The following is a 110,625-nucleotide window of genomic DNA, read 5'->3' on the forward strand; positions in this document are numbered from 1 at the left end:
CGCCGTCACGCTGAGGAGCTCGACGGGTGCGGATCTGAGCGTCACCGGCAAGGCCGACCTGCTCAAGGCCCTCGCCCTGACAACGGCTGTCGGCGGCGGCAACGCTACCGTGAACGTCAACCGGACCACGAGCTCGGCCTCGCTGGGTGCGGAGATCTCGGACGGTTCGACGCTGAACGTCGACGGTCACGTCATCACCTTCAAGAACGCGCCGATCCCGGGTTCGACCGGTGCTCCGAGCGTTCCGACCGGGTTTGGTGCGAGCGGCAACGTTCTCACCGACGGCGCCGGCAACTCGACGGTCTATCTGCAGGGCGGCACGGTCAACGACGTCTTGAAGGCGATCGACCTTGCCACCGGCGTGCAGACCGCGACGGTCAATGCCAACGGCACCGCGACGGTCGCGACCGCCACCGGCCAGACCAACTCGTCGATCAACGCCTCCGGCCAGCTCAAGCTCTCCACCGGCGTCAACGCCGATCTGTCCGTCACCGGCACCGGCAACGCGCTGAACGTGCTCGGCCTCGCCGGCAATACCGGGACCTCGACGGCCTTCACCGCGGCGCGTACCTCCGGCGTCGGCGGCCTCACCGGCAAGACCTTGACCTTCTCCTCCTTCAACGGCGGCACGGCGGTCAACGTCACCTTCGGCGACGGCACCAACGGCACGGTCAAGACGCTCGATCAGCTCAACAGCAAGCTGCAGGCCAACAACCTGACGGCGACGATCGACGCCAACGGCCTGCTGACGGTCTCCACCACCAACGACTACGCGTCCTCGACCATCGGTTCGAACGCTGCAGGTGGTGCGATCGGCGGCACGCTGACCACGGCTCTGACGTTCTCGACGGCTTCCACTCCCGTCGCGGACACGGTTGCCCAGACCTCGCGTGCGAACCTGGTCAACCAGTACAACAACATCCTGAACCAGATCGACTCGACCGCCCAGGACTCCTCGTTCAACGGCGTCAACCTCTTGAACGGCGATCAGCTCAAGCTGGTGTTCGACGAGACTGCGAAGTCGAGCCTCAGCATCACCGGCGTGACCTACAACTCCAAGGGTCTGGGCCTCGCTGCGCTGACCAGCGGTGTCGACTTCATCGACAACGCTGCCACCAACAAGGTGCTGACCAACCTGAACGCGGCGTCGAGCACGCTGCGCTCGGAAGCTTCGGCTCTGGGCTCGAACCTGACGATCGTGCAGGTTCGTCAGGACTTCAACAAGAACCTGATCAACGTGCTGCAGACCGGCTCGTCCAACCTGACGCTAGCCGACACCAACGTCGAAGCGGCCAACAGCCAGGCGCTGTCGACCCGCCAGTCCATCGCGGTCTCCGCGCTGTCGCTGGCCAACCAGTCGCAGCAGAGCGTGCTGCAGCTGCTCCGCTAAGTCGCGGACGACATCGCAGGCAAGATCCGGCGGCGGGGCTTCGGCCCCGCCGCTTTCTTTTTGTTTAACGCTCGCAGACCTCGAGAGGGCAGGCGCCGCTCGAAAAAGTAACCAGCGGTTATGGTTAATGGAGCGTAAGCGCCAGGAATCACCAATGATTTCAGATGGATTGTCGATCGTCTCGGCGCCTTCGACCCGCTTATGGTGAACCGGCGCCTAACGCAGGCGACGTTCGTTTCACCCTTTGTTAGCCATGTCGCGGCACGCTGGCCCCGTCACTCGATCCAGAAGCGATCGAACGAAGACGCGTAAGCCAGAAGGGTAAGAGTCATGTCCGTTGTTCTCTCTGCGTCGGTTCGTCAGAACCTGCTTTCTCTCCAGTCCACCGCTGATCTTCTCGCCACCACACAGAACCGTCTGTCGACCGGCAAGAGCGTCAACTCGGCCCTGGACAATCCCACCAACTTCTTCACCGCACAGTCGCTCGACAACCGCGCCAGCGACATCAACAATCTGCTCGACAGCATCGCCAACGGCGTGCAGGTGCTGCAGGCTGCCAACACCGGCCTGACCTCCCTGCAGAAGCTGATCGACAGCGCCAAGTCGATCGCCAACCAGGCGCTGCAGACCACGGTCGGCTACTCCACCAAGTCGAACGTCTCCACCACCATCTCGGGTGCGACCGCGGCCGACCTGCGCGGCACGACGTCGTTCGCCAGCGCCACCGCGAGCAGCAACGTGCTGTATAGCGGCGCGGCCGGCGGCACCACGGCGGCGACCGGCACCAGCACGCTCGGCGCCAGCATCGGCGTCTTCGCAAGCACTGGCGCAACCACCGGCGCCGGCGGTACCACGACCCTCGAAGGCACCATCACGCTGATCGCCACCAACGGCACGAGCGCCAGCGGCCTGGCCGGCAACGCCCAGCCCGCCGACGGCGACACCCTGACCGTGAACGGCAAGACCATCACCTTCCGTGCCGGCACCGCGCCGGCGGCGACCGGTGTTCCCGCCGGTTCGGGCGTCAGCGGCCACCTCGTCACCGACGGCAACGGCAACACCACCGTCTATCTCGGCAGCACCGGTACGCCTTCAACGCTTGCGACCGTCGACGATCTGCTGAGCGCGATCGATCTGGCCAGCGGCGTGAAGACGGTCTCCATCACCTCGGGTGCTGCGACGATCGCCGTGAGCGCCAGCCAGCCAGGTGCTGCGGTTTCGACCGTTGCCGGCGGCGCCGTCACGCTGAGGAGCTCGACGGGCGCGGATCTGAGCGTCACCGGCAAGGCCGACCTGCTCAAGGCGCTTGCCCTGACAACGTCGACGGGTGCGGGTAATGCCACCGTGAACGTCAACCGCACCACGAGCGCGGCTTCGCTGGGTGCAACCATCACGGACGGCTCGACGCTGAACGTCGACGGTCACGTCATCACCTTCAAGAACGCGCCGGTTCCGGGCTCGACCGGTGCTCCGAGCGTTCCGACCGGTTATGGTGCGAGCGGCAACGTCGTCACCGACGGCAACGGCAACTCGACGGTCTATCTGCAGGCCGGCACGGTCAACGACGTGCTGAAGGCGATCGACCTTGCCACCGGCGTGCAGACCGCGACGATCAGCGCCAACGGCACCGCGACGCTTGCGACCGCCACCGGCCAGTCGAACTCGACGATCAATACGTCCGGTCAGCTCAAGATCTCGACCGGCGTCAACGCCGACCTGTCGATCACCGGCACCGGCAATGCGCTGAACGTGTTCGGCCTTGCCGGCAACACCGGTAACGCGACCGCCTTCACCGCGGCGCGCACCTCCGGTATCGGCGGCATCGCCGGCAAGACCTTGACCTTCACCTCCTTCAACGGCGGCACGGCGGTCAACGTCACCTTCGGCGACGGCACCAACGGCACGGTCAAGACGCTCGACCAGCTCAACAACAAGCTGCAGGCCAACAACCTGTCGGCGACGATCGACGCCAACGGCCTGCTGACCATCACCGCATCCAACGACTATGCGTCCTCGACCCTCGGCTCGACGGCTGCCGGCGGTGCGATCGGCGGCACACTCACCTCGGCGCTGACCTTCTCGACCGCTTCCAACCCGGTTCAGGACGGCGTCGCCCAGACGGCGCGTGCCAATCTGGTGTCTCAGTACAACAACATTCTGAACCAGATCGACACCACCTCGCAGGACTCCTCGTTCAACGGCGTCAACCTGCTCAACGGCGACCAGCTCAAGCTGGTGTTCGACGAGACCGGCAAGTCGAGCCTGAACATCACCGGCGTGACCTACAACTCCAAGGGTCTGGGTCTTGCCTCGTTGACCGTCGGCGTCGATTTCATCGACAACGCCGCCGCCAACCGGGTGCTGACCAACCTGAACGCCGCGTCGAGCACGCTGCGCTCGGAAGCTTCGAGCCTTGGCTCGAACCTCTCGGTCGTGCAGATCCGTCAGGACTTCAACAAGAACCTGATCAACGTGCTGCAGACCGGCTCGTCCAACCTGACCCTGGCCGACACCAACGTCGAAGCGGCCAACAGCCAGGCGCTGTCGACCCGCCAGTCCATCGCGGTCTCCGCGCTGTCGCTGGCCAACACCTCGCAGCAGAGCGTGCTGCAGCTGCTTCGCTAACAAGTATCTGAAATACTTAAGTAAAATGGAGCGGCGGGGCCATTTGCCCCGCCGCTCTTTTTTGCATCCGGAGGCGGGCAGGGGCGTTCATCGGCCATTAACCCTATCCCTTAAACCGGCGTTAACCATACTTTAAAGGAGACCCCCTAAGACTGGACAAAAGCCCGCTTTGCAGACCGCGCGGCCGATTCGTATCCGGTTCAAGAGGAAGACTCGCCAATGTCCAACATCGTTCTCTCGGCGTCCGTTCGCCAGAACCTGTTGTCGCTGCAGTCGACGGCCGACTTGCTGGCCACGACGCAGGAGCGGCTGTCGACCGGCAAGAAGGTCAACACGGCGCTCGACAATCCCACCAACTTCTTCACGGCGCAGGGGCTGGACAACCGAGCGAGCGACATCAGCAACCTGCTCGACGGCATCAACAACGGCGTGCAGGTGCTGCAGGCCGCCAACACCGGCATCACCTCGCTGCAGAAGCTGATCGACAGCGCGAAATCGATCGCCAACCAGGCGCTTCAGACCACGGTCGGCTATTCCACCAAGTCGAACGTCTCGACCACGATTCCGGGGGCGACGCCGGCCGATTTGCGCGGCACGACCTCCTATGCCAGCGCGACCGCGAAGAGCAACGTGCTCTACACCGGTGCCGCCGGTGGCGTGACCCCGGTGACGGGAACCGCCGCACTCGGCGCCTCTCTGGGCTCGAGCGCCGGCACATTGGTCGGATTTGCCGCGACCGCGGCCGACGGCACCACCGTGCTCAGCGGCACCGCCACGCTGGTCGGCACCACCGCGTCGACTACTTTCGGCGCTGCGCCCGCGGACGGCGACACCATCACGGTAAACGGCAAGACCATCACCTTCCGCACCGGCATCGCTCCGAGCACGCAGCCGACCGGCTGGGGCCTCGACGCCAGCGGCCACATCGCCACCGACGGCAACGGCAATTCGATCGTCTACGAGGGAACGCCGACTGCGCCGGGCGCGACCATCAACGACGTCCTCAGCGCAATCGACCTCGCCAGCGGCGTCAAGAGTGCAACGATCAGCGCCGGCGCGGCGACCATCGCGGTCAGCGGTTCGGCCGGTCCCGTCGGCACGCTTCAGACGGCATCGTCCATCTCGGGCGGCGGCCAGGTGACGCTGAAGAGCTCGACCGGCGCCGATCTGAGCGTGACGGGCAAGGCTGACTTCCTCAACAAGCTTGGCCTGACATCCGCCACCGGTGCGGGCAACGCGAGCGTGACTGCGAACCGCTCGACCACCGCGGGCTCGCTCGGCACTCTCGTTCAAGACGGCTCGACCCTGAACATCGACGGTCACACCATCACCTTCAAAAACGCACAGACGCCGCAATCGGCGACGAGCGTGGCCACTGGCTACGGCGTCAGCGGCAACGTCGTCACCGACGGCAACGGCAACTCGACCGTCTATCTCCAGAGCGCGACGCTGACCGACCTTCTCAATGCGGTCGACCTCGCCACCGGCGTCAAGACGGCGAATATCTTCAACGGCGCGGCGGCACTGTCGACCACCGCGGGCCAGATCCCGTCCTCGGTCAACAGCAGCGGTCAGCTGGCGCTCTCCACTGGCATCAACGCCGATCTCTCGATCACCGGCACCGGCAATGCCCTCAGCGCGTTCGGACTCAGCGGCAACACGGGAACGGCGACCGCCTTCACCGCGGCGCGGACCTCCGGCGTCGGCGGCGTCAGCGGCAAGACCCTGACCTTCTCCTCCTTCAACGGCGGCACGCCGGTGAACGTCACCTTCGGCGACGGCACCAACGGCACCGTCAAGACGCTCGACCAGCTCAATGTGCAGCTGCAGGCCAACCATTTGACGGCGACGATCGATGCCAACGGCGTGCTGACGGTCACCACCGTCAACGAATACGCGTCCTCGACCCTCGGTTCGACGGCCGCGGGCGGCGCGGTCGGCGGTACGCTCACCGGCGTGCTCGCCTTCACCACCGCGCAGCCGCCGGTTCAGGATCCCGTCGCGCAGACCGCGCGTTCGAGCCTGGTCAGCCAGTTCAACAACATCCTGGCCCAGATCGACACGACCTCGCAGGACTCGTCCTTCAACGGCATCAACCTGCTCAACGGCGATACGCTGAAGCTGGTCTTCAACGAGACCGGCAGCTCCACGCTCGGCATCAACGGTGTCGTGTTCAACGCGGCCGGCCTCGGCCTCAGCAATCTCGTCCCCGGCACGGACTTCATCGACAACGGCGCCACCAACAAGGTGCTGGCCAGCCTGAATGCCGCCTCGAGCAGGCTGCGCTCGGAAGGATCATCGCTCGGTTCGAACCTCTCGATCGTGCAGGTGCGTCAGGACTTCTCCAAGAACCTGATCAACGTGCTGCAGACCGGCTCGTCCAACCTGACGCTCGCCGACACCAACGAGGAAGCGGCGAACAGCCAGGCGCTGTCGACCCGACAGTCGATCGCGGTCTCCGCGTTGTCGCTGGCGAACCAGTCGCAGCAGAGCGTGCTGCAGCTGCTCCGCTAATTCAGAGAGCCAGGATCGCAATTCGAGATTTCGCGGCGGGGCTAACGCCCCGCCGTTCTTTTGAGGGAGATCGCTAAGACAAGATTAGCTGAGATCGGCGCGCATCACGCGAAGCAAGTTTACTTCGTGCATGCGTGGATCTAGCGTTGCGCTGACGAAGAGCTCCGCGACCCGTAATTATCCGGAGTGCTTCCAAGCACAACACGTAAGCAAATCTTAAGCGGTGCTGCCTAGGGTTGGGAAAGAAATCCTTAAGCGCGTACAACGCGCTAGGTAACCTCCAGGGTGTGATTGATGTCGAATTCCGCTGCCTCGGCTTATGCGCGTGTTGCAACGACCACCGCATCTCCTCGCGACATCGAGGCGCAGACCCTGCTGAAGGCCGCGAACAAGCTCCAGGATGCGGTGAACAACGCCGATCCGCTCAGCGAGCAGACCATGCAGGCCCTGATGTTCAACCGCAAGCTCTGGACCATTTTCCTGAGCGAAGCGATGCGCGACAACAACCCGCAGCCGATCGACGTCCGGCAGAAGATCGCCAACATCAGCGTGTTCGTGCTGAGCCAGACCGCCGCGCTGCAGATGAGCCCGCAGTTCGATCACTTCCGTCCGCTGATCGAGATCAACCGCAACATCGCTGCCGGTTTGTCCGGGCGGCCGTGACGGCTCCTCGTGATCGTCGGCATCACGAGGGTTCTGGACTGCCATCCTGCAGAAATGCGAATTTCGCGTTGACCGGTGTCGGTCAGACGCAGAGCGTCGCCATCGATCGCGTAATCGTCAGGCGCTGACGTCCGTGCTGAGCGGGCGCGAAGGTTCGGACTTCATGTCCAGGGCATGGAAATAGGCCCGCCGGCGCAGCATCGCTTCGTCCGGGAACTGGTTGACCACCGCTTCGGTCTTGTCGTTGACCACCTGGAAGACCATGGATGCCGACGCCTGGTCGAAAACGACCTGACGCGAGATGTTCTCGTGGCTCGGCAGATCGTTGCGCACAGGCGCGCTCGTATCCGCTGCGGCGACCGTCTGGCTCACCGGAAGATCAGTTTGCACAGCCTCGTTCGCCGCCGCGTTGGACGTCGCTACGATCTGCACGGGGGCCGGGATCCCCACCGGCCTGATGCTGAAATCTGTACTCATGGCAGCCTCCTGGTTGCCTTGATTGAGTCAAATCCCAACCCCTCTCAATACGCAACCATGGAACGCCAAGACTGAAGACCCGGTAACGAAACGTACCTAACCGCGCGACGATTTCGCCGCGCGGTTTTTCGTAAAATTGTCGCTTGTTCTTGCGTGCGCTCAGAGCGAGCGGCTGACCGCGAGCGGCGTGATGTGGCGCGGTCCTGGCGCCGCGCGGCGCCCCGCGGCCGTATAGGTGTTCGGCACGTTGCGCTTCTGGATCTCGGCATTGACGCCGCGCACGACGCTTTCGGAGACCGCGTGTGCGGTCGCGAGCACTGTGAGATTGACCTGGAGCATCGCGCGGAACGCATCGTGGTGGCGATGCAGCGTCGAGAGCAGCTCTGGCGCGGACTTCGCGAGCTGAGGTTGATTGGCCTTCAACTGGCTGACGGCAGCGACGTAGTTGCGCGACAGCTCCTGCTTCTTGCTCTCGAACGTCATCGCCTCGCGGACCTTGCCGGCGCGAACGAGCTCGGTCTCGCGCTCGATCAGTCCCAGCAGCGCGTTCATCGCATCCATCAGGTCTTCGGCGAGCTTGCGCGCCTCGGCGCTGCCGGGCGCTGTGGCCGGGCGCTGGGCCTGCATCGGCTGACGTGAGGCGCTGAACTGGTTCATCTCGTTGGACCTTATGCCGTACGAAGAGTGGTTTTTGCCTGCTGGATGATCAGGGTACGATAGACGTCCCGGGCCACGCCGACGCCGCCGGCATTGGCGAAGTTCTTGGAATATTGCTCGGTCAGCATCGAACGCCACACCCCGGTGCCCGGCGTGTCGCCGAACGGGCCTTCGCCTTTCAGGCCCGAGGTCATCTGCGAGAACATGCTGTTGAGGAACATCGCCTCGAAATCGGTGGCGGTCTTCTGCGCCTTGGCCTGCTGTTGCGGCGAGACCTTTTGCAGCGCGGCGGCGAGATCGAAATCAGGCCGGCCGTTGCGGCTCTCGACCGAGAAGGCCGAGGAGTTGTTGATGCGCGGGGTGTTGATCGCGTTGGTCTGCATCACATCACCTCGATGTCGGCTTCGATCGCGCCGGCGGCCTTGATCGCCTGGAGGATGCTGATCATGTCGCGCGGGCCGATGCCGAGGCCGTTGAGGCCGTCGACGAGCTGCTGGAGCGAGACGCCGTCCTTGACGACGGCCAGCTTCTTGCCGTCCTCGGTGACGGTGACGCTGCTGCGCGGCGCGACCACGGTGCGGCCACGCGACAGCGGATTGGGCTGGCTCACCTGCGGGCTCTCGGAGATCGTCACCGTGAGGTTGCCCTGCGCCACCGCGACGGTGGCGACGCGAACGTCGCGGCCCATCACGATGATGCCGCTGCGTTCGTCGATGATGATCTTGGCGGCGAGATCGGGATCGACCTGCAGCTGCTCGATCTCGGTGAGGAACGCGACGACGTTGCCCTTGAACTCCGGAGGGACCGACAGCTGCACCGTGGAGGGATCGATCGGCTCGGCGGTCTTGACGCCGAGATAGTCGTTGACGGCGGCAGCGATCCGCTTCGCCGTGGTGAAGTCCGCGTTGCGCAGCGCCAGGCGGACGTTCGGCAGGCGGTTGAGCGCGAACTCGATCTCGCGCTCGATGATGGCGCCGTTGGCGATGCGTCCGACGGTCGGAACGCCGCGCACGATCTTCGCCGCTTCGCCCTCGGCCTGGAAGCCGGAGATCGCGAGCGATCCCTGCGCCACGGCGTAGACATTGCCGTCTGCACCCAGCAGGGGGGTGACGAGCAGGGTGCCGCCCTGGAGGTTCTTGGCATCGCCGAGCGCGGACACCGTGACGTCCATGCGTGTGCCCTGGGTGGCGAAGGCCGGCAGATTGCCCGTTACCATCACGGCGGCGACGTTGCCGGTGCGGATGGTGGCGCCGCGGATGTTGACGCCCATGCGCTCGAGCATCGCCTGCAGCGACTGCTTGGTGAAAGGGATGTTGTTGAGCGTGTCGCCGGTGCCGTTGAGGCCGACGACGAGGCCGTAGCCGATGAGCTGGTTCTGCCGCACGCCTTCGATGTTGGCGAGATCCTTGATGCGCGAGGTCGCGCTTGCGGACGCGACCTGTAGCACCAGCGCTGACAGCGCTGCGCAGGCCACTCCGACAATCCTCACCCAACGAACGCTTGGCATCCTTTGCTCCCCAAGGATCCTCAAAAGGCTCCTCAAATCTCGGACCCATCTCAACACTCCCATGTCGAGCTGGTCTGGCGCTGTCCTTGCGAGGGCTGTGCCAACCCGGAGGGACAGGGGTAGGCCGCTGAATAGGTTGAATAAATCTGTTTCGACCGGCGTCAGCCGGCGTTCGCCCTGAGGAGCGAAACTGCCGCCTGTCGGCAGTTTTTGCCGGGCTGTTTACGCGCCGTTAACCATAAGACAGCGAAGGTGACGGCATCGATCACCCGGATTCCTTCCGATGCGCATCTACGGACCGAACGGCACCACGCTTGGAACGCCGGCCAGCCAGGCCAGGCGGACCGGCTCCGGCACCTTCGTGCTGCCCGACACCTCGTCGGCGCAGGAGACGCGGAGCGCCGCCGCACCGAAGGCCGCCACCAACATCGACGGGCTGCTTGCCCTGCAAGGCGTCGAAGAGGATCCGATCGAGCGACGCAAGCGCTCGGTCGCGCGCGGCCGGACCGCGCTCGACGTGCTCGACGATCTCAAGATGGGGCTGTTGTCCGGCAATCTCGACAAGTCGACCGTGTTGCGGCTGCGCGATGCTGCGGCGAACCTGAAATCGTCCTCGGGCGATCCGGGTCTCGATGCGGTGCTCTCCGAGATCGAGCTGCGCGTCGAGGTCGAGCTGGCCAAGGCCGGGCAGGCTTAGTCTGTCGTATCAAGCTGTCATCGCCCGCCTGGTGCGCAATTGCGCACGGGGGCGGGGCGATCCAGTATTCCAGAGACAGTTGTAATTGAGCCGAGAGTTCTCGGCGTACTGGATGCCCCGGTCAAGCCGGGGCATGACAGCGGAGTCTGGGGCGATGCGCGAACTCCAGACGTTACATTTCACGAGACGTTACATTTCACGCCGCTTCCTCCTTCTGCTGCGCGTCGTAACGGCGCTGGGCGGCGAGAACGTCCTTCAGATTCTGCTCGGCCCAATCGCGCAAGGGATCGACCGCGCCGGCGAGCGTCAGCCCGAGCTGCGTGATCGAATACTCCACCGTGACCGGCACGGTCGCGATGGCGTGGCGCCTGATCAGGCCGTCGCGTTCGAGCGATTTGAGAACCTGGCTCAGCATCTTCTGCGAAATGCCTTCGATCGTGCGGCGCAACTGATTGAAGCGCATCGGCTCCACGCGCAGCAGCAACAGGATCAGCACCGCCCATTTGTCGCCGACGCGGTCGAGGATCTGGCGGGTGGGGCAGTTCGCTGCATAAACGTCGGGTTTCATGGTCGAGCCTCGGACTCCAATTTCGTCGCTTGCGACACGCATGGGGTTACCCCTGTGTAATCAGGTAAGCACAAAGTGCTCTCTTAACACCAGCATTCTTTGCGATATCTAGTTTCTATTAGTTACCACAGAAGCAAAGGAAGCCTTCCATGAAAATCGCAGTTGCCGGCGCCTCGGGCCGGGCCGGGTCGGAGATCACCAAGGAACTGTCCCGCCGCGGCCACGCGGTCACCGCCATCGCCCGGAACCCCGAGAAGATTGCCGCCCTGCCGAACGTCACGCCGACCAGGGGGGACGTGCTCGACCAAGCCGGTCTTGCCAAGCTGTGGGCCGGCCACGACGTCGCCGTGAGTTCCGTGCACTTCCTGGCCAGTGACGCGCGCAAGCTGATCGGGGCGGCCAGGGACGCCAAGGTTGGCCGTTACCTCGTCGTCGGCGGCGCCGGCAGCCTCGAGGTCGCGCCGGGCGTGAAGCTGGTCACGACTTCCAACTTTCCGGCCCAGTACAAGGCGGAAGCCGAGGCGGGTTCGGCCTTCCTCGACCTGTTGCGGCAGGAGACGGAGCTGAACTGGAGCTTCATTTCGCCGTCGGCGCTGTTCGTCGAGGGCGAACGGACGGGCAAGTTCCGGCTCGGGACCGACCAGCTTCTCGCAGATGCGAACGGCAAGAGCTGGATCACCTTCGCCGACTACGCCATTGCGCTCGCCGACGAGATCGAGCGGCCGGCCCATCCGAGGGAGCGTTTCACGGTCGGCTACTAGGCTTTCGGCCGCCCCCGATCCCTTCAGGATAAACCTTCCTGTGCAAGGGCTTGGGGGCGCCAGCCGGACGGTGAGGGAAATATTGTCTGTCACAGGAGGCCACTATATAAGGCGCGGTTCAACGGACCCTGTTTCCGTTGCGAGTCGTTGCTTAGACAGATAGGCCTCCCTTGGAAAAGTTGAAAAACTACCGACCGACCGAAAAAGAGCCTTTCATGAACGACCGGCAGAAGGAGTACTTCCGTTTGAAGCTCCTCGCCTGGAAGGATGAGATCCTCAAAGAGTCCAAGCTCACCCTGCAGGCCCTGCAGGAGGAGAACGTGAACCACCCCGATCTCGCCGATCGGGCATCGTCCGAAACCGACCGTGCCATCGAGCTCCGTGCCCGCGACCGCCAGCGCAAGCTGATCGCCAAGATCGACGCTGCGCTCCAGCGGATCGAGGACAACACCTACGGCTATTGCGAGGACACCGGCGAGCCGATCTCTCTGAAGCGGCTCGAAGCCCGGCCCATCGCCACGCTCTCGGTGGAAGCGCAGGAGCGCCACGAGAAACGCGAGAAGGTCTATCGCGACGAATAGAGACGGAGCCGCAGAGATGCGGCTCTTTTGTTTTGTGGCGTAGGGTGCCCCGTTTCGCACCGCGCTCCGCATTTTGCCTGCGGCTTGAATGTCGCTTGTCCGGCGCGTAGATTCGCGCCGCCATGATGATTTGCACCCTCAACATCGCATCGGTCTTCTTCCTGGGCTGAGCGCAGGCGCCTCCGCGGCGGAGGCATTGCGTCCCGCAAGCTGAATTTGCGGATTCCCGACCGATAGCCAGCCGGTCCGCAGCGAGCGGACGATGAGGGCTGGCGAGCAATTGAGAGATCATCATGACTGTCAGCCCGCGCGCGCTCGACGACGCGCAAATCACCCAATTCATTCGCGACGGCTTCGTCCGGATCGACCATGCCTTCCCTCGTGAGCTCGCCGAGGCGGCGCGTGCCATCATGTGGCGCGACCTGCCGTGCAGCGAGCACGACCCTGCGACCTGGACCCGGCCCGTGGTGCGGTTGCCCTATTATGGCGACCCGCCGTTCCGCGATGCCTTCAACACGGCAAGACTCCATGCCGCGTTCGACCAGATCGTCGGGCAGGGCCGATGGCGGCCGCGACGCGACGTCGGTACCTTTCCGGTGCGATTTCCCCATCCGGACGACCCTGGCGATGCCGGCTGGCATGTCGATCTCAGCTTTCCCGGCGAGGATTGGAACGCGGACGAAGCGCAGGATTACTCGGCCTGGCGCGTCAACATCACCTCGCGGGGGCGGGCGCTGCTGCTGCTGTTCCTGTTCTCCGATGTCGGCGCCGACGATGCGCCGACGCGGATCCGGGTCGGCTCGCACCTGCCGATGGCGCGCTACCTGGCGCCGGCCGGCGATGCGGGGCGGGCGCATATGAGGCTCGAGCAGATGGGGGCCGACTGTCCGGTCGTGTTCGCGACCGGTGCGGCCGGCACCGTCTATCTCTGCCATCCCTTCCTGGTCCATGCCGCGCAGAAGCATCGGGGAACGCGACCGCGCTTCCTGGCGCAGCCGCCGCTGCATCTGGCCGAGCCGTACCGGCTGCAGCGGAGCGAGGGGGATTACTCGCCGGTCGAGCTCGCCATTCGCAGTGCGCTTGGACGCAATTGACGGACGCGATGGCTTTGCACTCGGCGTTGCGGCGGGTTCCTCTGCCGCAACGCCGCCGTCGCGCGATGCCGATTGCAGGGATTGCGAAAAATGAATCGGGATCAATGGGCTAGAGTCAGATCCTGCGTGCTCACGTGAGTTCACATGAGAAAAAGCCTTCACTTCAAGTGCGGAGAGTTTTGCGAGTCGCATCAACGAGATCGACTGGCATCTTGAGACGGCGGCGCAGCCGCTTCGCGCATCGCTGCAATCAGGGGTCTCGTGCCGCGCAGGCGCGTGGGCCCTGGCGCGTGGCTCCATAAAGACCGGGCCAGCTCAATTTTTCCTTAAGCGGCGGCAGCACCCCGTATTCGGCCCGGCATCGCGCCGTCCAGCGCTTGTCAGGCGCGGACGGGAATGCTGAACTGAGGCGCAATGTTGCGTAAGCGTGGGAGCGGCGCCGATGGACAGGATTCTCGAAGCTGCCAAGGCGATCGCGCTGGCGCGCCGCAATCATGCGCCGCTTGCGGCGCTGGAGCGCCCGCCGGCCGATGAAGCCGAGGGCTATCAGGTCCAGCGCGCGCTGCACGATCTGCTGCTGGCGCATGCCGGGCCGCTGGTTGGCTACAAGATCGGCTGCACCAGCCAGGTGATGCAGGACTATATCGGCATCCCCCACCCCTGCGGCGGCGGCGTGTTCCAGAAGGGTGTGCACGACAGCGGCGCCAAGCTTGCCGCCTCCAACTATGTCCGGGTCGGCGTCGAATGCGAGATCGCGGTCCGGCTGAAGCGCGACCTGGCTGCCGGCGAGGCGCCGTTCACGGCCGAATGGGTCGGGGAGGCGGTCGAGTCCTATCACCCCGCGATCGAGATCGTCGACGACCGCTATGTGAAGTGGGAGACGATGGGCGCCCCGACGCTGATCGCCGACGATTTCTTCGCGGCGGGCTGCGTGCTGGGGCCCCAGGTTCCGCGCTCCTCGGTGCCGGACCTGCGGGCGGTCAAGGGCCGCGCAATTCTCAACGGCGAGGAGGCCAGCCACGGCACCGGCGCCGACGTGCTCGGTCATCCCCACAACGCGCTCGCCTGGCTCGCCAACCACCTCGCCGCCGAGGGCAAGGGCCTGCATGCGGGACAGCTCGTGCTCACCGGCAGCCTGGTCAAGACGCTGTGGCTGAAGGCCGGCGACAAGGTGCGGATGGAGCTGGACGGGCTGGGCGTGGTCGAGGCGGAGTTTACGTGAGGGGGCAGGTTCCGCCGCCGTCTTTGCGAGGAGCGAAGCGACGAAGCAATCCAGGATCGTTCCGCGGAGACAGCCTGGATTGCTTCGCTGCGCTCGCAATGACGCGGATGGGGCGTCGCTCTCGTGGACCATCCGACGCGTGGCCGCCATATCACCACGCCAAAATACATGCGGCCCTTGCCAGGGGAGCTAGCAAGGGCCGCGTCGTACATCGTCGTTCGCGCCTAGGTTCGCGAACACGATGTGGGAGCTCGGGAGAAGCTTAGAAGGGCAGCAGCACGTCCATCACTTGCTGGCCGTAGCGCGGCTGCTGCACGTCCATGATCTGGCCGCGGCCGCCATAGGCGATGCGGGCCTGTGCGATCTTGGTGGAATCGATGGTGTTGTCGCTCTGGATGTCTTCGGGGCGGACGATGCCGGCGACCACGAGCTCGCGGATCTCGTAATTGACGCGGATCTCCTGCTTGCCCTCGACCACGAGGTTGCCGTTCGGCAGCACCTGGGTGACCACGGCGGCGACGTTGGTCTGCAGGGCTTCGGTGCGGTTGACCGAGCCCTTGCCGTCGCTGGAGGCGGAGGAGTCGGCCGTGAGGATGCGGCCGGGCAGCACCTTCTGCGCCTGCGCGCCGAGGGTCTTGGCGCCGATGAAGTCGGTGATCCCCGAATCTTCCGAATTGGTGCGGCTGCGCTGGGTCTCGTTGGCGATGTTGGCCTTGTCCGTGATGTTCACGGTCACGGTCAGGAGGTCGCCGACCTGGCGGGCGCGCTGGTCCTTGAAGAAGGCGCGGCTGCCGTTGCGCCACAGCGAGTTCGGATTGTAGGAGGCGACTTCCGGCTTCGGCATCGGCATCTGCACCGGCTTATAGCCCGGCTGCGTGGTCGGATTGTCGATCGCCGAGAGCTTCGGCTGCTCGCCGATCTGCGACAGGCGGTCGATCGAGGAGCAGCCGCCCAGCGCGCTAGCTGCCAGCAGCAGTGCGGAGATCGCGATGCGACGAAGACGGTAAGCCGAACTGAAAGCGGACATGACGAACTCTTACTTGGCTTGAGCTTGCGAGACGCGAGCTTGCGGGATCTGGGCTTCTGCGATCTGGGCCGGCGAGGCCGGGGCCTGCACCAGGTTGCGGAGGAGAGCTGCGGTGTCGACCGGGGCGGGCGCCTCGTCGCGCTTGAGCGAGGAGGTCTGCTCGACCGCCGGCGCCATCGGTGCGGACTGGCTCGCGCCCTGGATTGTCACCTGGCCGCGGCCGGTGACGACGCCGGTCAGCGTGCGCTTGGATTGCAGATTGAGCACGCTGACGGTGTCGCCCTCGGCGCCGCTCTCGATCGCCTTGCCGCGCGTGGTGAGGTAGAGGCCGGGCGCCTGGAAGATCACGGTCACGGCCTGGTCGCGCACCACGAAGTCGGGCTTGACGATGTCGGCGGCACGAAGCGGCGTGCCCGCGCGCATCGGCCGGCGCAGCTGCATGCCGACGCTGCGGTCGCGCGAGGCGGGCTCGCCGGTGACCTCGGCCTTCGGCCGGCGCTCCAGCGCGACGTCGGAAGCCTTCAGCGTATCGGTGCGGTCGATGTCGCGCGTCAGCACGGCCACTTCCACCGTCTCGATCGCGGTGCCGGAGAAGCGCAGCTTGGTCGGGGTCGGATTGTTGTCGTTGGCGATCTCGAAGGCGATGTCGAAACGGCCGCTGCGGGCGTCGTAGCGGGTTCCGACCGGCTGCAGCGCGCCGGTGTTGGAGGCGTCCAGCCGCATCTCGGCGACGCCGCGGTCGAAGGTGACGGTGATGTTGGCGGCATCTCCGAGGCCGAAGCGGCGCTCGAGCGCGGCGGCAACGGCATTTTCCAGATCCTTGTTCGCCAGCGTGCGGGCGAGGCGGGTGACCTGGACCTCCTTGATCTCGCCGGTCATCACCCCGATCACCTGCTTGGCGCGGAGCACCGACAGCACCTGTCCGACCGTCAGCGTGCCGGTCGTGCCGAGATCGGGCGAGCGGTAGACCGGGATCAGCGCGGCCGATCCGGCATTGTCGATGAGATCGCCGACCCGCACCACGTCCGAGGTCACGGTGACGCTCGCGCGCAGCGTCGGCGAGGCGATGAAGTCGTCCGCGGCCGCCGCCGGCAGGGCCAGCGCGACAAGGGCGGAGATCGTGGCGAGGGTGGTGCGGATCATCGTCATCACCTCAGCGGAACAGCGCCGTGGTCGATTGCATCATCTGGTCGGCGGCGCTGATCACTTTGGCGTTCATCTCGTAGGCGCGCTGGGCGGCGATCAGGTCGCTCATCTCCGAGACGACGTCGACATTGGCCTGCTCGAGGCTGCCTTGCGTGATCTTGCCGTAGCCCTCGGAGTTCGCGGTGCCGTCCTGCGGCGGGCCGGACGAGGGGGTCTCGGTGAACTGGTTGCTGCCGACCGGCTGCAGGCCCGCCTTGTTGATGAAGCGGGTCACGCCGATCTGGCCGACGATCGAGGAGGTCGACGAGCCCGGCAGCGTCACCGAGACCTGGCCCTGCTCGCTCACCGAGATGCCGGAGGCGTTGTTCGGGATCGTGATCGTCGGCTGCACCGGGTTGCCCTGGGCGGTGACGACGCGGCCCTGATTGTCCATCTGGAAGGTGCCGTCGCGGGTGTACTGGTAGGTGCCGTCGGGCATCAGGATCTTGAAGAAGCCTTCGCCGGACATCGCGAGGTCGAGATCGTTGCCGGTCTGCGACAGCGTGCCCTGGGTCATGCTGCGCGGCGTGCCGACGGTCTTGACGCCGCCGCCGATGTCGACGCCGACGGGCAGGATGGTGCCCTGGTCCGAGGCCTGCGCGCCGACGCGGCGCACGTGCTCGTAGATCAGGTCCTGGAACGCCGCGGTCTGCTTCTTGAAGCCGGTGGTGCGGAGGTTGGCGATGTTGTTGGAGATCACCTGAACGTTGAGTTCCTGTGCCGCCATTCCGGTCGCTGCGGTGTGAAGCGCCTGCATGTCAGTTCTCTCCTAATCAGGCCGGAACGTCGGCGAGCTTTTCGATCGCCGATTTGTGGAGGTCGCTCTGCTGCTGCAGCAGGTTGGCGATGGCGGTGTAGCTGCGCATGACCTCGACCATGCGGGTCATCTCGCCGACCGAATTCACGTTCGACTTCTCGATGTAGCCCTGCTGCACGGTGGACTTGGTGTCGGCCTGCTGGGTCGCGGAGCCGGCGCTGTAGAGGTTGGCGCCGAGCTTGGTCAGCTTGGTCGGATCGTCGAACGAGGTCATGCGGATCTTGCCGCGGATCGAGTCGGTCTTGGCGGTGCCTTCGAGCACCGTGATGGTGCCGTCGGGCGCGACGTTGATGTCGTGATCGGTCGGCTGGAAGGTGATCGGGCCGCCGGTGCCGAGCACCAGATTGCCGTCCGAGGTGACGAGCTGGCCGGTGCTGTTGAGCGAGAATTTGCCGTCGCGGGTGAACATTTCGCCGCCATTGGCCTGCACCGCGAAATAGGCGTTGCCGCTGATCGCCATGTCGAGCGGGTTCTTGGTCGGCTCCATCGGCCCCTGGCCGATGTCGCGGTAGGTGCCGCGGTCCTGCACATAGGAGACCCGGCGGTCCGCGCCGATGAAATTGTCCTCACGCGCGTTCGAGTTGAGGTACTCCTCGAACAGCGAATGATCGGCCTTGAAGCCGTTGGTGTTGGCATTGGCGACGTTGTTGGCGACGACATCCATCTGCCGTTCCAACGTCATCTGCCGTGACAAGCCGATCAGAAGCGCGTTCTGCATCGGATGATCTCCCCTGAGTGGGACCTGCCATTTCGCTCTCCCAAGCGCCTTGGCGGACCCCGTGAACGAGACCGCCTGGTTCTCCCAAACCGTCCGGTCTCGGGCCTCTCTCAGCGAAAGCCGTGCCAACTCTGAAAAATGAGATATTTCAACTGGTTGCCGATTTTTGGGAGGCGCGAGAGGGCGGCAGAAAGGGTCTGTTAGCCATGTTTGCCCGGCAGATTTTTCCTAGCTGAGGCCCAATCGAAAGATTCCGTTAACCATTATTACCGTAGCGTTTGCCATGAAGAGGAGCGCATTGCGCCGGGGCATTTGTATCGCGTCACTGTCTTGAGGCTTCGCTCTTTCGACCCCTTTGAGAGATCCGGGCGCGGCGACCATGGCAGAGAATGAAGCAGAAGGCGGCGCAGCCGCCGAGGGCGCGGAAGCCGCTCCGCCGAAGAACAAGCTGAAGCTCATCATCATGGCCGTCGGCCTGCTTGCCATCCTCGGCGGCGGTGCTGCGACCTGGTTCTTCTTCTTCCGTCACGGCGACGACGAGCACCATGCCGAGGCCGCCCCTCCGCCGAAGCCGCCGGCCTTCGTTGACGTCCCCGACATGATGGTCAACCTCGCCGGCGCGCCGGGCGAGCGCGTGCAATATCTGCGTCTGAAGATCGTGCTGGAGCTGAAGGAAGAGAAGCAGATCGAGGCGATCAAGCCGACGATGCCGCGCGTCACCGACATCTTCCAGACCTATGTGCGCGAGCTGCGCCCCTCCGACCTCAACGGTTCCGCCGGCATCTTCCGCCTCAAGGAGGAGCTGACCAAGCGCGTCAACGCGGCGGTCGCCCCGATCCAGGTCAGCGCGGTGCTGTTCAAGGAAGTCGTGATCCAGTGAAGACGCTGCGGAAGGGGACGGGCTAGCGTCATGGCCGGCAACGAGCAAATGGACCAGGATGCGATTGCCGCCCAATGGGAGGCGTCGCTCGATTCCGAGGATCCCGCGGAGGCCGCAAAGGCCGCTGCCGAAAACGAACTATCCGAAACCATGGCCCTGCAATGGGCGGCGATGGTCGAGGACGGCAGCCGCGACCTCGGCAGCGGCAAGAACTCAGGCGAGCGGGTGCTGTCGCAGGAGGAGATCGACAATCTCCTCGGCTTCACCGTCGGCGACGTCACGCTGGACGACCATTCCGGCATCCGCGCGATCATCGATTCGGCGATGGTCTCCTACGAGCGTCTGCCGATGCTCGAAATCGTCTTCGACCGCCTGGTGCGGTTGATGACGACGAGCTTGCGCAATTTCACCTCCGACAACGTCGAAGTCTCGCTCGACCGCATCACCTCGGTGCGTTTCGGCGACTACATGAACTCGATCCCGCTGCCCGCCGTCCTCACCGTCTTCAAGGCCGAGGAGTGGGAAAATTTCGGCATGGCGACGGTCGATTCCAACCTGATCTATTCGATGATCGACGTGCTGCTCGGCGGCCGCCGCGGCACCAGCCAGCTCCGCATCGAGGGCCGGCCCTACACCACGATCGAGACCGAGCTGGTCAAGCGGCTGGTCGAGGTGGTGCTGGCCGATGCCGAGCAGGCGTTCCGGCCGCTCTCGCCGGTGACCTTCACGATCGACCGGCTCGAGACCAATCCGCGTTTCGCCGCGATCAGCCGTCCCGCCAATGCCGCGATCCTGGTGCGCCTGCGCATCGACATGGAAGACCGCGGCGGCAACGTCGAGCTGCTGCTGCCTTATGCGACCATCGAGCCGATCCGGGGCGTCCTGCTCCAGATGTTCATGGGCGAAAAGTTCGGCCGCGATCCGGTCTGGGAAGGCCATTTCGCCACCGAGATCGTGCAGGCCGAGATCGCCGTCGATGCCGTGCTCTACGAGGCCGACATCCCGCTCAAGCAGCTGATGCGGCTCAAGGTCGGCGACACGCTGCCGCTGGACATGCGCGCGGACGCCAACGTCACCGTGCGCTGCGGCGACGTCACGCTGACCGAGGGGCGGATGGGCCGGGTCGGCGACCGCGTCGCGATCCGCGTGACGAAACCCTTGCGCAAGCCAAGTACGACACTTGCGATGTTCGAGAGGGTGGACGAGCAGAACAAGATGATGGAGGCCCCATGAACCACTCCCTGGGAATGGCGATCGAGACGCTGGTGGCTATCCTGTTGATGCTGACGATCGTCTATTGCGTCATGCTCAACAAGCGCCTGACGCGGCTGAAGGCGGACGAGCATTCGCTGAAGGCGGTGATCGGCGAGCTGATCACCGCAACCGAGATAGCCGAGCGCGCGATCGGCGGCCTGAAGCTGGCCGTGCGCGACGTCAACGAGAATCTCGGCAGCCAGCTCGCCGCGGCGACGCAGATGTCGGACCAGCTCTACAAGCAGCTCGGCGAAGCCGACAACGTGGTGCGGCGCCTGTCCAAGATCGCGATCGCCGCGCGCCCCGTCACCAATCCGGAGATGGCTGCCGCGCCCGCACCGAAGCCGTCGACCGCGAAGGCGGTGGCGGCTGCGGCCGAAGCCTTCTCCGAGCGCCGACGATCCAACGGCCTTGCCGCGTGAAGTGAGGATATGAAATCCTTCCGTAACATCCGCGTCATTCCGGTCGTCCTGGTTGCCGTCGCCGGCCTCGCCACGCTGAAGGTGGCGGGCCTCGTGATCAATGGCGGCTATGTCTTCGACTACAAGCCGAACCAGACCAAGAAATCCTGGGCGCAGGAAAATCTGAACTTCCCGACCGGCCGCGAGGAGCCGGAGATCATCACCGGCTCGACCCATGGCGCGCCGAAGGAGGCGCCCAAGCCCGCCGCGCCCGAGACCAAGCCCGAGGGCGGCACCCCCGTCAAAATCGAGGAAGGCCAGCCGCAGGTCTCGGCCTCCGAGCGCGCGATCCTCGAGCGGTTGCAGGCGCGCCGCCAGGAGATCGAGGCCCGCCAGCGCGAGATCGACATCCGCGAGAGCCTGCTCAAATCGGCCGAGAAGCGCATCGAAGGCAAGGTCGAGGAGATGAAGGCGGTGGAAACCCGCATCACCGCGACGCAGGCCGAGCAGAAGGCCGCCGAAGCCCAGCGCATGAAGGGCCTCGTGACCATGTACGAGGGCATGAAGCCGAAGGACGCCGCACGGGTGTTCGACCGGCTGGAGATGGGCGTGCTGATCGAGATCGCCTCGGCGATCGCGCCGCGAAAGATGTCGGACATCATGGGCCTGATGTCGCCGGAAGCGGCCGAGAAGCTGACCGTCGAGATGGCCCGCCGTGCCAATGGCGGCGGCGAACAGTCGGCCTCGGCCGGCGATCTGCCCAAGATCGACGGCAAGCCGACGCAAAAGCCGAATTGAGGGCTCATACTTAAGAAGTCCTTAATTGGCAAAACCTTACAGTCGAGGGCAGGGGCCGGCATCAGTGCCGCCGTGCACCGTCGAAACGGAAGACATGCTGCCAATGGCGCAGAAGGCTGCCGATGGATTGTGGTCGCGAGCCCGCGCTTTGGCGCCGGGGCTGTCGCGTCATGTCCGCGCGGCGAGCGTGCTGGCGGTCTGCGTGCTGATCGGCCTCGGCGCACCCAGCCGCGCGGCTGATCCCGTCAGGGGCGAGGCGACCTTTTCGGCCGGCGGCGGCTTTGCCCGTCTCGTCATCAAGCTCGGCGAGGACGTGCCTTCCGAGGTGACGACCGCGGGCTCCATCCTCATCATCCGCTTCGACCGGCCCGTCGACGTTCCCGTCGACCGCGTGCCGGAAGGCGCGCCCGATTACGTCAATTCAGCGCGCCGCGATCCCGATGGTGGCGCCATCCGCCTGTCGCTGGCGCGGCGCGTCACCGTCAACACCATGAACGCCGGCGAGCGCACCTTCGTCGACCTCCTGCCCGAGGGCTGGAAGGGGGCGCCGCCGAGCCTGCCCATGGACGTGGTCAAGGAGCTCGCCGAGCGCGCCCGCGTGGCCGAGCGCGCGCTGCGCGCCCAGCGCGCCGCGGCGGAGAGCAAGAAGCGTCCGCAGATCCGCGTGCGTGCCTCGGTGCAGCCGACCTTCGTGCGCTTCGTGTTCGAGATGCCCGACGGCGTCGGTGTGTCCTCCGTGCTGAACGAGCAGAAGCTCACGCTCGCCTTCAACGCCAACCTCAATTTCGATCTCGCCGACGCGGTCGTCGCCGCGCCGCCCAACGTCGCCTCGATCAAGCAGAAGGCCGACATCGACCAGACCAACGTCGAGATCGCGCTGATCGGCGATTCCGACGTGCATTCGTTCCGCGACGAGAAGAACTACGTCGTCGACGTCTCCTTCCAGCCCGACCGGGGCAAGGCCGCCGCGACGCCCGAGGCGGCGATCGCGCAGATGAAGCCCGCAGGTCACGGACCGGCGCCGGCTCCCGAGAAGCCCGCGGCCGAGAAGCCGAAGGACGCCCATCGCGACATCACGCCGCCGACATCCGAGACGATCGCGCGCGAAGCCAAGATCGAGGTGAAGCCCGACGCCAAGCCCGAGGTGAAGCCCGAGGTGAAGCCGGAAGCACCCGCCGCGATGCCGTCCGCGGAAGCGCCGAAGCCGGCGCCGGCGCCCGCGACTGAGGCTGCGCACGGTGCGGAAGCGCCCAAAGAAGCTCCCAAGGACGTTGCCAAGGACGTTGCCAAGGACGTTCCGAAGGAAGCTGCGAAACCGGCGCCTGCCGAGGCTTCGGCCGCACCGGCCAAGCCCGCGCCTGCCGACGAGGCCGCGAAGGAGCCGGTCAAGGAAGCTCCCAAAGAAGCCCCCAAGCCTGCGCCGCAGCCGACCATCGCCAGCGTCGATGCGCGCCGTGACAGCGATGGCTTGCGCGTGACGTTCCCGATCCAGGTCACGACGCCTGCGGCGTCGTTCCGCCGCGGCGATACGGTGTGGCTGGTGTTCGATACGCCGAAGCCGATTGACGTCGAGGCGATCCGCACCAGGGGCGGCGCGATGATCGGCGAGGTCGGCCGCATCCCGCTCGACAAGGGGCAGGCGGTGCGCATCCGTCTCACCCGCCCGCTGGTTTACTCGCTGGCGAGCGAGGAGGTCGGCAAGGAAACCAACTGGCTCCTCACGCTGGCGGACAAGATCCAGACGACGCCGCTGCCGTTGATGATGTCGCGCAACATCACCGACCCCGCGCTCGCCAACATCGCGATCCCCTTCGCCAATCCGGGCCAGCTGCACAAGCTCACCGATCCTGATGCCGGCGACACGCTCTATGTCGTCACCGCGCAGCGGCCGGTGCGCGGCTTCATCAAGCGGCAGGACCTCGTCGATCTCTCGCTGCTGGAATCCGCGCACGGCATCGCGATCCGGCCGAACTCGGACGAGATCGGCGTCGAGGTCGGCCTCGACAAGGTGATCCTCGGCAAGAAGGGCGGACTGACGCTGTCGCCGGTCGACATCTCGGCCGAGCGGGCGCCGACCGCGGTACGGCCGGTCTTCAGCCCGGAAGGCTGGCGCAAGGGCCAGTCGGAAAACTTCATGGCGCGTCAGAGTGATCTGATCACGGCCATCTCCAACGTCGAGCCGGCGCTGCGCTCGCTGCCGCGGCTCGATCTCGCGCAGTTCTACATGTCGCGCGCGATGTATCACGAGGCCAAGGCCGTCACCGAGCTGATGTTGAGCGATCCGCTCAACAAGGAGGAGAGCGGCGCGCTGATCATGCATGCGATCGCCAGCATCCTGATCGGCCGGCCGTCGCAGGGCCTGAAGGACCTCGCCAATCCCGTGATCGGCAACAGCCACGATTCCCAGCTCTGGAAGGCGCTCGCCTATGCGCGCCAGGGCAAATGGGCGGACGCGCGCGAGAAGTTCAAGAACGTCGAATTCGCCATCGCCTCGCTGCCGCTCGACATCCAGCGCATCGTGACGATGGACGCGATGCGCGCCTCGCTCGAGGTCAAGGACTATGCCGGCGCCTCCAAGCGCCGCAGCGAGCTCGAAGTGGTCGGCGTCTCGCCCGAGGCTGCGCCCGGCTTCGCCGTGCTGCGCGGCCGGCTCGCCGAGGCGCTCGGCCACGACAAGGACGCGCTCGACGACTACAAGTTCGCAGCCGCTTCGGCCGATCGGCCGGCCGCGGCCGAGGCCAAGCAGCTCGAGGTCGCGCTGCGGCAGAAGCGCGACGAGATCGGCAAGGAAGACGCGCTGCGCGAGCTCGAGACCCTGTCCATGACCTGGCGCGGCGACTCGATCGAGGTCAAGACGCTCCAGATGCTGTCGCGGATGTATGCCGACAGCGGGCGCTACCGCGACGCGCTCACCGCGGCGCGCACCGCGACGAGGCTTCAGCCCAACGCGGAAGCCTCGCGTCAGGCGCAGGATCTCGCCTCCGAGCTGTTCACGCAGATTTTCCTGGGACCGAAGGGCGACGAGCTGCCGCCGGTCGAGGCGCTCGGGATGTTCTACGAATTCCGCGAGCTGACGCCGATCGGCCGCCGCGGCGACGAGCTGATCCGCCGTCTCGCCGACCGTCTCGCCTCGATCGACCTGCTCGACCAGGCCGCCGAGCTCCTGCAATACCAGGTCGATCACCGCCTCGAAGGCGCCGCGCGTGCCCAGGTCGCCGCGCGCCTCGCCATGATCTATCTCGCCAACCGCAAGCCGGACATGGCGATCTCGGCGCTGCGGGCGAGCCGCATCAGCGATCTCTCCGGCGAGCTCAGGCAGCAGCGCCTGCTGCTGGAAGCGCGCGCGCAGAGCGACGTCGGCCGTCACGACCTCGCGCTCGACATCGTCTCCAACGTCTCCGGCCGCGAAGTGCTTCGCCTGCGCTCCGACATCTTCTGGGCGGCGCGGCGCTGGCGCGAGTCCGCCGAGCAGATCGAGCTCTATTACGGCGAGCGCTTCCGCGACTTCAAGCCGCTCAACACGGTGGAGAAGAGCGACATCATCCGCGCCGCCGTCGGCTATGCGCTGGCCGACGACTCGATCGGCCTGTCGCGCTTCCGCGAGAAATACGCGCCGCTGATGAGCGAGAGCGCCGACCGTCTCGCCTTCGACATCGCCAGCAAGCCGGCCGCGGCCTCCAGCGCTGAATTCGCCGAGATCGCCAAGCTGGCCGCCAGCGTCGACACCCTCGACGGCTTCCTGCGCGAGATGAAGCAGCGCTTCCCCGACGCCACCGCCCGCGCGCCCGGCTCGCCGCAGGCCAAGGACGAAGCCGAGCACACCGGCTCGCTGCCGACGATCCCGGTGGTGCGGCAGATCAAGATGACGCGGTAGGGCCGACCGCCCCGCGGGGCGGCCCGTGATGCCGCCGCATTCTCCGTCATTGCGAGCACAGCGAAGCAATCCAAAATCTTTGCGCGGAGGGAGTCTGGATTGCTTCGTCGCAAGAGCTCCTCGCAATGACGGGGAGGGAGCGGAGACGATCGTGGAGGGCGGTGGGGATGCGGGCGGGCTCGAAGCCCGCTAACCCCCGTAACTCTGCACCAGGCTTCCCGCCACCAGCGACCAGCCGTCGACCAGCACGAAGAAGATCAGCTTGAACGGCAGCGAGATCGTCGCTGGCGGCAGCATCATCATGCCCATCGACATCAAGACCGAGGCGACGACGAGGTCGATGATCAGGAAGGGCAGGAACAACAGGAAGCCGATCTCGAAGGCGCGCTTCAGCTCCGAGATCATGAAGGAGGGAACGAGGATGCGAAGCGCGAGGTCGTCGGGGGTGGCCGGCGGCGGTTCGCGCGAGAGATCCAGGAACAGCTTGAGATCCTTCTCGCGCACGTTCTTCTGCATGAAGCCGCGCAGAGGGACCGAGGCGCGCTGCAGCGCGTCCTCGACGCCGATCTGGTTGGCGACGAGCGGGCGGATGCCGTCGTCGTAGGATTTCTGCAGGACCGGTCCCATCACGAAGAAGGTGAGGAACATGGCGAGCGCGATGATCACCGAGTTCGGCGGCGCGGTCGCCGTGCCCATCGCGGTGCGCAGCAGCGACAGCACGACGACGATGCGCGTGAACGACGTCATCATGATCAGGATCGACGGCGCGATCGACAGCACGGTGAGCAGCGCGATGAGCTGGATCGCGCGCTCGGTGACGCCGCCGCCGCCGGCACCGCCGCCGCCGAGATTGATGCTGATGTCCTGGGCATGCGCCGGCATCGCGAGCGAGGCCGCGGCGATCAGGACAGAAAGGAAAACAACTCTACGCGGGAGGGACGGCAGCCTCACGAAGACGGCTTCGGACGGCCGAGCAGCGAGGCCATCTCGTCTTCGAGATTTTCAAAGCTGGTCTTTTCCGCGGCCGGCTTCGCCGGCGGGGCCGGCGGTGCTGCCGGCTCGCTGCGTGCCGCCCGCGGCGGCGGCGCGGCAGGCGGCTCCGGCGCGACGGGAGGCGCGACCGTTTCGCCGGCGGGGCGACGCAGCGCGGCCTCTAACCGCTGTGCCATTTCGGCAAGGTTCTGCTCGGCGCTCGAGGGCGCCGCGGCAGGCGCCGTCGGCGGCACGGGCGGAGCCTGCGGCACCGGGGGAGGCGGCGGCGCGGCGGGACGCTCGGCGCGCATCGGCGGCATCTTCGGCGGCTCGCTCTGGCGGGGCGGGCGCGGCATCAGCGGCGGCTCGCTGCGCGGGGCGCGCGGCGGCAGCGGCTCGGGCCGCGGTTCGCGCTCCGGACGGGGCGCGATCGGCTCGGGCGGAAAGCCACCCATCGGCGGTTCGCTGCGGCGTTCGGCCAGCACGGGCGCGGGCCGGCGCATTTCGTCGGCGAAGGACGGGCGCGCGGGCCGCGGCGGCGGCTCGGGCATCTGCGGCTCGGGATGATCGAGCAGCTCGGGCCGCGGCGCTTCGTCGGCCCAGCCGCCGGCATCGGGCATCGGGGCAAGGCGCGGCGGCTCGGCGGCGTTCGGACGCTGCGGCAGCTGATCGCGGCCATGCGCGGCGCGAACGATGTTGGGCTCGACGACGATATCGGTGGGGCCGCCGATCATCAGGAGATGCTCGACATTGTCGCGCCGGACCAGCACGAGGCGGCGGCGGCCGTCGACCGCGGCGGCGTCGATCACGGCCAGGCGCGGCATCCGGCCGCGCTGGGTGTTGGCGCCGAGCCGGTTGCCGGCGAATCGGCGAACCAGCCATGCAGCGACGCCGATCAACGCCAGGACGACGATGAACGCGACGATGAAGGTGATAGGGCTGCCTTGCATACTTGTCCCCGACAAATGGCGCTTTACTCGTGCCCATGGTCGGATGCGCCGACCACCGGCTTACGATGCCCCAAACTGCGATTTCTTAACGTCCCACGGCAAGTTTTGCCGTCCCCAACTCTTAATAACCCATGAATCGCCCGATCCAAAACGACTTCTTGGCCCCTGCATGCGCCGCCAAACGGTTGGGTTAATGTCACTTTTGGAGGCGTAGAATCACGGGGGTGCAAACTTATGTCCCACGCGGGGACATCGGTCTCGAGCGTCCTTAACCAGCTGTTAACCATACAGGCGGCAAATTCTGCCTAGCTTCGGACCTCGAGGTCCGCAAGAGGCGGAAGGAGCCGCGACGATGTCCATCAACGACCTCCCGGTATTGTCGGCGCTTCGCACCAAGATGCAATGGCACCAGGAACGCCAGCGCGTCCTGTCCGAGAACGTCTCCAATTCCGACACGCCCAAATTCCGGCCGCGCGACCTGGTCGAGCCCAAGCTCGACAAGGCCGGCGCCGTCACGGGCTCGATGGGCCCCCTGGCGCTGACCCGCACCAGCGGCTCGCACATGACCCCGTCGGGCGCGGCCTCCGGGTTCGACCAGAACAAGAATGCGGGCTTCGAAACCCGTCCCGCGGGCAACGCCGTCAATCTCGAAGAAGAGATGATGAAGGCCGCCAGCAACCAGATGGATTACGCCGCGGCGACCTCGCTCTATTCGAAGAGCCTGCATCTGCTCAAGACCGCGATCGGCAAGGGCTAGAGCATGATCCCGGCAAAGACACGCTAGAGGAGGCGCATCATGGCCAATGACAGCAGCGACTTCGCCCGCTCGATGGCGATCGCGACTTCCGGTCTGCGGGCGCAGGCCGGCCGCATGCGGGTGATCTCGGAAAACATCGCGAACGCGGATTCGACCGCGCAGACCGCCGGCGGAGATCCCTACCGGCGCAAGGTTCCGACCTTCTCCTCCGCGCTCGACCGCACGCTCGACGCGCAGGTCGTCACCCTCGGCAGGATCAAGCCCGACCAGTCGAATTTCCGCGTCAAATACGAGCCGAACAATCCGATCGCGGACGCCAGCGGCAACGTCAAATACCCCAACGTGAACTCGGTGGTCGAGATGACCGACATGCGCGATGCGCAGCGGTCCTACGAGGCCAATCTCAACATCATCAGTGCGACGCGCCGGATGATCCAGCGCACGCTCGACATTCTCAAGAGCTGAACAGGACAATTGAGCCATGGCATCACCGACAATTGCCGCCAACGCCTATGCCAACCTCGCCCGCGTGCTCGAAAACAGCGGCGCCGGCGCCGGCAAGGGCAGCGAAGCGAGCGGACAGTCCTTCGCCTCGCTGCTTAAGGACGCCGTCGGCAGCGTCATGGAATCCGGCCGCAAATCGGATGCGCAGACGGTGGCGATGGCCTCCGGCAAGGCCAACGTGATGGACGTGGTGACGGCGGTCGCCGACACCGACGTCGCGGTGTCCACCCTGGTCTCGGTCCGCGACCGCGTGATCGCGGCCTATGAAGACATCATGAAGATGCCGATCTGATTTTTTTGGCGCTGGCGCTCGCTCCGATCGTCATTGCGAGCGCAGCAAAGCAATCCAGAATCTTTCCGATACGGCAGTCTGGATTGCTTCGTCGCAAGGGCTCCTCGCAATGACGGGGAGAGGGCGGTTGTTCCTCGCCGCGGTGGCGGGGATGAAAGTTGAACAAGGAATTCCGCAAATGACCGGCCCCGAGACCCTCGACGTTGCGCGCGATGCGATCTGGACGATCGTGATCGTGTCCTCCCCGCTGATGGTGGTGGGGCTGGTGGTCGGCGTCATCGTGTCGCTGTTCCAGGCGCTGACGCAGATCCAGGAACAGACGCTGATCTACGTGCCGAAGATCCTCGCCATCTTTGCCACGATGCTGCTGGCGCTGCCGTTCATGGCGGACGCGCTGCATTCGCACATGCTGCGGATCTCGTCGCGAATCATCGGCGGCTGAGGCAAGATGCGTCAATTATGCGCATCGACGTCTCGCTTTTGCCGGCGCTCGCCGCTTCCTTCATGCTCGCCTTCGCCCGGGTCGGTGCGATGGTGATGCTGTTGCCTGGCCTCGGCGAGACCAATATCCCGACCCGGATCAAGCTGTCGATCGCGCTGCTGCTGACGCTGATCATCCTGCCGCTGCATCGCAACGCCTACCAGGTCGATATGGGCTCGCTGGCGCCGCTGCTGGTCTTGATGTTGCATGAAATCGCGATCGGCATCGTGCTGGGCGCGACCGCGCGCGTGACGCTGTCGGCGCTCCAGGTCGCGGGATCCGTGATCGCGCAGCAGATGGGGCTCGGCTTCGTCACCTCGGTCGACCCGACGCAGGGGCAGCAGGGCGTCCTGGTCGGCAACTTCCTGACCATGCTGGGGGTGACGCTGCTGTTCGCCACCGACAGCCATCATCTGGTGATCGCGGCGCTGAACGACAGCTACACGATCTTCGCGCCGGGCGAGACCGTGTCGAGCGGCGATGTCGCCGCGCTGGCAACGCGGGCCTTCTCCGCCGCGTTTCGCCTCGGCCTGCAGCTCTCGGGGCCGTTCCTGGTGTTCGGCCTCGTCTTCAACATCGGCCTTGGGGTGCTGGCGCGGCTGATGCCGCAGATGCAGGTCTATTTCGTCGGCGTGCCGCTCTCGATCTTCGCGGGCTTCCTGGTGCTCGCCGTGGTGCTCACCGCGATGATGGGCACGTATCTGGATTACTTCATCGGTGTCATGCACCAGTTGATGCCGCTGAGGTAACGGTAGGCCAATGGCAGAAGACAAGGACCCAGAGAGTCAAACAGAAGACCCGACGCAAAAGCGCCTGGACGACGCGCTCGAACGCGGCGACGTCGCCAAGAGCCAGGAGATCAACACCTGGTTCATGATGGCGGGCGGCACCCTCGTGGTCTCGACCTTCTCGGGCTCGGTCGGCGGCGGCCTGCTGACGCCGATGCGCAATCTGCTCGCCAATTCCTGGATGATCAAGACCGACGGCAAGGCTCTGCTGGCGCTGATGCAGCACATCGAACTCGCCATTCTCGCGGCGATCGGCGTGCCGCTGTTGATGCTGATGCTGGCGGCGATCGCCGGAAACATGCTCCAGCACCGCCTGGTCTGGTCGACCGAATCCCTGACGCCGAAGTTCAGCAAGATCTCGCCCGGCGCCGGCTTCAAGCGCATCTTCGGCAAGCAGGCGGCGGCGAATTTTCTCAAAGGCATCGGCAAGCTGGTGCTGCTCGGCGTGGTCATGACCATGATCCTGTGGCCGGAGCGGCATCGCATGGAGGCGATGGTCCGGCTCGATCCGGCCGCCATGCTCGGCGCCAGCACCAGCATGACCATTCACCTGCTCGGCGCGGTGGTCGCGGCGCTGGCGATCGTCGCCATCGCCGATTATTTCTTCCAGTATCGCAGCTGGTTCCAGCGGCAGAAGATGTCGCTCCAGGAGATCAAGGAAGAGTTCAAGCAGTCCGAAGGCGATCCGCACATCAAGGGCAAGATCCGGCAGTTGCGGCAGCAGCGCGCCAAGAAGCGCATGATGGCTGCGGTTCCCAAGGCCTCGGTGATCATCACCAACCCGACCCACTATTCGGTGGCGCTGTCCTACGAGCGCGGCATGACGGCTCCGATCTGCGTCGCCAAGGGCGTCGACAACCTCGCCTTCAAGATCCGGGAGATCGCGCGCGCGCACGACATCCCGATCGTGGAGAACGTGCCGCTCGCCCGCGCGCTCTACGCCACCGTCGAGATCGACCAGGAAATCCCGACCGAGCACTACCATGCGGTCGCCGAGGTGATCGGCTACGTCATGCGGCTGAAACAGGGATTCCGCGCCGGGCGCGGCTAAAACCCCCGAAAGTACCGGAAATGGCCGTAATCTGGGAATCAGCGTACCTTTCGCCCCCGCTGCCCTTGCACCTCAGGGTCCGATTCAGGCAGGGAGGACCCCACGCGCTTCGAAGCGCGTTGATTCTCTGCCCACAGGCTGCGCCAGCTCGAGAATGACCGCCGAGACCGACCACGACCTCACACGCGAGCCCGTTGCGGCGCACGAGCCGTCGCCGCGCTCGGGTAGCATTGCGCTGGTGCTGCTGGTGGCCGCCGGCCTCGTCGCCGTCGCCGTCGGGCTGATGACGCTCGGGCGCGCGCAGGCCCAGCCCTATATCCTCGGCATCCTCGCCGTGCTGGCGATGGTCGGTCTGTTCAACCTGTTCGCCTTCGCGGCCGGCATCATCCGCTTTGCCGACCGCAACCTCGACGATCCCATCATCGGCCGCATTGCCGATCACGCCTTCGACGGGCTCGCGGTCACCGATAGCCGCGGCCACGTGGTCTATTCCAACGCGGCCTATCTGACGCTGACCGGCGCCAGCGGCCCGCAGGACGTGCGCCCGGTGGAACGCGTCTTCATCGGCAATCCAGACGTCTCCGAAGCCGTGTTCCGGCTCCTGAAGGCCGCGCGCGAGGGCAAGCGGCAGCAGGAGGAGGTGCGCATCTCCGGCCAGGACGGCAGCCAGGGCCGCTGGCTGCGGATGCGCGTCCGCCCGCTCGGCACCGGCAAGCGCGAGGGCAAATACGCGGTGTGGTCGATCGCCGACATTACCCGCGACCGCGAGCGCCAGGAGGACGTGTTCCAGGAGCTCCAGCACGCCATCGAATATCTCGATCACGCGCCTTGCGGCTTCTTCTCGGTCAATCCGGCCGGCGAGCTTGCCTATGTCAACGCGACGCTGGCGAACTGGCTCGACTACGACCTCGCCGAGATCGGCTCGGGCGGGTTGAAGCTGACCGACATCGTCTCCGGGGACGGCGCCTCGCTGCTCACCGCGATCGTGGCGGTGCCGGGCGAGGTCAAGACGGAAGTCTTCGACATCGACCTGCGCATGCGCACCGGCAAGACCATGCCGGTACGGCTCTATCACAAGCTCGCCTTCGGCGCCGACGGTGCGCCGGGGCCGTCGCGCACCCTCGTCATCAGCCGCGCCCGGGACGAGCGCAGCGATCCGGATCGCGCCGCCGAAGTGCGCTTCATGCGCTTCTTCGACCACACGCCGATGGCGATCGCGACCGTCGACCGCGGCGGCAACGTGGTGCGCGCCAATGCGCGCTATGCCAAGCTCGGCCAGGCGCTGGGGCTCGACAGCGCCTCCAAGTCGATCTTCCGCGCGGTCAATTCGCGCGACCGGCACCTTCTGATCGCGGCCATCAACCAGGCCGCCGAGGGCCAGGCCGACATCGCGCCGGTCGAGGTGGCGCTGGAAGGCACCAAGGAGCGCTGGGGCCAGTTCTTCGTCACGCCGGTCGACGGAGGCGAGAACGATGCGGAAGCCGCCATCGTGCACATGCTCGAGACCACCGAGCGGCGCGCGCTGGAGAACCAGATCAACCAGTCTCAGAAGATGGAGACGGTCGGCCAGCTCGCCGGCGGCATCGCCCACGACTTCAACAACGTGCTCTCCGCCATCATGATGGCGAACGACTTCCTGCTGAACGCGCACAAGCCGACCGACCCGTCGTTCCAGGACATCATGCAGATCAAGCAGAACGCGACGCGCGCTGCGACCCTGGTGCGGCAGCTGCTCGCGTTCTCGCGGCGGCAGACGCTGCGGCCGCAGGTGCTCGATCTCGGCGATGCGCTGTCGGATCTCACCATGCTGCTGCGCCGTCTGATCGGCGAGAAGGTCAAGCTCGACCTCGTCCATGGCCGCGACCTGTGGCCGGTGAAGGTCGACGTCTCCCAGTTCGAGCAGGTGATCGTCAATCTCGCGGTCAACGCGCGCGACGCCATGCCGGACGGCGGCAAGTTGATCATCCGCACCGCCAACGTCAGCACCGAGGACGCGGGCAAGCTCGCCTACAAGGGCATGCCGGCCGCGGATTACGTGCGGATCGAGGTCGCCGACACCGGCACCGGCATTCCCGCCGACATCCGCGACAAGATCTTCGAGCCGTTCTTCTCGACCAAGGAAGTGGGCAAAGGCACCGGCCTCGGTCTTTCGACGGTCTACGGCATCGTCAAGCAGACCGGCGGCTTCATCTACGTCGATTCCGAGCCGGGGCAGGGGACCTCGTTCCACATCTTCCTGCCGCGTCACCACGCCGAGCCCGAAGCGCAGGTCGAGCAGCCTGCGGCTGCGGTCAGCGCGACCAACGGCGCCGCGAAGGAAGCCGCGGCCGTCGAGACCAAGCCGCGCACCGATCTCACCGGGCAGGGCACGATCCTTCTGGTCGAGGACGAAGAAGGCCTGCGCGCGCTGAACGCGCGTGGCCTGCGCTCGCGCGGCTACACCGTGGTCGAGGCCGAGAACGGCGTCGAGGCCATGGAGGTGCTGGAGGAGCAGAGCGGGGCGATCGATCTCGTCGTCTCCGACGTCGTGATGCCCGAGATGGACGGCCCGACGCTGCTCAAGGCGATGCGGGAGAAGAACCCCGACATCAAGTTCATCTTCGTCTCCGGCTATGCCGAGGACGCCTTCGAGAAGAGCCTGCCCGAGGGGCAGCAATTCGACTTCCTGCCAAAGCCGTTTACGCTCAGCCAGCTGGTGGCGGCAGTGAAGGAGACGATGGCCAAGCAGGGGTGAGGGACGTTCTCGCCTTTCCCGCGCCTTCCGTCATTGCACCCGACTCTCTCACCCCGTCATTGCGAGCGCAGCGAAGCAATCCAGGCTGCCTCCGCGGAGGGATTCTGGATTGCTTCGTCGCAAGGGCTCCTCGCAATGACGTGGTGAGAGCTGAATCTTCGACGACAAGGAAAAAGCTGAAATCGTGTCTAAACCCCACCGGTAACGGGCGACCACAGTTCCCGCTTGGATCCGGCCAAACCCCCGCCAAACATGGGCTTTTGCCACATCCCCGCGACTGAGGGCCGCAGTCACAAGTTCCGAAAGCGGCTTCACTTTTCGGGAAGTCTGCCCATCTTAGGGGCACGTCCCCATGCCGGGGATATGGGAAACGCACATGACTTTCTCGCAACGCTCCCGCAGTCTCTTCAAGACGATCGCCGTGGTGCTGGCGCTTGCGCTGCCGACTGCGCTCGCCATCTCGTCCGCCGACGCCCGTGTCGGTGGCGGCATGTCGTCGGGCTCGCGCGGCTCGCGCACCTATTCGGCCCCGCCGTCGACCACGACCGCGCCGGGCTCGGCCTCGCAATTCAACCGCACCTACACCCAGCCGGGCGCAGGGATGAACTCGGCTGCTTCCGCGCCCGCGCGCGGCGGCCTGTTCGGCCGTGCCGGCGGTTTCATGGGCGGCCTTGCGGCCGGCTTCCTCGGCGCCGGCCTCCTCGGCATGCTGTTCGGTGGCGGCCTGTTCGGCGGCCTCGGCGGCCTGTCCTCGATCCTGGGCCTGATCATCCAGATCGTGCTCGTGGTGTTCGTGGTGCGGCTGGCGATGTCCTGGTGGCAGCGCCGCCACGCGCCGCAGGCGGCCTATGCCAATGCTGACGCAGGCAGCGCCCAGGCGCCGCAGACCAACTATCGCAGCGGTGGCGGACTTGGCGGTGGCCTCGGCGGCTTCGGCTTCGGTGGCGCCAACAACGCGCCGCTCGAGATCAAGCCGGATGACTATGAAGCGTTCGAGCGCCTGCTCGGCGAGATCCAGGCCGCCTGGTCGAACGAGGACGTGGCCAAGCTGCACACGCTCGCGACGCCGGAGATGGTCTCCTATTTCGAGCAGGACCTTGCCCAGAACCGCGCGCGCAACGTCGTCAACAAGGTGACCAACGTCAAGCTGCTGCAGGGCGACCTCGCGGAAGCCTGGCGCGAAGGCGAGACCGACTACGCCACGGTGGCGCTGCGCTTTTCGCTCACCGACAAGACGCTGGACCGCAACAGCGGCACGCTCGTCGCCGGCAGCGAGCAGCCCGGCGAGGCCACCGAAGTCTGGACCTTCGCCCGCCGCCCCGGCAACGGTTGGGAATTGTCGGCGATCCAGCAGACCAACTGATCGCCAAGCGATTGAAGACGAGGGCGTCGTGCTTCCGGCACGGCGCCTTTTCTTTTGCCCCCTGCCATCGCGGCGTCGGAATAAGTGGGGGCACGTCGGGTTGAAAATCAGGCGGCCAACGACAAACACAACGGGAGGACAAGATGATCCGTATCAAGAGATCCACGACGATTTCAGCGCTCGCCGCGGCGGCGCTTGGCTTGCTTGCGGCGCCATCGGCGCAGGCGCAATCCGCCGACATGACGTTCTTCGTGACCTCCAATGGCCCGGGCAAAGGCGCCGATCTCGGCGGCCTCGAAGGCGCCGACGCGCAGTGCGCCAAGCTCGCGCAGGCCGGCGGCGCCAGCGCCAAGAGCTGGCGCGCCTATCTCTCGACGCAGGCCGCTGACGGCAAGCCGGCCGTCAACGCCAAGGACCGCATCGGCAAGGGACCGTGGCAGAACGCCAAGGGTACGGTGATCGCCAAGGACGTCGCCGACCTGCATGGCGCTTCCAACAATCTCACCAAGCAGACGGCACTCAGCGAGAAGGGCGAGGTCATCAACGGTCGCGGCGACACGCCGAACCGGCACGACATCCTGACCGGAACGCAGCCCGACGGCACCGCGTTCGCGGCCGGCGACGACAAGACCTGCAAGAACTGGACGTCGAGCACGCAAGGTACAGCGGTCGTTGGCCATGCCGATCGTCAGGGCCTGCGCGACGACGAGCCGTCAAAGTCCTGGAACAGCTCGCACCCCTCGCGCGGTCCCGACGGCGGCTGCTCGCAGGCCGATCTCAAGAGCACGGGCGGCGACGGGCTGCTGTACTGCTTCGCTGCGAATTGAGGCGCTGAGCCCTCTATCGTCGCGGAGCTCTGTCCGCCCGTCATTGCGAGCGAAGCGAAGCAATCCAGAATCTTTCGCAGAGGCAGTCTGGATTGCTTCATCGCATCAGCGCAAAATTGCTACGCAATCTTGTCGCGAGCTCCTCGCAATGACGGAGTATGTTGTCAGGGCGTCCGCTCTCGCCCTGACGAAACCTTCCGCCCCATGCTACATTGGTCCGACCGCTTCCACGCTCACGGACCTCTCCCATGAAATACGAGCTCTATTACTGGCCCGAGATCCAGGGCCGCGGCGAATATGTGCGGCTGGCGCTGGAGGAGGCGGGGGCGGCTTACGTCGACGTCGCGCGCGGCCCGCGCGGCACGGCTGCGATGATGAAGATGATGGAGGCGCAGAAGGGCACGCCGCCGTTTGCGCCACCGTTCCTGAAAGCGGGCAAGCTCGTCATCGGCCAGACCGCCAACATCCTGCTCTATCTCGGCAGCCGGCACGCCCTCGCACCGAAGACGGAGGCCGGAAAGCTCTGGGTGCACCAGCTTCAGCTCACCATCACCGACCTCGTGGTCGAGATCCACGACACCCATCATCCGCTCGGACCCTCGCTCTATTACGAGGACCAGAAGCCGCCGGCGAAGAAGCGCACGGCCGAGTTCTGGAGCGAGCGCGTGCCGAAATATCTCGGCTATTTCGAGCAGCTTCTCGGCGAGAACGGCGGCGCGTACGTCACCGGCCGGAAGCTGACCTATGTCGACCTCTCGCTGTTCCAGATCGTCGCCGGGCTGCGCTATGCCTTTCCCAAGCGCATGACGGCGTTCGAGGCGGATATTCCAGGCCTCGTTGCGCTGCACGACCGGGTCGCGGCGCGGCCGAACGTCAAGGCCTATCTCGCAAGCCCGCGCCGCATCCCCTTCAACGAGCAGGGCATCTTCCGCCGCTACAAGGAGCTGGACACTTAGCCGGTCCGGACGGCGGCTGGCGGCAGCCCCCGTTCCGGACCGGCCGCTTCGGGCGCGATCAGTCGCCCGAACACGTCATGGCCGCCGCACGCCTGCGCATGCTGCGCGCCGGATCGATCGTCTGAAGCACCGGGGTCGGGAGCGAGATCATGCTCGTCGGGACAGGGGGGCTTGCAGAACATCGTCGCGTCTCCCGTTGCGTGGTGCGGGTTCCCTCTAGCGAGGTTCGGTCGCGGCGACGTCAGTCGATCGGAGGAGGGAAGCGATTTTGTGATGCGGGATCACCAGACGCCGGGCACCAGGCGATAGCGCACCCGTGCCGCATAGTCGGCGTAGCCGGGCAGGCCCTCGCGCAAGGTGCGTTCCTCGATGCCGATGCGGATCGCGAACAGGAGGACCAGGACCGGGACCGTCACAAGGCCCCACCACGAGCCCAGCAGCAGCGGCACGCCGGTGAAGAACAGGACCATGCCGCTATACATGGGATGACGCACGTGAGCATAGGGGCCGGTCGAGATCACCCGCTGCGCGCGCTCGGCCTGCAGCTTCACCACGGGGGCCGCGAACGAGTTCTCGCGGAAGACCCAGAGTGTGAACAGCGTCGAGAGCAGGAACAGCGCGAAGCCGACCACTTGCAACGCGATCGGCATGTCGGACGATTGCATGCGCCGGTCGACGCCGATCAGCACAAGCCAGGCCAGCATCGCAACGACGAAGACGCTCATGAATACCTTGTCGGCGGCAGGCTGCTCCTTCTGCAGGAGCGGTCGCAGGCGCTCGGCGAGCAGCGCCGGATCGATCCGGTAGAGCCACCAGCCGCAGAGCGGGCCGAGCAGGATGCATGTGGCGAGAAACACCCAGGCCGAGGGCCAGCGTAACGTCCCTGCGGACGCGAACAGCAGCGCGCCCATCGCCGCGATGGTGATTGTGTTCTGCAGCAACAGTCTGGCGATCATTGCCGATCTTGTCCCATCAGGCGCCAGCGCATCGACAGCATGTCTTTCCGGCAAACATGCGGCCGGGAAGGCGGTCGCGACCGCCTTCAGACCTTGATCGGCGATGTAAAGGCCGCCACCAGCCGAACCAGATCGGCCTGTCGTTTGGTGCCAGTCTTGATGAAGATCCGGGCGAGATGGGTCTTGATCGTCGTTTCGGCGATACCCATGCTTCTTGCCACGTCAGGAACTCCGCCGATCTCGACAATGGACAGGAAGACGCGCAGCTCGGTCGGGGTCAGCTTGAACAGCTTGCGGATGAGGTCGGGCGCGACGCTGGTATCGAGCGCCGCCTTGCTGACAAAGAGCACGGCGCAGGCGTCGTAGCTGGCCCCGAATCTCTGCCGGCGCCCGGCGGTCAGCGGCAGGAGGTGCCCGACATAATGCGAGCCGTCGCGGGCCGTCAGATGCAGCGAGATGCTCGCGCTGGTCATCGCCCGGTCGCCGAGAACCGTGGCCGCCAGTGCCTGCCGCAGCACACGATCGGCATTCAGGTCTGAGGTCACGAGCCGGCCGTGGACCGAACGAAGGATCTCGGCCGCGTCCAGCATGTCGCGCGCGCTCGCATTGAAGTGCGTGATGCGACCCTCGGCATCGAGCAGCAGCACGGCGGTTCGCAAGGCGTCGAGCGTACGCACCGACGTCGTCTCGAACGCGTCCTGCTGCTGCAGCTTCTGTCTGACCAGCATGGCCCGCTGCACATGCGGTGTGAGATGGGAGATCACCTGGTACATCCTGCGGTCGACGGGGCCGCCGGCCTTCATGATCGAGAGGCGGGATATTCCATCGGTGGATTTGTCGAGCAGGATATTGGCGGCATCTTCGAGACCCTGCGGACGCGTCCACTCGTTGTAGAACAGGGTGGACCGGAATTCGTCGACGTCGATCCAGTCCCTGATCGTCTGGATCTGGCCGACCGGCGCGTGGAGCACGGCGCGCGACGGATCGAATGGCTCGTAGGTTTCGATGTAAGACTGGATGTAGGCCGGGTCGACGCCAACGGCATGCGAGATCACGGGCTCGCCGGCTGGCCCGATCCGCACCAGGCCGCCGCTCTGGCCGCCCGCGAGGTTGACGATGCTGCCAAGCGTCGCCGACCACCTGGAATCGTCGAGCGCGGCGTCGTAGATGTCGGCGACCAGCGACAGCAGCTTTTCATTCATTTCCATCGGCTTGTCCCACAGTCGCTTGCCCACCGGACGCTTGGATGGGTTCGTTCGGCCTCGCAGATGAGCACGCCGGATGCGGAAGTTTGATGAGCCGGATCACACTTGAGGGCGTGCGCCGATCCGGGGGCGGGCGACATCCGCGCCAATGATGCGCGAAGGGCCGTGCGAAGGGCAAGGAATGGGGAGAGCCGATGCGACATATGCGCGAACGGAACCCGCGCGCCTCTGACGGCGAGCAGGATCGGGTTCGGCAACTGCAATCTTGCGATCATGCGCAGGTCCCGGGGGGCCGCGCACGGGTTTGATCCAGCTATCCGGCAAAGATGCGGCCGGATGCGAAGCAGGCCCGATCGACCGGATCGGGCGATCCGTTCGCGCGGGATCGATCAGGCGAGCTGATCGATCCGCGTGCCCTGACCCGGCGGCAGCGGCGCAGGCGGCTGCGGCTTGTAGGTCGGGTCGGCGTCCTTGGTCTTGGTTTGATTGTCCTGCTGCTTGGTCGTGTCGTAGCTTGGCACCACGATCGCGATCGGCGGCGGGGCAACGGTAGAAACCTTCATCCGCAAATCCTCACACATGGAAACAATTGAACCTGCGCCGCGAGGAGCGAAAATTCCTTCAAGCCAATCGTTAAAATGCGAGGGATCTGGTGCGATGAATGCCGTGTTCTTGCGTCCCATCCGTGCGGTGTCAGGGGATGCGCCGAGACCTCTCCTCGTCATTGCGCGGAGCTCGCGCAAAAATGCTGAGCAATTTTTGCGTCGGCGACGAAGCAATCCGGACTGTCTCAGCGGAGAGATTCCCGGATTGCTTCCGCCTTCGCCACGGCTTCGGCGGACAAGTCGCTTCGCTCGCAACGACGGAGTACGTGGCGGGCAGCGTCGCGCCAAACGCACACGGTCTCTGCAGGACGCGCAGAGGAGGGGCCCTTCTATTCGTCCTTGCCGCGCGTGATCGCGATGGATGCGTCCTTCTTGGTGCGGGTGCATTCCATGTTAAGTCGCCGATAGCGCATGCTGATCTTGTCGCCGCGCAGCAGGCCCATCCGCTTCAGGCAGCGTGTCGCGCCCGTCGTGGTGTCGTCCTTGGTCACGGTGAAGACGATCGCCGCCATCGACCCCACCAGCGCATAGAATTCCGGCGTCGGCTTGCGATCACCTTTGGCATAGAGCTCGATGGAATATTTGTCGCCGCGGCAACTCACGGACAGCTCCTTGGCTGCCGGGTGCGTCAGGTAGACGGTGTTCGCAGCGCGAAAGTTCACCTTGAGGCGCTCGACCTGGTTCGCCAGCTCCTTGGCGCTGTCGTCGCAACGATCGGCGCGCGCGGGCGAAGTGAGGGTCACAAGGCCGGTGATGGCGGCGGCGACCAGGATCGCGCCGCGGACGTTCAGTTTCAAAGTCATGATAAAAAGCCCCTTCAGGGCGCGCATTCAAGCGTCGTCGGGCGCGAAGCGCAAGGGTAGGAACGGGCATTTCCACGCGCTGTGTCAGTACCTTCCCGAGCCCGAGCCGACCTCCCCCATGCGCGCCGTTCCCTTTCCTTTCCGCTCAAAATGGGCTTAGAACGCTTCTACGCTTCGAGGCCCGCCAGGGCTCCAAAACCCCGAGATTCGCCATGAACGCTCCGACCGACTTCCCCGATCCCGCCAAGCCCGTTCCGCCCTACAAGCACACCCCGCTATTCCCGCTGGGCAAGGACGAGACGCCCTACAAGAAGATCTCGTCCGAGGGCGTCCGGGTCGAGAAGGTCCTGGGCAAGGACATGCTGGTGGTGTCGCGCGAGGCGCTGCGGGCGCTGTCGGAGGCGGCTTTCGGCGACATCAACCATTACCTGCGGCCCGGCCACCTGAAGCAGCTCCGCGCGATCCTGGAGGACGGCGAGGCCAGCCCGAACGACAAGTTCGTCGCGCTGGACTTCCTGAAGAATGCCAACATCGCGGCCGGCGGCGTGCTGCCGATGTGCCAGGACACCGGCACCGCGATCATCATGGGCAAGAAGGGCTGCAACGTCATCACCGATGGTGAGGACGAGGCGGCGCTGTCGGAAGGCGCGCGCGACGCTTATCTGCGCCGCAATCTGCGCTACTCGCAGGTCGCGCCGCTGTCGATGTACGAAGAGAAGAACACCGCCAACAACATGCCGGCGCAGTGCGAGATCTACGCCGAGGGCGACGACGCCTACAAGTTCATGTTCATGGCGAAGGGCGGCGGCTCCGCCAACAAGAGCTTCCTGTTCCAGGCGACGCCCTCGGTGCTGACCAAGGACCGGCTGCTCGCGTTCCTCAAGGAAAAGATCCTCACCCTCGGCACCGCGGCGTGCCCGCCTTATCACCTCGCCATCGTGATCGGCGGCACCTCGGCCGAGCTCTGCATGAAGACGGTGAAGCTCGCCTCCGCCCGCTATCTCGATGCGCTGCCGACCCACGGCTCGCCCGACGGCAACGCCTTCCGCGACGTCGAGATGGAGAAGGAAATCCACAAGATGACGCAGTCGCTCGGTGTCGGCGCGCAGTTCGGCGGAAAATATTTCTGCCACGACGTGCGCGTGATCCGCATGCCGCGCCATGGCGCCTCGCTGCCGATCGGGTTAGGGGTGTCCTGCTCGGCCGATCGGCAAGTGCTCGGCAAGATCACGAAGGACGGCGTCTATCTCGAGGAGCTCGAGCACAACCCGGCGCAGTACCTGCCGGAGGTCGAGGAATCGCTCGGCGGCGAGGTCGTCAAGATCGACCTCAACCAGCCGATGAAGGACATCCTGGCGACGTTCTCCAAATATCCGATCAAGACCCGGGTCTCGATGACCGGCACCATGATCGTCGCGCGCGACAGCGCCCATGCCAAGCTGCGCGAGCGGCTGGAGAAGGGCGAGCCGCTGCCGGATTATTTCAAGAACCATCCGGTGTACTACGCGGGACCTGCCAAGACGCCCGAAGGCTACGCCTCCGGCGCGTTCGGTCCGACCACCGCCGGCCGCATGGATTCCTTCGTCGACCAGTTCCAGGCCGCCGGCGGCTCGATGGTGATGGTGGCCAAGGGCAACCGGGCGCCTGCCGTGCGCGAGGCCTGCAAGAAATATGGCGGCTTCTATCTCGGCTCGATCGGCGGCGCCGCGGCGAACCTTGCCGAGCACTGCATCAAGAAGGTCGAGGTGCTCGAATATCCCGAGCTCGGCATGGAAGCGATCTGGCGCATCGAAGTCGTCGACTTCCCCGCCTTCATCATCGTCGACGACAAGGGCAACGACTTCTTCAAGGAGTTGAACCTGGGCTAGCCGGGTTCAGTCATGTCCGCCGGTCCCGGGCCGGCGGACGTGCGTTCAGCGCTTGATCCTGAACGAGATGGCGCCGCCATTTTCGACGCCGTCGAACATGACGAGGACGCGAAAGCTGGTGGCGTCCTCCTCGAGGGGAAGCAAAATCTCGGCCTTGGCGCCTTGCTGAACCTTGCTCAGGTCCAGCGTCGCCAACGGCGTTGCGGTCTCGCTGCTGCCGTCCCACAGCCAGACGGTATAGGGGACGTCTTCTTCGCGGGTCGGACCCGCGAGTATCAGCAGGCCTTCTTTGACCGCGGCGAGATCCCGTATCCCGGTATCCTTGCCGAGTTCGAACGATCTTGTCCTGGGCTCGAGATCGTCTTTCCGGGTGAAGAGCGCATTGGCATTGACGCTGACCACATAGGCGCGTCGCTTCACCGACGGGCCTCGCAATCCGAAGTACATGCGGCCGTCCCTGACCGCGATTCCTTCAATGTTGATGCCGCCCTTCGCAAGCGGCTCGTTGAAGTACGCCTCGACGTCGTCGTCTTGCTTGAGCACCTTGCGCAGGCGCGTGCTCGCCTCCACGCCGTCGACGCTTTCGGCGTTAGGCCTGGTCTTGGGAATGCCGGTCGTCGGATCCACGGCGATCCGGAACACGGTGTAGCTCGACAGGTTCTTCTCGTCGCTGTGACGGCCTCGGCCATGCGAGCCGGTCACATAGAAGAAGCCGTCGTCGTAGGCGGCGCCCTCGGCATCGGGGTCGTCGTCATCATCCGAGAGCCGAATGAGGTCCTTGGGAACGAGGAGGTTGCCTTCGATCGAGAAGAACTGCGCATATTTCTTCTCGTCGTTGGCAATCAGGCATGACGTGAATTTGGGCGTGGTCGGCACGCACGCTGCGCCGCTCAGATTCATGCGGGGCTGTTTCTTGAGTTCGTCCTTGCTCTTCTTTTCGAAGATCGAGGCGGGCTTCCAAATGATGGCCTCCGGCGAAATCTTCGGCGGCAATGTTTCGCCGTGTCCGGCCGAGATCGTTGCTCCCAGCAGAATGCAAGCGAAGGCGGCTGTCAGCGATCGATGAAATAAATACGTGATGTTGTACGGCATTTTTCCCTCCCGGGTGCAATGCTCGAATACAATCCTGAATTGTGAGGAAGGCAAGGGCAAGAATGTCGCGGAGTGCGCGTTCGCCTAGCTGCAAGTCGTGACCTGATTCGAGCACAGCGCGCGCCACCAGCCGCGCACGCCGTCGTGGCTCTCGACGAGGCCCCAATATCCGCTGCAGGCGAGCAGGCGCTTCGGGCCGCCGTCGCCGTCGATCGGGCCGCCGAGCTCGCGCTGGGCCGGCGTCCATTTGGCGTCGACGAAGGGCGCCTGGAACAGGCCGCCCGCGCGCGTGGCGCCATTGGCGTAGTTCGCGCCGATCTTGTTGGAGGCGACCCAGCCGCGGCCCGCATAGGGCTTTGGCGCGCTGCGCGGATATCGCTTCTCGTCCTCGTAGTCCTTGCCCGGCGGCTTGGCGCCTTCGATCAGGAACCAGCCGCTCTTGAAGCCGACGATGCGGAATTCGGTGAGCCAGCCGCCGTCGGGCGTGTTCTCGGCGCCGCCAAGCTTGAGCCGGTAGGGCGGCGGCAGCGTGCCGAGCACGCGCGCCGACGTTGACGGTTCGGCGCGCACGTTGAGGCCGCCGGGATCCTTGTCGATGGACCAGGCGCCGAGACTGCAGGGCTCGGTGCCATCAGGGAGCGTCGCGCGCTTCGCGGCAAGCTCGGCGTGCAGCTTGGCGAAATCGGTCTCGTCATTGTCCGGATCGGGCTCGGCGCGGGGCTTCAACTCGGCTGACACCGCGCGTGCCGCGTCCGGTGTCAGCGTGACCACGAGGGCCTGCCGCGCCGCGAACACGCTTGCCGGTGTCTTCGGATCGTTCGACGTCGCGGGATAGACCGCGAGGTAACCGGTTGCGCCTTCGGTGCGATAGGCGGTGCCGGCGACGTAGCCCGCGGGCACCATGGCGAGCGCGCTTGCGCGCCACGCCGGTTCGGTGTCGTCCGCACGCGCCGCTTGTGCCGCGACGCACAGCATCGTCGTCGCGATCAGACGGAACGCACGCATGACGGCTGCGCGGCCTTACGCGCGGGCGCCGGTGAAGGGGAAGCTGCCCATCGGGCCGATGCCCATCTCGCCGCTGATGCTGTCGCCGGAGACGGTGCCGCTGAATTCGAGCGTGAGCGGCATCGGCTTGTCGATCGAGACCTTCCAGGAGACGTTGTCGCCGGAGACGGTGCCGTCGAAGATCTCGGCGGTATTACCTTCCGCGCCCTGCGTGCCCGAGAGCTTGCCGCCTGCGGCCTTCAGGCTCAGCGTGGCCTGGCGCTCGCCCATCGGCGTCGTCATGGTCAGATTCCAGTTGCCGTCTACGGCCATTCCCGTCTCCCGAACAAATCCCGGCGGACCGCGACGATCCGCGGCCAGTCCTTAAGCGAGCCTATAGCCCAACTCGCAGCTCCTGACTAACCCTTGAATAGGGCATTGCAGCATGATCCCGAAAAGTGTGCAGCGGTTTTCGGAAAAGATCATGCTCGGACGACGACCTGAAGCGCGATCACGTCGCGCTTCAGGCGCGGGCGGCGGCGCGCCGGCGGCTGGTGACGATGAGCCTGAGAACGACATACTGCACGGCGAAGGCGAGGATCTTGGCGCCGCCGGCGACCACCGTGAGATAGAACGCCCACAGCTTCAGGTCGCCGGTTGAGGCGACCACGATCATGCCGACGCCGATCACGAACATCAGCACCGCCCAGGCATAGCCTGCAGCCGTCACATATTCCGGAACGGTCTCGACCACCATCGGCGGCATGTAACGCAGCATCCAGCCGCGCTTCAGCATGATCGCGCCGATGGCGAAATGGGCGATCGAGGGCTTTGCCATCATGAAGCGGGGATCGTTGGTCAGCAGCGTGATCGCGCCGAGGCCAACCACGAGCGCAAGGCTCGCATAGGTCATGTAGTTGAGTGGCTGGCCCTTGATGCGGGCGTGGATCACCTGCGCGATCGCGCCGGCGATGGCCACCGAGGTTGCCAGGATGACGTTGTCGGTGACGAGATAGATGACCAGGAAGAGGATGGCGGAGAAGAGGTCGGAGGCGAGGCGGGCGAATACGTCCTTCATCGTCAATCCTGTCTAGCGGGCGTCGGGCAAGGCGCGGGCAGGCGTACCGTACTTGATCTGGCGATACTCGGGATACCATTTTGTGAAGTAAATCGCGCTGTTGCGGGCGGCGAAGGCCACCGCAAGGCTGGACCAGAGCGGCAGGCCGGGGACGTAGAGCAGCACGAGATTGGCGGCCGCCATCAACAGCGCGGCCACGGTCCAGGCGCCGGTGATGACGTAATTGGCGGTGAGAAAGCCGGGCATCGCCGCGGTCTCGGCCGGTACCGATTCAAGCGCGTATTGCAGCGTGAAGGGACGGCGGAGCAGGATCGAGCCGAGCGAGAGGACGAAGACGCCGATATCGACCGACAGCTTGACACCGAGCGTGCCGAGCTGCGGATCGAGCAGTGCGAGGTAAAGGCCGATTGCGGCGAACACGACCGCCGAGCCCGCGGCCAGGATCTTCACCGAGCGGCCGTACGCCAGGTCGATCGCGACGGTCATGAGGCAGATCGCGGAGGCCGCGAACACGCTCATCGTGGCCGACGTCACCAGCATCAGGAGGCTGTAGGCGCCGTAGGGCGCGAGGATCAGGAAAATCGTCATGGGCCGCCTCGGTCTGGCCGATCTTTACGATGTAAAGATCAATAGTTCAGGGCAGGCGCCGGGTCAAGTGAAATCTTTACAGTGTCAAAATAACGTAAGCGACATATAAAAGCTGAGCAGCCGCAACGGCTTGGTCGGATACCTCCGCGGCCAATTCGGCCCAGTTCAGGCCGGACAGGAGGGGGAGCGCGCAGGCGATCGCCAGACCAAGGGCAAGCAGGATGCCGCCATTGAAGATGACCTGGCCGCTCCGCTGCAGCCGGACGACCTCGAGTGTGAGCGCGGTGCCGATCAGTGCGAGGATGGCGAGGATGTCTGCGGTGAGAGGGGGCGTCTGCATGGAGGATTCCCTTTTCCGTGATCATTCCGGGGCGACGCGGAGCGTCGAGCTATGGTGCGCAATTGCGCACCTGAGAATCCATCGGGCGGCATACACGCGGTGAAATGGATTCCGGGCTCGCGACTGCGTCGCGCCCCGGAATGACAAGTTGCTACTGCGCGCCCACCCAATTGCCGTGAAACCCGTCGGGCACGCGATGGCCGAGCTGCACCAGCGCCACGGGGCCCGCTTCGACATCGGTGGCGTTGAACACCGCAAGGTCGCTGCGATTCTCGCGGGCCCGCCAGACCACCGCGAGCAGCCAGCCATCGCCCTCAGTCGCATCCTTCGACCGCTCGACGAACACGGGCTCGGAGATGGTGTCGCCGGCTGGCAGCAGATAATGGCCGAGCCGCAGTCCATTGCCGTCGACATGGACGACGCCGGAGAGTGCGCCGAACATCGGCAGTTTCGGATTGGCGCAGGCGTACCAGCCGTGGCGGTTCCTCAGCCCGGCGCGGCGGTCGTCGATGCGCGGGAATTCGCCGGTGAGATCGTCGAGATACGTCTGCTGGAAGCGGTCGGTATTGCCTGTGAGATCGAAGGTCCAGCGGCAGTGCCGGGCGCGCGACTTCTCGGGATCGGTCGGCCGGCCGTCGGGATGCGGAAACAGCGGCGCTTCCTCGAACTGCATGACGTCGGCGACGATGCGGTTCTCGTCTTCCCACGCATTCATGATGTGGAAGACGTAGCAGGCTTCACCGCGGAACCAGACGATGTCCTTTGCCGTGCCGCTGCGCTTCATCACGCCGACATAGGCGCCCTTGTCCGGCTCCCAGGCGTAGGGCGGCCGCCCGCTCATCGCGCGCTCCATGCTGCCGGTGATCGGCAGGATCGGAAACAGCACATGGTTCGCGGTGACGATGAAGTCGTGCACCATGCTGGCATAGGGGGCCTCGAACCGCTCGAAGCGCGTGGCCTTGCCGGAGGCGTCGATCGATCCGTAGGAGAGGGCAGGGGTCAACGGCCCCGCTGCGTTGTAGCCGAAGAACACCAGCTCGCCGGTGACGGGGTCGATCTTCGGATGCGCGGTGAAGCTGCCGGCAACGCGGCCCTGATAATTGTGATAGCCGCGCGTCGCCAGCGTGCCGGGCTCGATCTCGGTCGGCAGGTGCGCTTCCTCCAGCGCCAGCAGCTTGCCGGCATGGAAGATGATGTTGGTGTTGGCGACGCCGCCGTCGGTGAGGTCTTTCGGTGCATCCGGCAGCTTGCGGCCGAAGCCGCCGAACAGCGCGCGGCCGGCATCGTGCTCGGCGAGCCATTTCGGCGTGCGGACCCAGCGGTTGCGGTAGCTGGCGCGGCCGTTCTCGAGATGGAAGGCGTGCAGCATCCCGTCGCCGACGAACCAGTGCGCGCCGGGGGAATCGAACTGCGGATTGGGACCGTTGCGATAGAGCACGCCGTTCAGCTCACGCGGCAATTCGCCGATGATCTTCAGGAAGGGTGCGTCGGCTTCGAACGGGATCGGCGCAATGTTGTTGCGGCGCTCGGCGATGGCGTCGTGCTGCACGGCGTAGCCTCCCTATCTTTACATCGTAAAGATGAGATAGCGCCGATCGCCGTTTCGGTCAAGCGAAATCTTTACACTGTCAATATTGCGTCATATAGCTTGTAAATGGCCAAGACCAACACCAAGAGCGAAACCGCGCGAAGCGCGCGTGCCCCCCGGAAGACGATTTCGGCTGCGGCGTCGCGTCCGCCACGCGGCGCGGCGAGCGCGAAGACCGAGACGCCGTATCACCATGGCGCCTTGCGCGAGGCGCTGCTGCAGGCGGCCGAGCGGGTGCTGGAACGCGACGGGCTCGCCGGCCTCACCTTGCGCGCGGTGGCGCGGGAAGCGGGCGTGTCGCACGCCGCGCCGACCCATCATTTCGGCGATCTCACCGGCCTGCTCAGCGAGCTCGCCGCGGTAGGCTTCCGCCAGTTCAATGCGGCGATGGCCGCGTCCAGCAATGCCGCAACCACGCCGCTCCAGGCCGCGCTGGCGCGCCCGAAGGCCTATGTCGCCTATGCACAGGCCCATCCCGGCATGTACGGCATCATGTTCCGCACCGAGCGGCTGGATTATTCAAGACCCTCGCTGCACGAGGCGGCTGAAGCGTCGTTCGCCGGGCTTGCCAATGCGATCGGCATGATGCGGCAGGAGCAGATCAGCGGCGATGCGCTGACGCTGAGCCAGGGCGCCGCGATCGCGCGCGCCTGGTCGATGGTGCACGGCTTCACCACGCTGCTGCTCGACGGGCGGCTCGAGGACATCCTGGGGCGTCTGCCCGAGGGGACAACGGCCGAACGCCTGCTCGAGGCCATGCTGATGGCGCCCATCTCGGGGAAGCTGCCCGGCCCTTGATCGTCAGCGACCGACGAAACCCTTGCCTTGATCAGACGTTGACGCCGCATGGCAAGAACACCACGCGCGCCCTGGAAACGCTCGAACCCCCGCAAGCGGGCCGGCAAGGCCTCCAAGCACCTCAGTCCTGCCAGAAAATCGGCGGCGAAAGCGCGCGCCCGCCGTGCCGGCCGCCGCTATCCCAACCTCGTGGACAACATGCGCATGGCACCGAAGAAGACCTCCAAATCGAAAGCGTCGAAATCAAGCAAAACGAAATCGGCGAAGAAGTCTGCCAAGAAAAAGTCTGCCAAGAAGACCCGCAAGCGCACCGCAAAGAAGACGGCAAAGTCCTCGCGCAAGCGCGGCGCATCCGCGCGCGAGAGGGATCCGCAAGGCGGCCTGACCGCCGCGGGCCGCAAGGCGTTCGCGCGCAAGCAGGGCGCCCATCTGCGGCCCGGCGTCACCAAGAAAGAGCGGGAGATGACGCCCCAGGAGATGCGGCGGAAAGGAAGCTGGGCCGTGCGTTTCTATGGCCGCGCGAAACTGCCGCCGCTGGTCGATGCCAAGGGGCAGCCGACGCGCCATGCGTTGTCGGCGCATGCCTGGGGCGAGCCCGTTCCGAAGACCGTGGCGGCGGCACGGCGTATCGCAGCGAAGGGCGAGCGGTTGCTGGCGCGGTATCGGCGCGCCAAGACGCGGGGTGCCAAGGCGCGGGGCTAGCGCATCGTCGCGAGCTCGACGGCGCGGCCGCGCGCGCCGACGATCTTCACCGCGTCCTTGCCGCACGCGAAGCTGCGCGCGTCATCGTCCGCGGCCCTGCGCGCGAGCGCGTTGGCGTTCGGGTTTGCGATCGCATCGACATAGGCGACGTGGCAGACCCGTCCCGGCGGCAGTCGTGTCACGACCAGCATGGCCTTGGTGTTGGGCCGGCCCTGCTTGTCGGGATCGTTGCCGTCGGCGATGTGCCAGCGCTGGATGATCGCAAACGGCTTTGCGCCCATGCTGCGCCATTCGATCGTGGTCTCCGATGAATTGAACGGGGCGAACCAGACCTTGGCCGCCGGTTCTTCGGCGGCAGCCTTGCGATTGCGGCCGACCGAGACGATTTCGCGAAGATCGTCCTCGGCAATCAGCACCACGAGACCCGCTTTGCCCGGACACGTCCGCGTGGTGCTGCCGTCGAGCTCGCTCGCTTTGCCGATCTGGCGGCAATCCCTCGGCGCCGTCGAGGTGTAGCTGCTGCCCAGGGATTGGGCGGCGGCGCCGTTCAGGCCGATGCATGTCGTCAAGACAGCCAGGCCGACGCGGGTGATACGGTTGATCATGAGGCTTCGATGGTCCGGGAACTCACTCCCATCAGACGTCTTCACTGTGGGCAAGGTTCAAACCGGGGTCGGATAGACCTGACAGCGGCGCGGAATCGTTCTAGAAGAGCGGCTTCGCTTGAGGCATCGGGCCTCGTTCGCGTTCTCATTTCTCTTGATCATGCCAGCCATCGCTTCCAGCAAATCCTACCGTGTCGGCCGTTCCAAGACCGGACTCGGCCTCTTCGCCACCAAGCCGATCAAGAAGGGCACAAGGATCATCCGCTATTTCGGACCGATCCTGGACTCGCGAATCCCCGCGCACGACGAGATCGAGAACAAGTACCTGTTCGAGCTCAACGGCCGCTGGACCATCGACGGCTCGGTGCGCAAGAACCTCGCGCGCTACATCAACCATTCCTGCCGGCCCAACGCGGAATCCGACGTCCGTCCGCGCGAGCGCAAGGTCTTCATCCGCGCCATCAGGAACATCGAGCCGGGCGACGAGATCAATTACGATTACGGCACCGACTATTTCAAAGCCTATCTGAAGCCGATCGGCTGCAAGTGCGAGTCCTGCGAGAGGAAGCGCAAGAAGCTCCGCGCCGAGGCACGGGCGGAAGCCGCCAAGGTGAAGGCGCGCAAGGCCAAGAAGGTTGTCGCCAAGGGTTCGAAGACCAGGGCCGTCAAAAAGAAGAAGCTCAACGGCAAGCACTTCGCCGGCAGGGCCGGCCGCGCCAAGGCGTAGCGTCCCAAGAGCTGGCGCGTCTCCACATCGTCATTGCGATGCTCCAGTGCACATCCCGGTGGCGGTGCCGTAGGGTGGGCAAAGGCGCGTAGCGCCGTGCCCACGATCTCCCTCCATGAGTAACAGGGCGTGGGCACGCTTCCGCCTTCGCTCTTCGCGCTACGGCGGACAAGTCGCTTTGCCCACCCTACGAGATCGAGCTTGTGGCACGCCGGCACAGCCCGCCCTTGCGAAACCCATCGCCTTGCACGCCGCTCGCCGCAGTCTTTGCTGCCCGCCAATTAGAGGTCGCCGCCTGGCACGAAGTTACGACGATACGAGGTCAGCGCGGACGCCTGCGTGCAGGAGGGGCGACGGGTTTCGCAAGGGCTCAACCCATCCTGCGGTTCAGGTCGGCACCGCGTGCGGCGTCGGGCAAAACAGCAGAATTCGCGTCAAGCCCTTCCGGCAAAAATAATCTTCTTTTCCGAATTTCGGATTTATGGCATACAACCGCCATCCCGGCCCTGCCAGAGGGGCGCTTCGCGATCGTCACGAGATGCGGGCCGGGGTGCGGTGGACGCGGTAGCGCCGGCGCAATTTGCTTGGGGACAGGGCGGGCAACCGTGAGTCTCAGGCGATGCGCATACGACACGGCGCGGTCACAGCGGTTTGGTTGATGGTCTGGGGTGCGCACACGCAAGCCCCGGACGCTGAGGCCAAACCGTCCGCGGACGGAGAAGTCGTGTGGTCCCGACGCCCGGGGTTCTGGCGTCAAACCTCGCGGGGATGTGGCCGCCAACCGGCGGCACATCGATCAGCCGTGAGGCGACGGGGGCAATAGTGCAACGCTCCCCGAGGAGAGCACGAAGGACACCGTTAAAACCAGCCGCGCAGGGAAGGCCGGGCGACCGGCACACCTGTAGTCCACCCCGTGTGCGTTTTCCATGCACGCGGACCGCGGGTGCCGCCGGCGCCCGGCCTTCCCTGCGCCCTTTGGCAATCGACGGGCGCAAGACGGCAGCAAAGCTCGGGCGAAATCCGCCGCGAGAATGCGAGGATATGTCTGCAATGACGATTGTGGAAACAGGTGTGCCGAAAAGCCACGATCTCGTGCCCCGGACGCAGCGCAGCGCGCGCTTACGCGGTGCGCTGCAGAGCCGGGGCCCATGTATCGGTGTGGCATGCGGCCGCTGGGTCCCGGCTCTGCGCAGCAGCGCAAGAGCGCTGCAACGCGTCCGGGACAGGCGAGCGTCACGCTGTGGCGACACGTTCGCTCTTGCGCAATCCCACATATTGCAGCTCCGCGAACACGCCGGTTGCGATCGCCTGCGCCACGACCATCAACTCGCCGGCGATGTTCGGCGACACCGCGCCGGAGAGCAGCAGCGCGATGCTGCCGACGGTCCAGGCCGCATTGCCGACCACGACCAGCAGCACCAGCGGCTTCGCCACCGAGGCGCGCGAGGCGAGCCAGCCGACCAGGGCGGTGTAGGCGATCAGGAACAGGCCGGTTTCGCGCAGCAGCGCTTCCGGCAGGTTGAAGAGCGCTGCGAACGCGCCGGCGCCAAAGGTGAAGCCGAGGGCGGCAACGCCACTGAAGACGGCATCGGCGAGCAGGGCGCGGCGGAGGAAGGTGGATGCGTCGATCATCGGTAGTCTCCTTGGCTGGGCTGGGGTGGAATTCAATGCCGTCCGCGCCACCAGGCGCGGAGCAGGCGGGCGAGGCGGAACGGGCAGAGGCTTTTGCCGACGCCGTGCTCGAAGGCGATGACCTGCGCGACCACGTAATCGCCGGTCGAATGCACCAGCGGCTCGGGCATGTTGAGGCTGCGCGCCAGCATCCGCGTGGCGAGCGTCATGGCGAAGGGAACAAGGTGGTCGGCGACGGTCCGGTAGAGCAGCAGCGCGATCATGGTCATCTCCTGTTGCGCCTGAAGATGCGCCGGCCCGCGGGCCAATTCGATTACCTCGCGGGTAATGGAAGGGCCGAAATCTGCGTGATAGGTTTCCGGGCATGAACGCACACGCATCCACGGCCCGTACCGAACGCAGCCAGCCGGTCCATATCGGCGACCACTTGCGCGAATGGCGGCAGCGCCGCCGCATGAGCCAGCTCGATCTCGCGGGCGAGGCCGAGATCTCGGCGCGGCATCTCAGCTTCGTCGAGACCGGTCGCGCCGCGCCCTCGCGCGACATGGTGCTCAGGCTCGCCGAACGTCTCGACGTGCCCTTGCGCGAACGCAACGTGCTGCTGGTCGCGGCCGGCTTTGCGCCGGCGTTCCAGCAGCGTCCGCTGGAGGATCCCGCCTTGAAATCGGCTCGCCAGGCGATCGACCTCGTATTGAAGGCACATGAGCCCAATCCCGCGCTCGCGGTGGACCGGCACTGGAACCTGGTCTCGGCGAACCGCATGGTGGCGCCGCTGCTCGACGGCATTCCACAGCACCTGCTCGGCCAGCCCTTCAATGTGCTCAGGCTCGCCTTTCATCCGGAGGCGCTGGCGCCGCGCACGGTCAATCTCGCCGAATGGTGCGGGCATCTGCTGGAGCGGCTGCACCGGCAATGCGAGGCGACGGCCGATCCCGAGCTGATCAAGCTCTATGGCGATCTCAAGAGCTACCCGATCCCGGCGCGGACGGGGCCGCTGTCGAGCGACAACGTCGCGATCCCCTTCAAGCTGCGCCATGGCGGGGAGATCCTCAGCTTCTTCTCCACCACCATGGTGTTCGGCACGCCCGTGGATATCACGCTGTCCGAGCTGGCGCTGGAGACCTTCTTCCCGGCGGACGAACGCACCGCCGAGCGGCTGAAGCAGATGGCGGCCGCCATGACCTAGAGCCCTTGGCGCCCTTGCCTCGGGGCGGGTTCGGCTTATCTTTGGGCGAACCTTGATCGCCCGAAGGAGGCGCCTGACATGAGCACGCTGAAACCGCTCCAGATCGACGTCGTCTCCGACGTGGTGTGCCCCTGGTGCTATATCGGCAAGCATCGGATCGAGAGCGCGCTGGCGCTGGTGCCGGACGTTCCGGTCAAGCTCAACTTCCGCCCGTTCTTTCTCAATCCCTGGGTGCCGCGCGAGGGCATCAGCCGCGAGGCCTATCTGACGCAGAAATTCGGCTCGGTCGAGGCCTACAAGGGCATTGCCGGGCGCGTCGTTGCGGCCGCGAGCGAGGAGGGCCTCGTCTACAAGCCGGAGCTGGTGGCGCGTCAGCCCAACACCACCGACTGCCATCGCCTGATCCTGTGGGCGGAGGCGATCGGCAAGGCGCCCGAGATGAAGCAGCGCCTGATGGAGCTGTATTTCCGTGACGGCGGCGATCTCACCGACGTGAATGTGCTGGTGCAGGCGGCGGCCGATGTCGGTCTCGATGGCGACGACGTGCGCAAGCGCCTTGCCACGGACGAGGACGTCGCGCGCGTTTCGGCCGACGCGCAGGAAGCCGCCGAGAAGGGCATCTCCGGCGTGCCGACCTACGTGTTCGCACAGAAATACGCCGTCTCCGGCGCGCAGGATCCGAACCTGCTGGCCCGCGCCATCCGCCAGGTCTCGGCGGAGATCAACGCGCAGGCGGCCGAGTAGCTTTCCCCTATTTGCGAAGCCGGCGGACCAGGCGCCGCGCGCTGTCGTGCGCGGCGTTGAGGCCGAGCACCGCTCCGTGAATCAGCGCGACGACCGGATCGTGCCGCCGCAGCGGGATCAGCACGTCGCCGACGGCAAAACGCCCGCGCCAGATCGGGTTGATCATGGGATGGTCGGCGCCCGCGGTGGAATCCGCGCTGGCGATGGCGGGATCGGCGCAGAGATGGCGGGTGAGCTCGAGCGTGAGCTGCACGCCCGGCGAATATTTCGCAAAGCGTTCGTCGATGCCGAGCTTGAAGAAGAAGGCGCGATCCTGATGGCGCAGCACGATGCCGGCGGCGATCGCCGACGTCCCGGCGCGAAGCGTGACGATCTCGCACTGCGCGGTCTCGGCCAGTGCGGGCACCGCGCGGCGAATGAAGCTCGCATCGCCATCATGCTGGACCAGGGCGGTGCCGCGCTTGCCCTTCCAGCCGCTGGATTCCAGCTGCAGGAAACTTTCGAGCGCGGGCCCGATCTCATCTGGCCGGCGTGCGACGTCGAACGTCACAGGACCGTGCTCTTCGAGCCGATGGCGCTGGCGGCGCAGCTCCTTGAGCTTCTTGGCGCCGAGTGCGTCGCGCAGCAGCGTTTCGGCATCCTGCGTCGCATCGAGGCTGGCACGCATATAGGAGGACAGCACGCGCGGCTTCAGGCCGTCGCGGCTCAGGACCTGCTTGAGCGCATTCATCGCGGCGCCTTCGAGCGCGACGTCGTCCAGCACGAGCGCATGCGCGCCGGCCTCGCGAGCCCGCTGCAACAGCCGCGTCGCCGCCTCGACCGGGGCGTCGCGGTCGATCAGCGGAGTGCACAGCGTGCCGTAGGGATGCGCGCTGACCAGCGCGGGCAGGGGAATCTTCCGGGCCCGCCACAGCGAGATCACGGGCATCAGCCCGATCAGCCGCGACGAGGTGCCGTCGAAGGCGGGCAATGCCGAGGCGCCCGTACGGCCGCGCGCGGTGGCGCTGACGGCGAGCTCCCAGGCGGGCAAATAATATCCATTCGGCTCGATCGCGCGCTGGGCCAGCGCGCGCCATTGGCCGGGGTCGATCGCAACGAGCGGGACGCGCGCAGGCATGGCATCCCCAGCGGATGCCGGATGGAGCGCTGCCTGCTGCGCGATGTCGACCACGTCCCCTCGTCCCGTTCACGTGGGCAGATGCCGCCTCACGTGGCCATGCTTAGCGCAAAGATTGGAAAATACCGTTGGGACGCGGCTCCAATTCGAACGGTAATGTTAACGTCTCGTTGAGCATCCGGCGGTGGATGCTCAACGCGCGTCTTCATTTATCGCCCGGCAGGAAGTGATCGCGGGCGCTCGCCCGCCCGCCACCGGCGGTATCGGTGATCGTGACCTCGAGATCGCGCGAGGTCTTCGGCAGATCGGCAGGCCCGACCTGTACCGACAGCCTGACCTCGCGGGTCTGGTCCTGCCCGACCTCGACGACGGGCTTGCCATCGGGCGCGGCTTCGATGCCCGCGACCCGGATGCTCGCGCCGGGCAGCCCGGAGACCTCGATCGCAAACGATCGCTGTGCGCCCTTATTGAGGATGCGCACGGTGTAATCGTTGCGGACCCCGCCGTCCGAGAGCTGCACGAACAGCGGATTGCGCTCGTGCAGCACGTTGACGTCCATCGTCGCGCGCGTGGCGAGGGTGTAGACCATGATGGTGCCGACGATGGCGATGGCGGCCGTATAGATCAGCGTGCGCGCGCGGACGATGCGGTAGATCGGCGGCTTGCCCTCGCGCCGGCGCTGCATGTTGATGTCGGTGTCGTAGCCGATCAGGCCCTTGGGCCGACCGATCTCGCTCATGACGTTGTCGCAGGCGTCGATGCAGAGGCCGCACTGGATGCAGCCGAGCTGGATGCCGTGGCGGATGTCGACGCCGGTCGGGCAGACGTTGATGCACTGGTGGCAGTCGACGCAGTCGCCGGCGACATCGCCCTGCGCGCGGGCGGCGTCCGCCTTCTTCACCGACATGCGCGGCTCGCCGCGGTCGCGGCGATAGGTGACGTTCAGCGCCCATTCGTCGGTCAGGGCCGCCTGGATGCGCGGCCACGGGCACATGTAGATGCACATCTGCTCGCGGGCGTGGCCGGCGAAGACGTAGGTCGTCGCGGTCAGGATGCCGATCCAGAGATAGGCGATGAACGGGGCCTGGAAGGTGGCGAGCTCCTTCACCAGAGTCGGCGCATCGTCGAAATACAGCACCCAGGCGCCGCCGGTCCACCAGGCGATCATGATCCAGAGGAAGTGCTTCAGCGCGACCTTCCGGATGTGCTCGAAGGTCCAGTAGCGCTTGTCGCCCTGCATGCGCTCTCGGCGGTCGCCCTCGACCCAGCGCTCCACGGCGTAGAACAGATCGGTCCACACCGTCTGCGGGCACAAATAGCCGCACCACAGCCGTCCCGCGACGGCGTTCATCAGGAACAGCGTCATCGCCGCGATGATGAGCAGGCCTGTGAAGTAGTAGACCTCCTGCGGCCACAGCTCGATGAAGAAGAAATAGAAGCGGCGATGCGGCAGGTCGATCAGCACGGCCTGGTCGGGCAGGCCGGGGCCACGATTCCAGCGCACGAACGGCAGGAGATAGTAGATCCCGAGCGTGACGCACAGGATCGCCCATTTGATGCGGCGGAACGGCCCGCGGACCGACTGCGGATAGACCTTCCTGCGCTTCTCGTAGAGAGGTCCCTCAATGAAGGTGTCGTCGGTCATGGCAAATTCCCCCGCATCACTGGCTGGATTGGTGCGTTCAGGAGAACGCGCAGCCGCTGCTGAGGCCGAGCTTCCTGAACACGATCGCCGCCGGGCAGAAGCCGGTGAACGAGGCCTGCAACATGTTCAGTCCGGCGAAGGCCGTCAGCAGGTACCAATACGCATTGACATAGGTGCCCAGTGCGAGACCGAGCAGGACGACACATCCCGCAAAGGCGAGGACGGCTTTATCGACATTCATGGCAGGCTCCTTCTTTCTTACGAACGGGTCAGGTTGGCTTCGGTCCAGGCGACGATGCTGCGCGTATCCATCGCGCCGGATTGGCGGGCGATCTCGCGGCCGCCGCGCATCAGGAGCAGCGTTGGAATGCCGCTGATGTGAAGGCGCGACGACAAGGCGGGTGCGCTATCCGAATTCAGCTTCAACAGCCGCACGCCGGGCTCGAGCTGCTGCGCCGCGCGCTCGAACATCGGGGCCATGGCGCGACAGGGTCCGCACCATGGCGCCCAGACGTCGACCAGCACGGGGATGTCGCTGCTGGCGACATGGCGGTCGAAGCCCTTCTCGTCCACCTCGACCGGTTGGCCGGTGAACATCGGCTGATGACAGGCGCCGCAGCGCGCATCTTGGGCTGCGCGCTCGGCCGGCAGTCGGTTGATGCGCCCGCATTGTCCGCAAACGATCTGGCGTGTCGTGCTCATGTGCCGGTTCGGACCTCCTTGAGCTTGGCGATGTTCAGCTTGTCGAGAACGAAGCGCTCGTAGAACGGCTCGCTCTCGCCGCGCCGCATCTTGCGCAGGAAGTATTTCTCGAAGGCGACCTTGGCGAGGTGCACCCATTCGCCCTTCGAGGACCAGTTGACGTTGCGCGGCGGGATCTGCGGCTGCGCGAGGAAGGCGACGCCGGAATCGCCGAAGTCGGCGAGGCAGATCGCGTTCCAGGTCGGCTGCGCCGTCGGCGTCTTGCCGCGCAGCAGGGCGCCGATGTTCATCGCGGTCGCGGTCACCATGGATTCGATCATGAAGCCGGTCTTGGGGACGCCCACCGGCACCGGTGTCGCGCCGACCGGTGCGATCGCGACGCAGACGCCGACGGCGAACACATTGGGGAAGGTAGGGTTCTGCTGATGCTTGTCGACGATGACGAAACCGCGCGGATTGGTCAGCTTCTCGATGCCGCGCACCGCCTCGACGCCGCGGAAGGCGGGGAGCATCATCGAATAGACGAAGGGCAGCTCATGCGCCTTGCGGGACGTGCCGTTGTCGGACAGCTCCTCCACCGTCATCACGCCGGGGGCGATCTTGTCGATGCGGGCGTTGGTGATCCACTTGATGTGCTTCTCCCGCATCTCGCTTTCCAGGAGACCCTTGGTATCCCCGACGCCGTCGAGACCGAGATGGCCGATATAGGGCTCCGAGGTGACGAAGGTCATCGGCACCCGGTCGCGCAGCTTCCGGCGGCGCAGCTCGGTCTCCAGGATGAAGAGGAACTCGTAGGCGGGGCCGAAGCAGGAGGCGCCCTGAACGGCGCCGATCACGACCGGGCCGGGATTGGCCGCGAGCTGCTCGAAGGCGTCGCGGGCATGCGCGGCATGATCGACATGGCAGATCGACTGGGTGTGGCCCTGCGGCCCGAGGCCGGGGATTTCGTCGAAGGCAAGTTCGGGACCGGTCGCGACGACCAGGTAATCATAGTCGATCGAGGTGCCGTCGCCGAGCTCGACACGGTTCTGTTCGGGGTGGACGCGCTTTGCGCCCTGCGTCAACAGCCGCACGCCCTTGCGTTTCATGACATCCGCGAGATCGATCTCGATCTCTTCGCGCTTGCGCCAGCCGATCGCCACCCACGGGTTCGACGGCACGAAATGATAGACCGCGCCTTGCGAGATGACGCTGAGGCGGTCCTCCTTTCTCAACTGGGGTAGCAATTCATAGGCCATCAGCGTTCCGCTCAGACCGGCTCCGACTACGACAATCTCCGCCATGGGTTCCTCCGTTGGATCAGGCCGCTTCACCGGTTCTGTGCCGGCTGTGGTGCAGCGCTTGACTATATATTCGTAATTGCGTATATACGCAAGTATGAAAATAGATAGCGAAATCATGGAGCGGGCGGCGGATCAGGCGAGTGAGCTGCTCAAGGCGCTCTCGAACCGCCATCGTCTTCTCATCATCTGCCAATTGATCGACGGCGAGCGGTCGGTCGGCGAGCTGGCCGAGTTTCTGAGCCTGCGCGACTCCACGGTCTCCCAGCATCTTGCGCTCCTTCGCAAGGACGGCCTGGTCGCCGCCAGACGCGATGCGCAGACGATCTTCTATTCGATCGCCAGCGAGCCGGCGCGCGAGATCCTGAAGACGCTTTACCAGGTGTTCTGCGCGCCGAAGTCCGCAAGGACGAAGTGAAGCCTAGGCAAAGGCGGGCGGGCGCGCCTTGCGCGAGATCAACGCGCTTTCGCCCGATGTCGATGAAATGAGAGGAGCACCGCGGCGCGGTGTGATGAACCCTATGACGACTGGGATGTGTCCCTTGCAATATCTGGCGCGCCTGGGGCTTCTGGCTGCGTGGGCGGCGATCGGAGTACCGGCGGGATCCGCTGCTGCTGCGGGTACGCTCGTGGTTGCGCAGCAGCAGGTCAGCGACGAGAAGGCGGTCTTTGCCACCGTCGAGAGCATCAGCGTGGTCCCCGCACGCGGCCGCATCGGCGGCACTGTCGTTCAGCTCAAGGTGCGGGAAGGGGATCGCGTCACCGCGGGGCAGGTCATCGCGGCGATCGGCGACGAGAAGCTCGTCCTCCAGATGAAATCGCTCGACGCGCAGATCGAGGCGCTGCAGGCCCAGGCCAGGCAGGCGCAGCTCGACTTCACCCGGACCGAAGGGCTGGTCGAGCGCGGCATCCTGCCGCGCGTCAAGCTCGACGAGCAACGCACGGCGCTCAACGTCGCCGACAACGGCCTGCGCGCCAGGACCGCCGAGCGCGCCGTCATCAACGAGCAGCTCAACCAGGGACAGGTGCTCGCGCCGACGGACGGGCGGGTGCTGAAACGGCTGATCACCGTGGGTTCCGTCGTGCTTGCCGGCGATCCGATCGTCACGGTCGCCGAACAGAACTTCAAGCTGCGGCTGCGCGTGCCCGAGCGCCATGCGCGCATGCTGAAGGCCGGCGACAAGGTCCGCGTCGATGGCGCGGAGCTGGCGGGAGAGGCCTCGAAATGGGGCGTCGTCGACCTCGTCTATCCCCAGATCGAGGAGGGGCGTGTCATCGCGGACGCGACCGTCGAGGGGCTCGGCGAGTACTTCGTCGGCGATCGCTTGCGGGTCTGGATTGCCGGCGGCGCTCGGCCGGCCTTCGTCATTCCCTCGAGCTATGTGACGACGCGGTTCGGTATCGACTACGTCCAGCTCCAGAAAGGGAACGAGACGATCGACGTGCCGGTGAAGCGCGGCCGCGACATGCCGACGCCTTCGCTTCCCGACGGGCTCGAAATCCTGTCGGGCATCCGGACCGGTGACCAATTGGTGCGGCCGTGAATCTCGGTCTGTCAGGACGGTTGACCCGATCGACCATCGCCTCTCCGCTGACGCCGCTGTTCCTGCTCGGGGCGCTCGTCGTGGGGCTGATCGCCGTCGTGGTGATCCCGCGCGAGGAGGAGCCGCAGATCAGCGTTCCCATGGTGGACATCCGCGTCAATGCCGACGGCCTGCGTGCGCCCGACGCGGTCGAGCTGGTGAGCAAGCCGCTGGAATCGATCGTCAAAGGCATCGACGGCGTCGAGCATGTCTATAGTCAGACCGAGGACGACCGCGTGATAGTCACCGCGCGCTTCCTGGTCGGCACCAAGTTCGAGGATGCGATCCTGCGGGTGCACGAGAAGATCCGCGCCAATCTGGACCGCATTCCCGTCGGCATCCCCGAGCCGCTGATCGTCGGCCGCGGCATCAACGACGTCGCGGTGACGGTGCTGACGCTGGCGCCGAAGCCGGAGGCGGCCAGCCGCTGGACCGACAAGGATATCTACGAGCTGGCCGACAAGGTTCGCGCGGAGCTGATGAAGGTCGACGACGTCGGCTTGACCTACATCTCCGGCGGCGCGGCGCAACAGATCCGGGTCGAGCCCGATCCGGAGAAGCTGTCGATGTTCGGTGTCACGCTGCAGCAGCTCGTGGCCAAGGTGAAGGACGCCAATCGCTCGTTCCTGGCCGGGCAGGTGCGCGATGCCGGCATCGTGCGCAACGTCGCGGCCGGGCAAACGCTGTCAGGCATTCCCGATATCGGACTATTGCTGATCACGAGCCGCGACGGACGGCCGGTCTATGTCAAGGACGTCGCCTCCGTCGTGGTCGGTCCGAGCACCGTCGAGCATCGCGTCTGGACGGATTCGCGCGCCGCCGGTGGGCAGTGGGCGCGGACGCCCGCCGTCAGTCTGGCGCTCGCCAAGCGCGCCGGCGCCAACGCGGTCGTCGTGTCCGAGAACATCGCGAGGCGCCTCGAAGGCCTGAAGTCGCGCCTGATCCCGGAGGATATCCAGGTGACGGTAACGCGCGACTACGGCGAGACCGCCAACGAGAAGGCCAACGAGCTCCTGTTCCACCTCGGCCTCGCGACCGTCTCGATCGTCATCCTGATCGCGATCGCGATCGGCTGGCGCGAGGCGCTGGTGACCTTTGTCGTGATTCCCACGACGATCCTGCTGACGATGTTTGCCGCCAATCTGATGGGCTACACCATCAACCGCGTCAGCCTGTTCGCGCTGATCTTCTCGATCGGCATTCTCGTCGACGACGCCATCGTCGTGGTCGAGAACATCGCGCGGCACTGGGGCATGCGCGATGGCAGGCCGCGCCTGCAGGCGACCATCGAGGCGGTGGCAGAGGTCGGCAATCCCACCATCGTCGCGACGCTGACCGTGGTCGCGGCGCTCTTGCCGATGCTGTTCGTGTCGGGGCTGATGGGCCCCTATATGGCGCCGATCCCGGCCAATGCATCGGCGGCCATGCTGTTCTCGTTCTTCGTCGCGATGGTGGTCGCGCCCTGGCTGATGCTCAAGCTCGCACCCAAGTGCGAGGTGACTTCCGCGCATGCCGCGCACGATGAAGGCCGGCTCGGCCGGCTCTACCGGCGCTTTGCCACGCCGATCGTGCGCAGCAAGCGGTCGGCCTGGATCTTCCTGCTCGGCGTCGGCATCGCGACGCTGCTGTCGATGACGCTGTTCGCGACCAAGTCGGTGACGGTCAAGCTGCTGCCGTTCGACAACAAGTCCGAGATCGCCGTGGTGGTCGATCTGCCGGAAGGGGCGAGCCTGGAGGCGACCGAGCGCACGCTGTTCGGAGCGGCCGAGATCGCACGGCAACTGCCGGAGGTCACCTCGCTGCAATCCTATGCCGGCACGCCGGCGCCCTTCAATTTCAACGGCCTGGTGCGCCACTATTATTTGCGGGAGAGGCCCGAGCTCGGCGAGGTGCAGGTGAACCTGGCCGCGCGGGGCGAGCGCAAGCGCGCGAGCCATGAGATTGCGCTTGAGCTCCGCGCGAAGCTGAAGGCGCTCGATCCACCTGCAGGTACCAGCATCAAGGTGGTCGAGGTGCCGCCCGGGCCGCCGGTGCTGTCGACGCTGCTCGCCGAGGTCTACGGTCCCGATGCGGCCACCCGCCGCGCCGTCACGGCCGAGCTCAAGAAGGTGTTCGCGGACGTGCCGTTCATCGTCGACATCGACGATTCCATCGGCGCGAAGCGGCCGCGGCTGCGGCTTTCGATCGACCAGGACCGGCTCGAATTCTTCGGCGTCGAGCAGCGCGACGTCTACGACACCATCCAGGCGCTGTTCGGCGGCATCTCGGTCGGCTATTCGCATCGCGGCGAGGACCGCAACCCGATCGAGATCGCGGTGCATCTCGGAAAGCGCGATCTGGTCTGGGACGAGGCGCTGGCCTCGACGCCGGTGCCGGCCAACACGTTGCCCGGCAGCAAGACGGTGGTCGAGCTCGGCCAGGTCGTGAAGGCGGCCATGGAGGAGGGCTCGCCGACGATCTTCCGCCGCGACGGCCGCTTCGCCGACATGGTGATGGCCGAGCTCGCCGGACGGTTCGAGGCGCCGCTTTACGGCATGCTCGCGGTCGCCGAACGCGTCGATGCCCATGACTGGGGCAAGCTGCCGAAGCCCGCGATCAGCCTGCACGGCCAGCCATCGGACGAGTCGCGGCCGACGCTGCTGTGGGACGGCGAATGGGAGATCACCTGGGTGACCTTCCGCGACATGGGCGCCGCCTTCGGCGCGGCCATCCTCGGCATCTACGTGCTCGTCGTCGCCCAGTTCAGGAGCTTTCGCCTTCCGCTCGTGATCCTGACGCCGATCCCGTTGACGCTGATCGGCATCCTGATCGGGCACTGGCTCCTGGGCGCGCCGTTCACCGCGACCTCGATGATCGGCTTCATCGCACTCGCGGGCATCATCGTGCGCAACTCGATCCTGCTGGTCGATTTCATCCGGCACAGCGGCGCCGACGGAAAGTCGCTTCGCGAGGTGGTGCTGGAGGCCGGCGCGGTCCGCTTCAAGCCGATCCTGCTCACCGCACTCGCGGCGATGATCGGGGCTGCGACCATCCTGCTCGATCCGATCTTTCAGGGATTGGCGATCTCGCTCCTGTTCGGGCTTGCGTCATCGACGCTGCTCACCGTGCTGGTGATCCCCGCAATCTACATCGCCTTGCGCGCACCGCGCGAGGCGGCTCCGACCACAGTCAAATCCAGCTAGCGAGGATCCGATGGACAAGAACTACGTCGACATCACCAGGAACATCTCGGCCAATCTGAAAAAGCTAAGAAACGACATTCCCGATACGATGAAGGGATTTTCCGCACTAGCCCAGGCCGCCACCCGCGACGGCGCACTGGACAAGAAGACCAAGGAGCTGATGGCGCTGGCGCTCGGTGTCGCCGCGCATTGCGACGGCTGCATCGGCTTTCACGCCGAGGCGCTCGTCAAGCTCGGCGCGACGCGCGAAGAGATCGAGGAGACGCTCGGCATGGCCGTCTACATGGGCGGCGGACCGTCGCTGATGTACGCCGCCGATGCGATCGCGGCGTACGAGCAGTTCCAGCAGTAATTGGCCGCGGGCTGACCGCGGCATCCTGCAGGATCATGCGAACGGGACCGGGCGAATTGTCTCGTCCGGTCCCGAACATCAAGCTTTCATCGATTACCAGCGGTCGTCGCCGACACCCACGCCGACGCTGACGCCGGGCGCGCGAATGCCGACGCCGGCGCGCGGGCCGTCATCCCAGTCGCGATGATAGGTCCGGCGCTCGTAATAGCGCTCGCGCGGCATGTAGTTGTAGGAATCGCGCACGACCACGCGCGCACCGCCGCGGGTGCGATAGCAATTGCCGGCATCGTCGCAGACCAGCCGCACCTGCTGGACGAGGTCAGGGCTGGTGTATTCGCTGGTCGAATAGACGTCGGCGGCCTTGGCGCCGGTCGCCGCAGCCAGCGCGCCGACACCTGCCAACAGCGCAATCGTAAATGTCTTCATCATGTCCTCCTCCGAAACTGCCCTCGGCGGTAACAAGAAGGGGAGGCGGGGATCGTTCCGGTCGATTTACAGGTTTTTCCCGGAACCGGCGTGCGCCACCTGTTCCGTTCCGGGGTCAAGCCGGAAAGATGAGGCATGTCGTCGTGCCGTGGGCGAGCAGCCGGCCCCTGCCGTCCGTCACGCGTCCGTCGGCCGTTCCAATGCGACGGCCGCAATTGAGAACCTTGCCCTCGGCCGTGATCGGGCCCGTCTCCGGCGTGATCGGCCGCAGCAGCGAAATCTTGAACTCGAGCGTGGTCTGAGTGATTCCCCTCTCCAGCATCGACTGGACCGCCAGTCCCATGCAACTGTCGAGCAAGGTGGCCGTGAGACCGCCATGCACCGTGCCGGCCGGGTTGAGATGAGCGTCCGACGGCGTCAGCGCGATGACGACGCGGCCAGCTTCAGCCTCCACCACGTCGTAGCCGAGGGTCTGGGCGATCGTGTTGAGAGGCAGGGTTCCGTCGGCAAGGCCCTGGACGAACTCCAACCCGCTCATTGCTTTTTGTCGTTCGGCGTCGACCGTGCCGTAGGTTCTGATGACCATCGCGATATCCTCATCCCGTCGAAGTCGGACATGACGCGGCTATAGCGATGGCGATTTCGGAGTGCCAGCTTGATCCGATGACCGGGTCCGAAAACGACCGAAGGGGCCGGGCGTCGTTCCGCGATGGAGATCTAGATCGGCTCGTAAGTTTCCGTCCCGCAGATGTCGTCGGCTTCGGCACGCCGGCGGTCGACTACTTTTTCGCCTCTGACGGTCACGATGTAGGTCTGGGCGCCGAGCGAGCTGCCGGTCGCGGAGGTGAGCTGGGCGCGGACGCAAGCGGTCCAGCCCGGTCCTCGCACCTCACGATGAGGCGGGGCCACGTGCACCTCGCGCGGATAAGAGGTCGTGAGGAAAACGACATCGATCTGCTCGCGCACCAGGCGCTTGACGTCGGGAGGGGCTTCGGGCGGCTGCTGCTCGGGCTCCTTCATGCGCATGAATTCGGGCACCGGCGCGCGGCTGTCGGCAACGCCGCAGGCGCCGAGCGCAAGCATGCCGGCCAGCAGCGCCGCATGAGCAATGATCCGTAACATTCCTGAGGGTCCCCTGCGGGCCAACAGATAGGCACGAATGCGATCCGGCGAAGTCGCGGCCGATCAAGTTTTGCTGAAATCCCGGCTCGAGCCGAGAACCCGCGGTATTTGCTATTCCGCGATTGCAGGCTAGTTTCTACCCCAGAGGAAGGGGATTGCGCCAATGAGGTTTTTGGTCATCGCGGCCGCCGTGCTGGCACTGACGTGTGCTTCCGCACAGGCGCAGGGCCGGCGGCAACCCCAAGACTCCGCCAAGCCGGCGGACAACAAGCCCAAGGTCGACGAGAAAGCCTACAAGGCTGCGCTCGATCGCATTCCCGAGCCCAAGGACAAATACGATCCCTGGGGCGGGGCTCGTCCGAGCGAACCCGCCAAGAAGTCGAAATAGAGTCGGGCTTTGCGTCGGGCCTTCGCATCGCCCGCCGGCATGCTCGCGGTGGACGAGCCCGGCAACGCGACTCAGTAGCGGTCCGCCAATCGTTGCGTCAGCCACACTTACGGGATCGACGATGAGGCGCCCGCGAGCGGCGCGCGCGAGCCTTGCGATGTCGTCGCGCCTCGCTGCATCCCGCGATCATCATCGTGATGTGGATGCGATGCGAACGATCGTTCACATCGCGCGCGCTATTGCACAAAGGCGAGGCCGACGCGCTTGTCACTGCGCCAAACTGTGCGACAATTCCGGACGAAATCGTCGCACGCGATCGAGAGCGTGAGCGATTGCGGCAACATGACGGGGGCGTCGAGGTCGATCGCCGCGCCGCCGACCGACATGTTCCGCACCGTGCAGGAAACGCCGCCGCTTTCAAAGGTGATCCTCCCACCCTTGAAGACACGGTAACGCTGCGCTGTACGCTTCTCGATCATCGGCGTCGATCCATCATCCTGATTGTGGAGTAATGCATAGAAATTACGTTGAACTAAACTCAATACTGGCGCTACCTGAATGGCGTTTCAGACTTCGTTTACGACGTTCGCGCGGAGAGCCTCTCCGCCGACTTTCCCCGACAAGCCTTCTTTTATGGCGCGGCGCGCCAATGGAGATACTGATGAAGACCACGCTTTCGCTTCTGTTTGCCGCAGCGTTCTCGCTGTCGTCGATGCCGGCCCATGCCGTGAAGTGGGACCTCTCGACCATGACCTGCAAGCAATTCCTCGACAGCGGCGAAGACAACATCGCGGTCGTGCTGACCTGGATGGACGGCTGGTACAAGGGCGACGAGGACAACGCGATCATCGACACCGAGGTGTTCATCGACAACGCCAAGAAATTCGGTGCCTATTGCGGAAAGAATCCGACCGTCAGCGTCGTCACCGCGGCCGACGAAATTCTCGGCAAGTAAAGCTCGCGAGGCTGGACGACCGCGGCGCGATCGCATCGTGCTCCGGTCTTTCGCTTCGCTGGGATCCTGGAGAGCCGCGGTGCACTTTGCGCGCACGCGGCTCTCTTCATTTGAGATGATGCTCAGCCCGGCAACATCGCGAAGGCGCTCGAGACCATCGCCACCGGCTTGTTGTCGCCGGCCGAGAGCAGCGTGACGCGGCCAAAGCTCATGGTGCGCCCGAGCCGCACCACGCGCGCATCCGCCAGCACGTCCGCCGAGGACACCGCGCGCATGAAATGCGTGGTCTGGTCGACCGTGGTCATGGGGCGATAGCCGCGATTGGCGGCCAGGATCGCGATCACCATCGCGGTGTCGGCAAGCGCCATCAGGGCCTGGCCGCAGACCACGCCGCCGTTCCGGCACAGCCGCTCCGAAAACGGCATGCGCAGCAGCGCGCCCGGCTGCCAGTCCGGCGCATCCGCCGGCTGCGCATGCTCGATCCGCTCGACAGCGAGGTTGAGGTCCTGGACCCAGGGCGCAAAAACCTCGCCGAGGATGCGTCTGGCCTCGGACAGGCCGAATTCGGCGTCTGGCTGCATCTGCTGCATTGCTGTCGCACTCTCCCGTATGACTGGATGTTTCGCCCCATTGTGCGCGCATCGGCGCGGCAAAGTCACCCGGCCTCGCGGCGGCCCGGTCGGCTTGAAAATGCCTGACTTGGGCCGATATGATGGCCTGGTTGGGTAGGGGTGGATGATGTTGCGCCGGTGTGTCCTCGTTTTCTGCATGGCCGCGCTTGGCCTCGCGCTGAGCGGGTGCACCAAATGCGGCCCGATCTGGGACGACTGGCTGCATGGACCCAAATCGTGCCGGTCGGATCGGCTCTAGCGAGCCTCCAGCGGCCCCGGCGGCGGCGACAGGGATGACGAGGCGCGGGCGATCCGAGCCTCATGATGATCAAGGAGTGGACGATGAAGCTTTTCCGTTTGGCCGCGGTGCTGGCCGTGCTGGCGGGACCTGCCTACGCGCAAATGCCCAATCTGAATTTGCTGCAGGATGCCCCAAGCAAGACCCCCGAGGAGAGGGCCGCGGAAGCCGAGCGTGACAAGGCCTACAAGGAAACGCTGAAGAAGATCCCGGATTCCAAGGCGTCGAACGATCCCTGGGGCGGCATGCGCGCCGATCCGCCGAAACAGCCGGCGCCGAAGGCCTCGGCCGCAACCAGCGCGCCGAAGAAGAAGAGCGGTACCGCCGCCAACTGACCGCCGCCCGGGTCTGGCAGGCGGACGGCGCCTTCCGGACGGGACTCCTCATCCCTCGGCCGGCGCCCTACATCTGACTGAGCGTGAGTTGCGTAGAGGAGGGCAGGCGATGGCCGATCGTCCGCGGGATCTTGCCGAGCGGATGGCGCGCCGGCGCAAGCTGGCCGGCAAGCCCGGCCAAATGGTCGGCGACGGCTATCTGCGCGAGACCTTCACATTGCCGCGCGCGGCAGCGCGGGAGAGGGCGCAGGCTTTCTTCGCCCGCTACCCCAAGGCCGGCTATATGAGCGCGGTCGAGACCTGGCGCGAACTGCCCGACGGCGACATCGAATTCACCATGCGGCGGCTGCCCAGCGCGGATTAGAACGGGCTTGATCCGAAGGTCTTGCTAAGCGTTTTCGAGCGAAGTGGGTACCGGTTCGCGTCAAGGAAACGCGTCAAAACAGGAGTCGAGAGCCCGTTCCGATTCCATCGGAACGGAAAGGGCTCTAGTCGAGGGTTTCTGCGACGATACGGATCCGGAACACGGGCTCCTTGGCCTCGTCCAGCAGCTCCATCTGCCATTCGGAATTTTCCTGGAGCTTGCGGGCAATGCCGGCGGTCATGTCGGCACAGACGCTGGTCATCTCTTTCCAGGCCGAATCGCGATTGGCAAACTCCGTCGCCCGGTCGGCGCAGCCTGAGTAAAGGCCATTCCGGATTCGAAAGAAATAGAGCGGCATGGCTGGCACCGATCGCGCCCGTGATGGCCTCGCCCCCAGGGCCATGGGCGCGCGCACTCCAATCCCAAACCGGCGTCAGATCAATTCCGGGCGGCTACGGATCATGCCGCAGCGGGGGGCAGCCGTCGCGTCGCAGCGCGAGGTGCCGCGCGACAGTCCTAAGCGGCGGGTTCAGCCCGTCCGGATGATCGCTTCAGCTCCCGGTCGATGCGCAGCTGCACGCGCCGGATCGCCAGCAGGTCAATCTTGGTCTCGGTCTTGCCGGACTTGACCTGCTCGCCGATCCGGAACTGCCATTGCCAGATTCCGGGAATCGCCGTCTTGGCGACGGTGAACTCGATGCCCCTGTGATTCATGGCGGCCTCCCACGATTCACGTCCTTCAGTGTTAACATGTTGGCCGTCATAATATTCCGAAAGACAAGCAAAATCTGCAGACCCCTCGGGCGCCCCGTGGTTCTCCGACCATGAACAGAGTTCCTGAGCCGCGTCCCGCCCGTGTTCGCGCAACCGCTCCGAAACGCGTCCCGCAGGGCTGGTTCCCGTCAAGGGCGATTCTACCCGCGGCGGCATATGCCTTGCTTGGTGTCGTGACGGCAACCAAACATGGGCTCGACATGCTCGGCATTCCCCGCCGCTACAGTCACTTCGTCTTCGGGATCATCCAGTCCGGACTGACCTCGCTGATCGCGGCGGGAATCGCCAGCTTTCCTGCGGGCAGCACGATGATCTTCGTTGGGCACTGGATGGTCTCCTGGCTGATCGCCTGGACCGCGATGCTGCCGATCGTGCTGCTGGCGGCGCCCGCGATCCGCGCCTTCTCGCTGCGCCTGACGCAGGAGGAGAGGGGTTCGCCCGCCGGCGAGAAGGCATGAAAAAACCCCGCCTGGGGAGAGCCAAGCGGGGTCAGGAGTTATTGGAGGCTGAGGTGCTGGGCTGCAACACCATAGCCTCCTTACCCTAGCGGGCTCCGCTTACGGCAGCCTGACAGGTGGCGGATTTCCTCCCGAGGCCGCAGACAGGCCCCGCACCCGTCCAAATTTCGACATCCGTTCGCACAACTGCCGACACACGGCTCGGCAAGATTCCACATCGCTCGGCGCAGCCATGGGGGAACGTGGCACGCCGGCAACGGGGTGGCATCATGGACAACGTAGAGCGGTCATTTGCCGCCGCGACAGCGGCTGGCTTCGTCGTGCTGGTGATCGGACTCGTGCTGCTGGCGCTGCTGTAGGACAGCCCCGCGATTGGCTGCCGTGCCCTGCGAGATGAGGGCCGGGCGCGTCGCCATTCTCAAAACTGCAAAACAACCCCATGCACAGTAGGCAGCATGGAAATTTCGGCGGTCCTTCAGCGGTTTGGAGGCAGTGTTTAGATACCTCCAGCGCTCGGCCCGCGTTGTCGGGCCTTCGCCAGTCCCGGGTCCCCGGCGGCCGCTAGTGAACCTTGATTTCGTTGAGGGGAAGATGGAGCTCGCTGGCGCGCTCCAGGCGATCCTTCCTGCGGAACTCGTTTTCCTTGCGCTCGAACTTGATCATCTCTTCATGCGCCGCCTCCAGCAGAGGATTGCGCCTGGAGGTTTCGCGATGCTCGTTGTCCGTCATGACTGCCATTCCCAGAGTTGCGGTGCTCGTCCTGGAGAAGGCCCGAGACCGCGAAAAGGTTCGGTGCCGCAGGATTGCGGATTTATGACGGCGACCGGGCATGCATGTTCGATGCGCCTGAGCTTGGGCTGGAGGGCGCCTGCGCGGCTATTTCGGCGGCTGCAGCCCCGGGGATTTGACCCATTCGTGCAGATGGTTTGCCATCTCGGCCTGACGCGCCTTCTTGAGGAGGGCGTCCCTTTCAGGGCCGGGAGGCAGCCGGGCGGCGTCCTCCTTGACCTGCTTCACCCATGCGGAGAGCCGGTCCTGAAGGGTCAGTTGTTGCTTGAATCGTCGCCGCTTGAACATGGCGCGCTCCTGTCCGTGCGAGGAAAGTGGGAGCGCAATCGGCGTTCTCGTCACCGATAGCAGCCACGGTCTGCGCGGTGATGGCGCATTAGGGAGGAGCGAGCGAGCTGCGTCTGTCCAATTGTGCGCACAGGACGGATTGAGGGTGGCAGGCACGCAGGCTGCAAGGCGCTGGGCTGCGTCCGAAGGATTTTCGGCGAACAACGTGAAATGGTCGGTTGGCGAAAGCGGCCGCCGACTCAAGCGGCTTGTCGGGGTGTGGGTACCGAGCAGGCGGTAGTCCCACTCCCCCTGTCGCACCGGTCAGGCGACTGTACTTAGCACAAGCAAGCGCCCGCCAAGGGCGCGTTACCGAACCACTTTGATGCCCCTTCCCACCTGCTCAGGAGTTCCGGGGGGCGGTGGCGATCTCAGCTAAGAGAGACCGTTCCGGGCATTCAAAAGTTTGGTCACAGGAGCCTCCCTTTGTTGCCTCTCGAAAAAATGGGAAGCAGCCAGCAGGGGCGCAAGGAACCTGGCTCTCGAGACCGTACAAATCGCCATTTGCTGCGATCGGGCAAAAGAACATATTGCGAACCCGGAACAAATGGGGTACATTGCTTTTATCGCCGAGCTGTCTCGCAACTGTTTGTCCCGCACCCGAATCCTCGCCATAAGGAGCACGACCCAATGTCCGCAACTGCCTTGCGTATCGTCGAAGGATCTTCCATGGACAAGAGTAAAGCTCTGGCCGCCGCGCTCTCCCAGATCGAGCGCCAGTTCGGCAAGGGCTCGGTGATGAAGCTGGGCAAGAACGACCGCTCCATGGACATCGAGGCGGTGTCGTCAGGCTCGCTCGGGCTTGATATCGCGCTCGGCATCGGCGGCTTGCCTAAGGGACGTATCGTCGAGATCTACGGGCCGGAATCCTCAGGCAAGACGACGCTGGCGCTGCATACGGTGGCCGAGGCGCAGAAGAAGGGCGGCATCTGCGCCTTCATCGACGCCGAGCACGCGCTCGATCCGGTCTATGCGCGGAAGCTGGGCGTCAACATCGACGAGCTCTTGATCTCGCAGCCCGACACCGGCGAGCAGGCGCTGGAGATCTGCGACACGCTGGTGCGCTCGGGGGCAGTGGACGTGCTGGTGGTCGATTCGGTCGCTGCGCTGGTGCCGAAGGCCGAGCTCGAAGGCGAGATGGGCGATGCGCTGCCGGGCCTGCAGGCGCGTCTGATGAGCCAGGCGCTGCGCAAGCTGACGGCCTCCATCAACAAGTCCAACACCATGGTGATCTTCATCAACCAGATCCGCATGAAGATCGGTGTGATGTACGGCTCGCCGGAAACCACGACCGGCGGCAACGCGCTGAAATTCTACGCCTCGGTCCGCCTCGACATCCGCCGCATCGGCGCGATCAAGGAGCGCGACGAGGTGGTCGGCAACACCACGCGCGTCAAGGTGGTCAAGAACAAGCTGGCGCCGCCCTTCAAGCAGGTCGAGTTCGACATCATGTATGGCGAGGGCGTCTCCAAGATGGGCGAGATCCTCGATCTCGGCGTCAAGGCCGGCATCGTCGAAAAGTCGGGCGCCTGGTTCTCCTATGACAGCCAGCGTCTCGGCCAGGGCCGTGAGAACTCGAAGGCGTTTTTGAAGGCCAACCCCGACATCACCGCCAAGATCGAGACCTCGATCCGCCAGAACTCGGGCCTGATCTCCGAGCAGATTCTCGCCGGCACGCCCGAGAGCGACGCCGACGGCGAGGAGCCCACGGACGAGTAAGACCTAACGCGAAACACTTTCGCGAGGAGCGGGCGCTGAAGACGTTGAGTTGCCGACGTCGTCAGTGCCCGTTTCGTTTTGCGGTGGGGCCACCGTCTCACATGATGACCCGGACAAAGAATCGCAGGGTGGGTTAGCCGAAGGCGTAGCCCACCTCCTTTGCTTTCCGCGCGGATAAGGGAGTGCCGTAGGGTGGGCAAAGGCGCGTAAGCGCCGTGCCCACCGCATTTCAACGGGGACAAAGGTGGTGGGCACGCTTGCGCTTTGCCCACCCTACGAGACCTTCGTTGCAGCCTTACTCCGCCGCTTGCGCGTAATCGCTCACCGGCGGGCAGGAGCACACGAGGTTGCGATCGCCATAGACGTTGTCGACGCGGCCCACCGGACACCAGTACTTGTCGGTGCGCGAGACGCCGTTGGGGAAGCAGCCTTCGCTGCGGGAATAGGCGCGCGCCCAATCGTCGTCCGCGATGTCGTGCACGGTGTGCGGGGCGTGACGCAAGGGCGACGCCTCGATCTTGAAGCGGCCGCCTTCCACCTCCGCGATCTCCTTCCGGATCGCGATCATGGCGTCGCAGAACCGGTCCAGCTCGGCCTTGGATTCCGATTCGGTCGGCTCGATCATCAGCGTGCCCGGCACCGGGAAGCTCATGGTGGGCGCGTGGAAGCCGTAATCGATCAGGCGCTTGGCGATGTCGTCGACGGTGACGCCGCTTGTGGTCTTCAGCGGACGCGGATCGACGATGCACTCGTGGGCGACGCGGCCCTTTTCGTTCTTGTAGAGCACCGGGAAGTGCGCATCGAGGCGGGCTGCGATGTAGTTGGCGTTGAGAATCGCGATCTCGGTGGCGCGCTTGAGGCCGTCGCCGCCCATCATCAGGATGTAGATGTAGGAGATGGTCAGGATCGAGGCCGAGCCGAACGGCGCGGCCGAGACCGGGCCGACCGGGGCGTCGCCATGCGTCGCGGGATGACCGGGCAGGAACGGCGCCAGATGCGCCTTGACGCCGATCGGGCCCATGCCGGGGCCGCCGCCGCCATGCGGGATGCAGAAGGTCTTGTGCAGATTGAGGTGGCTGACATCGGCGCCGTAATCGCCGGGCCTGGACAAGCCGACCTGCGCGTTGAGGTTGGCGCCGTCCAGATACACCTGGCCGCCATGGCCGTGCACGATGTCGCAGATCTCCCTGATGTGCTCCTCGAACACGCCATGCGTCGAGGGATAGGTGATCATGACTGCCGCGAGGTCGTTCGAGTGCTTCTCCGCCTTGGCGCGGAGATCATTGACGTCGACGTCGCCGTTCTTCTCGCAGGCGACCACCACGACGTCCATGCCGACCATCGCGGCCGAGGCCGGGTTGGTGCCGTGGGCGGAGGAGGGGATCAGGCAGATCTTGCGGTGGCTCTGTCCGCGCGCGGCGTGATAGCCGCGGATCGCGAGCAGCCCGGCATATTCGCCTTGCGCGCCGGAATTGGGCTGCAGCGAGATCGCGTCATAGCCGGTGATGTCGCACAGCCACTTTTCCAGCCGCGCGAACAGCGCGTGATAGCCGGCGGCCTGCTCGCGCGGCACGAACGGATGCAGCGTGGCAAATTCCGGCCAGGTCAGCGGCATCATCTCGGTGGTCGCGTTCAGCTTCATGGTGCAGGACCCCAGCGGGATCATGGCGCGGTCGAGCGCGAGGTCGCGGTCGCTGAGCTTGCGCATGTAGCGCAGCATCTCGGTTTCCGAGCGGTGCGCGTGGAACACGGGATGGGTGAGGAAGGCGGTGGTGCGCTTCAGCGCCTCCGGCAGCGCTTCGCGCGTGGTGGCATCGATCTCGGCGTAGGACAGCTGGCCGCCGAACGCGCGCCAGACCGCTTCGACCGTTGCCGGCGTCGTGGTCTCGTCGAGCGCGATGCGCAAGGCAGTTTCGCCAACGCCGAGATTGATCTTCTCGCTAGCCGCGCGTGCGACGATCTCGGCGCGCCCAGCGCCGGCATCGACGCTGAGCGTGTCGAAGAAACTGTCGGATTGCGCTGCAAAGCCGAGCTTGCGCAGGCCGCTTGCGAGCACGGCGGCACGGCGATGCACGTTGCGCGCGATCTGGGTGAGGCCCTCGGGGCCGTGATAGACCGCGTACATCGAGGCGATCACGGCGAGCAGCACCTGCGCGGTGCAGATGTTGGAGGTCGCCTTCTCGCGGCGGATGTGCTGCTCGCGGGTCTGCAGCGCGAGCCGATAGGCCGGCGCCCCGCGCGAGTCCACGGAGAGGCCGACGATGCGGCCGGGCAGCGAGCGCTTCAGCGCATCGCGCACCGCCATGTAGGCCGCGTGCGGCCCGCCATAGCCCATCGGCACGCCAAAGCGCTGCGCCGAGCCGATCGCGATGTCGGCACCGAGCTCGCCGGGCGAGGCGAGCAGGGTGAGCGCCAAAAGGTCGGCAGCAACGATCGCGAGCGCGCCCTTGGCCTTCAGCGTGGCGATCGCGGGCCGGAGGTCGCGCACCGCGCCGGACGAACCCGGATATTGCAGCAGCGCGCCGAGCACGTCCGCCTTGTCGAGGTCGGTGAGGGGATCGCCGACGATCAGGGTCCAGCCCAGCGGTTCGGCGCGGGTGCGCATCACCGCGAGCGTCTGCGGATGCACGTCCTTGTCGACGAAGAAGGCCTGCGCCTTCACCTGCGAGTGCCGCTCCGCCAGCGCCATGGCTTCGGCCGCGGCGGTCGCTTCATCGAGCAGCGAGGCGTTGGCGACGTCGAGCCCGGTGAGATCGCAGATCATGGTCTGGAAGTTGAGCAGCGCTTCCAGCCGGCCCTGGCTGATCTCGGGCTGGTAGGGCGTGTAGGCCGTGTACCAGGCGGGGTTCTCGAGGATGTTGCGCTGGATCACCGCGGGCAGGATCGTGCCGGAATAGCCTTGGCCGATCAGCGAGGTGAAGACCTGGTTCTGACGCGCAAGCTCGGTCATGTGCGCGATCGCCTCGGTCTCGCTCAAGGGCTTGCCGAGATCGAGCGGGGTGGCCTGCCGGATCGAAGCCGGCAGCGTTTCCGCCATCAGCGCGTCGACACTCTTGGCGCCGACGGTCTCCAGCATTGCGGTGACATCGCGCACTGAGGGGCCGATGTGGCGGCGAACGAAACTGGCGGTCGTGTCGCCGTTGGATTTGCGGTGCGCGGTCATCATGGGTCCTCGCTTTAGGTCATCTGTCGCTGTCGTCATCGTCCGCGAAGGCGGACGATCCAGTACGCCGCGGCCCCTCGGTTCAATCCGCGCTGCCGGTGGCTACTGGATGCCCCGCCTTCGCGGGGCATGACACTGAGTATGAGGTCAGAGTTCTCGTCATCTCACGCCGTGTGGGCCTTGTACGCGGCGTCGTCCATCAAGCCGCCAAGCTCGCTCTTGTCGGCAATCTTGATCTTGAAGAACCAGGCCTTGCCCTGCGCGTCCGAATTCACCAGCGCCGGCTCGGCGGCGAGCTCGGCATTGGTCTCGAGCACCTCGCCGGTAACGGGCGCGTACACGTCCGAGGCTGCCTTGACGGACTCGACCACGGCGGCGGCTTCCGCCTTCTTCAGCGCGCGGCCGACCTTGGGCAGCTCGACGAACACGACGTCGCCGAGCTGCTGCTGGGCGTAGTCGGTGATGCCGACGGTGGCGACATCGCCGTCGATCGCCAGCCATTCGTGGTCGGTGGTGTACAGCGTCGTGGTCATTCTCAGGTCCTCAGCGTTTGTAGGTGTTCTTGACGAAGGGCATGGCGGCGACCTGCAAGGGCAGACGCTGGCCGCGCACCTCGGCGAAGAGTTGTGTGCCGAGCGCGCTCGCGCTCGTGGGCACGTAGCCCATCGCGACCGGCGCATTCAGGCTCGGGCCGAAACCGCCCGACGTGACTTGTCCGATCGCTTCGCCGCCCGCGCTGTCAGCAAACAGCAGGGCGCCCTCGCGCACCGGCGCGCGGCCCAGGGCAAGCAGGCCGACGCGGCGGCGGGATGCACCCTTGTCGAAATGCGCGAGAACCTTCTCCGCGCCGGGAAAGCCCGCGGCGCGCGCGCCGCCAGAGCGGCGGCTCTTCTGCACCGACCATTCCAGCGCGGCCTCGACCGGCGTGGTGGCGGTGTCGATGTCGTGGCCGTAGAGGCAGAGCCCGGCCTCCAGCCGCAGGCTGTCGCGGGCCCCGAGGCCGATCGGCATCACGTCGGGGTTGTCGAGCAGCGTCTTGGCGAGGCGCTCGGCGTCCGCAGCGGGGACCGAGATCTCGAACCCGTCCTCGCCGGTGTAGCCGGAGCGCGACACGAAGCAAGCGAGACCGGCAACCTCATGCGGGCCCGAATCCATGAACTTCATGGACGGCGCCGCTGCACACAATTTCGCCAGTGCCGACTCCGCCTTCGGGCCCTGCAGCGCGATCAGCGCGCGGTCGGCGAGCGAATCGATGATGCAGTCCTCGGAGAGATTCGCGCGCAGATGCGCCTCGTCCGCGTCCTTGCAGGCGGCGTTGACGACCAGGAACAGGTGATCGCCGAAATTGGCGACCATGAGATCGTCGAGAATGCCGCCTTCGTCATTGGTGAACTGGGCGTAGCGCTGCCGTCCCGCCGCGATCGCCACGATGTCCTGCGGCACCAGCCGTTCCAGCGCGCGGGCGGCGTCCTCGACCTTGCCCGACTTCGGCCGGAGCGCGATCTGGCCCATATGGGAGACGTCGAACAGGCCGGCTTTGGTGCGGGTATGGAGGTGCTCCTTGAGCACGCCGGCCGGGTATTGCACGGGCATGTCATAGCCCGCGAACGGCACCATCTTGCCGCCCAGGGAGACATGAAGCCCATGAAGGGGCGTACGTTTCAGGGAGTCTTGGTCGTCGCGTGCAAGCATCTCAGGGGCCCTCGGCGGTTCCCCGGGGACGATTCCCCGAGACAAACCAGTCGAAGCCCCATCTGTCGCTGTGCCTGAGAGTATTATCCCGTCGGCGGACGCTGGTCCGGGTCTACACCCGTCAGCGCCTCTTTCCAGATGCTGTCAAAGCCACGCGGTCCTTTTGCCTGAGAGTTTCCGGGGCGGTTGCTCCTTCGGCGCCGGCTGCCTAAAGCCGGTCTCTCCCGACGTGGCCGTACGATACAGATGGGTACAGACCACAGGGCGGCCAAGCCTGTCAACGCGTCCGCTTGCCCTATCAACGGGATTGCATGGGGCATTGAGCGGCTGCGGCAACCCTCTGATCTCTCTGCACAGTTTCTGGACAGGAAAGCTGGCCTTGTCTAAAAGCGCATTGGCCCGCAGATATCAGCCTGAATCACCGGTTTGGATGCGTAAAGCGGGTCCAAGCACACCCGATTGGATGAACATGAGCGGCGTCAACGAGATCAGGTCGACCTTTCTGAACTTCTTTGCCGAGAACGGCCACGAGATCGTGCCGTCCTCGCCATTGGTGCCGCGTAACGACCCGACCTTGATGTTCACCAATGCCGGCATGGTGCAGTTCAAGAATGTCTTCACCGGCGTCGAGAAGCGGCCCTATCAGCGCGCCACCACATCGCAGAAATGCGTGCGCGCCGGCGGCAAGCACAACGACCTCGACAATGTCGGCTATACCGCGCGCCATCTCACCTTCTTCGAGATGCTCGGTAATTTCTCGTTCGGCGATTACTTCAAGGAGCGCGCGATCGAGCTCGCCTGGAAGCTGATCACCAAGGAGTTCGGGCTCAAGAAGGACAAGCTGCTCGTCACGGTCTATCACACCGACGACGAGGCCCATGGGCTCTGGAAGAAGATCGCCGGCTTCTCCGACGACCGCATCATCCGCATCCCGACCTCCGACAATTTCTGGGCGATGGGCGATACCGGGCCGTGCGGCCCGTGCTCGGAGATCTTCATCGACCGCGGCGAGCACATCTGGGGCGGCCCTCCGGGCTCGCCGGAGGAGGACGGCGACCGCTTCCTCGAATTCTGGAATCTCGTGTTCATGCAATACGAGCAGGTGACGAAGGAGGAGCGCGTGGATCTGCCGCGTCCCTCGATCGACACCGGCATGGGCCTCGAGCGCATGGCCTGCATCATGCAGGGCGTCGAGAGCGTGTTCGAGACCGATCTGTTCCGGCATCTGATCGACGCGACCGCGTCCGCGCTCGGCAGCGGGCCGAACGAGCAGACCGTCGCCTCGTTCCGCGTCATCGCCGACCATTTGCGCTCCTCGGCCTTCCTGGTTGCGGACGGCGTGCTGCCCTCGAACGAGGGCCGCGGCTATGTGCTGCGCCGGATCATGCGCCGCGCGATGCGCCATGCGCAGCTGCTGGGCGCGAAGGAGCCGCTGATGCATCGGCTGGTCTGGGCGCTGGTGCGCGAGATGGGCCAGGCCTATCCCGATCTGATGCGCGCCGAGAACCTGATCGAGGAAACCCTGCGTTTGGAAGAGACCCGCTTCCGCAAGACTCTTTCGCGCGGCCTGGCGATCCTCGACGAGAAGTCTGCCGGCCTGAAGAAGGGCGACATGTTCGACGGCGACGTTGCCTTCACGCTGTACGACACCTACGGCTTCCCGCTGGATCTCACGCAGGACGCGCTGAAGTCGCGCGGCATCGGCGTCGACCAGGCGTCCTTCACCGACGCGATGGAGCGGCAGAAGGCCAAGGCGCGCGAATCCTGGAAGGGGTCTGGCGAGGCGGCCTCCGAGGCGATCTGGTTCCCGCTGCGCGAGAAGCTGGGTGCAACCGAATTCCTCGGCTACGAGACCGAGAGCGCCGAAGGCGTGGTGTCTGCGCTGGTGAAGGATGGTGCTGAGGTCGGCAGTCTCAAGGCCGGCGAGACGGGCGCGATCGTGCTGAACCAGACGCCGTTCTACGCGGAGTCCGGCGGCCAGGTCGGCGACACCGGCGTGCTCACGGGCGAGGGCGGCATCAAGTTCCGCGTCACCGACACCCAGAAGAAGCTCGGCGATTTCTTCGTTCACGTCGGCACGGTCGAGAGCGGCGAGCTCAAGCTCGGCACCGCGCTGCAGCTCGAGGTCGATCACTCCAGGCGTTCTTCGATCCGCGCGCATCACTCGGCGACGCATCTCATTCACGAGGCGCTGCGCCAGGTGCTCGGCGATCACATCGCCCAGCGCGGCTCGATGGTCGCGCCGGACCGCCTGCGCTTCGACTTCGTGCATCCGAAGCCGATCACGGCGGAAGAGCTTGCCCGCGTCGAGGACATCGCCAACGACGTGGTGCTGGAGAACGACGAGGTCACCACGCGCGTCATGGGCGTGGACGAGGCCCGCGAAGCCGGCGCCCGCGCACTGTTCGGCGAGAAATACGGCGACGAGGTCCGCGTCGTCTCGATGGGCCGGACCGCGCGCGAGCGCGGCGCCAATGCGCTCGGCTGGTCGGTCGAGCTCTGCGGCGGCACGCACGTCAAGCGCACCGGCGACATCGGCCTGATCACGCTCACGGGCGAGAGCGCGGTCGCCTCCGGCGTGCGTCGCATCGAGGCCTTGACCGGCAACTACGCGCGAAAACACGCCAACGACACCATGGCGCTGGCGAAGACCGCGGCGAACGAGCTGCGCACCTCTCTCGACGACGTTCCGGCGCGCATCGCCGCGCTGATGGACGAGCGTAAGAAGCTCGAGCGCGAATTGTCCGACGCCCGCAAGAAGCTGGCGATGGGTGGCGGCGCGTCCGCCGGCGGCAACGGCGCGGCGAGCGGCGTGCGCGAGGTCGGCGACGTCAAGCTGATGGCGCGTGCGGTCGAGGGCATCGAGATGAAGGATCTCAAGAGCCTTGCGGACGAGGCCAAGAAGCAGATCGGCTCCGGTGTGGTCGCCATCGTCGGCGTCACCGAGGACGGCAAGGCCGGCGTCGTGGTCGGCGTCACCGCCGATCTCACCGCGCGCTTCAACGCCGTCAATCTGGTGAAGATCGCCTCCGAGGCGCTCGGCGGCAAGGGCGGCGGCGGCCGGCCCGACATGGCGCAGGCCGGCGGCCCCGACGGCGCCAAGGCGACCGAGGCGCTGGCGGCGATCGAAAAAGCGATGGCAGGCGCTTGAAGACCATGCGCCCCGTTCCGCGAGGGCGTGGGCTTCGGGATCCCGATCTTCGGGATCGCCTCTACGAATTGCTGGAGCACGACCCGCTGGCCTATTCGGCCGGATCGCGCTTCATCAAGTTCATCATCGGCATCATCGTGCTCAACGTCGTCACGATGATCCTCACCTCGGTGCCGGAGCTCGACGCGCAATTCGGGGCGATGTTCGAGGCCGTCACTATCCTCTCCCTGATCGTGTTCGCGCTGGAATATCTGGCGCGGCTGTGGACCGTGGCGGGCCACACCCAGCGCAAGGGCTCGGCGCTGTCCGACCGGCTCGGCTACGTCTTCTCGACGCTCGGCATCATCGACCTCATGGCGTTCATGCCCGCGTCCATCGTGCTCGCGAGCGGCCGGCATGCGACGCTGGCCGCACTCGGCGTGCTGCCGTTCTTCAAGCTGATCCGCTATTCGCCGGCGATGCGCTCGCTGCTCGCCGCCGTGCATGCCGAGCGGCGGGCGCTGATCGGCTGCATCGTCATCCTGATCGGCGCCGTCCTGACCTTCGCCTCGCTGCTCTACGCCATCGAGCGCGACGTGCAGCCGGACAAGCTCGGCACCATCCCGCAGGCGATGTGGTGGGCGATCGTGACGCTCGGCACCGTCGGCTATGGCGACGTGGTGCCGGTGACGCCGCTCGGCAAGCTCGTGTCGACCTTCGCCATCATTGCCGGCTTCGCGATGATCGCACTGCCGGTCGCGATCATCTCCACCGCCTTCGCCGAGGAGGTGAAGCGGCGCGATTTCGTCGTCACATGGGGCATGCTGGCGCGGGTGCCGCTGTTCTCGCATCTGTCGGCCGCGGAGATCGCCGACATCATGCGGCTGCTCAGGGCCCGCACCGTCGAGCAGGGCGAGATCCTGGTGCGGCGGGGGGACGCGGCCTCGTCGATGTACTTCATCACCGCCGGCGAGGTCGAGATCGCGCTGCCGAGCCAGCATGTGCGGCTCACCGACGGCACCTTCTTCGGCGAGATCGCGCTGCTGCACAAAACAAAACGCAGCGGCACGGTGACGGCGACGCGCAAGACGCGTCTGCTCGTGCTCGACGCGCAGGATTTTCACGCCCTGATCGCGCGCATGCCGACGCTGGCCGATCACGTCCACACCACCGCCAAGGCCCGGCTCGCCGACACCGGCGATCTCGCGCTGGCGGAATTGGCGCAGGCCGAGCAGGACGAGGGCCCGGCTGCGTAGCGCTCAGCTCCGGTCGAGAAACGGCGCCACGACCTCGCGCGTCTCCTTGCTGGGCACCACCGGCACGATCTCGAACGTCATGCCGTTGCCCTGGCAGTTCAGCACCCATTCCTGCAGCAGGCGGGCGTCGTCGCATTCCATCAGCTGGAAGCAGCGGTCGAAATTCGGCTCGATCCAGCTGCCGAGATATTTCAGGCCGTCCGGGAATTTGACGCCTTCATCGCGTACGCGGCGATAGACCGGAATGGGGTCCCGGTCCTTGAAGCGCTCGATCACCATGAAGAGCATCGGTCAGCCCTTCTTCAGAAAGACGTAATCGGCGGAGTAGGGCGAGCTTCTGAACTCGCCGGCCTTGTCGCACGCGCCGTCCAGCTTGCCGCCCTGGGTGTTGATGCGCTGGACTGTGTCGACCGGCGTCAGCGTGCCGCTGCCGCGGTGGGCGGTCACGTCCAGCTTCAGCCAGGGGATATCGGCCACTGTCGTGCCCGGCGCATTGCCGGCGGCCTTGGCGGTCACGGCGCTGCCATCAGCGAGCTCCCAGTTCGGGCCGGCATAGTGCCGGCCGATCGTCTTGCCGTCGGAGAGCAGCGTCGCGATCGGCTCGCGGAAGGCCCAGGCGAGCTTGCCGTCCGCGCCCGCCTTGCACTCATAGACCTGTGCGCCTTCGGCGTGGAGGCTCACCACGGCGCTCTCGCCGGGTGCGGCGATGGCGGCGGGGAGCGGCTCGGCAGCCAAGGCCGGCCCGGTCAGGGCCGCGAGCAGCAGTGTGGGGGCAGCAAGCTTGATGAACATGGTCGCATCTCCGGGCAAGGTCTCAAAAAGAAACGGGCCGCGCTTTGGCGCGGCCCGTGATGATGTCTGGCCCAGTCGGGCGAAATTGCGGACGGCTCAGGCCGCCAGCTCCTTGATCAGGTTTTCGGCGACCTTGTCCAGGAAGCCGGTGGTCGAGAGCCAGCGCTGGTCGGCGCCGACCAGCAGCGCGAGGTCCTTGGTCATGTAGCCGGCCTCGACAGTGTCGACGCAGACCTTCTCCAGCGTGTTGGCGAACTTGGCGAGCTCGGCATTGTTGTCGAGCTTGGCGCGGTGGGCGAGGCCACGGGTCCAGGCGAAGATCGACGCGATCGAGTTGGTCGAGGTCTCCTTGCCCTTCTGGTGCTCGCGGTAGTGGCGGGTCACCGTGCCGTGGGCGGCTTCGGCCTCGACGGTCTTGCCGTCGGGGGTGAGCAGCACCGAGGTCATCAGGCCGAGCGAGCCGTAGCCCTGCGCGACCGTGTCGGACTGCACGTCGCCGTCGTAGTTCTTGCAGGCCCAGACGTAGCCGCCGGACCATTTCAGCGCCGAGGCCACCATGTCGTCGATCAGGCGGTGCTCGTAGGTCAGGCCCTTGGCTTCGAATTCCTTCTTGAACTCGCGGTCGTAGATGTCCTGGAAGATGTCCTTGAAGCGGCCGTCATAGACCTTCAGAATCGTGTTCTTGGTCGAGAGATAGACCGGGTAGTTGCGCAGCAGGCCGTAGTTCAGCGAGGCGCGGGCGAAGTCGATGATGCTGTCGTCGAGATTGTACATCTCCATGGCGACGCCGGCGCCGGGGGCCTTGAACACTTCCTTCTCGATCACGGTGCCGTCCTCGCCGACGAACTTCATCGACAGGGTGCCCTTGCCCGGGAACTTGAAATCGGTGGCGCGGTACTGGTCGCCATAGGCGTGGCGGCCGATGATGATCGGCTTGGTCCAGCCGGGAACCAGACGCGGCACGTTCTTGCAGATAATCGGCTCGCGGAAGATCACGCCGCCGAGGATGTTGCGGATGGTGCCGTTCGGCGACTTCCACATCTGCTTGAGGTTGAACTCCTTCACCCGGGCCTCGTCCGGGGTGATGGTGGCGCACTTGACGCCGACGCCGACCTTCTTGATGGCCTCGGCCGCGTCGATCGTGACCTGATCGTTGGTGTGGTCGCGGTACTCCATGCCCAGGTCGAAATACATCAGCTCGACATCCAGGAACGGGGTGATCAGCTTGTCCTTGATGTACTGCCAGATGATCCGGGTCATCTCGTCGCCATCGAGTTCGACGACGGGATTGGATACCTTGATTTTTGCCATGATCGGGGAAGCCTCTTGGAACGGCGCCTTTGGCGCCCACGGGAATATCCGCCGCCTCTTAGCACCCAGACGCGGCGGGCGAAAGCCAAGGGATTATGCACTTTTAGCTCATCCAGCTTCCCCAGACGGGGGGCGGGCGGCGACCCTGCCCGCGGGGGCGGATCCGAGGATTCAGGAGAGATTCAAAAGTCGAATCCAACCCGTTATTTCCCTTGAGAATTTTGTCAGGACAGGCAAACGACAGGCGGACAAGGCCGGGCGGGCGGCGCCCGGCTTGAATCGATTCCTGAGAGGGCCTTGCCAAGGCCTTGCGAGACAGTGTGAAAGCGAAGCGAGATGTCGGGGACTGACAAGAGCAAGGCGGGCCTTTCCCTCGACGGTCCCATCGTGATCCTGGTCGAGCCGCAGCTGGGCGAAAACATCGGCATGGCCGCGCGCGCCATGGGCAATTTCGCGCTGGGCGCCCTGCGCATCGTCAACCCCCGGGACGGCTGGCCCAACATCGCCGCCCAGCGCGCCGCCGCCGGCGCCGACCACATTCTGGAAAAGGTCGAATTGTTCGGCACGGTGGAGGAGGCGGTCGCCGACCTCGACCTCTTGTTCGCCACCACCGCACGCCCCCACGACCAGGCCAAGCCCGTGGTCGGGCCGGAAGCGGCGGCCTCCGAGATCGCGGGACACATCGCCACAGGGGGCCGGGCCGGCATCCTGTTCGGCCGCGAGCGCTGGGGGCTGACCAACGAGGAGGTCGGCCTCTCCAACCGCATCATCACCTTCCCGGTCAATCCGGGCTTTGCCTCGCTCAACCTCGCCCAGGCCGTGCTGCTGGTCGGCTATGAATGGTTCAAGCGCGCCACGTCGGGCGAGTTGCCGCACGCCATGCCAGAGCGCTCCGAGCGCGCCTCGCAGCACCAGATGCAGGCCTTCTTCGACAACCTCGTCCGCGAGCTCGACAAGGTCGAGTTTCTGCGCCCCGCCGAGAAGCGCGACACCATGCTGGTCAACCTGCGCAACATCTTCACCCGGATGGAGCCGACCAAGCAGGACATGCACACCCTGCACGGGGTGATCATGGCGATCGCGGAAGGCCGCAAGGGCCCGGCCAAGGGCGGCGTGCTCGACGGCGAGCAGGCCACGCGCCTGCGCGCGCTGCTGGCCGAGCACGGCCAGGGCAGCGGCGTTCCCGACAGCGGCTCGACCGTGCGCGGCCTCGCCCGCCTGCTCCGCCGCAACCCGACCGACGCCGAGCGCCTGCTCTGGCAGGCCCTGACCCGCGACCGCCGCTTTGCAGGTGGGTTCAAGCGCCAGACCCCGGTGGGGCGGCATATTCCCGACTTCGTCTCCTTCCCGCACCGGATCGCGATCGAGCTGGTGAACGCCGGCGAGGGTGAGACGATCGCGGCCGACCGCGCGGGGCGGCGGAGCTGGCTCGAAGCGCGGGATTATCGGGTGCTGGAGATTCGTGCGGCGGATGTGGAGCGCGATCTGGAGGCGGAGCTGGTGCGGCTCGCGGGGATGATGGAGCAGGGCGCGTAGGCCGGGGAAGGTCTCGTAGGGTGGGCAAAGCGAAGCGTGTCCACCATCTTTCCTGAAATCAAGAGATCGTGGGCACGGCGCTTACGCGCCTTTGCCCACCCTACGGCACCTTCTCCTGGCCCGCAGCGATCACGTCAACGCTGAAACACAACCTTGCCGCCCACCAGCGTCATGTCCGCCTTGATGTCCTTGATCTGCTCCTCCGGCACGGCGGTGTAATCCGCGGAGAGCACCACCATGTCCGCAAGCTTTCCGGGCTCGATGGTACCTTTGCGCGTCTCTTCGAACGTGTAGCGCGAGGCCGCGCTGGTGTAGAGGCGCAGGGCCTGCTCGCGGGTGATGGCTTCCGCCGCGCCGTAGACGTTTCCGTTGGGGGCCTTCCGGGTCACCATGACGTACATATTGAGAAACGGGTTGATCGGGTTGACCGGAAAATCCGTCCCGGCGCCCAGACTGTTGAGCCCCATTTTTTCGATCAACGTCCTGGTCGGCACGGCGCGGTCAGCGGTCGCCTTTCCGAGAAATCGTTCGACGGTCGCTGCCTTGTCCCACATGAAAGCGTTCTGGAAATCGACACGGGCTCCCAGCTTTTGCGCACGCTCCATCTGCTCTGGCCGGATCAGGCTGGCGTGAATGAGGACGAAGCGGCGGTCGCGGATCGATTTCTCCTTGTCCGCCGCCTCGAACGCATCGAGCACCTGGTCGATGCCGAGGTCACCCACCACGTGAACGCCGACCCGCCAGTCATATCGGTTGCAGATGGAGACGAGTTGCTTGAGCCGCTCGGGCGTCTGCTGGGCAACGCCATGGTAGTCGTCATGTGAGTCGGGATACACCTCGCGCATGAGCGCCGTCTTCAGCGTCATGCCGCCGTCGTAGAAGATCTTGATGCCGGCGAACTTCAGCCAATCGTCGCCAAAACCCGACGAGGCCCCGTTGCCCGACATGATGGCTTCCCATGCGCTCAGATCGGCTGGCGGCTCCGGTCGAAACATCACGCCGGTGCGCAACGTGGCTTTCCCGGCGGCGGCGAGCTTCTGCAGCGTACGGATGTCGCGCGCCTCCGTCGCGCCTTCGACCACGCTCGTGATGCCGAAGCTGTTCAGCACGCCTTCGGCAATGGTGAATTGCCGCATCTCGTCGTCTTCCGTCCAGGGCGGGACGGCCTTCTCGACCCGATCGATCGCCGTCTCCACGAGCACGCCCGTCAGTTCACCGGCCGCGTCGCGCTCGAATTTTCCACCGCTCGGGTCCTCGGTCGTCTTGTCGATCCCGACCCTCTGCAGGGCCATCGTATTCGCCATCGAGAAATGCCCGACGGTACGAAGATAGACCGGATTGTTGGGAGCAGCGCTGTCGATCTCCTGCCGCGTCAGATAACGCTTCTCCGCCAATTGCGACGGCGGATGCCAGGCGCCACCGACGATCCACTCGCCCGGCTTCTTCTTCGCCGCGAATGCTTTGATGGCGTCGAGCGCTTCCGCGACCGTCTTGGCGCGGCCCATGATGACGACATAGTCGCCAAGACCGGCGGCCTTGAAGTGAGCGTGTGTGTCGATCAATCCAGGAATGACGGTCTTGCCAGCCACATCGACCACGCGGGTCCGGGCGCCGGCAAGCGCCTTGATCGAAGCACTGGTTCCGGTTGCGAGGATCTTTCCGTCTGCAACGGCCACTGCCTCTGCCGTCGTCGATCGCTCATCCAGCGTCAGAACCTTGCCATTGACGAGGACCAGGTCAGGTGCGCTGAGCTCGGGTTGCTGCGCCGCGACACCCGCGATCCACATGCTCGTGGCAACGATCGCAGATGCCGTTAAATTGCGAACCATGACGTCCCCCTTTGAATCTTGTTTTTGCTGGACGAAGATTTTCAAGGGTATCTTCGATCGAACGTCGGTTCAACGTTTCCGGAGGCTCGGCAGCGTCCACATGCTGGGCAAGTGGATCACGCTCTGTGTCAGTCTCGTAGGATGGGCAAAGCTTCCGCCGTAGCTCGGAGAGCGAAGGCGGAAGCGTGCCCACGGTTCGTTCAACAAAGCCGAGAGAGATCGTGGGCACGGCGCTGCGCGCCTTTGCCCACCCTACGAGACCGTCATCCCGAGTTGCACCTCGCGCTCCACCGCGATCCACGTCGTCTTTGCAACCGCCAGCAATCTTCCCGTTTCATCATGCAGCGCGGCGTCGGCGGTGCGCTTGCGGCCGTCGCGGCCGGTGGCCCAGGCTGTGATGATGCAGGACGCCCCGGGGCGGGGGCGGGACTCGATGCGGGCCGACATGCGGCCGAGCAGCAGCGGGGTCTTCTCGAAGCTGCCGCTCTCTTGATCGTAATTGCAGGCAAAGCCGGTGGGGCAATCGAGCGCGGACCAGAGAAATTCGGGCGCGACGAGGCCGTCCGCGGCGGCGAGATTCGGATCGGGGGCCCAGCTCGCCGCGAGAACGGGAGGCTGTGCCTGACGACGGAGCGGCCCGGCGAAGATGCGCAGGCCGTCGCCCTTGGCCCGTGCAGGACCGCAAACGAAACAGTGTGGCAGCGGATGCTCGTGCGGCTTGAACAGTGCGCGCAGTTCGGCTGCGCGCGCTTCCGGCAAGGTCGCTGTCTCGATCTGCGCAAGCTCGACGCTCACGGCGCGGCCGGCGGCGACGGCCTTGCCGTCGTCGCGAAGCTCCCATGTGCCGTCATCCGTCGCAACCGCATCGAGCCGCGTGTCCAAGGGAGGCGGCGCGCGCAGCGTCACTTCCGCAGCGCCGGGAATGTGCTGGGCGAGCCGGCCGCAGACATAGCCGCCATTGCCCGAGTTCGGAGGACCGCAATAGCGCTGGTCGATGATGATCTCTGTCAACGTCTCGCTTCCTCTGCTGCCGTCATCCATCCATTCTATCGGATCTTGAGCACAATTCTTCCCTGCACCGTGCGGTTGGCCACGGCGCGCATGGCCTCCGCGGCCTCCTCCAAAGGGAGGATGCGGTCGATATGCGGGCGAATTTGTCCTTCGGCCAGCATCCGCATCAGCGTGTCGTTCATGCGCGCGGCCTCCGCGGAGAATTTCTCCGCCCAGGCGCCGGCGAACACACCGATGACGGAATAGTTCTTCAGCAGCGGCAGGTTCATCGGGATCTGCGGGATCTCGCCGCCGGTGAAGCCGATCGGCATCAGCCGTCCGTCCCAGGCCATCAGCCGGGCCATCTGCTCGAAGATTGCCCCGCCGACATTGTCGAAGCCGACATCGATGCCGTCGCCGCCCGTGATCGTCTTGATCCGGTGGCGCAGATCCTCGCGGCGATAATTGATGATTTCGCTCGCCCCGTAATCGCGCACCAGGGCCGCCTTGTCGTCGGAGCCGATGCCGGCGACGACACGCAGCCCGAGATGGCGACCGAGATCGACGGCGGCGAGGCCGACTCCGCCGGCGGCGCCGGTGATGAAGACGGTTTCGCCTCGCTCGGCCCGCGCCCGGTCGACCAGCGCATAATAGGCGGTGCCGTAATTGTGCAGTACCGTGGCCCCGGCTTCGAACGCAACGCCATCCGGCAGGCGCACGCTCTTCGACTCCTTGGCTGTCATCCGTTCGGCGTAGCCGCCGATCCAGCTGCTGCAGGCGACGCGATCGCCGGGCGCAAATCTTGTCACCTTGTCGCCGACCGCGACGACCACACCGGATGCTTCCGTGCCGGGCACGAAGGGCGTCGGCGGCCGCATCTGGTAGAGACCGGAAACGAGCAACTGGTCCATGAAGCTCACCGACGCCGCATGGACGTCGACGAGAATCTCGTCGGCGGCGGGGCGGGGCTCGGCGATCTCACCGAGCCGCAAATCGCCGGGCCCGGTAAACGTGTGGCACAGAACGGCTTTCATCGGGGCTCTCCAGCGTTTCTCAGCGGCGTCGCATATCCTGCGACGAGCTTGACGAAATCGGCCTGCCGCGCGGCGCCGGTCTTTTCGAACAGTCGGCGCAGATGCGTCTTGATCGTCGAACCGGCGACGCCGAACGCCGCGGCAACGTCGCGAACGTTGCCGAGCTCGACGATCGCGAGGAGGACGCGCAATTCGGTCGGCGTCAGCCGGAAGACCTGGCCGATGACGTCCGAGCATGGCGGCATCGTCAGTGCCACCTTGCGGACGAACAGGGCTGCCGAGGCGCGGCAGGCCTCATCCGCAAACAGGCGCGTTGCCGATGCCAGCGGCAGAGCATGCGCAACATAACGCTGGCCGTCGGTACCGATCATCGGCACCGCCGTCTCGCTGGCCAGACGGGGCGCGGCGAACAGCCGTTGCAAGGTCTGGTTGGTCGCGCCGTCGCAGGCCACGAGGTAGCCGCGAATGTCGCGCAGGATGTCGCGCGCACCGAGAATGGCGCGCCCGGCGGCATTGGCGTGAACGAGGCGCGCATCCGCGGCAACGAGGTACAGGCCGGTGTCGAGCCCATCGAGCGTATCGGCGAAGGTGGCGGCATCCACCGCCATTGCGGGAAGGGGGAACATTGCGTTCATCGCGGCGCTCCGACAGGCCGCCGATTCTCGTTGCGGCGGCGCGCAAACAGACCGGGCACCAGCATCGGAACGCGCCGGCGATATTCCTGATAGGTTGCGCCGAACACGGCGATCAGGTCCCGCTCTTCGAACTGCAATGCGACCAGGATGTAGGCCGTGTTGGCGAGCGCGAACAGCAGGTGGCCTTGCGTCATCACGGGCGTGGCCCAGAATGCGAGCAGAAAGCCGAGCATGATCGGGTGTCGCACGATCTTGTAGAGCAGCGGCGTCCGGAACGACTGGTCGGGCATCGCGGCGCCGCGCAGCGCGAGAACAGCCTGGCGCAAGCCGAACAGATCGAAATGATCGATCATGTGGGTCGATGCGAACGCGATCAGCCAGCCGAGCCAATGCATCGAAGTCAGCACCCAGGCCGCAATTCCACTCGCCTGCCAGACCGGCGCGGGCATCGGCCGCCACTGCCAGAACAGCAGGAGGAGGATCAGGCTGGAGAGCAGAACATAGGTGGCGCGCTCGCTGGCCGCGGGAATCAATTGAACCAGCCATCGCTTGAAGGCCGGGCGTGCCATCACGGTGTGCTGGATGGCGAACAGGCTCATCAGCAGCAGGTTGACGGCGACGGCCTCGCCCAGATTCGAGGCGGGGCCGACGTCGATGGACTTCGGCACGACATAATTGCCGACGAAACCAAGCGCGTAGAGGAATGAAACCGTGAAGATGGCATAGCTCACGATTGCGTAGAGCAGGATTGCGAGGCGTGCGAACATGGGTTTTCCTATTGTGCCGATGGCGACGGTGCCGCATGCAGAGCCTGGACGCCCGCAGGCGGGCAGGCTCGATCTGGCCCGACCGTACCCACCGGACCGTCCCCCGTGCGTCCCCCGGGTGACGCAGGCCGGAAGAAGAGGATTTCCATGACGGCTTTCTCGTTGGGGACGTTCGGGTTCCCCGAGGTCCACGCCGATGGCCGCCCGATCAAGCTGGCCTTGCGCAAGGGGCTTGCGCTGCTGGTTTATCTCGGGGAGGCCAAGGGCCTCGTCGCGCGCGAAATGATGGCCACGCTGCTATGGCCGGAGACGCCGCGGGAGACGGGCCTTGCGCGCCTGCGGCGGCTGCTTCATCGCGTCGAGCTCACGCTCGGCCAGTCGGTATTCGAGACCGACCGCACCAGTCTGCGATGGTCGCCGGACGTCGAGATGAAGCTCGACTCGCACCTGTTCGAGGAGGCCTGCGATCGCGGCGCATTCGAACAGGCCTGCCGGATTTATCGCGGCGATTTCCTGGCGGGATTCGCACCGGAGGACTGCCCCGAATTCGACGACTGGGCCTTCTTCCGCCGCGAGGCGCTGCGGGGACGGCTGGTGCATGCGCTCGAGCGCCTCGTGCAGGACAAGAACGCCGCCGGCGACCATTCCGCCGCGACAGCGCATGCGCAGCGTCTGGTCGAGCTCGATCCGCTCAGCGAGGTCTATGGCCGGCACCTGATCCGCAGCCTGCTGCTGTCCGGCGACCGCAGCGCGGCGGAGCGTCATCACGCGGCCCTGACGCAGCGGCTCCGGGACGAGCTCGGCGTCGCGCCGGAAGCCGAGACCGAAGCCCTGATGAGCCCAGCTGCGGCACCGCATGCCACTCCGACCACACGTTACGTGAAGGGCGGCGGCGTCCATCTGGCCTATCAGACTTACGGCAGCGGTCCGCTCGATATTCTGGTGATGCCCGGCTTCGTGTCGCATGTGGAGCGCGCCTGGGAACATCCGGCGAGCCGGACGTTCCTGGCGTCACTGATGAAGCTCGGGCGGTTGATCGTGTTCGATCGTCGCGGCATCGGGCTGTCCGACCGTGTCGGCGCGGCTCCCGGCATCGACGTCACCGCGGAGGATATCGGCACCGTGCTGCGCGCGGCGGGCTCGCGCCGCGTCGTGCTGTTCGGTGCCTCCGAATGCGGTCCGGCCTGCGTCAAATTCGCGGTCGACGAACCGCGCCGCGTGGCCGGGCTGATCCTGTTCGGTGCGCTGGCCAAGGGGTGTTGGTCGGAGGACTATCCGCACGCGCTGCGCGCCAGCCAGTATGACGCCTGGAGCAGGCAGCTCGTGGCGCAATGGGGCGGGCCGGTCGGGATCGAGGCTTTCGCGCCGAGCCTTGCCAATGATCCGCAGGCGCGTGCCTGGTGGGCCGGCTTGTTGCGGGCCGCGTCCAGTCCCGGCGGCATCTCGGCCGTGCTGGAGGCGTTTCGCGACGCCGACGTGCGGCATCTTCTGCCCGAGATCTCCGTGCCGACGCTGGTGCTGCACCGGCGCGGCGACAAGGCCGTGCGGATTGCGGCGGGCCGGGATATCGCGAGCCGGATCAAAGGTGCGGAGTTCGTCGAGCTGGATGGCAGTGATCACTGGTTCTTTGCGGGGGATCAGCAGCCGGTGCTGGAGGCGATGAGCGGATTTATGAAACGGATCTCGTAGGGTGGGCAAAGCGAAGCGTGCCCACCATCTGCTCGAAAAGGGCGATAGACTGCGTGGGCACGGCGCTTTGCGCCTTTGCCCACACTACGAGGCCTACGAGGCCTCGTAGCCCGGATGGAGCGGAGCGCAATCCGGGACGGTGTTCTCCGCATTCCGCTCCGCTTCATGCGGGCTACGAAGCCGGAGCACTCAAACCGCCTCCAACTGCTCCGCCCCACGTTTCTTCTTCGCCCTGGACTGGCCGAGCAGGGGGCCGGCGGTGAGCGCCGCCGTGTCGGCCACGCCCGGATCGCGCGAGATCATCGCCGCGACGATCGCACCATCGATCAACAGCCCGAGCTGATGGGCGAGCACCGCGGGCTCGCTCGAGCCGAGCTCGCCGGCAAGCTTCTCGATGTGGCCGAGCACGATCTTCTTGTGCTTCATCGCGATGTTGCGGAACTGCTTGGCGTCCTTGTCATGCTCGCCGACGGCGTTGATGAAGGGACAGCCGTAGAAGCGTTCTTCCGCGAACCAGCTCTTCAGGGCCGGGAAGATGCGCGTGAGTTTCGCCTGCGCGTCGCCGCCGCCGTCTTCCATGGCGGCGATGAACCATTCGCGCCACTGCTTGCCTTCGCTCTCCAGCACCGCGTTGACGAGATTGGTCTTGGAGCCGAACAATTTGTACAGCGTGGTCTTCGCAGTGCCGGCCTCCTCGATGATCGCATCGATGCCGGTAGCATTGATGCCGTTCTTGCAGAACAGATGCGACGCGGCGCTGAGCAGGCGCCCGCGCGCGGATTCGTCGTCGCCGGCACCGGCGTGCGGTGAGTTGGAATTCTTCTTCGATGACGTCTTTGCCATGCGCGCCAACTTAATCGCAGCCACGCGGTATCATCAAGCCGCATCTGTCCCGCGCCGAAAAGATTCGCACGACAGGGCGCATCTGCACCGCCTTTGAGCAGGGCGCGACCGATCAATCTGCAGGCAGCGACGCTTAAGCGGCTCCAATGTCTCGTGTTTCGTTTTCGGCCGGCTCTGGCACGCTCCATGCAAGGAAACAGACCGTTCGGTATCCTGCCGCCTTCCGCGGCTTGCCAGGGAGAAGAAGATGACTGCCGTCGTTCAAAAGACAGTGCTGACGGGGTGCCTTGCGCCCATCGACAAGAATGGCCTCGAGCAACTGATCGCGAGCGGCAAGGCCAATCCGAAGGTCGTCAAGACCTTGAAATGCAAGACGGTCGCGGAAGGAAAATTCCGCCACGCCAACTACATCCGCAACCTGCCGCCCTACATCGTCGACGAACCGCCGGGCCTTCTGGGCGACGACACCGCGCCGAATCCGTCGGAGGCCTCGCTGGCCGCGCTCGGCTCCTGCCTTGCCGTCGGCCTGCACGCCAACGCCGTGCATCGCGGCTGGATCGTCAACAAACTCGAGCTCGAGCTCGAAGGCGACCTCAACATCACCGCGGTCTGGGGCACCGGCGACACCTCGGACAAGCCGGTCGGCTTCACCGACGTGCGCGTCAAGGTCGACATGGCGTGCGAGGGCATCGGGCAGGACGAGATCAACGCGCTGGTCGCCCATGTGAAGAAATGGTCGCCGGTCGCCAACACCTTCACCCGCCCGGTCAATCTCGAGGTCGGCATCTAGCTGATCGCAACCAGGACAAGGTGCGGGAGACGATCATGGGTTCACTGGCTTTATCGCGGGTCGACGTTTTGGATCAGGCCGCACCGTCCATTGCAGGCGAGGTGGCGCGAATTGCGCGGGAGCAGCTCGCGCCGCTTGCCGCCGGTATCGATGACGGCACGGTCTATCCGGCCGAGGTGCTGCGCAAGTTCGGTGCGGTGGGTGCCTGGGGCAGCCACGTGCCCCACGAAGGTCCGGCGGACTTGCGCTGCGCCATCCAGGCGATGGCTGCTATCGGCGAGGTCTGCGGTGCCACGGCCTTCATGGCCTGGTGCCAGAACACGCTGGTCTGGTACGCCGCCAACTCGACCAATCTGAAGCTCGCAAAACGTTTCGGCGATGCCTTCTCGACCGGCCGCGTGCTCGGCGGCACCGGGCTCTCGAACCCGATGAAGAGCTTCTTCGGCATCGAGAAGCTGAAACTTAAAGGCAGGAAGGTCGAGGGCGGCTATCTCGTGCGGGGCGCGCTGCCCTGGGTCTCCAATCTCGGCCCCGGACACTATTTCGGCACGATCTTCGAGCGCGAGGACGAGCCGGGGCAGGTGATGTTCCTGGCCGACTGCTCCGATCCCGCGATCACGCTGACGCCGTGCAAGCCGTTCATGGCGATGGACGGCACCGGCACCTATGGCGTCCAGTTCCGCGACGTCTTCGTGCCGGACGACCTGATCCTCGCCGACCCCGCCGGCCCCTTCGTCAAGAAGATCCGCGCCGGCTTCATCCTGCTGCAGGCCGGCATGGCGCTCGGCCTCATCAAAGACTGCATCAACATCATGGACGAGGTCGACAATCCCCTCGGACACATCAACCGCTACCTGCCGCAGCAGCCGGTGCATTTCCGCGATCTCGCCGCCGAGCTCGAAGCAGAGACCATGGCGCTGGCGCGCGACCCCTACAACGAGGAGGAAACTTACTGGCGCAAGGTGATCGCGCTCAGGCTTCGCGCCGGCGAAGCCAGCGTCGCGGCGGCGCATGCGGCGATGCTGCATTGTGGCGCGCGCGGCTACCTCAAGAGCCATCGCGCGCAGCGGCGTTTGCGCGAGGCCTATTTCGTCGCGATCGTCACGCCGGCCACCAAGCAACTGCGCAAGATGCTCGCCGAATCCTGAGCTTCACGAGTCCACCCCAGAAGACCACTTAACCTCAACGGAGAGGCTGCCAATGACGGACGTTCTGATTTCTGCCAGCGAACTTGCCGATCTCTTGAAGCTCGAGCCCTGTGTCGTGATCGACACCCGCAATCCCGACGCCTACGCCGCCGGGCACCTGCCCAACGCCGTGAACGTGCACGAGATCTTCACGTTCCTCGCGACCTCGACGCCGGAAGGCATCAGCGAGCTGAAGACCAAATTCGCCGACGCCTTCGGCGCTGCCGGCCTTTCCGGCAAGGAGACGGCCGTGATCTACGAGCAGTCGATGAATTCCGGCTTCGGCCAGTCCTGCCGCGGCTACTATCTCCTCACCATGCTCGGCTATCCCAAGGTGAGGGTGCTGCATGGCGGCTTCGATGCGTGGGCGGGTGCGGGCCTTCCGGTGACGAAGGATGTGCCGACGCCGGCGAAAGCCTCGTTCACGATCGTTCCGGAAGCCGGCGAGATCCTGATCGACGCGAAAACCATGCTCGCCGCGGTCGGCAAGCCCGGCATCGCCATCCTCGACGTGCGCGACGTCGACGAATGGATCGGCGACAGTTCGTCTCCGTACGGCAAGGATTTCTGCCCGCGCAAGGGCCGCATCCCCGGGGCGGTGTGGCTGGAATGGTACCGCATGATGAAGCCGACCGCGGAAGGACCGCGCTTCAAGTCCAAGGACGAGATCCTGGCCGAGTGCGCCACCGTCGGCATCTCGCCGTCAACGCCGGTTTATCTCTACTGCTTCAAGGGGGCGCGCGCCTCGAACACGTTCCTGGCGCTGAAGAACGCCGGCGTGAAGGACGTGCGGATGTATTTCGGCTCCTGGAACGAATGGTCGCGCGATCCGTCGCTGCCGATCGAGCAGGGGCTGCCCGTGGCTGCCCAGGTAACAGGCAAGGCGGCATAGAACCTGCATGTTTCCAGTGGCCCGGCTGCGCAAGCCGTAGCCGGGCCACGATGGAATTTTGAGCCGACGCGGCGGACAACGGCGTCCCTTGCGCGGTGTGACAAAGGGGCGCAGCAGCATGTCCACGTTCGACGATCCGTTTGATGCCGACCGCAGTCTTCAGTCGGGTTGCGTGTGCGGCCAGCACCGTTCGGCAGGAGAGCACGAGCAGGCGGCCCTGGCCTTGCGCTGCGAGCCCGTCGAGAGCGAGGAGAAGCGCTACCAGGGCGTTGTCGCCGCCACCGTGATGCGCGCGATGTTTCCGCAGGACGTGGCGCGGCGCGCTTTCCTGAAATCGGTCGGTGCCTCCACTGCGCTGGCTGCGCTCTCGCAGTTCTTCCCGCTGCAGACCGCGACCGAAGTGTTCGCGCAGGCCGGCGCGCCCGAGAAGAAGGATCTCAAGGTCGGCTTCATCCCGATCACTTGCGCGACGCCGATCATCATGGCGGCGCCGATGGGCTTCTATGCCAGGCACGGCCTCAACGTCGAGGTGGTCAAGACCGCCGGCTGGGCCGTGATCCGCGACAAGACCATCAACAAGGAATACGACGCCGCGCACATGCTGGCGCCGATGCCGATCGCGATCTCGCTCGGCCTCGGTGCCAACGCCATTCCCTTCGCCGTGCCTGCGATCGAGAACATCAACGGGCAGGGCATCGTGCTGGCGACCAAGCACAAGGACAAGCGCGACCCGAAGGACTGGAAGGGAATGAAGTTCGCCATTCCCTTCGACTATTCCATGCACAATTACCTCTTGCGCTATTATCTCGCCGAGCACGGTCTCGACCCCGACACGGATGTGCAGCTGCGCTCGGTGCCGCCGCCGGAGATGGTCGCGAATTTGCGCGCCGACAACATCGACGGCTTCCTCGCACCCGACAACATCTGCCAGCGCGCGATCTATGACGGCGTCGGCTTCATGCATCTTCTGTCGAAGGAGATCTGGGACGGCCACCCCTGCTGCAGCTTTGCCGCCAGCCGCGAGTTCATCACGACTGCGCCCAACAGCTTTGCGGCGCTGACCCGCGCCATCGTCGACGCCACCGCTTTCGCCTCGAAGGCGGAGAACCGCAAGCAGATCGCGGAAGCGATCGCGCCCGCCAACTACATCAACGCGCCGGTCACGGTGCTGGAGCAGGTCCTGACCGGCACCTATGCCGACGGCCTCGGCGGCGTGAAGACCGATGCCAAGCGCGTCGATTTCGATCCGTTCCCCTGGCAGTCCTTTGCGGTGTGGATGCTGACGCAGATGAAGCGCTGGGGCCAGATCAAGGGCGACGTCGACTACAAGGCGGTCGCGGAGCAGGTGTATCTCGCCACCGACACCAAGAAGCTGATGACGGAGATGGGCTTGTCGCCGCCGGCGACCGCGTACAAATCGTTCGCGGTGATGGGCAAGAATTTCGATCCGGCCAAGCCGGAGGATTACGTGGCGAGCTTCAAGATCAGGAAGTCGTCGTGATGACGGGCAGCGCTCTCTCTCCATCGTCGTCCCGGCGAACGCCGGGACCCATAACCACAGGGAGATGTTTGGCGATGACCCGTCGTTCGGTACTCCCACTGACCGGCATCGATAGATCACGCGGTATGGGTCCCGGCGTTCGCCGGGACGACGGGTGGAGAGGTCTTGCCCGATGACATCCTCCCTCCGTCTCCGTGCCGGCCTCGTCTCCATCGTGCTGCTCGCCGCATTCCTCGGCATCTGGCATCTGGCCACGCGCTCGGCCGGCACTGCCGCGACGATGAGCCCGGAATACGCCAAGCTGATGGGCTTGACCGCGACGCAGGGTAAATCGGCGATGCCCGGGCCGCTCGATGTCGGCGTCAAGCTGTGGGAGCATCTGAGGCGGCCGTTCTACGACAACGGGCCGAACGACAAGGGTCTCGGCATCCAGCTCGCTTATTCCATCGCGCGGGTCGGCACCGGCTATCTGCTCGCCGTGCTGGTCGCGATCCCGCTCGGCTTTCTGATCGGCATGTCGCCGCTGCTCAGCAAGGCGCTCGATCCCTTCATCCAGGTGCTGAAGCCGATCTCGCCTCTGGCTTGGATGCCGCTGGCGCTCTACACCATCAAGGATTCCTCGATCTCGGCAATCTTCGTCATCTTCATCTGCTCGATCTGGCCGATGCTGCTCAACACCGTGTTCGGCGTGGCCAGCGTCCGCAAGGAATGGATCAACGTCGCGCGCACGCTCGAGGTCGGCACCGTCAGGCGCGCCTTCACCGTGATCCTGCCTGCGGCGGCGCCGACGATCCTGACCGGCATGCGCATCTCGATCGGCATCGCCTGGCTCGTCATCGTCGCCGCCGAGATGCTCGTCGGCGGCACCGGCATCGGCTACTTCGTCTGGAACGAGTGGAATAACCTGTCGATCACCAACGTCATCATCGCGATCCTCCTGATCGGGATCGTCGGCATGCTGCTCGACCAGATCCTGGCGCGCTTCACGCGCATGGTCACGTTTCCGGAGTAGGGCGGTGTCCGACAAATTCATCTCCATCGAAGGCATCGCGAAGCGCTACCCTGGCGCCGGGGGAGCCACCACGACCGTCTTCGAGAATCTGTGGCTGTCGATGGCGCGCGGCGAGTTCGCTTGCGTGATCGGACATTCCGGTTGCGGCAAGACCACCGTGCTCAACATCCTCGCCGGGCTCGATGCGCCGAGCGAGGGCGCCGTCATCGTCGACGGGCAGGCGATTTACGGCACCAGCCTCGACCGCGCCGTCATCTTCCAGAGCCACGCGTTGTTGCCCTGGCGCACCGTGCTCGGCAATGTCGCCTATGCCGTGAGCTCGAAATGGCGGAGCTGGGACCGGGCCAAGGTCAAGGCGCACGCGCAGACGTTCATCGATCTCGTTGGTCTTTCCGGCTCCGAGCACAAGCGACCGTCGGAGCTGTCGGGCGGCATGAAGCAGCGTGTCGGCATTGCACGCGCGCTCTCGATCACGCCGAAGATGATGCTGATGGACGAGCCGTTCTCGGCGCTTGACGCATTGACGCGCGGCACGCTGCAGGACGAGGTCCGCCGCATCTGCCTCGAGACCGGGCAGACCGCCTTCATGATCACCCATGACGTCGACGAGGCGATCTATCTCGCCGACAAGATCTTCCTGATGACCAACGGGCCCGGCGCGGTGCTCGCGGAGGTGGTCGAGAACCCGCTGCCGAGGGATCGCGGCCGCACCGATCTGCACCGCCATCCGCTCTACTACGCGCTGCGCAACCACATCGTCGATTTCCTGGTGACGCGCAGCAAGACCTTTGCCACCGAGACACCCGGTCACGATCCGCGTAATGTGCCGCTGGTGCATATCGGCAAGCCCGGACTGACGATCGCAACCGGCGGCGACGAGCAGAGACTGGCTTGGACAGCGGGGACCAGTCCCGGACTGACGGCTTGATTTGTAGACGCATGATCTACGGAATACCGCTTCACACGTTTCCGGATCATGCTTTTGAAGGGAGACCCTGAGATGAAACGCGAAGACCTCACCGAAAAGCTGCTCGACATCAAGCGCGAGAAGGGATGGAGCTGGAAGCACATCTGCGACAAGATCGGCGGCTATTCCGAGGTGCTCATCGTCGGCGCCATCCTCGGCCAGATGAAGCTGACGAAGCCGCAGGCCGCCAATGCCGGCGAGCTGTTCGGCCTGTCGAAAGCGGAAGTCGCGATGCTCAACGAGGTGCCGATGCGCGGCACCGGCACGCCGATGCCGCCGACCGATCCCCTGATCTACCGCTTCTACGAAATGGTGATGGTGAACGGTCCGGCCTGGAAGGCGCTGATCGAAGAGGAATTCGGCGACGGCATCATGTCGGCGATCGACTTCGACATGGCAATGGAGCGCGTCGCCAATCCGAAGGGCGACCGCGTCAAAATCACCATGAGCGGCAAATTCCTGCCCTACAAATATTACGGCGCCAGCGGCAACGTGCCGGAATACGGCTTCAAGGAGGACTGACCGACGCAAAGGCTTCGCGCAGCTCGGCCACCGGAGCCATCTGGCGAACATAGGTGAAGGACCCCTTGTCCTTCATCTCGCGCGCGCAGCTCAAGAACGCGGCGAGCGCGTAACGCGACATCGCGCCACCGACGCTGATGCGCTTGACGCCGGCAGCGGACAATTGTCCGACTGTCAGCGTCGGGTCGGCAAAGCCCATCACGTGGTTGAACGGCTTGCTCAGCGAGGAGACGACAGTCCGGATCGTGGCGAGGTCGTATAGCCCCGGCGAATAAAGGACATCGGCTCCCGCGGCCTCGAAGGCCTGCAGGCGGCGAGTAGTGTCTTCGATGTCCTTGCGGCCGTGCAGGAAGTTCTCGGCCCGCGCAGTCAACGTGAACGGAATTGGCAGCGCGCGCGCTACTTCCACGGCGGCCTGGACGCGCTCGACGGCGTGGGAGAAGTCGTAGATGGGGCGATCGCGGTCGCCGCTGAAATCCTCGATCGAGCCGCCGACGGCGCCGGCCTCGGCGGCACGCTGAATTGCTTCGGCGGCACGCTTCGGCTCGTCTGCGCCGCAGTTCTCGAGATCGACGCTGACGGGCAGGTCGGTCGCTTCGACGATCGCGCGCGCGTTGGCGAGGATGACATCGAGGCCGACGCCGCTCCTGCCGAGCATGTTGGCCACCCCGAGGCTCGTGGTCGCCAGGGCCTCGAAGCCCATCGCGGCGAGCAGCTTGGCCGTACCGGCATCCCATGGATTGGGAATGATGAAGGCATCCCGCCGCTCGTGCAGCGCGCGAAACGCCGTCGCCTTGTCCAGCTGGCTCGTCATGGCTCGTCTCCGTGTTGTCGGTCGAGGCAGCCTTAGGCGCGTTTTCTCCATTCGCCAAATTTGTTATTTTGGCAGGTATCATCAGTTTTTTGCATGAGGTTGGGATGGACAGCGACGCCCTCGACACCTTTCTGGCCGTTCATCGCAGGGGCGGGATCTCGAACGCCGCGAAGGTCCTGCACCGTTCGCAGCCGGCGATTTCGCGCCGTATCGCTCTGCTGGAGCAGGAGCTCGGCGTGCCCTTGTTCGAACGGGTGGCAGGCCGCACCCGGCTCAGCGACGCCGGGCGCGTGCTGATCCCCTATGCCGAGCGCGCGGTCGCCGCGGCACAGGATGCCGAACAGGCGATACGCGCATTGACCAAGCAGAATGCGGGGCCGGTTTCGCTGGCCGTGACCGGCACGCTCGCCGATGGCCGCCTCTCGACCGTCATGAAGCGGTTCGCCAGGGAAAATCCGGCGGTCGCGCTGACCTTGCGGACGGCGACCAGCGCGGAGGTCAGCGATCTCATCCGGCGCGGCGAGGCCACGATCGGTCTGCGCTACAACACCGACCGCGCCGGCGATCTCGCCTGCGAGCTGGTGCTGACCGAGGCGTTGCAGGTCGTCTGTGCGCCCGATCATCCGCTGGCCGGCAAGCGCGTGAAGCGGCTCGCCGAGCTTCGCGGAGAACGCTGGATCGCATTTCCGGAAACGCGCGGACGGCGCGAGATCGCCGCGGCCCATGTGTTCGCGCTGTTTCTCACGCAAGGGCTCGGCGAGGTCGAATGGACCGCCGTCGACAGCCTCACCGCGCAGAAGCGCCTCGTGGAGGCCGGCTTCGGTCTTGCACTGCTGGCGCGAAGCCATGTGGATGAGGAGCTGCGCGCAGCCTCGATCGCGACGATCGCCGTCGGCGATCTTGCCGCGGACCAGGACACCGTCCTCGTGACGCGTCGCGGCGGCTTTCTGAGCGCCGCTGCACGGCGTCTGCTCGACACCATCCGCCGCAACTACACCGGGCAGGATGTCTCGGCCACGTCGACCGTCAAAAAGCGAAACGTCAGAAAAAAGACGCCGGTGCGCAAGGTTGTTGCGCGCCGGCGTCTTGCCTGAGTGGATTATTTCCCCGCCTTCACCTCGGCGGCCGCGACCGCGAGCAACTCGCTCATCTTGGCGCGAATCGCCTGTTCGGTGACGGCGATGTTCTTGGCGGCGAAATCGGTCGTGAGCTTGCGCAGGACGTCGGCATCGCCCGCTTCCTCGAAATCGGCCGCGACGACCTCCTTGGCATAGGCCGTGGCGGCGTCGCCGGTGATACCGAGCTTTTCGGCGGCCCAAAGCCCGAGCAGCCGGTTGCGGCGGGCCTCCGCCTTGAACTTCTGCTCCTCGTCGAGGGCAAACTTCTTCTCAAAGCCTTCCTCGCGCTTGTTGATCTCGCTCATGCCTATTGCAAATCCCTGCTGACTGGACCCGGCGGGCCCTCGTTGCGATGGCCCCGGTGCATGCCTACATAGATAGCACGAATCGGCAAAACAACGGGCCGTTAAGCCGCAGGCAAGACGGTATAAGTTGGCGCCGGACGGCCGGATCGATTGTGCTGGGACAGCCAATCGGATAGGTTGCCTAAAGGCTTGGTTCCCGTTCTGTTTCCCCAGGTTTCCTTGGGGTTTCTTGATGGGTTCCCAGCCGTTCACGGCAGCTCCGCTGTGGGTCGTAATCCTAGTCAACCGGAGCACACCAAATTCATGGATTTCAACAAAACACGGTACATCCCCATGAGCCGTCGGCGTCGCATTTATGAAGGCAAGGCAAAGGTTCTGTATGAAGGCCCGGAGCCCGGTACCCTGATCCAGCACTTCAAGGATGACGCCACCGCGTTCAATGCGAAAAAGCATCAGGTGATCGAGGGCAAGGGTGTCCTCAACAACCGGATCTCGGAGTACCTGTTTCAGCACCTCAACGACATCGGGGTGCCGACCCATTTCATCCGCCGCCTCAACATGCGCGAGCAGTTGATTCGCGAGGTCGAGATCGTGCCGCTCGAGGTCGTGGTGCGGAATGTTGCCGCCGGCTCGCTGTCACAGCGCCTCGGCATCGAGGAGGGCACGCAGCTGCCCCGTTCGATCATCGAATTCTACTACAAGAACGACCAGCTCAACGACCCCATGGTGTCGGAAGAGCACATCACCGCCTTCGGCTGGGCGACGCCGCAGGAGATCGACGACATCATGGCGCTCGCCATCCGTGTCAACGACTTCCTCACCGGCCTCTTCCTCGGCATCGGTATCCGCCTCGTCGACTTCAAGATGGAGTGCGGCCGCCTGTTCGAGAACGAGATGATGCGCATCATCGTCGCCGACGAGATCTCGCCGGACAGCTGCCGTCTGTGGGACATCAAGTCGAACGAGAAGCTCGACAAGGACCGCTTCCGGAGGGACCTCGGCGGCCTGCTCGAGGCCTATACCGAAGTTGCAAAGCGCCTCGGCATCCTGATGGAGAACGAGCGTCCGCAGGGCTCCGGCCCGGTGCTGGTGAAGAGCTGAAGAGGATTTTGACGTGAAGGCACGTGTCACCGTTACCTTGAAGACGGGCATTCTGGATCCGCAGGGCAAGGCCATCGAAGGCGCGCTGAAGTCGCTCGGCGTCGACGGCGTCGCCAGCGTCCGGCAGGGCAAGGTGTTCGACATCGAGCTCGCCGGCGCCGACAAGGCCAAGGCGGAAGCCGCGCTGAAGCAGGCCGCCGACAAGCTGCTGGCGAACACCGTGATCGAGAATTACCGGGTCGAGCTGATCAGCTAGGCCTGCCCTTGTAGCCCGGATGGAGCGAAGCGAAATCCGGGGCTACATCCGCGGCGGCACTGTCCCGGATTGCGCTTCGCTCCATCCGGGCTATGCGGCTGCGAAGCTCTCTCGCTCACAACCACCCTGCACGACGAAACCGCCAGTACAGCGCGCCGCAGGCCGTCAGCATCACGCCGAGCAGCAGATAATAGCCGTACTCCCACTCCAGCTCCGGCATGTGCTTGAAGTTCATGCCGTAGATGCCGGCGAGGGCGGTCGGGATCGCGATGATCGCAAGCCAGGAGGCGAGCTTCTTCGACACCGCCGTCTCCTGCGCCTGGCCCACCAGCAGGCTCGCTTCGAACGCGAAGGCCAGCACCTCGCGCATGGAATCGATCCGCTCCTGGATGTTGCGGACGTGGTCGGTGACGTCGCGGAACAGCGGCTGCATGGCCTGTCGCACCATTGACAGCTCGTCATGCTCCAGCCGGCGGCAAACCTCCACCAGCGGGCCGATCGCGTTGCGCAGCCGTAAGAGGTCGCGGCGCAGCATGTAGAGCCGCTCGATCTGCGCCTTGCTGATCGGCTTGGAGAGCACGTCGTCCTCGATGCCCTCGACCTCGTCGTGAATGCTCTCGAGCACGGGCGAGTAGTTGTCGACGATGAAATCGAGGATGGCGTAGAGGATGTAGTCCTCGCCGCGGGCGAGCGCCCGCGGGCAGCTCTCGCAACGCTCGCGCACAGGCTTGTAGGACGTCGAAGCGCCGTGGCGGACGGAGACGAGATAACCTTCGCCGACGAAGATGTGCGTCTCGCCGAAGGCGATGCGGCCCTCGATCAATTGCGCGGTGCGCGCCACGATGAACAGGGCCTCACCATATTGCTCGATCTTGGGGCGCTGATGGGCGTGGTTGGCGTCCTCGATGGCGAGCTCGTGCAGGTCGAACTGCTTTTGCACCGCTTCGAGCAGCGCCATGTCGGGCTCATGCAGTCCGATCCAGACCACGTGGCCGGGCTTGGCCCGCCAGCTCGAGGCCTCGCTGATGGCGATATTGGCGACGCGCCTTCCATCGACATAGGCACCGGCGGCGACGACGCCCTCGGTGGATACCGGCTCGGAGGGGGATGCGGGTAGCGACGGGACGTTCATGGCTTCAATCCCGGGCAAATCGCCAAGCAGAAGTGCCGTGGCTATGGCCTGTGTACAAGGCCGCCCGGCAAGGCTAGCACTGGTAAAATCCCCGTCAAATGGCTATGTCTCCTCACGAAATGGCCCTTTGGCCAGCCCGATTCCCGTCACCACCGGAACCCGAACATGAAAGCCGCCATCCTCGTCTTTCCCGGAATCAACCGTGAGCGCGACATGGCGCGTGCGCTGAGGCTGATCTCGGGCCACGAGCCGGCGATGGTCTGGCACGCCGAGACCTCGCTGCCTGCCGGCACCGATCTCGTGGTGGTGCCCGGCGGCTTCTCCTACGGCGACTACCTGCGCTGCGGCGCCATCGCGGCCCGCGCGCCGGTGATGGACGCGGTGCGCGACTATGCGGCCAAGGGCGGCCTCGTGCTCGGCGTCTGCAACGGTTTTCAGATCCTCTGCGAATCCGGCCTTTTGCCTGGCGTCTTGATGCGCAACGCGCGGCTGAAGTTCATCTGCCATGACGTGCATCTGCGCGTCGAGCGTTCCGATACGCCCTTCACCCGCGGCTACAATGCAGGGCAGGTGATCCGGGTGCCGGTCGCCCATGGCGAGGGCAATTACGAGGCGGACGAGGAGACCATCAAGCGGCTCGAAGGCGAGGGGCGGGTGCTCTATCGCTACTGCTCCGCCGAAGGCGTGGTGGATGAGGCGCACAACATCAACGGCGCGGCACATTCAATCGCCGGTATCGTCAACGACAAGGGCAATGTGCTCGGGATGATGCCGCATCCGGAAAACCACGTCGAAGACATCATGGGCTGCACCGACGGCCGTGGCTTGTTCGCAGGCCTCGCCCAGCATCTGGAAAAGGCCGCGTGATTTCCTTCGTCCTGAAGCGTTCGCTCGCCGCGATTACGGCGCTGTCGTTGGCGTCATTTTCGCTCGCAACCGGCGCCTTCGCCCAGGACTTCCCCAAGCGTCCGATCACCATGATCGTGCCGTTCGCGGCCGGTGGCACCTCGGACGTGATCGCGCGCGCGGTGGCCGAGCAGATGGGCATCGCGCTCGGCCAGACAATCGTGATCGAGAACGTCGCCGGCGCCGGCGGCTCGACCGCGCTGGCGCGCGCTTCGCGCGCGGACCCCGATGGCTACACCATCGCGATCGGCAATGCCGGCACCAATGCGGCGACCTACACGATCTATCCCAAGCTGCCGTTCACGCCTGAGTCCTTCGTGCCGATCGCCATGGTGGCGAAGACGTTCGGCATCATCGCGCTGCGCAAGGATTTTCCGGCGAAAGATCTGAAGGAGTTCATCGCCTACGCCAAGGCCAATCCCGGCAAGATCAATCTCGGCCATGCCGGCGTCGGCTCCTCGAACTACCTGATCTGCAAGAGCTTCGTCACCGCCGCGGGGATCGACGCGACGCTGGTCGGCTATCGCGGCGCCGCGCCTGCGCTGACTGATGCGGTCGGCAGCCAGATCGACGGCGTCTGCGATGCGGCAGCCTCGGTCTCGCAATCGATCAACGAGAGGCTGGTGAAGGGCCTCGTGGTCGGCTCGACCGTGCGGCTCGCGACGCTGCCGGATCTGCCGACCTCCGCGGAGGCCGGCCTGCCCGAATTCGAGGCGCAGGGCTGGAACGGCCTGTTCGCGCCGAAGGGGACGCCGCCCGCGGTGATCGCCAAGCTGAACGCGGCCGCGCGCGCCGCCGTGGAGACCGACGCGGTCAAGAAGCGCTTTGCCGACCTTTCGACCGTCGCCCCCGACGCCGACGAGCATGCGCCCGAAGTGCTGCAAAAGCTGGTGACCCGCGACGTCGAGAAGTACCGGAAGATGCTGGCGGACGACGCCAAGTAGAATCCTCTCGCGCTATCGCCGCTTCAGACGCTCCGCCGGCACCGTCATGGCCGCGACGCCGGCCATCACCAGCAGCAAGCCAACCGCCAGGTTCGACGGCACGGTCTCGCCGAGCAGCAGCACGGAGAGGCCGACGCCGATCGGGATGCGCAGATAGCCTTGTGCGTTGGTCGTCAGCGTGCCGAGGCGGCTGAGACAGACATAGAACAGCATCAAGCCGAATGCGCTCGAGACGATGCCCATGATGATGGTGGCGACGATCGCTTCGAGCGTCGGCTGCAGCGTCCAGGGCTGGTCGATGACCAGCGCCGGCGGCAGCAGCACGAGGCCGCCGAACAGCACTGAGCCCGCCGCCACCACCATCGGATCATAGTCGGACAGGCGCAGGCCGAAGATGCTCGCGCAGGCAAACGAGATGGTGGCGAGCAGAATGGCGATCTCCGCCACGATCTCGTTGCCGAGACCGCGTACCGCGTCGAGGCCGACGATGACGACGGTCCCGGCAAGGCCGAGGATCGCACCTGCAAGCTTGAGCAGCGTCGCCGGCTCGTGGCGCGTGATCATCGAGGTGATCAGGAAGGCAAAGATCGGCGTCGTCGAGGCCAGCACCACCGTGTTCGAGGCCGGCACATATTGCTGCGACCAGGTGATGACCAGAAACGGAAAGGTGGAGTTGATGAGCTGCTGGGTTGCGAACAGCTTCCAGGCATTCGCGTCGGTCGGGACCTTGATGCCGCGCATCCACAGGATCGCGAACAGGAAGGCGGCGGCGATCAGCGAGCGTACCGAGATGAAGGTGATCGGCGGGATGCTGGGAAGCGCCAGCTTCGTCAGCGGATAGGTCGAGCTCCAGCAGAACGCGAGCGCGAGCAGCAGGGCATAGTCGCGCCAGCTGCGCGCACCGGTGACGGGCATGGACGGCAATGGCGTTGATGCGGCCGCCGTCGGGCGACGCGCCTCCGATGTGCTCTGCGGCACCTTGTTCCTGCTCCCCGGCGCGACAAGCGCTTGCCGGGAAGTCTGGGCGAGGGCGCGCGAAAAGGGAAGGCGGCGAGCTATGCGTTTGGCTGAGGGAGCGCCTTCCGCTTCATCCGCTTGATGGTGCCGGAAAAGGTCAGCAGCACCCGGTCGCCCGACACCATCTTGCCGCGCAGGAAGATCAGCGAGCCGCCGGCGCGGGTGACCTCGCCGGTGCATTCGATCAGTTCGCCCTCGCGTGCCGCGTCGAGGAATTCGCAGGCAAAATTGGTCGTGACCGCCCGGCTGTCCAGGACATGGGTGGCGATCGCAAACAGCGAGTAGTCGGCAAAGGCCATGTAGCAGCCGCCATGGACGTTGCCGGAGCCGTTGAGGTGCTTCTTCTCGACCCGGAAGGCGCTGCGGACGCTGCCGTCGGCCTCGATCCGGTGCCAGAAGGGGCCGACATGGGCTTCAAAACTGTCGCGAATCCAGGTCCGCCAGCCCACAAATTCGCCCTCGGTGGCGACATGGAGGTCAGGGCGGCGGGGCGGGGGTGCTTTGGTCAATTCGTGCAAGGAAATGGGCCTTCAATTGCGGGTCTTGAGCCCTTAAATCCGATCCGTCCGCGCCGTGCAATTCCTGTTCCCGCCGCCCCCGCCTGCAAAACGTGGGACAGCGGGAAAATGGGCCATAAAGGGCTTTTCGCGAGCCCCGGATGTTCCTAAGAACGGCCAAACCGCCGCCGAAAGCCCCTGAAGCCATGAAGAACGAACCCAAGATCACCCCCGAACTGGTTGCCGCCCACGGGCTCAAGCCCGACGAATACGAGCGCATCCTGAAGCTGATCGGGCGAGAGCCGACCTTCACCGAGCTCGGCATCTTCTCGGCGATGTGGAACGAGCACTGCTCGTACAAATCCTCGCGTATCCATCTCAAGGGCCTGCCGACCAAGGCGCCCTGGGTGATCCAGGGGCCCGGCGAGAATGCCGGTGTGATCGACATCGGCGACGGCCAGGCCGTGGTCTTCAAGATGGAGAGCCACAACCATCCGAGCTACATCGAGCCCTATCAGGGCGCGACAACCGGCGTCGGCGGCATTTTGCGCGACGTCTTCACCATGGGCGCGCGCCCGATCGCCTGCCTCAATGCGCTGAGCTTCGGCGCGCCCGAGCATGCCAAGACCCGGCATCTCGTCTCCGGCGTCGTCGCCGGTGTCGGCGGCTACGGCAATTCCTTCGGCGTGCCGACGGTGGGCGGTCAGGTCCGTTTCCACACCCGTTATGACGGCAACATCCTCGTCAACGCGATGGCGGTCGGCCTCGCTGATGCCGACAAGATATTCTATGCGGCCGCCTCCGGCGTGAACATGCCGATCGTCTATCTCGGCTCCAAGACGGGCCGCGACGGCATCCACGGCGCCTCGATGGCCTCGGCCGAGTTCGACGACAAATCCGAGGAGAAGCGCCCGACCGTGCAGGTCGGCGATCCCTTCGCCGAGAAGCTGCTGCTCGAAGCCTGCCTCGAGATCATGGAGAAGGGCTGCGTCATCGCGATCCAGGACATGGGCGCGGCGGGCCTGACCTGCTCGGCCGTGGAAATGGGCGCCAAGGGCGACCTCGGCGTCGACCTCGATCTCGACGCGGTCCCGACCCGGGAGACCGGCATGAGTGCGTACGAGATGATGCTCTCGGAGAGCCAGGAGCGCATGCTCATGGTGCTCAAGCCCGAGAAGGAAAAGGAAGCCGAGGCGATCTTCAAGAAGTGGGGCCTCGACTTCGCCGTGGTCGGCTACACCACGCCGAGCAAGCGTTTTGTGGTCAAGCATGGCGGCGACGTCATGGCCGACCTGCCGATCAAGGAGCTCGGTGACGAGGCGCCGCTCTATGACCGTCCGCATGTCCCCTCCGCCGCGCTGCCGGTCGTGCACGCGCGCGAGGTGCCGGCGCCGATGGCGCTCGGCGCTGCTTTGGAGAAGCTGATCGGCACGCCCGACATGTGCAGCAAGCGCTGGGTCTGGGAGCAGTACGACCACGTTATCTTGGGCAACACCATGCAGCGTCCGGGCGGCGATGCCGCCGTGGTGCGCGTCGAGGACGGGCCGAAGGGCCTGGCACTCACCGTCGACGTGACGCCGCGCTATTGCGAGGCCGATCCGTTCGAGGGCGGCAAGCAGGCGGTGGCGGAAGCCTGGCGCAACATCACCGCGGTCGGCGGCAAGCCGCTCGCGATCACCGACAA

114 protein-coding genes and 1 riboswitch (1 of these 115 only partly in view) are annotated in these 110,625 nt (G+C 65.4%); of the genes, 57 read left to right on the plus strand and 57 right to left on the minus strand.

What is annotated here, in order from left to right:
• The 4 genes from CO669_RS03385 to flaF all read left to right on the plus strand — a co-directional run.
• The coding region (locus tag CO669_RS03385; RefSeq protein ID WP_143278611.1) for a DUF1522 domain-containing protein at nt 1–1,390 on the plus strand (1,390 nt) is incomplete at its 5' end.
• 330 nt (nt 1,391–1,720) lie between these two features.
• Entirely contained in the window at nt 1,721–4,015 is a 2,295-nt protein-coding gene (locus CO669_RS03390) for a DUF1522 domain-containing protein (protein ID WP_097657988.1), read from the plus strand.
• A 219-nt stretch (nt 4,016–4,234) separates the two neighbouring features.
• Entirely contained in the window at nt 4,235–6,529 is a 2,295-nt protein-coding gene (locus CO669_RS03395; protein WP_097657990.1) for a DUF1522 domain-containing protein, read from the plus strand.
• A 294-nt stretch (nt 6,530–6,823) separates the two neighbouring features.
• The gene (gene flaF, locus CO669_RS03400) at nt 6,824–7,192 is read left to right on the plus strand and encodes a flagellar biosynthesis regulator FlaF (RefSeq protein WP_008554779.1); all 369 of its coding nucleotides are present in this window, start codon (nt 6,824–6,826) and stop codon (nt 7,190–7,192) included.
• A 117-nt stretch (nt 7,193–7,309) separates the two neighbouring features.
• Here flaF and CO669_RS03405 read toward each other — a convergent pair whose 3' ends face one another.
• The 4 genes from CO669_RS03405 to CO669_RS03420 form a co-directional block, all read right to left on the minus strand.
• Complete coding sequence (locus CO669_RS03405) at nt 7,310–7,669, minus strand: hypothetical protein (RefSeq protein WP_097657992.1); 360 nt, start codon at nt 7,667–7,669, stop codon at nt 7,310–7,312.
• A gap of 159 nt (nt 7,670–7,828) precedes the next feature.
• Nucleotides 7,829–8,326 carry a hypothetical protein gene (locus tag CO669_RS03410; protein WP_097657994.1) on the minus strand — a complete coding sequence of 166 codons (498 nt, stop codon included), beginning with the start codon at nt 8,324–8,326 and terminating at the stop codon, nt 7,829–7,831.
• Nucleotides 8,327–8,337: 11 nt separating this feature from the next.
• Nucleotides 8,338–8,709, minus strand: coding sequence for a flagellar assembly peptidoglycan hydrolase FlgJ (flgJ, locus tag CO669_RS03415; protein ID WP_198963809.1), 372 nt, complete (start codon nt 8,707–8,709; stop codon nt 8,338–8,340).
• Nucleotides 8,709–9,833 (minus strand): flagellar basal body P-ring protein FlgI, encoded by a 1,125-nt coding sequence (locus tag CO669_RS03420; RefSeq protein ID WP_097657998.1) that lies wholly within the window; start codon nt 9,831–9,833, stop codon nt 8,709–8,711. The genes flgJ and CO669_RS03420 overlap by 1 nt, the downstream gene beginning before the upstream one ends.
• A 283-nt stretch (nt 9,834–10,116) precedes the next feature.
• Here CO669_RS03420 and CO669_RS03425 point away from each other — a divergent pair, with 283 nt between their 5' ends.
• A complete protein-coding gene (locus tag CO669_RS03425; protein WP_097658000.1) occupies nt 10,117–10,530 on the plus strand; it encodes a flagellar assembly protein FliX in 414 nt (137 codons plus the stop codon).
• A 196-nt stretch (nt 10,531–10,726) separates the two neighbouring features.
• Here CO669_RS03425 and CO669_RS03430 read toward each other — a convergent pair whose 3' ends face one another.
• Entirely contained in the window at nt 10,727–11,098 is a 372-nt protein-coding gene (locus tag CO669_RS03430) for a winged helix-turn-helix transcriptional regulator (protein WP_097658002.1), read from the minus strand.
• Between the two features lie 149 nt (nt 11,099–11,247).
• On the opposite strand from CO669_RS03430, the gene CO669_RS03435 reads away from it, so the two are divergent.
• From CO669_RS03435 to CO669_RS03450, 4 genes are all read left to right on the plus strand, one after another.
• Nucleotides 11,248–11,859 (plus strand): NAD(P)-dependent oxidoreductase, encoded by a 612-nt coding sequence (locus CO669_RS03435; RefSeq protein ID WP_097658004.1) that lies wholly within the window; start codon nt 11,248–11,250, stop codon nt 11,857–11,859.
• Between the two features lie 215 nt (nt 11,860–12,074).
• Nucleotides 12,075–12,440, plus strand: a complete 366-nt coding sequence (dksA, locus tag CO669_RS03440; protein WP_008554760.1) for an RNA polymerase-binding protein DksA — start codon at nt 12,075–12,077, stop codon at nt 12,438–12,440.
• A 293-nt stretch (nt 12,441–12,733) separates the two neighbouring features.
• Nucleotides 12,734–13,534: a phytanoyl-CoA dioxygenase family protein gene (locus CO669_RS03445; RefSeq protein ID WP_502694451.1), complete on the plus strand. Its 801-nt coding sequence runs from the start codon at nt 12,734–12,736 to the stop codon at nt 13,532–13,534.
• A gap of 442 nt (nt 13,535–13,976) precedes the next feature.
• Nucleotides 13,977–14,756 carry a 2-keto-4-pentenoate hydratase gene (locus CO669_RS03450; RefSeq protein WP_097658008.1) on the plus strand — a complete coding sequence of 260 codons (780 nt, stop codon included), beginning with the start codon at nt 13,977–13,979 and terminating at the stop codon, nt 14,754–14,756.
• Nucleotides 14,757–15,018: 262 nt separating this feature from the next.
• On the opposite strand, the gene flgH is transcribed toward CO669_RS03450, so the two are convergent.
• The 4 genes from flgH to flgF are packed head-to-tail and all read right to left on the minus strand — an operon-like array spanning nt 15,019 to nt 18,503.
• A complete protein-coding gene (flgH, locus tag CO669_RS03455) occupies nt 15,019–15,783 on the minus strand; it encodes a flagellar basal body L-ring protein FlgH (protein ID WP_097658010.1) in 765 nt (254 codons plus the stop codon).
• Between the two features lie 9 nt (nt 15,784–15,792).
• Nucleotides 15,793–16,926, minus strand: coding sequence for a flagellar basal body P-ring formation chaperone FlgA (flgA, locus tag CO669_RS03460; protein ID WP_198963810.1), 1,134 nt, complete (start codon nt 16,924–16,926; stop codon nt 15,793–15,795).
• A 10-nt stretch (nt 16,927–16,936) separates the two neighbouring features.
• Nucleotides 16,937–17,725: a flagellar basal-body rod protein FlgG gene (gene flgG / locus CO669_RS03465; RefSeq protein ID WP_091965437.1), complete on the minus strand. Its 789-nt coding sequence runs from the start codon at nt 17,723–17,725 to the stop codon at nt 16,937–16,939.
• Nucleotides 17,726–17,741: 16 nt separating this feature from the next.
• Complete coding sequence (gene flgF / locus CO669_RS03470; RefSeq protein WP_097658012.1) at nt 17,742–18,503, minus strand: flagellar basal-body rod protein FlgF; 762 nt, start codon at nt 18,501–18,503, stop codon at nt 17,742–17,744.
• A gap of 379 nt (nt 18,504–18,882) precedes the next feature.
• Here flgF and fliL point away from each other — a divergent pair, with 379 nt between their 5' ends.
• The 5 genes from fliL (at nt 18,883) to CO669_RS03495 (ending at nt 25,710) form a co-directional block, all read left to right on the plus strand.
• Nucleotides 18,883–19,383, plus strand: a complete 501-nt coding sequence (fliL, locus tag CO669_RS03475; RefSeq protein ID WP_097658014.1) for a flagellar basal body-associated protein FliL — start codon at nt 18,883–18,885, stop codon at nt 19,381–19,383.
• A gap of 30 nt (nt 19,384–19,413) precedes the next feature.
• Nucleotides 19,414–20,616 carry a flagellar motor switch protein FliM gene (fliM, locus tag CO669_RS03480; RefSeq protein ID WP_097658016.1) on the plus strand — a complete coding sequence of 401 codons (1,203 nt, stop codon included), beginning with the start codon at nt 19,414–19,416 and terminating at the stop codon, nt 20,614–20,616.
• The gene (locus CO669_RS03485) at nt 20,613–21,059 is read left to right on the plus strand and encodes a DUF6468 domain-containing protein (protein ID WP_097658018.1); all 447 of its coding nucleotides are present in this window, start codon (nt 20,613–20,615) and stop codon (nt 21,057–21,059) included. Before fliM ends, CO669_RS03485 begins: the two co-directional genes overlap by 4 nt.
• Before the next feature lie 9 nt (nt 21,060–21,068).
• Nucleotides 21,069–21,836 (plus strand): MotE family protein, encoded by a 768-nt coding sequence (locus CO669_RS03490; protein ID WP_097658020.1) that lies wholly within the window; start codon nt 21,069–21,071, stop codon nt 21,834–21,836.
• Between the two features lie 103 nt (nt 21,837–21,939).
• Nucleotides 21,940–25,710: a tetratricopeptide repeat protein gene (locus CO669_RS03495; protein WP_198963811.1), complete on the plus strand. Its 3,771-nt coding sequence runs from the start codon at nt 21,940–21,942 to the stop codon at nt 25,708–25,710.
• Nucleotides 25,711–25,899: 189 nt separating this feature from the next.
• Here CO669_RS03495 and fliP read toward each other — a convergent pair whose 3' ends face one another.
• Complete coding sequence (gene fliP, locus CO669_RS03500; protein WP_097658024.1) at nt 25,900–26,661, minus strand: flagellar type III secretion system pore protein FliP; 762 nt, start codon at nt 26,659–26,661, stop codon at nt 25,900–25,902.
• Nucleotides 26,658–27,632 (minus strand): flagellar biosynthetic protein FliO, encoded by a 975-nt coding sequence (locus CO669_RS03505; protein ID WP_097658026.1) that lies wholly within the window; start codon nt 27,630–27,632, stop codon nt 26,658–26,660. Before CO669_RS03505 ends, fliP begins: the two co-directional genes overlap by 4 nt.
• Before the next feature lie 352 nt (nt 27,633–27,984).
• Here CO669_RS03505 and flgB point away from each other — a divergent pair, with 352 nt between their 5' ends.
• From flgB to CO669_RS03560, 10 genes are all read left to right on the plus strand, one after another.
• Complete coding sequence (flgB, locus tag CO669_RS03510) at nt 27,985–28,389, plus strand: flagellar basal body rod protein FlgB (protein ID WP_097658028.1); 405 nt, start codon at nt 27,985–27,987, stop codon at nt 28,387–28,389.
• Nucleotides 28,390–28,428: 39 nt separating this feature from the next.
• Complete coding sequence (gene flgC, locus CO669_RS03515) at nt 28,429–28,854, plus strand: flagellar basal body rod protein FlgC (protein WP_097658030.1); 426 nt, start codon at nt 28,429–28,431, stop codon at nt 28,852–28,854.
• A 16-nt stretch (nt 28,855–28,870) separates the two neighbouring features.
• The gene (gene fliE, locus CO669_RS03520) at nt 28,871–29,185 is read left to right on the plus strand and encodes a flagellar hook-basal body complex protein FliE (RefSeq protein ID WP_097658032.1); all 315 of its coding nucleotides are present in this window, start codon (nt 28,871–28,873) and stop codon (nt 29,183–29,185) included.
• Between the two features lie 178 nt (nt 29,186–29,363).
• A complete protein-coding gene (gene fliQ / locus CO669_RS03530; RefSeq protein WP_015684971.1) occupies nt 29,364–29,627 on the plus strand; it encodes a flagellar biosynthesis protein FliQ in 264 nt (87 codons plus the stop codon).
• A gap of 17 nt (nt 29,628–29,644) precedes the next feature.
• Entirely contained in the window at nt 29,645–30,415 is a 771-nt protein-coding gene (gene fliR / locus CO669_RS03535; RefSeq protein ID WP_097658036.1) for a flagellar biosynthetic protein FliR, read from the plus strand.
• 10 nt (nt 30,416–30,425) lie between these two features.
• Complete coding sequence (flhB, locus tag CO669_RS03540; protein ID WP_097658038.1) at nt 30,426–31,505, plus strand: flagellar biosynthesis protein FlhB; 1,080 nt, start codon at nt 30,426–30,428, stop codon at nt 31,503–31,505.
• A gap of 154 nt (nt 31,506–31,659) precedes the next feature.
• Nucleotides 31,660–34,239 (plus strand): cell cycle histidine kinase CckA, encoded by a 2,580-nt coding sequence (cckA, locus tag CO669_RS03545; RefSeq protein ID WP_097658040.1) that lies wholly within the window; start codon nt 31,660–31,662, stop codon nt 34,237–34,239.
• Nucleotides 34,240–34,591: 352 nt separating this feature from the next.
• On the plus strand, nt 34,592–35,602 hold the full coding sequence (locus CO669_RS03550; RefSeq protein ID WP_097658042.1) for a Tim44 domain-containing protein: 1,011 nt from the start codon (nt 34,592–34,594) through the stop codon (nt 35,600–35,602).
• Between the two features lie 143 nt (nt 35,603–35,745).
• A complete protein-coding gene (locus CO669_RS03555) occupies nt 35,746–36,429 on the plus strand; it encodes a lectin (RefSeq protein WP_097658044.1) in 684 nt (227 codons plus the stop codon).
• Nucleotides 36,430–36,677: 248 nt separating this feature from the next.
• Entirely contained in the window at nt 36,678–37,385 is a 708-nt protein-coding gene (locus CO669_RS03560) for a glutathione S-transferase (protein ID WP_097658046.1), read from the plus strand.
• Here CO669_RS03560 and CO669_RS34905 read toward each other — a convergent pair.
• The 5 genes from CO669_RS34905 to CO669_RS03580 form a co-directional block, all read right to left on the minus strand.
• A complete protein-coding gene (locus CO669_RS34905; RefSeq protein ID WP_143278614.1) occupies nt 37,382–37,567 on the minus strand; it encodes a hypothetical protein in 186 nt (61 codons plus the stop codon). The two genes, CO669_RS03560 and CO669_RS34905, sit on opposite strands and share 4 nt — an antisense overlap.
• Before the next feature lie 99 nt (nt 37,568–37,666).
• Nucleotides 37,667–38,341 carry a methyltransferase family protein gene (locus CO669_RS03565; RefSeq protein WP_097658048.1) on the minus strand — a complete coding sequence of 225 codons (675 nt, stop codon included), beginning with the start codon at nt 38,339–38,341 and terminating at the stop codon, nt 37,667–37,669.
• Nucleotides 38,342–38,427: 86 nt separating this feature from the next.
• Nucleotides 38,428–39,549, minus strand: coding sequence for a helix-turn-helix transcriptional regulator (locus tag CO669_RS03570; RefSeq protein WP_097658930.1), 1,122 nt, complete (start codon nt 39,547–39,549; stop codon nt 38,428–38,430).
• 386 nt (nt 39,550–39,935) lie between these two features.
• Entirely contained in the window at nt 39,936–40,109 is a 174-nt protein-coding gene (locus tag CO669_RS35865) for a hypothetical protein (protein ID WP_198963812.1), read from the minus strand.
• A 371-nt stretch (nt 40,110–40,480) separates the two neighbouring features.
• The gene (locus CO669_RS03580) at nt 40,481–40,954 is read right to left on the minus strand and encodes a hypothetical protein (protein WP_097658931.1); all 474 of its coding nucleotides are present in this window, start codon (nt 40,952–40,954) and stop codon (nt 40,481–40,483) included.
• A gap of 212 nt (nt 40,955–41,166) precedes the next feature.
• Here CO669_RS03580 and CO669_RS03585 point away from each other — a divergent pair, with 212 nt between their 5' ends.
• On the plus strand, nt 41,167–42,822 hold the full coding sequence (locus tag CO669_RS03585) for a fumarate hydratase (RefSeq protein ID WP_097658052.1): 1,656 nt from the start codon (nt 41,167–41,169) through the stop codon (nt 42,820–42,822).
• Between the two features lie 45 nt (nt 42,823–42,867).
• Here CO669_RS03585 and CO669_RS03590 read toward each other — a convergent pair whose 3' ends face one another.
• The 7 genes from CO669_RS03590 to CO669_RS03620 all read right to left on the minus strand — a co-directional run bounded on the left by CO669_RS03590 (nt 42,868) and on the right by CO669_RS03620 (nt 48,453).
• Nucleotides 42,868–43,974 (minus strand): DUF3616 domain-containing protein, encoded by a 1,107-nt coding sequence (locus CO669_RS03590; protein WP_210202674.1) that lies wholly within the window; start codon nt 43,972–43,974, stop codon nt 42,868–42,870.
• A 24-nt stretch (nt 43,975–43,998) separates the two neighbouring features.
• Nucleotides 43,999–44,919 (minus strand): SH3 domain-containing protein, encoded by a 921-nt coding sequence (locus CO669_RS03595; protein ID WP_097658056.1) that lies wholly within the window; start codon nt 44,917–44,919, stop codon nt 43,999–44,001.
• 15 nt (nt 44,920–44,934) lie between these two features.
• Entirely contained in the window at nt 44,935–45,231 is a 297-nt protein-coding gene (locus CO669_RS03600; protein ID WP_097658058.1) for a hypothetical protein, read from the minus strand.
• A 190-nt stretch (nt 45,232–45,421) separates the two neighbouring features.
• Nucleotides 45,422–45,976, minus strand: coding sequence for an inner membrane-spanning protein YciB (locus CO669_RS03605; RefSeq protein ID WP_097658060.1), 555 nt, complete (start codon nt 45,974–45,976; stop codon nt 45,422–45,424).
• A gap of 12 nt (nt 45,977–45,988) precedes the next feature.
• Nucleotides 45,989–46,564, minus strand: a complete 576-nt coding sequence (locus tag CO669_RS03610; RefSeq protein WP_097658062.1) for a hypothetical protein — start codon at nt 46,562–46,564, stop codon at nt 45,989–45,991.
• Nucleotides 46,565–46,640: 76 nt separating this feature from the next.
• On the minus strand, nt 46,641–46,904 hold the full coding sequence (locus CO669_RS03615; RefSeq protein ID WP_097658064.1) for a hypothetical protein: 264 nt from the start codon (nt 46,902–46,904) through the stop codon (nt 46,641–46,643).
• A gap of 151 nt (nt 46,905–47,055) precedes the next feature.
• The gene (locus CO669_RS03620) at nt 47,056–48,453 is read right to left on the minus strand and encodes a carotenoid oxygenase family protein (protein ID WP_097658066.1); all 1,398 of its coding nucleotides are present in this window, start codon (nt 48,451–48,453) and stop codon (nt 47,056–47,058) included.
• Between the two features lie 105 nt (nt 48,454–48,558).
• Between CO669_RS03620 and CO669_RS03625 the strand changes: the two genes are divergently transcribed.
• Both CO669_RS03625 and CO669_RS03630 read left to right on the plus strand, forming a co-directional pair.
• On the plus strand, nt 48,559–49,290 hold the full coding sequence (locus tag CO669_RS03625) for a TetR/AcrR family transcriptional regulator (RefSeq protein ID WP_097658068.1): 732 nt from the start codon (nt 48,559–48,561) through the stop codon (nt 49,288–49,290).
• A gap of 48 nt (nt 49,291–49,338) precedes the next feature.
• On the plus strand, nt 49,339–49,992 hold the full coding sequence (locus CO669_RS03630) for a DUF6321 domain-containing protein (protein WP_097658070.1): 654 nt from the start codon (nt 49,339–49,341) through the stop codon (nt 49,990–49,992).
• On the opposite strand, the gene CO669_RS03635 is transcribed toward CO669_RS03630, so the two are convergent.
• On the minus strand, nt 49,989–50,594 hold the full coding sequence (locus CO669_RS03635; RefSeq protein ID WP_502694458.1) for a hypothetical protein: 606 nt from the start codon (nt 50,592–50,594) through the stop codon (nt 49,989–49,991). The two genes, CO669_RS03630 and CO669_RS03635, sit on opposite strands and share 4 nt — an antisense overlap.
• A gap of 163 nt (nt 50,595–50,757) precedes the next feature.
• Here CO669_RS03635 and CO669_RS03640 point away from each other — a divergent pair, with 163 nt between their 5' ends.
• Nucleotides 50,758–51,324, plus strand: coding sequence for an SET domain-containing protein (locus tag CO669_RS03640; protein ID WP_097658932.1), 567 nt, complete (start codon nt 50,758–50,760; stop codon nt 51,322–51,324).
• 1,233 nt (nt 51,325–52,557) lie between these two features.
• Here CO669_RS03640 and CO669_RS03645 read toward each other — a convergent pair.
• Nucleotides 52,558–52,956: a hypothetical protein gene (locus tag CO669_RS03645; RefSeq protein WP_097658074.1), complete on the minus strand. Its 399-nt coding sequence runs from the start codon at nt 52,954–52,956 to the stop codon at nt 52,558–52,560.
• Nucleotides 52,957–52,988: 32 nt separating this feature from the next.
• Entirely contained in the window at nt 52,989–53,219 is a 231-nt protein-coding gene (locus CO669_RS03650) for a hypothetical protein (RefSeq protein ID WP_198963813.1), read from the minus strand.
• Between the two features lie 101 nt (nt 53,220–53,320).
• Here CO669_RS03650 and CO669_RS03655 point away from each other — a divergent pair, with 101 nt between their 5' ends.
• Entirely contained in the window at nt 53,321–54,142 is an 822-nt protein-coding gene (locus CO669_RS03655; RefSeq protein WP_097658079.1) for a helix-turn-helix domain-containing protein, read from the plus strand.
• Nucleotides 54,143–54,220: 78 nt separating this feature from the next.
• Nucleotides 54,221–54,886: a DsbA family oxidoreductase gene (locus tag CO669_RS03660; RefSeq protein WP_097658081.1), complete on the plus strand. Its 666-nt coding sequence runs from the start codon at nt 54,221–54,223 to the stop codon at nt 54,884–54,886.
• Between the two features lie 7 nt (nt 54,887–54,893).
• On the opposite strand, the gene CO669_RS03665 is transcribed toward CO669_RS03660, so the two are convergent.
• The 5 genes from CO669_RS03665 to CO669_RS03685 all read right to left on the minus strand — a co-directional run bounded on the left by CO669_RS03665 (nt 54,894) and on the right by CO669_RS03685 (nt 59,633).
• Nucleotides 54,894–56,057, minus strand: a complete 1,164-nt coding sequence (locus CO669_RS03665) for a GNAT family N-acetyltransferase (protein ID WP_097658083.1) — start codon at nt 56,055–56,057, stop codon at nt 54,894–54,896.
• 151 nt (nt 56,058–56,208) lie between these two features.
• The gene (ccoG, locus tag CO669_RS03670) at nt 56,209–57,648 is read right to left on the minus strand and encodes a cytochrome c oxidase accessory protein CcoG (RefSeq protein ID WP_097658084.1); all 1,440 of its coding nucleotides are present in this window, start codon (nt 57,646–57,648) and stop codon (nt 56,209–56,211) included.
• A gap of 37 nt (nt 57,649–57,685) precedes the next feature.
• Complete coding sequence (locus tag CO669_RS03675; RefSeq protein ID WP_097658086.1) at nt 57,686–57,889, minus strand: YgaP family membrane protein; 204 nt, start codon at nt 57,887–57,889, stop codon at nt 57,686–57,688.
• A 17-nt stretch (nt 57,890–57,906) separates the two neighbouring features.
• Complete coding sequence (gene trxC, locus CO669_RS03680) at nt 57,907–58,350, minus strand: thioredoxin TrxC (protein ID WP_097658088.1); 444 nt, start codon at nt 58,348–58,350, stop codon at nt 57,907–57,909.
• Nucleotides 58,347–59,633, minus strand: coding sequence for an NAD(P)/FAD-dependent oxidoreductase (locus tag CO669_RS03685; RefSeq protein WP_097658090.1), 1,287 nt, complete (start codon nt 59,631–59,633; stop codon nt 58,347–58,349). The genes trxC and CO669_RS03685 overlap by 4 nt, the downstream gene beginning before the upstream one ends.
• Before the next feature lie 115 nt (nt 59,634–59,748).
• On the opposite strand from CO669_RS03685, the gene CO669_RS03690 reads away from it, so the two are divergent.
• The 4 genes from CO669_RS03690 (at nt 59,749) to CO669_RS03705 (ending at nt 64,747) form a co-directional block, all read left to right on the plus strand.
• On the plus strand, nt 59,749–60,048 hold the full coding sequence (locus CO669_RS03690; protein ID WP_025037340.1) for an ArsR/SmtB family transcription factor: 300 nt from the start codon (nt 59,749–59,751) through the stop codon (nt 60,046–60,048).
• Between the two features lie 115 nt (nt 60,049–60,163).
• On the plus strand, nt 60,164–61,174 hold the full coding sequence (locus tag CO669_RS03695) for an efflux RND transporter periplasmic adaptor subunit (RefSeq protein WP_097658094.1): 1,011 nt from the start codon (nt 60,164–60,166) through the stop codon (nt 61,172–61,174).
• Entirely contained in the window at nt 61,171–64,395 is a 3,225-nt protein-coding gene (locus CO669_RS03700) for an efflux RND transporter permease subunit (RefSeq protein WP_097658096.1), read from the plus strand. The genes CO669_RS03695 and CO669_RS03700 overlap by 4 nt, the downstream gene beginning before the upstream one ends.
• Before the next feature lie 10 nt (nt 64,396–64,405).
• Nucleotides 64,406–64,747: a carboxymuconolactone decarboxylase family protein gene (locus tag CO669_RS03705; protein ID WP_097658098.1), complete on the plus strand. Its 342-nt coding sequence runs from the start codon at nt 64,406–64,408 to the stop codon at nt 64,745–64,747.
• Between the two features lie 93 nt (nt 64,748–64,840).
• On the opposite strand, the gene CO669_RS03710 is transcribed toward CO669_RS03705, so the two are convergent.
• The 3 genes from CO669_RS03710 to CO669_RS03720 all read right to left on the minus strand — a co-directional run bounded on the left by CO669_RS03710 (nt 64,841) and on the right by CO669_RS03720 (nt 66,295).
• The gene (locus tag CO669_RS03710) at nt 64,841–65,176 is read right to left on the minus strand and encodes a hypothetical protein (RefSeq protein ID WP_097658100.1); all 336 of its coding nucleotides are present in this window, start codon (nt 65,174–65,176) and stop codon (nt 64,841–64,843) included.
• Between the two features lie 112 nt (nt 65,177–65,288).
• Nucleotides 65,289–65,759 carry a PaaI family thioesterase gene (locus tag CO669_RS03715; RefSeq protein WP_097658102.1) on the minus strand — a complete coding sequence of 157 codons (471 nt, stop codon included), beginning with the start codon at nt 65,757–65,759 and terminating at the stop codon, nt 65,289–65,291.
• Nucleotides 65,760–65,890: 131 nt separating this feature from the next.
• Nucleotides 65,891–66,295: a hypothetical protein gene (locus CO669_RS03720; RefSeq protein ID WP_097658104.1), complete on the minus strand. Its 405-nt coding sequence runs from the start codon at nt 66,293–66,295 to the stop codon at nt 65,891–65,893.
• A 163-nt stretch (nt 66,296–66,458) separates the two neighbouring features.
• Between CO669_RS03720 and CO669_RS03725 the strand changes: the two genes are divergently transcribed.
• A complete protein-coding gene (locus tag CO669_RS03725; RefSeq protein WP_097658106.1) occupies nt 66,459–66,683 on the plus strand; it encodes a hypothetical protein in 225 nt (74 codons plus the stop codon).
• Nucleotides 66,684–66,919: 236 nt separating this feature from the next.
• On the opposite strand, the gene CO669_RS03730 is transcribed toward CO669_RS03725, so the two are convergent.
• Nucleotides 66,920–67,162 (minus strand): PilZ domain-containing protein, encoded by a 243-nt coding sequence (locus CO669_RS03730; RefSeq protein WP_198963814.1) that lies wholly within the window; start codon nt 67,160–67,162, stop codon nt 66,920–66,922.
• A 182-nt stretch (nt 67,163–67,344) separates the two neighbouring features.
• On the opposite strand from CO669_RS03730, the gene CO669_RS03735 reads away from it, so the two are divergent.
• The gene (locus tag CO669_RS03735; RefSeq protein WP_198963815.1) at nt 67,345–67,638 is read left to right on the plus strand and encodes an HdeA family protein; all 294 of its coding nucleotides are present in this window, start codon (nt 67,345–67,347) and stop codon (nt 67,636–67,638) included.
• A 122-nt stretch (nt 67,639–67,760) separates the two neighbouring features.
• Here CO669_RS03735 and CO669_RS03740 read toward each other — a convergent pair whose 3' ends face one another.
• On the minus strand, nt 67,761–68,219 hold the full coding sequence (locus tag CO669_RS03740) for a PaaI family thioesterase (RefSeq protein WP_097658933.1): 459 nt from the start codon (nt 68,217–68,219) through the stop codon (nt 67,761–67,763).
• 372 nt (nt 68,220–68,591) lie between these two features.
• On the opposite strand from CO669_RS03740, the gene CO669_RS03750 reads away from it, so the two are divergent.
• On the plus strand, nt 68,592–68,882 hold the full coding sequence (locus tag CO669_RS03750) for a hypothetical protein (RefSeq protein ID WP_097658935.1): 291 nt from the start codon (nt 68,592–68,594) through the stop codon (nt 68,880–68,882).
• Nucleotides 68,883–68,991: 109 nt separating this feature from the next.
• Nucleotides 68,992–69,246, plus strand: a complete 255-nt coding sequence (locus CO669_RS03755; RefSeq protein ID WP_097658112.1) for a hypothetical protein — start codon at nt 68,992–68,994, stop codon at nt 69,244–69,246.
• A gap of 124 nt (nt 69,247–69,370) precedes the next feature.
• Here CO669_RS03755 and CO669_RS03760 read toward each other — a convergent pair whose 3' ends face one another.
• Nucleotides 69,371–69,604 (minus strand): DUF6894 family protein, encoded by a 234-nt coding sequence (locus CO669_RS03760; RefSeq protein ID WP_097658114.1) that lies wholly within the window; start codon nt 69,602–69,604, stop codon nt 69,371–69,373.
• Nucleotides 69,605–69,762: 158 nt separating this feature from the next.
• The gene (locus CO669_RS03765; RefSeq protein ID WP_097658116.1) at nt 69,763–69,960 is read right to left on the minus strand and encodes a hypothetical protein; all 198 of its coding nucleotides are present in this window, start codon (nt 69,958–69,960) and stop codon (nt 69,763–69,765) included.
• Nucleotides 69,961–70,220: 260 nt separating this feature from the next.
• On the opposite strand from CO669_RS03765, the gene CO669_RS03770 reads away from it, so the two are divergent.
• Complete coding sequence (locus tag CO669_RS03770) at nt 70,221–70,478, plus strand: DUF2798 domain-containing protein (protein ID WP_097658936.1); 258 nt, start codon at nt 70,221–70,223, stop codon at nt 70,476–70,478.
• Nucleotides 70,479–71,039: 561 nt separating this feature from the next.
• Here CO669_RS03770 and CO669_RS35870 read toward each other — a convergent pair.
• Both CO669_RS35870 and CO669_RS03780 read right to left on the minus strand, forming a co-directional pair.
• Nucleotides 71,040–71,207, minus strand: a complete 168-nt coding sequence (locus CO669_RS35870; protein WP_097658937.1) for a hypothetical protein — start codon at nt 71,205–71,207, stop codon at nt 71,040–71,042.
• Between the two features lie 147 nt (nt 71,208–71,354).
• Nucleotides 71,355–71,555 carry a hypothetical protein gene (locus tag CO669_RS03780; RefSeq protein ID WP_097658118.1) on the minus strand — a complete coding sequence of 67 codons (201 nt, stop codon included), beginning with the start codon at nt 71,553–71,555 and terminating at the stop codon, nt 71,355–71,357.
• A gap of 669 nt (nt 71,556–72,224) precedes the next feature.
• Between CO669_RS03780 and recA the strand changes: the two genes are divergently transcribed.
• The gene (gene recA, locus CO669_RS03785; protein ID WP_097658120.1) at nt 72,225–73,313 is read left to right on the plus strand and encodes a recombinase RecA; all 1,089 of its coding nucleotides are present in this window, start codon (nt 72,225–72,227) and stop codon (nt 73,311–73,313) included.
• Nucleotides 73,314–73,608: 295 nt separating this feature from the next.
• Here the strand turns inward: recA and gcvP are convergent, their stop codons facing one another.
• From gcvP to gcvT, 3 genes are all read right to left on the minus strand, one after another.
• Entirely contained in the window at nt 73,609–76,476 is a 2,868-nt protein-coding gene (gene gcvP, locus CO669_RS03790) for an aminomethyl-transferring glycine dehydrogenase (protein WP_198963870.1), read from the minus strand.
• A gap of 164 nt (nt 76,477–76,640) precedes the next feature.
• Nucleotides 76,641–77,009, minus strand: a complete 369-nt coding sequence (gene gcvH, locus CO669_RS03795; protein ID WP_097658124.1) for a glycine cleavage system protein GcvH — start codon at nt 77,007–77,009, stop codon at nt 76,641–76,643.
• Nucleotides 77,010–77,019: 10 nt separating this feature from the next.
• A complete protein-coding gene (gene gcvT / locus CO669_RS03800; protein ID WP_097658126.1) occupies nt 77,020–78,168 on the minus strand; it encodes a glycine cleavage system aminomethyltransferase GcvT in 1,149 nt (382 codons plus the stop codon).
• 146 nt (nt 78,169–78,314) lie between these two features.
• Nucleotides 78,315–78,405: riboswitch (glycine riboswitch) on the minus strand.
• A gap of 232 nt (nt 78,406–78,637) precedes the next feature.
• Here gcvT and alaS point away from each other — a divergent pair.
• Together alaS and CO669_RS03810 are read left to right on the plus strand one after the other, a co-directional pair.
• Nucleotides 78,638–81,319, plus strand: a complete 2,682-nt coding sequence (alaS, locus tag CO669_RS03805; RefSeq protein ID WP_198963816.1) for an alanine--tRNA ligase — start codon at nt 78,638–78,640, stop codon at nt 81,317–81,319.
• 5 nt (nt 81,320–81,324) lie between these two features.
• Nucleotides 81,325–82,554, plus strand: a complete 1,230-nt coding sequence (locus tag CO669_RS03810; RefSeq protein WP_097658938.1) for a cyclic nucleotide-gated ion channel — start codon at nt 81,325–81,327, stop codon at nt 82,552–82,554.
• Between the two features lie 3 nt (nt 82,555–82,557).
• Here the strand turns inward: CO669_RS03810 and CO669_RS03815 are convergent, their stop codons facing one another.
• From CO669_RS03815 to CO669_RS03825, 3 genes are all read right to left on the minus strand, one after another.
• Complete coding sequence (locus CO669_RS03815; RefSeq protein ID WP_097658130.1) at nt 82,558–82,842, minus strand: DUF3303 domain-containing protein; 285 nt, start codon at nt 82,840–82,842, stop codon at nt 82,558–82,560.
• Nucleotides 82,843–82,845: 3 nt separating this feature from the next.
• On the minus strand, nt 82,846–83,346 hold the full coding sequence (locus CO669_RS03820; RefSeq protein ID WP_097658133.1) for a DUF3455 domain-containing protein: 501 nt from the start codon (nt 83,344–83,346) through the stop codon (nt 82,846–82,848).
• A 96-nt stretch (nt 83,347–83,442) separates the two neighbouring features.
• Nucleotides 83,443–84,657 carry an NADP-dependent isocitrate dehydrogenase gene (locus CO669_RS03825; RefSeq protein WP_097658136.1) on the minus strand — a complete coding sequence of 405 codons (1,215 nt, stop codon included), beginning with the start codon at nt 84,655–84,657 and terminating at the stop codon, nt 83,443–83,445.
• 336 nt (nt 84,658–84,993) lie between these two features.
• Between CO669_RS03825 and CO669_RS03830 the strand changes: the two genes are divergently transcribed.
• Nucleotides 84,994–86,193: a TrmJ/YjtD family RNA methyltransferase gene (locus CO669_RS03830; protein WP_097658138.1), complete on the plus strand. Its 1,200-nt coding sequence runs from the start codon at nt 84,994–84,996 to the stop codon at nt 86,191–86,193.
• Nucleotides 86,194–86,327: 134 nt separating this feature from the next.
• Here the strand turns inward: CO669_RS03830 and CO669_RS03835 are convergent, their stop codons facing one another.
• The 5 genes from CO669_RS03835 to mddA all read right to left on the minus strand — a co-directional run bounded on the left by CO669_RS03835 (nt 86,328) and on the right by mddA (nt 91,448).
• Nucleotides 86,328–88,022, minus strand: a complete 1,695-nt coding sequence (locus CO669_RS03835; RefSeq protein WP_097658141.1) for an amidohydrolase — start codon at nt 88,020–88,022, stop codon at nt 86,328–86,330.
• 252 nt (nt 88,023–88,274) lie between these two features.
• On the minus strand, nt 88,275–89,033 hold the full coding sequence (locus CO669_RS03840) for a hotdog family protein (protein ID WP_097658939.1): 759 nt from the start codon (nt 89,031–89,033) through the stop codon (nt 88,275–88,277).
• Between the two features lie 35 nt (nt 89,034–89,068).
• Nucleotides 89,069–90,046, minus strand: a complete 978-nt coding sequence (locus CO669_RS03845) for an NADPH:quinone oxidoreductase family protein (RefSeq protein WP_097658143.1) — start codon at nt 90,044–90,046, stop codon at nt 89,069–89,071.
• Nucleotides 90,043–90,681, minus strand: a complete 639-nt coding sequence (locus CO669_RS03850; protein ID WP_245444153.1) for a helix-turn-helix transcriptional regulator — start codon at nt 90,679–90,681, stop codon at nt 90,043–90,045. The genes CO669_RS03845 and CO669_RS03850 overlap by 4 nt, the downstream gene beginning before the upstream one ends.
• Nucleotides 90,678–91,448, minus strand: a complete 771-nt coding sequence (gene mddA / locus CO669_RS03855) for a methanethiol S-methyltransferase (RefSeq protein WP_097658147.1) — start codon at nt 91,446–91,448, stop codon at nt 90,678–90,680. The genes CO669_RS03850 and mddA overlap by 4 nt, the downstream gene beginning before the upstream one ends.
• 147 nt (nt 91,449–91,595) lie before the next feature.
• On the opposite strand from mddA, the gene CO669_RS03860 reads away from it, so the two are divergent.
• The gene (locus tag CO669_RS03860; protein ID WP_097658149.1) at nt 91,596–93,137 is read left to right on the plus strand and encodes a bifunctional AfsR/SARP family transcriptional regulator/alpha/beta hydrolase; all 1,542 of its coding nucleotides are present in this window, start codon (nt 91,596–91,598) and stop codon (nt 93,135–93,137) included.
• Nucleotides 93,138–93,326: 189 nt separating this feature from the next.
• Here the strand turns inward: CO669_RS03860 and CO669_RS03865 are convergent, their stop codons facing one another.
• Nucleotides 93,327–93,980, minus strand: a complete 654-nt coding sequence (locus CO669_RS03865) for a TetR/AcrR family transcriptional regulator (protein ID WP_097658151.1) — start codon at nt 93,978–93,980, stop codon at nt 93,327–93,329.
• Nucleotides 93,981–94,227: 247 nt separating this feature from the next.
• On the opposite strand from CO669_RS03865, the gene CO669_RS03870 reads away from it, so the two are divergent.
• The 7 genes from CO669_RS03870 to cynS all read left to right on the plus strand — a co-directional run bounded on the left by CO669_RS03870 (nt 94,228) and on the right by cynS (nt 100,851).
• On the plus strand, nt 94,228–94,770 hold the full coding sequence (locus tag CO669_RS03870) for an OsmC family protein (RefSeq protein WP_097658153.1): 543 nt from the start codon (nt 94,228–94,230) through the stop codon (nt 94,768–94,770).
• Nucleotides 94,771–94,805: 35 nt separating this feature from the next.
• Nucleotides 94,806–95,918: an acyl-CoA dehydrogenase family protein gene (locus CO669_RS03875; RefSeq protein WP_198963817.1), complete on the plus strand. Its 1,113-nt coding sequence runs from the start codon at nt 94,806–94,808 to the stop codon at nt 95,916–95,918.
• A 52-nt stretch (nt 95,919–95,970) separates the two neighbouring features.
• Nucleotides 95,971–96,849, plus strand: coding sequence for a sulfurtransferase (locus CO669_RS03880; protein WP_097658157.1), 879 nt, complete (start codon nt 95,971–95,973; stop codon nt 96,847–96,849).
• Between the two features lie 118 nt (nt 96,850–96,967).
• A complete protein-coding gene (locus CO669_RS03885; protein WP_097658940.1) occupies nt 96,968–98,350 on the plus strand; it encodes a CmpA/NrtA family ABC transporter substrate-binding protein in 1,383 nt (460 codons plus the stop codon).
• Nucleotides 98,351–98,522: 172 nt separating this feature from the next.
• Nucleotides 98,523–99,362 (plus strand): nitrate ABC transporter permease, encoded by an 840-nt coding sequence (gene ntrB, locus CO669_RS03890; protein ID WP_097658159.1) that lies wholly within the window; start codon nt 98,523–98,525, stop codon nt 99,360–99,362.
• Between the two features lie 4 nt (nt 99,363–99,366).
• The gene (locus CO669_RS03895; protein ID WP_097658161.1) at nt 99,367–100,290 is read left to right on the plus strand and encodes an ABC transporter ATP-binding protein; all 924 of its coding nucleotides are present in this window, start codon (nt 99,367–99,369) and stop codon (nt 100,288–100,290) included.
• Nucleotides 100,291–100,362: 72 nt separating this feature from the next.
• On the plus strand, nt 100,363–100,851 hold the full coding sequence (gene cynS, locus CO669_RS03900) for a cyanase (RefSeq protein ID WP_097658163.1): 489 nt from the start codon (nt 100,363–100,365) through the stop codon (nt 100,849–100,851).
• Here the strand turns inward: cynS and CO669_RS03905 are convergent.
• On the minus strand, nt 100,838–101,665 hold the full coding sequence (locus tag CO669_RS03905) for an isocitrate lyase/PEP mutase family protein (protein ID WP_097658165.1): 828 nt from the start codon (nt 101,663–101,665) through the stop codon (nt 100,838–100,840). The two genes, cynS and CO669_RS03905, sit on opposite strands and share 14 nt — an antisense overlap.
• 104 nt (nt 101,666–101,769) lie before the next feature.
• On the opposite strand from CO669_RS03905, the gene CO669_RS03910 reads away from it, so the two are divergent.
• Nucleotides 101,770–102,759 carry a LysR family transcriptional regulator gene (locus tag CO669_RS03910; RefSeq protein ID WP_097658167.1) on the plus strand — a complete coding sequence of 330 codons (990 nt, stop codon included), beginning with the start codon at nt 101,770–101,772 and terminating at the stop codon, nt 102,757–102,759.
• Between the two features lie 5 nt (nt 102,760–102,764).
• On the opposite strand, the gene CO669_RS03915 is transcribed toward CO669_RS03910, so the two are convergent.
• Complete coding sequence (locus tag CO669_RS03915) at nt 102,765–103,088, minus strand: DUF1476 domain-containing protein (RefSeq protein ID WP_097658169.1); 324 nt, start codon at nt 103,086–103,088, stop codon at nt 102,765–102,767.
• A 333-nt stretch (nt 103,089–103,421) separates the two neighbouring features.
• Between CO669_RS03915 and purC the strand changes: the two genes are divergently transcribed.
• Nucleotides 103,422–104,189 carry a phosphoribosylaminoimidazolesuccinocarboxamide synthase gene (gene purC, locus CO669_RS03920; RefSeq protein WP_173015815.1) on the plus strand — a complete coding sequence of 256 codons (768 nt, stop codon included), beginning with the start codon at nt 103,422–103,424 and terminating at the stop codon, nt 104,187–104,189.
• A gap of 13 nt (nt 104,190–104,202) precedes the next feature.
• On the plus strand, nt 104,203–104,445 hold the full coding sequence (purS, locus tag CO669_RS03925; RefSeq protein WP_097658171.1) for a phosphoribosylformylglycinamidine synthase subunit PurS: 243 nt from the start codon (nt 104,203–104,205) through the stop codon (nt 104,443–104,445).
• A 115-nt stretch (nt 104,446–104,560) separates the two neighbouring features.
• On the opposite strand, the gene CO669_RS03930 is transcribed toward purS, so the two are convergent.
• Nucleotides 104,561–105,577: a magnesium and cobalt transport protein CorA gene (locus CO669_RS03930; protein ID WP_097658173.1), complete on the minus strand. Its 1,017-nt coding sequence runs from the start codon at nt 105,575–105,577 to the stop codon at nt 104,561–104,563.
• Nucleotides 105,578–105,742: 165 nt separating this feature from the next.
• On the opposite strand from CO669_RS03930, the gene purQ reads away from it, so the two are divergent.
• Complete coding sequence (purQ, locus tag CO669_RS03935; RefSeq protein WP_097658175.1) at nt 105,743–106,444, plus strand: phosphoribosylformylglycinamidine synthase subunit PurQ; 702 nt, start codon at nt 105,743–105,745, stop codon at nt 106,442–106,444.
• Nucleotides 106,441–107,427 (plus strand): tripartite tricarboxylate transporter substrate binding protein BugD, encoded by a 987-nt coding sequence (locus CO669_RS03940; protein WP_097658177.1) that lies wholly within the window; start codon nt 106,441–106,443, stop codon nt 107,425–107,427. The genes purQ and CO669_RS03940 overlap by 4 nt, the downstream gene beginning before the upstream one ends.
• Nucleotides 107,428–107,439: 12 nt before the next feature.
• On the opposite strand, the gene CO669_RS03945 is transcribed toward CO669_RS03940, so the two are convergent.
• Together CO669_RS03945 and CO669_RS03950 are read right to left on the minus strand one after the other, a co-directional pair.
• Nucleotides 107,440–108,405: a DMT family transporter gene (locus CO669_RS03945; RefSeq protein ID WP_097658179.1), complete on the minus strand. Its 966-nt coding sequence runs from the start codon at nt 108,403–108,405 to the stop codon at nt 107,440–107,442.
• A 77-nt stretch (nt 108,406–108,482) separates the two neighbouring features.
• Nucleotides 108,483–108,962, minus strand: a complete 480-nt coding sequence (locus CO669_RS03950) for a PaaI family thioesterase (RefSeq protein ID WP_198963818.1) — start codon at nt 108,960–108,962, stop codon at nt 108,483–108,485.
• A 185-nt stretch (nt 108,963–109,147) separates the two neighbouring features.
• Here CO669_RS03950 and purL point away from each other — a divergent pair, with 185 nt between their 5' ends.
• On the plus strand, nt 109,148–110,625 hold the 5' portion of the coding sequence (purL, locus tag CO669_RS03955; RefSeq protein ID WP_097658182.1) for a phosphoribosylformylglycinamidine synthase subunit PurL. It continues 733 nt past the right edge of the window; the window shows 1,478 of its 2,211 coding nt (coding positions 1–1,478); its start codon is at nt 109,148–109,150; its stop codon lies off the right edge, out of view.

It is taken from the genome of Bradyrhizobium sp. Y36, from assembly GCF_002531575.1.
Classification (GTDB): Bacteria; Pseudomonadota; Alphaproteobacteria; order Rhizobiales; family Xanthobacteraceae; genus Bradyrhizobium.

Excerpts from the sequence above, each read along its gene's own strand:
- CO669_RS03390 (WP_097657988.1), top strand. The coding sequence starts at position 1,721 with ATGTCCGTTGTTCTCTCTGCGTCGGTTCGTCAGAACCTGCTTTCTCTC.
- CO669_RS03395 (WP_097657990.1), top strand. The coding sequence starts at position 4,235 with ATGTCCAACATCGTTCTCTCGGCGTCCGTTCGCCAGAACCTGTTGTCG.
- flaF (WP_008554779.1), top strand. The coding sequence starts at position 6,824 with ATGTCGAATTCCGCTGCCTCGGCTTATGCGCGTGTTGCAACGACCACC.
- CO669_RS03405 (WP_097657992.1), bottom strand. The coding sequence starts at position 7,669 with ATGAGTACAGATTTCAGCATCAGGCCGGTGGGGATCCCGGCCCCCGTG.
- CO669_RS03410 (WP_097657994.1), bottom strand. The coding sequence starts at position 8,326 with ATGAACCAGTTCAGCGCCTCACGTCAGCCGATGCAGGCCCAGCGCCCG.
- flgJ (WP_198963809.1), bottom strand. The coding sequence starts at position 8,709 with ATGCAGACCAACGCGATCAACACCCCGCGCATCAACAACTCCTCGGCC.
- CO669_RS03420 (WP_097657998.1), bottom strand. The coding sequence starts at position 9,833 with ATGCCAAGCGTTCGTTGGGTGAGGATTGTCGGAGTGGCCTGCGCAGCG.
- CO669_RS03425 (WP_097658000.1), top strand. The coding sequence starts at position 10,117 with ATGCGCATCTACGGACCGAACGGCACCACGCTTGGAACGCCGGCCAGC.
- CO669_RS03430 (WP_097658002.1), bottom strand. The coding sequence starts at position 11,098 with ATGAAACCCGACGTTTATGCAGCGAACTGCCCCACCCGCCAGATCCTC.
- CO669_RS03435 (WP_097658004.1), top strand. The coding sequence starts at position 11,248 with ATGAAAATCGCAGTTGCCGGCGCCTCGGGCCGGGCCGGGTCGGAGATC.
- dksA (WP_008554760.1), top strand. The coding sequence starts at position 12,075 with ATGAACGACCGGCAGAAGGAGTACTTCCGTTTGAAGCTCCTCGCCTGG.
- CO669_RS03445 (WP_502694451.1), top strand. The coding sequence starts at position 12,734 with ATGACTGTCAGCCCGCGCGCGCTCGACGACGCGCAAATCACCCAATTC.
- CO669_RS03450 (WP_097658008.1), top strand. The coding sequence starts at position 13,977 with ATGGACAGGATTCTCGAAGCTGCCAAGGCGATCGCGCTGGCGCGCCGC.
- flgH (WP_097658010.1), bottom strand. The coding sequence starts at position 15,783 with ATGTCCGCTTTCAGTTCGGCTTACCGTCTTCGTCGCATCGCGATCTCC.
- flgA (WP_198963810.1), bottom strand. The coding sequence starts at position 16,926 with ATGATCCGCACCACCCTCGCCACGATCTCCGCCCTTGTCGCGCTGGCC.
- flgG (WP_091965437.1), bottom strand. The coding sequence starts at position 17,725 with ATGCAGGCGCTTCACACCGCAGCGACCGGAATGGCGGCACAGGAACTC.
- flgF (WP_097658012.1), bottom strand. The coding sequence starts at position 18,503 with ATGCAGAACGCGCTTCTGATCGGCTTGTCACGGCAGATGACGTTGGAA.
- fliL (WP_097658014.1), top strand. The coding sequence starts at position 18,883 with ATGGCAGAGAATGAAGCAGAAGGCGGCGCAGCCGCCGAGGGCGCGGAA.
- fliM (WP_097658016.1), top strand. The coding sequence starts at position 19,414 with ATGGCCGGCAACGAGCAAATGGACCAGGATGCGATTGCCGCCCAATGG.
- CO669_RS03485 (WP_097658018.1), top strand. The coding sequence starts at position 20,613 with ATGAACCACTCCCTGGGAATGGCGATCGAGACGCTGGTGGCTATCCTG.
- CO669_RS03490 (WP_097658020.1), top strand. The coding sequence starts at position 21,069 with ATGAAATCCTTCCGTAACATCCGCGTCATTCCGGTCGTCCTGGTTGCC.
- CO669_RS03495 (WP_198963811.1), top strand. The coding sequence starts at position 21,940 with ATGGCGCAGAAGGCTGCCGATGGATTGTGGTCGCGAGCCCGCGCTTTG.
- CO669_RS03505 (WP_097658026.1), bottom strand. The coding sequence starts at position 27,632 with ATGCAAGGCAGCCCTATCACCTTCATCGTCGCGTTCATCGTCGTCCTG.
- flgB (WP_097658028.1), top strand. The coding sequence starts at position 27,985 with ATGTCCATCAACGACCTCCCGGTATTGTCGGCGCTTCGCACCAAGATG.
- flgC (WP_097658030.1), top strand. The coding sequence starts at position 28,429 with ATGGCCAATGACAGCAGCGACTTCGCCCGCTCGATGGCGATCGCGACT.
- fliE (WP_097658032.1), top strand. The coding sequence starts at position 28,871 with ATGGCATCACCGACAATTGCCGCCAACGCCTATGCCAACCTCGCCCGC.
- fliQ (WP_015684971.1), top strand. The coding sequence starts at position 29,364 with ATGACCGGCCCCGAGACCCTCGACGTTGCGCGCGATGCGATCTGGACG.
- fliR (WP_097658036.1), top strand. The coding sequence starts at position 29,645 with ATGCGCATCGACGTCTCGCTTTTGCCGGCGCTCGCCGCTTCCTTCATG.
- flhB (WP_097658038.1), top strand. The coding sequence starts at position 30,426 with ATGGCAGAAGACAAGGACCCAGAGAGTCAAACAGAAGACCCGACGCAA.
- cckA (WP_097658040.1), top strand. The coding sequence starts at position 31,660 with ATGACCGCCGAGACCGACCACGACCTCACACGCGAGCCCGTTGCGGCG.
- CO669_RS03550 (WP_097658042.1), top strand. The coding sequence starts at position 34,592 with ATGCCGGGGATATGGGAAACGCACATGACTTTCTCGCAACGCTCCCGC.
- CO669_RS03555 (WP_097658044.1), top strand. The coding sequence starts at position 35,746 with ATGATCCGTATCAAGAGATCCACGACGATTTCAGCGCTCGCCGCGGCG.
- CO669_RS03560 (WP_097658046.1), top strand. The coding sequence starts at position 36,678 with ATGAAATACGAGCTCTATTACTGGCCCGAGATCCAGGGCCGCGGCGAA.
- CO669_RS34905 (WP_143278614.1), bottom strand. The coding sequence starts at position 37,567 with ATGTTCTGCAAGCCCCCCTGTCCCGACGAGCATGATCTCGCTCCCGAC.
- CO669_RS03565 (WP_097658048.1), bottom strand. The coding sequence starts at position 38,341 with ATGATCGCCAGACTGTTGCTGCAGAACACAATCACCATCGCGGCGATG.
- CO669_RS03570 (WP_097658930.1), bottom strand. The coding sequence starts at position 39,549 with ATGGAAATGAATGAAAAGCTGCTGTCGCTGGTCGCCGACATCTACGAC.
- CO669_RS35865 (WP_198963812.1), bottom strand. The coding sequence starts at position 40,109 with ATGAAGGTTTCTACCGTTGCCCCGCCGCCGATCGCGATCGTGGTGCCA.
- CO669_RS03580 (WP_097658931.1), bottom strand. The coding sequence starts at position 40,954 with ATGACTTTGAAACTGAACGTCCGCGGCGCGATCCTGGTCGCCGCCGCC.
- CO669_RS03585 (WP_097658052.1), top strand. The coding sequence starts at position 41,167 with ATGAACGCTCCGACCGACTTCCCCGATCCCGCCAAGCCCGTTCCGCCC.
- CO669_RS03595 (WP_097658056.1), bottom strand. The coding sequence starts at position 44,919 with ATGCGTGCGTTCCGTCTGATCGCGACGACGATGCTGTGCGTCGCGGCA.
- CO669_RS03600 (WP_097658058.1), bottom strand. The coding sequence starts at position 45,231 with ATGGCCGTAGACGGCAACTGGAATCTGACCATGACGACGCCGATGGGC.
- CO669_RS03605 (WP_097658060.1), bottom strand. The coding sequence starts at position 45,976 with ATGAAGGACGTATTCGCCCGCCTCGCCTCCGACCTCTTCTCCGCCATC.
- CO669_RS03610 (WP_097658062.1), bottom strand. The coding sequence starts at position 46,564 with ATGACGATTTTCCTGATCCTCGCGCCCTACGGCGCCTACAGCCTCCTG.
- CO669_RS03615 (WP_097658064.1), bottom strand. The coding sequence starts at position 46,904 with ATGCAGACGCCCCCTCTCACCGCAGACATCCTCGCCATCCTCGCACTG.
- CO669_RS03625 (WP_097658068.1), top strand. The coding sequence starts at position 48,559 with ATGGCCAAGACCAACACCAAGAGCGAAACCGCGCGAAGCGCGCGTGCC.
- CO669_RS03630 (WP_097658070.1), top strand. The coding sequence starts at position 49,339 with ATGGCAAGAACACCACGCGCGCCCTGGAAACGCTCGAACCCCCGCAAG.
- CO669_RS03640 (WP_097658932.1), top strand. The coding sequence starts at position 50,758 with ATGCCAGCCATCGCTTCCAGCAAATCCTACCGTGTCGGCCGTTCCAAG.
- CO669_RS03645 (WP_097658074.1), bottom strand. The coding sequence starts at position 52,956 with ATGATCGACGCATCCACCTTCCTCCGCCGCGCCCTGCTCGCCGATGCC.
- CO669_RS03650 (WP_198963813.1), bottom strand. The coding sequence starts at position 53,219 with ATGATCGCGCTGCTGCTCTACCGGACCGTCGCCGACCACCTTGTTCCC.
- CO669_RS03655 (WP_097658079.1), top strand. The coding sequence starts at position 53,321 with ATGAACGCACACGCATCCACGGCCCGTACCGAACGCAGCCAGCCGGTC.
- CO669_RS03660 (WP_097658081.1), top strand. The coding sequence starts at position 54,221 with ATGAGCACGCTGAAACCGCTCCAGATCGACGTCGTCTCCGACGTGGTG.
- ccoG (WP_097658084.1), bottom strand. The coding sequence starts at position 57,648 with ATGACCGACGACACCTTCATTGAGGGACCTCTCTACGAGAAGCGCAGG.
- CO669_RS03675 (WP_097658086.1), bottom strand. The coding sequence starts at position 57,889 with ATGAATGTCGATAAAGCCGTCCTCGCCTTTGCGGGATGTGTCGTCCTG.
- trxC (WP_097658088.1), bottom strand. The coding sequence starts at position 58,350 with ATGAGCACGACACGCCAGATCGTTTGCGGACAATGCGGGCGCATCAAC.
- CO669_RS03685 (WP_097658090.1), bottom strand. The coding sequence starts at position 59,633 with ATGGCGGAGATTGTCGTAGTCGGAGCCGGTCTGAGCGGAACGCTGATG.
- CO669_RS03690 (WP_025037340.1), top strand. The coding sequence starts at position 59,749 with ATGGAGCGGGCGGCGGATCAGGCGAGTGAGCTGCTCAAGGCGCTCTCG.
- CO669_RS03695 (WP_097658094.1), top strand. The coding sequence starts at position 60,164 with ATGTGTCCCTTGCAATATCTGGCGCGCCTGGGGCTTCTGGCTGCGTGG.
- CO669_RS03705 (WP_097658098.1), top strand. The coding sequence starts at position 64,406 with ATGGACAAGAACTACGTCGACATCACCAGGAACATCTCGGCCAATCTG.
- CO669_RS03710 (WP_097658100.1), bottom strand. The coding sequence starts at position 65,176 with ATGATGAAGACATTTACGATTGCGCTGTTGGCAGGTGTCGGCGCGCTG.
- CO669_RS03715 (WP_097658102.1), bottom strand. The coding sequence starts at position 65,759 with ATGGTCATCAGAACCTACGGCACGGTCGACGCCGAACGACAAAAAGCA.
- CO669_RS03720 (WP_097658104.1), bottom strand. The coding sequence starts at position 66,295 with ATGTTACGGATCATTGCTCATGCGGCGCTGCTGGCCGGCATGCTTGCG.
- CO669_RS03725 (WP_097658106.1), top strand. The coding sequence starts at position 66,459 with ATGAGGTTTTTGGTCATCGCGGCCGCCGTGCTGGCACTGACGTGTGCT.
- CO669_RS03730 (WP_198963814.1), bottom strand. The coding sequence starts at position 67,162 with ATGATCGAGAAGCGTACAGCGCAGCGTTACCGTGTCTTCAAGGGTGGG.
- CO669_RS03735 (WP_198963815.1), top strand. The coding sequence starts at position 67,345 with ATGAAGACCACGCTTTCGCTTCTGTTTGCCGCAGCGTTCTCGCTGTCG.
- CO669_RS03740 (WP_097658933.1), bottom strand. The coding sequence starts at position 68,219 with ATGCAGCCAGACGCCGAATTCGGCCTGTCCGAGGCCAGACGCATCCTC.
- CO669_RS03750 (WP_097658935.1), top strand. The coding sequence starts at position 68,592 with ATGAAGCTTTTCCGTTTGGCCGCGGTGCTGGCCGTGCTGGCGGGACCT.
- CO669_RS03755 (WP_097658112.1), top strand. The coding sequence starts at position 68,992 with ATGGCCGATCGTCCGCGGGATCTTGCCGAGCGGATGGCGCGCCGGCGC.
- CO669_RS03760 (WP_097658114.1), bottom strand. The coding sequence starts at position 69,604 with ATGCCGCTCTATTTCTTTCGAATCCGGAATGGCCTTTACTCAGGCTGC.
- CO669_RS03765 (WP_097658116.1), bottom strand. The coding sequence starts at position 69,960 with ATGAATCACAGGGGCATCGAGTTCACCGTCGCCAAGACGGCGATTCCC.
- CO669_RS03770 (WP_097658936.1), top strand. The coding sequence starts at position 70,221 with ATGCTCGGCATTCCCCGCCGCTACAGTCACTTCGTCTTCGGGATCATC.
- CO669_RS35870 (WP_097658937.1), bottom strand. The coding sequence starts at position 71,207 with ATGACGGACAACGAGCATCGCGAAACCTCCAGGCGCAATCCTCTGCTG.
- CO669_RS03780 (WP_097658118.1), bottom strand. The coding sequence starts at position 71,555 with ATGTTCAAGCGGCGACGATTCAAGCAACAACTGACCCTTCAGGACCGG.
- recA (WP_097658120.1), top strand. The coding sequence starts at position 72,225 with ATGTCCGCAACTGCCTTGCGTATCGTCGAAGGATCTTCCATGGACAAG.
- gcvP (WP_198963870.1), bottom strand. The coding sequence starts at position 76,476 with ATGACCGCGCACCGCAAATCCAACGGCGACACGACCGCCAGTTTCGTT.
- gcvH (WP_097658124.1), bottom strand. The coding sequence starts at position 77,009 with ATGACCACGACGCTGTACACCACCGACCACGAATGGCTGGCGATCGAC.
- gcvT (WP_097658126.1), bottom strand. The coding sequence starts at position 78,168 with ATGCTTGCACGCGACGACCAAGACTCCCTGAAACGTACGCCCCTTCAT.
- alaS (WP_198963816.1), top strand. The coding sequence starts at position 78,638 with ATGAGCGGCGTCAACGAGATCAGGTCGACCTTTCTGAACTTCTTTGCC.
- CO669_RS03810 (WP_097658938.1), top strand. The coding sequence starts at position 81,325 with ATGCGCCCCGTTCCGCGAGGGCGTGGGCTTCGGGATCCCGATCTTCGG.
- CO669_RS03815 (WP_097658130.1), bottom strand. The coding sequence starts at position 82,842 with ATGCTCTTCATGGTGATCGAGCGCTTCAAGGACCGGGACCCCATTCCG.
- CO669_RS03820 (WP_097658133.1), bottom strand. The coding sequence starts at position 83,346 with ATGTTCATCAAGCTTGCTGCCCCCACACTGCTGCTCGCGGCCCTGACC.
- CO669_RS03825 (WP_097658136.1), bottom strand. The coding sequence starts at position 84,657 with ATGGCAAAAATCAAGGTATCCAATCCCGTCGTCGAACTCGATGGCGAC.
- CO669_RS03830 (WP_097658138.1), top strand. The coding sequence starts at position 84,994 with ATGTCGGGGACTGACAAGAGCAAGGCGGGCCTTTCCCTCGACGGTCCC.
- CO669_RS03835 (WP_097658141.1), bottom strand. The coding sequence starts at position 88,022 with ATGGTTCGCAATTTAACGGCATCTGCGATCGTTGCCACGAGCATGTGG.
- CO669_RS03845 (WP_097658143.1), bottom strand. The coding sequence starts at position 90,046 with ATGAAAGCCGTTCTGTGCCACACGTTTACCGGGCCCGGCGATTTGCGG.
- CO669_RS03850 (WP_245444153.1), bottom strand. The coding sequence starts at position 90,681 with ATGAACGCAATGTTCCCCCTTCCCGCAATGGCGGTGGATGCCGCCACC.
- mddA (WP_097658147.1), bottom strand. The coding sequence starts at position 91,448 with ATGTTCGCACGCCTCGCAATCCTGCTCTACGCAATCGTGAGCTATGCC.
- CO669_RS03860 (WP_097658149.1), top strand. The coding sequence starts at position 91,596 with ATGACGGCTTTCTCGTTGGGGACGTTCGGGTTCCCCGAGGTCCACGCC.
- CO669_RS03865 (WP_097658151.1), bottom strand. The coding sequence starts at position 93,980 with ATGGCAAAGACGTCATCGAAGAAGAATTCCAACTCACCGCACGCCGGT.
- CO669_RS03870 (WP_097658153.1), top strand. The coding sequence starts at position 94,228 with ATGACTGCCGTCGTTCAAAAGACAGTGCTGACGGGGTGCCTTGCGCCC.
- CO669_RS03875 (WP_198963817.1), top strand. The coding sequence starts at position 94,806 with ATGGGTTCACTGGCTTTATCGCGGGTCGACGTTTTGGATCAGGCCGCA.
- CO669_RS03880 (WP_097658157.1), top strand. The coding sequence starts at position 95,971 with ATGACGGACGTTCTGATTTCTGCCAGCGAACTTGCCGATCTCTTGAAG.
- CO669_RS03885 (WP_097658940.1), top strand. The coding sequence starts at position 96,968 with ATGTCCACGTTCGACGATCCGTTTGATGCCGACCGCAGTCTTCAGTCG.
- ntrB (WP_097658159.1), top strand. The coding sequence starts at position 98,523 with ATGACATCCTCCCTCCGTCTCCGTGCCGGCCTCGTCTCCATCGTGCTG.
- cynS (WP_097658163.1), top strand. The coding sequence starts at position 100,363 with ATGAAACGCGAAGACCTCACCGAAAAGCTGCTCGACATCAAGCGCGAG.
- CO669_RS03905 (WP_097658165.1), bottom strand. The coding sequence starts at position 101,665 with ATGACGAGCCAGCTGGACAAGGCGACGGCGTTTCGCGCGCTGCACGAG.
- CO669_RS03910 (WP_097658167.1), top strand. The coding sequence starts at position 101,770 with ATGGACAGCGACGCCCTCGACACCTTTCTGGCCGTTCATCGCAGGGGC.
- CO669_RS03915 (WP_097658169.1), bottom strand. The coding sequence starts at position 103,088 with ATGAGCGAGATCAACAAGCGCGAGGAAGGCTTTGAGAAGAAGTTTGCC.
- purC (WP_173015815.1), top strand. The coding sequence starts at position 103,422 with ATGAGCCGTCGGCGTCGCATTTATGAAGGCAAGGCAAAGGTTCTGTAT.
- CO669_RS03930 (WP_097658173.1), bottom strand. The coding sequence starts at position 105,577 with ATGAACGTCCCGTCGCTACCCGCATCCCCCTCCGAGCCGGTATCCACC.
- purQ (WP_097658175.1), top strand. The coding sequence starts at position 105,743 with ATGAAAGCCGCCATCCTCGTCTTTCCCGGAATCAACCGTGAGCGCGAC.